The organism is Actinomadura violacea (assembly GCF_017573465.1).
GTDB classification, from domain to species: domain Bacteria; phylum Actinomycetota; class Actinomycetes; order Streptosporangiales; family Streptosporangiaceae; genus Spirillospora; species Spirillospora violacea.
In genome coordinates, this window is sequence record NZ_JAGEPF010000005.1 from 1 (window position 1) to 113,237 (window position 113,237).

Annotated in this window: 112 protein-coding genes and 4 pseudogenes (1 of these 116 running past the window's edge); 59 read left to right on the forward strand and 57 right to left on the reverse strand. The window is 71.0% G+C overall.

What is annotated here, in order from left to right; translation table 11 throughout:
- Positions 1-126: 126 nt before the first annotated feature.
- On the reverse strand, positions 127-1,395 hold the full coding sequence (locus J4709_RS07705) for a beta-ketoacyl-[acyl-carrier-protein] synthase family protein (RefSeq protein ID WP_208238554.1): 1,269 nt from the start codon (positions 1,393-1,395) through the stop codon (positions 127-129).
- Between the two features lie 474 nt (positions 1,396-1,869).
- On the opposite strand from J4709_RS07705, the gene J4709_RS07710 reads away from it, so the two are divergent.
- Complete coding sequence (locus J4709_RS07710) at positions 1,870-2,604, forward strand: AfsR/SARP family transcriptional regulator (RefSeq protein ID WP_208238555.1); 735 nt, start codon at positions 1,870-1,872, stop codon at positions 2,602-2,604.
- Between the two features lie 80 nt (positions 2,605-2,684).
- Here J4709_RS07710 and J4709_RS07715 read toward each other — a convergent pair whose 3' ends face one another.
- Positions 2,685-3,119: a nuclear transport factor 2 family protein gene (locus J4709_RS07715; protein ID WP_208238557.1), complete on the reverse strand. Its 435-nt coding sequence runs from the start codon at positions 3,117-3,119 to the stop codon at positions 2,685-2,687.
- A gap of 192 nt (positions 3,120-3,311) precedes the next feature.
- On the opposite strand from J4709_RS07715, the gene fabG reads away from it, so the two are divergent.
- From fabG to J4709_RS07735, 4 genes are read left to right on the forward strand one after another with little or no spacing between them, the layout of a single operon-like run.
- Complete coding sequence (fabG, locus tag J4709_RS07720) at positions 3,312-4,097, forward strand: 3-oxoacyl-ACP reductase FabG (RefSeq protein WP_208238559.1); 786 nt, start codon at positions 3,312-3,314, stop codon at positions 4,095-4,097.
- 20 nt (positions 4,098-4,117) lie between these two features.
- Positions 4,118-5,095 carry an aromatase/cyclase gene (locus J4709_RS07725; RefSeq protein ID WP_208238561.1) on the forward strand — a complete coding sequence of 326 codons (978 nt, stop codon included), beginning with the start codon at positions 4,118-4,120 and terminating at the stop codon, positions 5,093-5,095.
- Positions 5,092-5,859, forward strand: coding sequence for a cyclase family protein (locus J4709_RS07730; protein ID WP_208238563.1), 768 nt, complete (start codon positions 5,092-5,094; stop codon positions 5,857-5,859). Before J4709_RS07725 ends, J4709_RS07730 begins: the two co-directional genes overlap by 4 nt.
- Before the next feature lie 39 nt (positions 5,860-5,898).
- Positions 5,899-7,020 carry a glycosyltransferase family 2 protein gene (locus tag J4709_RS07735; protein ID WP_208238564.1) on the forward strand — a complete coding sequence of 374 codons (1,122 nt, stop codon included), beginning with the start codon at positions 5,899-5,901 and terminating at the stop codon, positions 7,018-7,020.
- Between the two features lie 287 nt (positions 7,021-7,307).
- On the opposite strand, the pseudogene J4709_RS07740 reads toward J4709_RS07735, so the two are convergent.
- Both J4709_RS07740 and J4709_RS07745 read right to left on the reverse strand, forming a co-directional pair.
- Positions 7,308-7,424, reverse strand: a pseudogene (locus tag J4709_RS07740) (IS5/IS1182 family transposase); the annotation flags it as partial.
- A 1,307-nt stretch (positions 7,425-8,731) separates the two neighbouring features.
- Positions 8,732-9,850, reverse strand: a complete 1,119-nt coding sequence (locus tag J4709_RS07745) for a glycoside hydrolase family 76 protein (RefSeq protein ID WP_208238567.1) — start codon at positions 9,848-9,850, stop codon at positions 8,732-8,734.
- A 282-nt stretch (positions 9,851-10,132) separates the two neighbouring features.
- Between J4709_RS07745 and J4709_RS07750 the strand changes: the two genes are divergently transcribed.
- The gene (locus J4709_RS07750) at positions 10,133-10,885 is read left to right on the forward strand and encodes a DeoR/GlpR family DNA-binding transcription regulator (RefSeq protein WP_208238569.1); all 753 of its coding nucleotides are present in this window, start codon (positions 10,133-10,135) and stop codon (positions 10,883-10,885) included.
- A gap of 829 nt (positions 10,886-11,714) precedes the next feature.
- Here the strand turns inward: J4709_RS07750 and J4709_RS07755 are convergent.
- From J4709_RS07755 to J4709_RS07760, 3 genes are read right to left on the reverse strand one after another with little or no spacing between them, the layout of a single operon-like run.
- On the reverse strand, positions 11,715-11,984 hold the full coding sequence (locus J4709_RS07755) for a hypothetical protein (protein ID WP_208238571.1): 270 nt from the start codon (positions 11,982-11,984) through the stop codon (positions 11,715-11,717).
- Positions 11,985-12,004: 20 nt separating this feature from the next.
- Positions 12,005-12,136 (reverse strand): hypothetical protein, encoded by a 132-nt coding sequence (locus J4709_RS54570; RefSeq protein ID WP_269757114.1) that lies wholly within the window; start codon positions 12,134-12,136, stop codon positions 12,005-12,007.
- Positions 12,133-12,681 (reverse strand): hypothetical protein, encoded by a 549-nt coding sequence (locus tag J4709_RS07760; RefSeq protein WP_208238573.1) that lies wholly within the window; start codon positions 12,679-12,681, stop codon positions 12,133-12,135. The genes J4709_RS54570 and J4709_RS07760 overlap by 4 nt, the downstream gene beginning before the upstream one ends.
- A gap of 396 nt (positions 12,682-13,077) precedes the next feature.
- Here J4709_RS07760 and J4709_RS07765 point away from each other — a divergent pair, with 396 nt between their 5' ends.
- Together J4709_RS07765 and J4709_RS56085 are read left to right on the forward strand one after the other, a co-directional pair.
- The gene (locus tag J4709_RS07765; protein WP_208238576.1) at positions 13,078-14,451 is read left to right on the forward strand and encodes a serine/threonine-protein kinase; all 1,374 of its coding nucleotides are present in this window, start codon (positions 13,078-13,080) and stop codon (positions 14,449-14,451) included.
- A 727-nt stretch (positions 14,452-15,178) separates the two neighbouring features.
- Positions 15,179-15,370, forward strand: a pseudogene (locus tag J4709_RS56085) (IS110 family transposase); the annotation flags it as partial.
- A 42-nt stretch (positions 15,371-15,412) separates the two neighbouring features.
- Here J4709_RS56085 and J4709_RS53015 read toward each other — a convergent pair.
- The 5 genes from J4709_RS53015 to J4709_RS07790 all read right to left on the reverse strand — a co-directional run bounded on the left by J4709_RS53015 (position 15,413) and on the right by J4709_RS07790 (position 18,954).
- On the reverse strand, positions 15,413-15,997 hold the full coding sequence (locus J4709_RS53015; RefSeq protein ID WP_232383166.1) for a hypothetical protein: 585 nt from the start codon (positions 15,995-15,997) through the stop codon (positions 15,413-15,415).
- Positions 15,998-16,492: 495 nt separating this feature from the next.
- The gene (locus tag J4709_RS07775) at positions 16,493-16,789 is read right to left on the reverse strand and encodes a VOC family protein (protein ID WP_208238580.1); all 297 of its coding nucleotides are present in this window, start codon (positions 16,787-16,789) and stop codon (positions 16,493-16,495) included.
- Between the two features lie 460 nt (positions 16,790-17,249).
- Positions 17,250-17,726 (reverse strand): LysR substrate-binding domain-containing protein, encoded by a 477-nt coding sequence (locus J4709_RS55445; RefSeq protein ID WP_208238582.1) that lies wholly within the window; start codon positions 17,724-17,726, stop codon positions 17,250-17,252.
- 377 nt (positions 17,727-18,103) lie between these two features.
- Entirely contained in the window at positions 18,104-18,514 is a 411-nt protein-coding gene (locus J4709_RS07785) for an STAS domain-containing protein (protein ID WP_208238584.1), read from the reverse strand.
- Positions 18,515-18,522: 8 nt separating this feature from the next.
- Positions 18,523-18,954, reverse strand: coding sequence for an STAS domain-containing protein (locus J4709_RS07790; protein ID WP_269757115.1), 432 nt, complete (start codon positions 18,952-18,954; stop codon positions 18,523-18,525).
- A gap of 738 nt (positions 18,955-19,692) precedes the next feature.
- On the opposite strand from J4709_RS07790, the gene J4709_RS07795 reads away from it, so the two are divergent.
- Positions 19,693-19,977 (forward strand): MerR family transcriptional regulator, encoded by a 285-nt coding sequence (locus J4709_RS07795; RefSeq protein ID WP_208239254.1) that lies wholly within the window; start codon positions 19,693-19,695, stop codon positions 19,975-19,977.
- Between the two features lie 8 nt (positions 19,978-19,985).
- On the opposite strand, the gene J4709_RS07800 is transcribed toward J4709_RS07795, so the two are convergent.
- From J4709_RS07800 to J4709_RS07835, 8 genes and pseudogenes are all read right to left on the reverse strand, one after another.
- A complete protein-coding gene (locus tag J4709_RS07800) occupies positions 19,986-20,288 on the reverse strand; it encodes an STAS domain-containing protein (protein ID WP_269757116.1) in 303 nt (100 codons plus the stop codon).
- A 139-nt stretch (positions 20,289-20,427) separates the two neighbouring features.
- Entirely contained in the window at positions 20,428-21,267 is an 840-nt protein-coding gene (locus tag J4709_RS07805; protein WP_208238590.1) for an aldo/keto reductase, read from the reverse strand.
- A 376-nt stretch (positions 21,268-21,643) separates the two neighbouring features.
- The gene (locus J4709_RS07810; RefSeq protein WP_208238592.1) at positions 21,644-22,132 is read right to left on the reverse strand and encodes a DUF5949 family protein; all 489 of its coding nucleotides are present in this window, start codon (positions 22,130-22,132) and stop codon (positions 21,644-21,646) included.
- A gap of 136 nt (positions 22,133-22,268) precedes the next feature.
- The gene (locus J4709_RS07815) at positions 22,269-24,551 is read right to left on the reverse strand and encodes a M28 family peptidase (protein ID WP_307801064.1); all 2,283 of its coding nucleotides are present in this window, start codon (positions 24,549-24,551) and stop codon (positions 22,269-22,271) included.
- A gap of 234 nt (positions 24,552-24,785) precedes the next feature.
- On the reverse strand, positions 24,786-24,932 hold the full coding sequence (locus tag J4709_RS07820) for a hypothetical protein (protein ID WP_208238596.1): 147 nt from the start codon (positions 24,930-24,932) through the stop codon (positions 24,786-24,788).
- A 37-nt stretch (positions 24,933-24,969) separates the two neighbouring features.
- On the reverse strand, positions 24,970-25,425 hold the full coding sequence (locus J4709_RS07825; RefSeq protein WP_208238598.1) for a phosphatase domain-containing protein: 456 nt from the start codon (positions 25,423-25,425) through the stop codon (positions 24,970-24,972).
- The gene (locus J4709_RS07830; protein ID WP_208238600.1) at positions 25,422-25,994 is read right to left on the reverse strand and encodes a CGNR zinc finger domain-containing protein; all 573 of its coding nucleotides are present in this window, start codon (positions 25,992-25,994) and stop codon (positions 25,422-25,424) included. Before J4709_RS07830 ends, J4709_RS07825 begins: the two co-directional genes overlap by 4 nt.
- 81 nt (positions 25,995-26,075) lie before the next feature.
- Positions 26,076-26,324: pseudogene (locus tag J4709_RS07835) on the reverse strand (P-loop NTPase family protein); the annotation flags it as partial.
- Between the two features lie 48 nt (positions 26,325-26,372).
- Here J4709_RS07835 and J4709_RS07840 point away from each other — a divergent pair.
- Complete coding sequence (locus tag J4709_RS07840) at positions 26,373-26,810, forward strand: nuclear transport factor 2 family protein (RefSeq protein WP_208238602.1); 438 nt, start codon at positions 26,373-26,375, stop codon at positions 26,808-26,810.
- Between the two features lie 121 nt (positions 26,811-26,931).
- On the opposite strand, the gene J4709_RS07845 is transcribed toward J4709_RS07840, so the two are convergent.
- From J4709_RS07845 to J4709_RS07855, 3 genes are read right to left on the reverse strand one after another with little or no spacing between them, the layout of a single operon-like run.
- On the reverse strand, positions 26,932-27,243 hold the full coding sequence (locus tag J4709_RS07845; protein ID WP_208238604.1) for a PPOX class F420-dependent oxidoreductase: 312 nt from the start codon (positions 27,241-27,243) through the stop codon (positions 26,932-26,934).
- 22 nt (positions 27,244-27,265) lie between these two features.
- The gene (locus J4709_RS07850) at positions 27,266-27,634 is read right to left on the reverse strand and encodes an MmcQ/YjbR family DNA-binding protein (RefSeq protein WP_208238606.1); all 369 of its coding nucleotides are present in this window, start codon (positions 27,632-27,634) and stop codon (positions 27,266-27,268) included.
- 7 nt (positions 27,635-27,641) lie between these two features.
- Positions 27,642-28,019, reverse strand: coding sequence for an MmcQ/YjbR family DNA-binding protein (locus J4709_RS07855; RefSeq protein WP_208238608.1), 378 nt, complete (start codon positions 28,017-28,019; stop codon positions 27,642-27,644).
- Between the two features lie 953 nt (positions 28,020-28,972).
- Between J4709_RS07855 and J4709_RS07860 the strand changes: the two genes are divergently transcribed.
- Entirely contained in the window at positions 28,973-29,485 is a 513-nt protein-coding gene (locus tag J4709_RS07860) for an NUDIX hydrolase (protein ID WP_208238610.1), read from the forward strand.
- Positions 29,486-29,687: 202 nt separating this feature from the next.
- Here the strand turns inward: J4709_RS07860 and J4709_RS07865 are convergent, their stop codons facing one another.
- On the reverse strand, positions 29,688-30,401 hold the full coding sequence (locus tag J4709_RS07865; RefSeq protein ID WP_208238612.1) for a hypothetical protein: 714 nt from the start codon (positions 30,399-30,401) through the stop codon (positions 29,688-29,690).
- Between the two features lie 276 nt (positions 30,402-30,677).
- Here J4709_RS07865 and J4709_RS07870 point away from each other — a divergent pair, with 276 nt between their 5' ends.
- Positions 30,678-30,842, forward strand: a complete 165-nt coding sequence (locus J4709_RS07870) for a hypothetical protein (RefSeq protein ID WP_208238613.1) — start codon at positions 30,678-30,680, stop codon at positions 30,840-30,842.
- Between the two features lie 215 nt (positions 30,843-31,057).
- On the forward strand, positions 31,058-32,008 hold the full coding sequence (locus tag J4709_RS07875; RefSeq protein ID WP_208238615.1) for a hypothetical protein: 951 nt from the start codon (positions 31,058-31,060) through the stop codon (positions 32,006-32,008).
- Positions 32,009-32,193: 185 nt separating this feature from the next.
- Here J4709_RS07875 and J4709_RS07880 read toward each other — a convergent pair whose 3' ends face one another.
- The 7 genes and pseudogenes from J4709_RS07880 to J4709_RS07910 form a co-directional block, all read right to left on the reverse strand.
- On the reverse strand, positions 32,194-32,850 hold the full coding sequence (locus J4709_RS07880; RefSeq protein ID WP_208238617.1) for a hypothetical protein: 657 nt from the start codon (positions 32,848-32,850) through the stop codon (positions 32,194-32,196).
- A gap of 348 nt (positions 32,851-33,198) precedes the next feature.
- The gene (locus J4709_RS07885; RefSeq protein WP_208238619.1) at positions 33,199-34,056 is read right to left on the reverse strand and encodes an aldo/keto reductase; all 858 of its coding nucleotides are present in this window, start codon (positions 34,054-34,056) and stop codon (positions 33,199-33,201) included.
- Entirely contained in the window at positions 34,053-34,487 is a 435-nt protein-coding gene (locus tag J4709_RS07890) for a cupin domain-containing protein (protein ID WP_208238621.1), read from the reverse strand. The genes J4709_RS07885 and J4709_RS07890 overlap by 4 nt, the downstream gene beginning before the upstream one ends.
- A gap of 71 nt (positions 34,488-34,558) precedes the next feature.
- On the reverse strand, positions 34,559-34,879 hold the full coding sequence (locus J4709_RS54575; protein ID WP_208238623.1) for a carboxymuconolactone decarboxylase family protein: 321 nt from the start codon (positions 34,877-34,879) through the stop codon (positions 34,559-34,561).
- A 264-nt stretch (positions 34,880-35,143) separates the two neighbouring features.
- Complete coding sequence (locus tag J4709_RS07900) at positions 35,144-35,326, reverse strand: SDR family oxidoreductase (RefSeq protein ID WP_208238625.1); 183 nt, start codon at positions 35,324-35,326, stop codon at positions 35,144-35,146.
- An 11-nt stretch (positions 35,327-35,337) separates the two neighbouring features.
- A pseudogene (locus J4709_RS07905) lies at positions 35,338-35,531 on the reverse strand (transposase); the annotation flags it as partial.
- 189 nt (positions 35,532-35,720) lie between these two features.
- Positions 35,721-38,612 carry an ABC transporter substrate-binding protein gene (locus tag J4709_RS07910; protein ID WP_208238628.1) on the reverse strand — a complete coding sequence of 964 codons (2,892 nt, stop codon included), beginning with the start codon at positions 38,610-38,612 and terminating at the stop codon, positions 35,721-35,723.
- A gap of 999 nt (positions 38,613-39,611) precedes the next feature.
- Here J4709_RS07910 and J4709_RS07915 point away from each other — a divergent pair.
- From J4709_RS07915 to J4709_RS07950, 8 genes are all read left to right on the forward strand, one after another.
- The gene (locus tag J4709_RS07915) at positions 39,612-41,231 is read left to right on the forward strand and encodes an MFS transporter (RefSeq protein WP_307801067.1); all 1,620 of its coding nucleotides are present in this window, start codon (positions 39,612-39,614) and stop codon (positions 41,229-41,231) included.
- Between the two features lie 428 nt (positions 41,232-41,659).
- A complete protein-coding gene (locus tag J4709_RS56090) occupies positions 41,660-42,097 on the forward strand; it encodes a hypothetical protein (protein ID WP_372442044.1) in 438 nt (145 codons plus the stop codon).
- Between the two features lie 646 nt (positions 42,098-42,743).
- Positions 42,744-43,502, forward strand: coding sequence for an SDR family oxidoreductase (locus J4709_RS07925; protein ID WP_208238629.1), 759 nt, complete (start codon positions 42,744-42,746; stop codon positions 43,500-43,502).
- The gene (locus J4709_RS07930) at positions 43,499-44,314 is read left to right on the forward strand and encodes an SDR family NAD(P)-dependent oxidoreductase (RefSeq protein WP_208238631.1); all 816 of its coding nucleotides are present in this window, start codon (positions 43,499-43,501) and stop codon (positions 44,312-44,314) included. The genes J4709_RS07925 and J4709_RS07930 overlap by 4 nt, the downstream gene beginning before the upstream one ends.
- Positions 44,315-44,373: 59 nt before the next feature.
- On the forward strand, positions 44,374-45,081 hold the full coding sequence (locus J4709_RS07935; protein ID WP_208238632.1) for a hypothetical protein: 708 nt from the start codon (positions 44,374-44,376) through the stop codon (positions 45,079-45,081).
- Between the two features lie 30 nt (positions 45,082-45,111).
- A complete protein-coding gene (locus J4709_RS07940) occupies positions 45,112-45,843 on the forward strand; it encodes a DUF899 domain-containing protein (protein ID WP_208238634.1) in 732 nt (243 codons plus the stop codon).
- Positions 45,827-46,789: a sigma-70 family RNA polymerase sigma factor gene (locus tag J4709_RS07945; RefSeq protein WP_208238636.1), complete on the forward strand. Its 963-nt coding sequence runs from the start codon at positions 45,827-45,829 to the stop codon at positions 46,787-46,789. Before J4709_RS07940 ends, J4709_RS07945 begins: the two co-directional genes overlap by 17 nt.
- Position 46,790: 1 nt before the next feature.
- Complete coding sequence (locus tag J4709_RS07950) at positions 46,791-47,036, forward strand: hypothetical protein (RefSeq protein ID WP_208238638.1); 246 nt, start codon at positions 46,791-46,793, stop codon at positions 47,034-47,036.
- A 12-nt stretch (positions 47,037-47,048) separates the two neighbouring features.
- On the opposite strand, the gene J4709_RS07955 is transcribed toward J4709_RS07950, so the two are convergent.
- The gene (locus tag J4709_RS07955) at positions 47,049-47,795 is read right to left on the reverse strand and encodes a hypothetical protein (protein WP_208238639.1); all 747 of its coding nucleotides are present in this window, start codon (positions 47,793-47,795) and stop codon (positions 47,049-47,051) included.
- A 68-nt stretch (positions 47,796-47,863) separates the two neighbouring features.
- Here J4709_RS07955 and J4709_RS07960 point away from each other — a divergent pair, with 68 nt between their 5' ends.
- The 4 genes from J4709_RS07960 (at position 47,864) to J4709_RS07975 (ending at position 51,178) form a co-directional block, all read left to right on the forward strand.
- Positions 47,864-48,451, forward strand: coding sequence for a TetR/AcrR family transcriptional regulator (locus J4709_RS07960; RefSeq protein WP_208238641.1), 588 nt, complete (start codon positions 47,864-47,866; stop codon positions 48,449-48,451).
- A 286-nt stretch (positions 48,452-48,737) separates the two neighbouring features.
- Complete coding sequence (locus J4709_RS07965) at positions 48,738-49,151, forward strand: hypothetical protein (RefSeq protein ID WP_208238643.1); 414 nt, start codon at positions 48,738-48,740, stop codon at positions 49,149-49,151.
- 108 nt (positions 49,152-49,259) lie between these two features.
- Entirely contained in the window at positions 49,260-50,402 is a 1,143-nt protein-coding gene (locus J4709_RS07970; RefSeq protein WP_208238645.1) for an MGDG synthase family glycosyltransferase, read from the forward strand.
- Complete coding sequence (locus tag J4709_RS07975) at positions 50,399-51,178, forward strand: polysaccharide deacetylase family protein (RefSeq protein WP_208238647.1); 780 nt, start codon at positions 50,399-50,401, stop codon at positions 51,176-51,178. Before J4709_RS07970 ends, J4709_RS07975 begins: the two co-directional genes overlap by 4 nt.
- A gap of 158 nt (positions 51,179-51,336) precedes the next feature.
- On the opposite strand, the gene J4709_RS07980 is transcribed toward J4709_RS07975, so the two are convergent.
- The 3 genes from J4709_RS07980 to J4709_RS07990 all read right to left on the reverse strand — a co-directional run bounded on the left by J4709_RS07980 (position 51,337) and on the right by J4709_RS07990 (position 53,986).
- On the reverse strand, positions 51,337-52,497 hold the full coding sequence (locus J4709_RS07980; protein WP_208238649.1) for a CU044_5270 family protein: 1,161 nt from the start codon (positions 52,495-52,497) through the stop codon (positions 51,337-51,339).
- Positions 52,494-53,078 (reverse strand): RNA polymerase sigma factor, encoded by a 585-nt coding sequence (locus tag J4709_RS07985; RefSeq protein WP_208238651.1) that lies wholly within the window; start codon positions 53,076-53,078, stop codon positions 52,494-52,496. The genes J4709_RS07980 and J4709_RS07985 overlap by 4 nt, the downstream gene beginning before the upstream one ends.
- 245 nt (positions 53,079-53,323) lie before the next feature.
- Positions 53,324-53,986, reverse strand: a complete 663-nt coding sequence (locus J4709_RS07990; protein WP_208238653.1) for a TetR/AcrR family transcriptional regulator — start codon at positions 53,984-53,986, stop codon at positions 53,324-53,326.
- Positions 53,987-54,092: 106 nt separating this feature from the next.
- Between J4709_RS07990 and J4709_RS07995 the strand changes: the two genes are divergently transcribed.
- Positions 54,093-55,367, forward strand: coding sequence for a lipase family protein (locus J4709_RS07995; protein ID WP_307801070.1), 1,275 nt, complete (start codon positions 54,093-54,095; stop codon positions 55,365-55,367).
- A gap of 92 nt (positions 55,368-55,459) precedes the next feature.
- Positions 55,460-56,641, forward strand: a complete 1,182-nt coding sequence (locus tag J4709_RS08000; RefSeq protein WP_208238657.1) for a fatty acid desaturase family protein — start codon at positions 55,460-55,462, stop codon at positions 56,639-56,641.
- A gap of 239 nt (positions 56,642-56,880) precedes the next feature.
- Here the strand turns inward: J4709_RS08000 and J4709_RS08005 are convergent, their stop codons facing one another.
- Positions 56,881-57,354, reverse strand: coding sequence for a RidA family protein (locus J4709_RS08005; RefSeq protein WP_208238659.1), 474 nt, complete (start codon positions 57,352-57,354; stop codon positions 56,881-56,883).
- 77 nt (positions 57,355-57,431) lie between these two features.
- Here J4709_RS08005 and J4709_RS08010 point away from each other — a divergent pair, with 77 nt between their 5' ends.
- Both J4709_RS08010 and J4709_RS08015 read left to right on the forward strand, forming a co-directional pair.
- Positions 57,432-58,220, forward strand: a complete 789-nt coding sequence (locus tag J4709_RS08010) for an IclR family transcriptional regulator (RefSeq protein ID WP_208238661.1) — start codon at positions 57,432-57,434, stop codon at positions 58,218-58,220.
- Complete coding sequence (locus tag J4709_RS08015; protein ID WP_208238663.1) at positions 58,217-58,972, forward strand: alpha/beta fold hydrolase; 756 nt, start codon at positions 58,217-58,219, stop codon at positions 58,970-58,972. The genes J4709_RS08010 and J4709_RS08015 overlap by 4 nt, the downstream gene beginning before the upstream one ends.
- Before the next feature lie 209 nt (positions 58,973-59,181).
- Here J4709_RS08015 and J4709_RS08020 read toward each other — a convergent pair whose 3' ends face one another.
- On the reverse strand, positions 59,182-59,793 hold the full coding sequence (locus J4709_RS08020; RefSeq protein WP_208238665.1) for a TetR/AcrR family transcriptional regulator: 612 nt from the start codon (positions 59,791-59,793) through the stop codon (positions 59,182-59,184).
- Between the two features lie 108 nt (positions 59,794-59,901).
- On the opposite strand from J4709_RS08020, the gene J4709_RS08025 reads away from it, so the two are divergent.
- On the forward strand, positions 59,902-61,377 hold the full coding sequence (locus tag J4709_RS08025; RefSeq protein ID WP_232383169.1) for a carotenoid oxygenase family protein: 1,476 nt from the start codon (positions 59,902-59,904) through the stop codon (positions 61,375-61,377).
- Positions 61,378-61,535: 158 nt separating this feature from the next.
- Here the strand turns inward: J4709_RS08025 and J4709_RS08030 are convergent, their stop codons facing one another.
- Both J4709_RS08030 and J4709_RS08035 read right to left on the reverse strand, forming a co-directional pair.
- A complete protein-coding gene (locus tag J4709_RS08030; RefSeq protein ID WP_208238667.1) occupies positions 61,536-63,140 on the reverse strand; it encodes an ABC-F family ATP-binding cassette domain-containing protein in 1,605 nt (534 codons plus the stop codon).
- Between the two features lie 147 nt (positions 63,141-63,287).
- Entirely contained in the window at positions 63,288-64,211 is a 924-nt protein-coding gene (locus tag J4709_RS08035; protein WP_208238669.1) for an NADP-dependent oxidoreductase, read from the reverse strand.
- Between the two features lie 28 nt (positions 64,212-64,239).
- On the opposite strand from J4709_RS08035, the gene J4709_RS08040 reads away from it, so the two are divergent.
- Positions 64,240-64,536 carry a TetR/AcrR family transcriptional regulator gene (locus J4709_RS08040; protein WP_208238671.1) on the forward strand — a complete coding sequence of 99 codons (297 nt, stop codon included), beginning with the start codon at positions 64,240-64,242 and terminating at the stop codon, positions 64,534-64,536.
- On the opposite strand, the gene J4709_RS08045 is transcribed toward J4709_RS08040, so the two are convergent.
- Together J4709_RS08045 and J4709_RS08050 are read right to left on the reverse strand one after the other, a co-directional pair.
- On the reverse strand, positions 64,494-65,288 hold the full coding sequence (locus J4709_RS08045) for a YhjD/YihY/BrkB family envelope integrity protein (protein WP_208238673.1): 795 nt from the start codon (positions 65,286-65,288) through the stop codon (positions 64,494-64,496). The two genes, J4709_RS08040 and J4709_RS08045, sit on opposite strands and share 43 nt — an antisense overlap.
- 174 nt (positions 65,289-65,462) lie before the next feature.
- Entirely contained in the window at positions 65,463-67,877 is a 2,415-nt protein-coding gene (locus J4709_RS08050) for a glycoside hydrolase family 5 protein (protein WP_208238675.1), read from the reverse strand.
- A gap of 152 nt (positions 67,878-68,029) precedes the next feature.
- Between J4709_RS08050 and J4709_RS08055 the strand changes: the two genes are divergently transcribed.
- Positions 68,030-69,670, forward strand: coding sequence for an amidohydrolase family protein (locus tag J4709_RS08055; protein WP_208238677.1), 1,641 nt, complete (start codon positions 68,030-68,032; stop codon positions 69,668-69,670).
- Positions 69,671-69,755: 85 nt separating this feature from the next.
- Here the strand turns inward: J4709_RS08055 and J4709_RS53030 are convergent, their stop codons facing one another.
- A complete protein-coding gene (locus tag J4709_RS53030) occupies positions 69,756-70,436 on the reverse strand; it encodes a substrate-binding domain-containing protein (protein WP_232383210.1) in 681 nt (226 codons plus the stop codon).
- Positions 70,397-70,774 carry a helix-turn-helix domain-containing protein gene (locus tag J4709_RS53035; protein WP_307801072.1) on the reverse strand — a complete coding sequence of 126 codons (378 nt, stop codon included), beginning with the start codon at positions 70,772-70,774 and terminating at the stop codon, positions 70,397-70,399. Before J4709_RS53035 ends, J4709_RS53030 begins: the two co-directional genes overlap by 40 nt.
- A gap of 59 nt (positions 70,775-70,833) precedes the next feature.
- On the opposite strand from J4709_RS53035, the gene J4709_RS54580 reads away from it, so the two are divergent.
- From J4709_RS54580 to J4709_RS08070, 3 genes are all read left to right on the forward strand, one after another.
- Entirely contained in the window at positions 70,834-71,670 is an 837-nt protein-coding gene (locus tag J4709_RS54580; RefSeq protein ID WP_307801111.1) for an ABC transporter substrate-binding protein, read from the forward strand.
- Entirely contained in the window at positions 71,670-72,986 is a 1,317-nt protein-coding gene (locus J4709_RS53045) for an amidohydrolase family protein (protein ID WP_372442053.1), read from the forward strand. The genes J4709_RS54580 and J4709_RS53045 overlap by 1 nt, the downstream gene beginning before the upstream one ends.
- A 199-nt stretch (positions 72,987-73,185) precedes the next feature.
- Positions 73,186-73,704 (forward strand): DUF892 family protein, encoded by a 519-nt coding sequence (locus tag J4709_RS08070; RefSeq protein ID WP_208238680.1) that lies wholly within the window; start codon positions 73,186-73,188, stop codon positions 73,702-73,704.
- Positions 73,705-73,780: 76 nt separating this feature from the next.
- Here the strand turns inward: J4709_RS08070 and J4709_RS08075 are convergent, their stop codons facing one another.
- A complete protein-coding gene (locus J4709_RS08075) occupies positions 73,781-74,032 on the reverse strand; it encodes a DUF1876 domain-containing protein (protein ID WP_208238682.1) in 252 nt (83 codons plus the stop codon).
- A 264-nt stretch (positions 74,033-74,296) separates the two neighbouring features.
- Positions 74,297-74,566: a metal-sensitive transcriptional regulator gene (locus J4709_RS08080; protein WP_173100464.1), complete on the reverse strand. Its 270-nt coding sequence runs from the start codon at positions 74,564-74,566 to the stop codon at positions 74,297-74,299.
- 167 nt (positions 74,567-74,733) lie between these two features.
- Here J4709_RS08080 and J4709_RS08085 point away from each other — a divergent pair, with 167 nt between their 5' ends.
- The 3 genes from J4709_RS08085 to J4709_RS08095 are packed head-to-tail and all read left to right on the forward strand — an operon-like array spanning position 74,734 to position 77,584.
- On the forward strand, positions 74,734-76,092 hold the full coding sequence (locus tag J4709_RS08085; RefSeq protein ID WP_208238684.1) for an MBL fold metallo-hydrolase: 1,359 nt from the start codon (positions 74,734-74,736) through the stop codon (positions 76,090-76,092).
- 17 nt (positions 76,093-76,109) lie between these two features.
- Complete coding sequence (locus J4709_RS08090) at positions 76,110-76,688, forward strand: rhodanese-like domain-containing protein (protein WP_208238686.1); 579 nt, start codon at positions 76,110-76,112, stop codon at positions 76,686-76,688.
- Positions 76,685-77,584: a sulfite exporter TauE/SafE family protein gene (locus J4709_RS08095; RefSeq protein WP_208238688.1), complete on the forward strand. Its 900-nt coding sequence runs from the start codon at positions 76,685-76,687 to the stop codon at positions 77,582-77,584. Before J4709_RS08090 ends, J4709_RS08095 begins: the two co-directional genes overlap by 4 nt.
- A gap of 21 nt (positions 77,585-77,605) precedes the next feature.
- Here the strand turns inward: J4709_RS08095 and J4709_RS08100 are convergent, their stop codons facing one another.
- Both J4709_RS08100 and J4709_RS08105 read right to left on the reverse strand, forming a co-directional pair.
- Positions 77,606-78,160: a DUF6193 family natural product biosynthesis protein gene (locus tag J4709_RS08100; protein ID WP_208238690.1), complete on the reverse strand. Its 555-nt coding sequence runs from the start codon at positions 78,158-78,160 to the stop codon at positions 77,606-77,608.
- Positions 78,161-78,239: 79 nt separating this feature from the next.
- Positions 78,240-78,998, reverse strand: coding sequence for an SDR family oxidoreductase (locus tag J4709_RS08105; RefSeq protein ID WP_208238692.1), 759 nt, complete (start codon positions 78,996-78,998; stop codon positions 78,240-78,242).
- 789 nt (positions 78,999-79,787) lie between these two features.
- Between J4709_RS08105 and J4709_RS08110 the strand changes: the two genes are divergently transcribed.
- From J4709_RS08110 to J4709_RS08120, 3 genes are all read left to right on the forward strand, one after another.
- Positions 79,788-81,428 (forward strand): SAM-dependent methyltransferase, encoded by a 1,641-nt coding sequence (locus tag J4709_RS08110; protein WP_208238694.1) that lies wholly within the window; start codon positions 79,788-79,790, stop codon positions 81,426-81,428.
- 118 nt (positions 81,429-81,546) lie between these two features.
- Positions 81,547-82,821, forward strand: coding sequence for a cytochrome P450 (locus J4709_RS55450; protein WP_208238696.1), 1,275 nt, complete (start codon positions 81,547-81,549; stop codon positions 82,819-82,821).
- 127 nt (positions 82,822-82,948) lie between these two features.
- Positions 82,949-83,317 (forward strand): DUF4345 family protein, encoded by a 369-nt coding sequence (locus J4709_RS08120; protein WP_208238698.1) that lies wholly within the window; start codon positions 82,949-82,951, stop codon positions 83,315-83,317.
- Positions 83,318-83,360: 43 nt separating this feature from the next.
- Here J4709_RS08120 and J4709_RS08125 read toward each other — a convergent pair whose 3' ends face one another.
- The 4 genes from J4709_RS08125 to J4709_RS08140 all read right to left on the reverse strand — a co-directional run bounded on the left by J4709_RS08125 (position 83,361) and on the right by J4709_RS08140 (position 87,527).
- On the reverse strand, positions 83,361-84,776 hold the full coding sequence (locus J4709_RS08125) for a DUF6297 family protein (protein WP_208238700.1): 1,416 nt from the start codon (positions 84,774-84,776) through the stop codon (positions 83,361-83,363).
- On the reverse strand, positions 84,773-85,405 hold the full coding sequence (locus J4709_RS08130; RefSeq protein WP_208238701.1) for an ABC transporter ATP-binding protein: 633 nt from the start codon (positions 85,403-85,405) through the stop codon (positions 84,773-84,775). Before J4709_RS08130 ends, J4709_RS08125 begins: the two co-directional genes overlap by 4 nt.
- A 26-nt stretch (positions 85,406-85,431) precedes the next feature.
- On the reverse strand, positions 85,432-85,983 hold the full coding sequence (locus tag J4709_RS08135; protein ID WP_208238703.1) for a GNAT family N-acetyltransferase: 552 nt from the start codon (positions 85,981-85,983) through the stop codon (positions 85,432-85,434).
- 314 nt (positions 85,984-86,297) lie between these two features.
- The gene (locus J4709_RS08140) at positions 86,298-87,527 is read right to left on the reverse strand and encodes an MFS transporter (RefSeq protein WP_208238706.1); all 1,230 of its coding nucleotides are present in this window, start codon (positions 87,525-87,527) and stop codon (positions 86,298-86,300) included.
- A gap of 363 nt (positions 87,528-87,890) precedes the next feature.
- On the opposite strand from J4709_RS08140, the gene J4709_RS08145 reads away from it, so the two are divergent.
- The 4 genes from J4709_RS08145 (at position 87,891) to J4709_RS08160 (ending at position 92,146) form a co-directional block, all read left to right on the forward strand.
- Entirely contained in the window at positions 87,891-88,634 is a 744-nt protein-coding gene (locus J4709_RS08145) for a FadR/GntR family transcriptional regulator (protein ID WP_208238708.1), read from the forward strand.
- A gap of 226 nt (positions 88,635-88,860) precedes the next feature.
- Positions 88,861-89,598 carry an SDR family NAD(P)-dependent oxidoreductase gene (locus J4709_RS08150; protein ID WP_208238710.1) on the forward strand — a complete coding sequence of 246 codons (738 nt, stop codon included), beginning with the start codon at positions 88,861-88,863 and terminating at the stop codon, positions 89,596-89,598.
- A gap of 26 nt (positions 89,599-89,624) precedes the next feature.
- Complete coding sequence (locus J4709_RS08155) at positions 89,625-90,503, forward strand: cyclase family protein (RefSeq protein WP_208238712.1); 879 nt, start codon at positions 89,625-89,627, stop codon at positions 90,501-90,503.
- Between the two features lie 35 nt (positions 90,504-90,538).
- Complete coding sequence (locus J4709_RS08160) at positions 90,539-92,146, forward strand: AMP-binding protein (protein WP_232383171.1); 1,608 nt, start codon at positions 90,539-90,541, stop codon at positions 92,144-92,146.
- A 49-nt stretch (positions 92,147-92,195) separates the two neighbouring features.
- Here J4709_RS08160 and J4709_RS08165 read toward each other — a convergent pair whose 3' ends face one another.
- The 4 genes from J4709_RS08165 to J4709_RS08180 all read right to left on the reverse strand — a co-directional run bounded on the left by J4709_RS08165 (position 92,196) and on the right by J4709_RS08180 (position 96,825).
- A complete protein-coding gene (locus J4709_RS08165) occupies positions 92,196-93,719 on the reverse strand; it encodes a class I adenylate-forming enzyme family protein (protein WP_208238714.1) in 1,524 nt (507 codons plus the stop codon).
- A 62-nt stretch (positions 93,720-93,781) separates the two neighbouring features.
- Positions 93,782-93,967, reverse strand: a complete 186-nt coding sequence (locus J4709_RS08170; RefSeq protein ID WP_208238716.1) for a hypothetical protein — start codon at positions 93,965-93,967, stop codon at positions 93,782-93,784.
- 27 nt (positions 93,968-93,994) lie between these two features.
- On the reverse strand, positions 93,995-95,404 hold the full coding sequence (locus J4709_RS08175; RefSeq protein ID WP_307801074.1) for an amidase: 1,410 nt from the start codon (positions 95,402-95,404) through the stop codon (positions 93,995-93,997).
- Positions 95,401-96,825 carry an MFS transporter gene (locus J4709_RS08180; protein ID WP_208238718.1) on the reverse strand — a complete coding sequence of 475 codons (1,425 nt, stop codon included), beginning with the start codon at positions 96,823-96,825 and terminating at the stop codon, positions 95,401-95,403. Before J4709_RS08180 ends, J4709_RS08175 begins: the two co-directional genes overlap by 4 nt.
- 422 nt (positions 96,826-97,247) lie before the next feature.
- Between J4709_RS08180 and J4709_RS08185 the strand changes: the two genes are divergently transcribed.
- The 5 genes from J4709_RS08185 to J4709_RS08205 are packed head-to-tail and all read left to right on the forward strand — an operon-like array spanning position 97,248 to position 102,201.
- Positions 97,248-98,387 (forward strand): acyl-CoA dehydrogenase family protein, encoded by a 1,140-nt coding sequence (locus J4709_RS08185; protein ID WP_208238720.1) that lies wholly within the window; start codon positions 97,248-97,250, stop codon positions 98,385-98,387.
- A 2-nt stretch (positions 98,388-98,389) separates the two neighbouring features.
- Complete coding sequence (locus J4709_RS08190; protein WP_208238722.1) at positions 98,390-99,316, forward strand: acyl-CoA dehydrogenase family protein; 927 nt, start codon at positions 98,390-98,392, stop codon at positions 99,314-99,316.
- Positions 99,313-100,260: an acyl-CoA dehydrogenase family protein gene (locus J4709_RS08195; RefSeq protein WP_208238724.1), complete on the forward strand. Its 948-nt coding sequence runs from the start codon at positions 99,313-99,315 to the stop codon at positions 100,258-100,260. The genes J4709_RS08190 and J4709_RS08195 overlap by 4 nt, the downstream gene beginning before the upstream one ends.
- A complete protein-coding gene (locus tag J4709_RS08200) occupies positions 100,257-101,081 on the forward strand; it encodes an enoyl-CoA hydratase/isomerase family protein (RefSeq protein ID WP_208238726.1) in 825 nt (274 codons plus the stop codon). Before J4709_RS08195 ends, J4709_RS08200 begins: the two co-directional genes overlap by 4 nt.
- A 1-nt stretch (position 101,082) precedes the next feature.
- On the forward strand, positions 101,083-102,201 hold the full coding sequence (locus J4709_RS08205) for an acyl-CoA dehydrogenase family protein (protein ID WP_208238728.1): 1,119 nt from the start codon (positions 101,083-101,085) through the stop codon (positions 102,199-102,201).
- A 357-nt stretch (positions 102,202-102,558) separates the two neighbouring features.
- On the opposite strand, the gene J4709_RS08210 is transcribed toward J4709_RS08205, so the two are convergent.
- On the reverse strand, positions 102,559-102,999 hold the full coding sequence (locus tag J4709_RS08210) for a hypothetical protein (RefSeq protein ID WP_208238730.1): 441 nt from the start codon (positions 102,997-102,999) through the stop codon (positions 102,559-102,561).
- Between the two features lie 49 nt (positions 103,000-103,048).
- Between J4709_RS08210 and J4709_RS08215 the strand changes: the two genes are divergently transcribed.
- Complete coding sequence (locus J4709_RS08215; RefSeq protein WP_208238732.1) at positions 103,049-103,597, forward strand: hypothetical protein; 549 nt, start codon at positions 103,049-103,051, stop codon at positions 103,595-103,597.
- Here the strand turns inward: J4709_RS08215 and J4709_RS55455 are convergent.
- The gene (locus J4709_RS55455; protein ID WP_208238734.1) at positions 103,582-104,790 is read right to left on the reverse strand and encodes a PucR family transcriptional regulator; all 1,209 of its coding nucleotides are present in this window, start codon (positions 104,788-104,790) and stop codon (positions 103,582-103,584) included. The genes J4709_RS08215 and J4709_RS55455 overlap by 16 nt on opposite strands.
- 587 nt (positions 104,791-105,377) lie before the next feature.
- Between J4709_RS55455 and J4709_RS08225 the strand changes: the two genes are divergently transcribed.
- The 8 genes from J4709_RS08225 to J4709_RS08260 form a co-directional block, all read left to right on the forward strand.
- Positions 105,378-106,022, forward strand: a complete 645-nt coding sequence (locus J4709_RS08225) for a hypothetical protein (protein ID WP_208238736.1) — start codon at positions 105,378-105,380, stop codon at positions 106,020-106,022.
- Between the two features lie 104 nt (positions 106,023-106,126).
- Entirely contained in the window at positions 106,127-108,103 is a 1,977-nt protein-coding gene (locus tag J4709_RS08230) for a DUF6801 domain-containing protein (protein WP_208238738.1), read from the forward strand.
- A 14-nt stretch (positions 108,104-108,117) separates the two neighbouring features.
- A complete protein-coding gene (locus J4709_RS08235) occupies positions 108,118-109,080 on the forward strand; it encodes an ABC transporter ATP-binding protein (RefSeq protein WP_208238748.1) in 963 nt (320 codons plus the stop codon).
- 265 nt (positions 109,081-109,345) lie between these two features.
- Positions 109,346-110,047 carry an MlaE family ABC transporter permease gene (locus tag J4709_RS08240; RefSeq protein WP_208239264.1) on the forward strand — a complete coding sequence of 234 codons (702 nt, stop codon included), beginning with the start codon at positions 109,346-109,348 and terminating at the stop codon, positions 110,045-110,047.
- A 4-nt stretch (positions 110,048-110,051) separates the two neighbouring features.
- A complete protein-coding gene (locus J4709_RS08245) occupies positions 110,052-110,891 on the forward strand; it encodes an MlaE family ABC transporter permease (protein WP_208238750.1) in 840 nt (279 codons plus the stop codon).
- A 7-nt stretch (positions 110,892-110,898) separates the two neighbouring features.
- Positions 110,899-112,134 carry an MCE family protein gene (locus J4709_RS08250; RefSeq protein WP_232383172.1) on the forward strand — a complete coding sequence of 412 codons (1,236 nt, stop codon included), beginning with the start codon at positions 110,899-110,901 and terminating at the stop codon, positions 112,132-112,134.
- Positions 112,131-113,168 (forward strand): MCE family protein, encoded by a 1,038-nt coding sequence (locus J4709_RS08255; RefSeq protein WP_208238751.1) that lies wholly within the window; start codon positions 112,131-112,133, stop codon positions 113,166-113,168. Before J4709_RS08250 ends, J4709_RS08255 begins: the two co-directional genes overlap by 4 nt.
- Positions 113,169-113,176: 8 nt before the next feature.
- Positions 113,177-113,237, forward strand: partial view of an MCE family protein gene (locus J4709_RS08260; protein WP_232383173.1) — the start only. Its footprint extends 1,004 nt past the window's final position; 61 of the gene's 1,065 nt are visible here — the first part of the coding sequence; the start codon lies at positions 113,177-113,179; its stop codon lies off the right edge, out of view.

Sequence of the window (113,237 nt, forward strand, 5' to 3'; positions counted from 1 at the left end):
GACTCTATGCTTGAAGAAGCAGGCCACCACGGAGAACTACCCTCAGCTCCTCCCACCCGCCCTACACGCCGCCCGTCCGATCGGCGCCGCCCGCCGCGCCGCTCACCGCGCCGCCCGCCGCGCCGCTCATCGCGGCACCGCGTCGGGACCGGTCAGCACCATGGCGCTCTGGAAGCCGCCGAACCCGCTTCCGACCGTCAGCACCGTGTCGGTCCGCTGCTCGCGGGCGACCAGGGGCACGTAGTCCAGTTCGCATTCGGGATCCGGCTCCCGCAGGTTGGCGGTCGGCGGGATGACATCGTGCTCGATCGCCAGCGCGCATGCGGCGATCTCGATCGAACCGATGGCCCCGAGGGAGTGGCCGATCATCGACTTGATGGAGCTGACCGGGACGCGCCGGGCATGGTGGCCGAGACTGCGTCTGACCGCGGCCGTCTCGTGCCGGTCGTTCTGCCGCGTCCCCGATCCGTGCGCGTTGACATAGTCGATGTCGGCGGGCGCCAGCCGCGCCCGGTCGAGCGCCGCCGTGATCGCTGCGGCCATCTCCCGGCCGTCCGGCCGCAGTCCGGTCATGTGGAAGGCATTCGACCTGGACGCGAACCCGCGGATGGCGGCGTACACGTGCGCCCTGCGGCGCAGCGCCGCCTCGAGCGGCTCCAGCACGAAGAACGCGCTCCCCTCACCGAGCACGAACCCGTCGCGGCTCCGGTCGAACGGCCTGGACGCGTGCTCCGGATCGTCGTTGCGCGCGGTGGTGGCCTTGATGGCATCGAAGCAGGCCACGGTGATCGGGGAGATCGGCGCGTCGGTCGCGCCCGCCACCGCGATCTCCGCGGAGCCCTCGGCGAGCAGCGCGCACGCGTAGCCCACGGCGTCCAGGCCGGAGGTGCACCCGGTGGAGACGACCGACACGGGTCCCTCCGCCTCCACGGCCCAGGCCACCTCGGCGGCCAGCGAGCTCGGGACGAAGTATCCGTACAGGTGGGGCACGGCGTAGGTATGGTCGACCAGCCAGGAGCGGCCGCCGTCGCTGACGGTGGCGTACTCCTCCTCCAACCCCATGGTGCACCCGACGGCGCTGCCCACCGTGACCGCGACCCGGCCCGGAGCGACCGCGCCCGCCGCCAGCCCGCTGTCGGCGAACGCCTCCCGGGCGGCGGCGACGCCCAGGAGCGCCGCCCGGTCCATGCGCCGGACCTCCCGGGGAGTGAACCCCTCGGCGACCGGATCGAAATCGCACTCCGCCGCGACGCGGGAGCGGAACGGGGCCGGATCGAAGAAGGACATCGCACGGGTCGCGGTGCGGCCGGAGGTGAGCAGCTCCCAGAATGCCTTCACACCGATCCCGCCGGGCGCACGGACCCCAATTCCGGTTATTGCAATAGCTTTGGCCATCAATATCCCTCCATGCGGTCCGGAGTAGGATGCCCAGACGCGACTCGAAAGGCCCTTGAGAGGTGCTCGAATAAGCGGCCGCGCCGGACCGGGCGAATTCTTCGGCCGGAGGGACGAGGTCATCCCGTCCATGTCGGCGACGTCGGCGACCGCGGCGGGCCGCGCTCGCCGATGCGCGACTACATGCGCGCGGCACCCCGGACGGGCCGGCGCTTTACCATTCGGGATGACCCTACTTGACAATGCTGACCAAGTTTACCAAGCTGACCACCCGCCGGTGTTCATATCCACACGGCGCTGACATACAACTACACGGGTTGGATCGCGAGCGAGTCAGGGGTGCCGGCTCCCCCCGCCAAAGACCCGTCGGCAACGCCGCCTTCGCCGCTCGAAGGGTTTCTCCGTTTCCGTCCACCCGGAGGTAGTGTGGAATTCCGCGTCCTCGGACCGATATCCGTAGCACCAGTGGGAAGTGTGAGCCCTCAACTCGCCCCGAAGCCCCGCAAGATCCTCGCGCTGCTGCTGCTGAACGCGAACAAGATCGTCTCCACGAGTTCCCTCATGACCGAACTGTGGGGCGACCGGCCCCCCAAGAGCGCCGTGACCACGCTGCAGACCTACGTGCTGCACCTGCGCAAGGCGCTCGGCCGCATCTGGGGAATGTCGCTCCCGAAGATCGCCCAGGACATCCTGACGACGCACACCAACGGCTACATGCTCTCGGCCCCTCTGGGGACCATCGACCTGCACGTTTACGATGAACTTGTGAGCACCGGGCACAGGGCCCTGGAGAGCGGCGACGTGAAACGGGCCGTGGCTCACTTCGAGGAGGCGCTCACACTCTGGAGCGGTCCGCCGCTGGCGGACGTCCCCGCCGGCCGCCTCCTGGAAACCGAGATCACACGCCTCACCGAGGATCGGCTGAGCACGTTGGAGGGCCGGATCTCCGCCGACCTCAGGCTGGGCCGCCACCACCAGTTGCTGGGCGAGCTCGCCGCACTGGTGGGGCAGCACTCCTTTCACGAGGGCCTCCACGAAAAGTACATGCTCGCGCTCTACCGGTCCGGCCGGAGGCATCAGGCCCTGGACGTCTACCAGCGGCTGCGGTCGGCGCTCGTGAACGAGCTGGGCATCGACCCCTCGCCCCGGCTCCAGCAACTGCACCGCTCGATCCTCGCGTCGGCGTCGCACCTCGACGAGGTGTCCTGAGGCCGCCTGACCGGCGCCCGACCCGCCGCCCAGGGCCGGGCGCGTTCCGGTGGATCCCCCGAACGCGCCCGGCCTGGGCCTCACGGCACGATGTCGTCACGTGCGACGATACGGTGCCGCACCCGCAGCCCGCCGTCGTCCACGAGCAGGTCCTCACACGTGGTGGACATGCGGACCACCGACGGACCGCCGGCCGGGGTCTCGATGATCAGGGCGTAGCTGTACACCCGGACGGTGCCGTCCTCCTCCGGGGCCACATCGCACATGCCGAGCCAGTGACGCCGCGTCGTGCCTGCTGCCCGCAACTCGGCGGCCGCGGCGCGGGCTGCCGCGGCGATGGCCCGGCGGCCGCGCGTGGGCTGCTTGTGCGCGTTGGCCTCGAATACCGCGTCCTCGGTGAAGGTGTCGGCCCACGCCTCGGCCTCCCCGGAATCGAGCAGCCTCATCTGAACGGCGTAGAACTGCCGCACGCGCGCACCCAGACCGACGGTGTCATTCGTCTCCGTCTCGGTCATCGACCATCCTCCATTACGAATGAGTGACGTCCACCGCACCAACTCTGACAGTGACCGCTCGAACACGCCTTGATGCTCGGTCGAGAGCGACTCCGGGTCTTTTCAACCCCGTTTCAAGGTGCCGTTGAGACCATATTCACGAGCCCCGAAGACGAGCCGTCACGGCCGCATGAACGGAGACGAGGAGGACGAATGGGCGAAGAATCCGACCGGACCGCTCTGATCACCGGCGCGACCAGTGGAATCGGATTGGCGATCGCACGGCGATTGGCCGCGGACGGAATGCGGGTCTTCATATGCGCGCGCGGCGGAGACGCCCTGGAACGCGTATTGAAGGAACTGCGAAACGCCGGTTCCAAGGTCGCCGGAGTCACGGCGGACGTCCGGAACGCCGAGCATGTCACCCACCTCGTCAAGGCCGCCGTGGACGAGTTCGGCGGAGTTGACATCCTGGTGAACAATGCCGGGCGCAGCGGTGGCGGAGTCACCGCGCGGATAACCGACGAGCTGTGGTCCGACGTCATCGACACCAACCTCAACAGCGTGTTTCGGATGAGCCGCGAGGTCCTCGTCAACTCCGGGATGCTCGAGCGGAGCTGGGGCCGGATCGTCAACATCGCCTCGACCGGGGGGAAGCAGGGCGTGGTGCTCGGCGCCCCCTACTCGGCCTCCAAGCATGGCGTCGTGGGCTTCACCAAGGCGCTCGGGCTGGAGCTGGCCAAGACGGGCGTCACGGTGAACGCGGTATGCCCGGGTTACGTCGAGACGCCGATGGCGGAGCGGGTGCGCCAGGGCTACGCGGCCGCGTGGGACACCTCCGAGGCGGCCGTCCTCGAACGCTTCCAGGCGAAGATCCCGCTCGGCCGTTACTCCACCCCGGACGAGGTCGCGGGGATCGTCGGCTACCTCGTCACGGACACCGCGGCGTCCATCACCGCCCAGGCGCTGAACGTCTGCGGCGGGCTCGGCAACTACTGATGCGAAACGGAGCCAGCGACATGACGGAACCGCGCCCCCGCTCGGCGGAACACGCCATCACGGTCGACGCGCCGGCCGAGGACGTCTACCGCATCGTTGCCACGGCGGTCGACTGGCCGGTCCACTTCCCCCCGACCGTCCACGTCGACCTGCTGGACAGCGATGGCGCCGAGGAACGCATCCGGATCTGGGCGACCGCGAACGACGAGGTGAAGTGCTGGACCTCCCGCCGCGTCCACGCCCCCGACGCGATGAGCGTGAAGTTCCGGCAGGAGGTCACCGCTTCCCCGGTGGCGTTCATGCGCGGCGAATGGCGGATCACCCCCCTGGACTCGGCGCGGTCCCGGGTGACGCTGCTGCACACCTACGGCGCGATCGACGACGACCCGCGCTCCGCCGAGTGGATCGGCCGGGCCGTCGACGGCAACAGCGGCCAGGAGCTCGCCAAGCTCAAGCGGGCCGCCGAGATGTCCGGGCGGCTCGGCGAGCTGCTGCTGTCGTTCGAGGACTCCGTGACGGTCGCGGCCGGTCCGGAGGACGTCTACGACTTCCTGTACCGCGCGGCCGAGTGGCCCCGGCGCATCCCGCACGTGAGCCGGCTGGAGCTCACCGAGAGCACGGACGGCGTCCAGCGCATGGCCATGGACACCCGGACCGCGGACGGCTCGGTGCACACCACCGAGTCGGTGCGGGTCTGCCTGCCGCCCGACCGGATCGTCTACAAGCAGATGGTGACGCCCGCCCTGATGACCGCGCACACCGGGAGCTGGCACCTGACCGCGGGCCCCGCCGGCGGGACGGTGGCCACCGCGCGGCACACGGTGCTGCTGGCCCCCGACCGCGTGCGGGACGTCCTCGGGCCGGACGCGACGATCGCCACCGCGCGGGAGTTCGTCCGCAAGGCGCTCGGCGGCAACAGCACGGTGACCCTGCGGCACGCGAAGGCCCACGCCGAGGCGCCGGTCCGCGGGACCGCGGCGGAGGGGAGCCTCGCGTGAAGCTGATCGACCTGTCCTCCCCCGTGGACGCCGAGTCGTGGGAGCCGGACCCGATCGAGCACACGATCATGACCCCCGCCGAGGGCGGCGAGCACATGATCGCGGAGATGCGGCGGCACTTCGGCCTCTCGCTCGACATCGCGGATCTGCCCGGCGGCGAGTTCCTCAACAACGACACCCTCACCCTGACCGTCCACACCGGAACCCATGTCGACGCGCCGGCCCACTACGGTTCGACCGCGGCCTACGGCCGTCCGAGGACCATCGACCAGATGCCGCTGGAGTGGTTCCACCAGCCGGGAGTGGTGCTGGACCTGACGTCCGCGGGCGTCGGCAGCGTGGACGCGGACTTCATCCACGCGGAGCTGCGGCGCGTCGGCCACTTTCTCAGCCCGCTCGACATCGTGCTGCTGCGCACCGGGGCGCAGGAGTGGGGCGGCACCCGGCGCTACTTCACCGACTTCACGGGCCTCGACGGCTCGGCGGTGCACTACCTGCTCGACCACGGGGTCAAGGTCATCGGAACCGACGCCTTCAGCCTCGACGCGCCGTTCCCCCGCATCATGGACGACTTCGCCCGGACCGGCGACCGCGACCTGCTCTGGCCAGCCCACTTCGCGGGACGCGAGCGCGAGTACTGCCAGATCGAGCGCCTGGCGAACCTGGACGCGCTCCCCGACTCCGGTTTCACCGTCATCTGCTTCCCGGTGAGCATCGCTCGCGCCGGAGCGGGTTGGGCGCGCGCCGTAGCCGTCCTCCACTGACGTCCCCCATGAGGTTCCAGCTGAACGAGGGAGAGCGGCATGCGCACCGATGCCGAAGCACAGCGGACCGAGAACGTGCCGATCGTCTACCGCGCGCTCGCCCTGGGCGACTACCTGCTGGGGCGCACCGACCTGCGCACCGCCTCCCGCGCCGCCGGACTCCCGACGGACTGCATCACCCGCATGCTGCACCACCGTGCCGGCCTCGCGACGCGGGGCGGCCCGGACGACGCCGACGGTGCGGCCCTGCTGCTGTCGGTCGTCGTACCGGTCTTCAACAACGCCACCACGCTGCGCGAGCTGCACTCGCGGCTCCGCCGGGTGCTCGCCCCGATCGGCGCCGCCGAGATCCTCTTCGTCGACGACGGCAGCGCGGACGAGTCGGTGGAGGTCATCCGCGAACTGTGCGAGCTCGACCCGGGAGTGCGGCTGATCCGGCTGTCGCGCAACTTCGGCCAGCAGGCGGCGCTGAGCGCCGGGCTGGACGAGGCGGGCGGCTCGGGTGTCGTCATGCTGGACGCCGACCTTCAGGATCCGCCGGAGCTGATCCCCGAGCTGGTCGAGCGGTGGCGGGCCGGACATGACGTCGTCTACATGGTCCGGCGCAACAGGAAGGAGGGCCTGCACAAGCGCTTCGCGTACTCCCTGTTCTACCGCGTGTTCCGCTACCTCGCGGACGTGGAGGTCCCCCTGGCGAGCGGCGACTTCTCACTCGTGGACCGCAGGGTGGTGGCGGTGCTGCGCGAAATGCCCGAGCGCGGGAGGTTCCTGCGCGGCCTGCGGAGCTGGTCCGGCTTCCGGCAGACGAGCATCGAGTACGACCGCGCGGCACGCCCCTCCGGGGAGTCGCAGTACACGCTGCACAGACTGCTCAAGCTCGCCACCGACGGGCTGCTCGGGTTCTCCAGCGTCCCGCTGCGGCTCGTGTCGTCCCTCGGCATCATCACCGCCCTCGCCGGAACCCTGATGCTGGGCGGGGTCCTGATCGCCCGGCTGAGCATCCCCGCGACCCCGGTCGGCTGGGCTTCCACCATCTCCGTCCTGCTCCTGGCCAGCGGGGCCCAGCTGACCACGGTCGGCATGGTCGGCGCCTACATCGCGCGGATCTACAACGAGGTCAAACAACGCCCCTTGTACATCGTCATGGAACGCATCGGATGACCTCACGCCCGGATTTCGGACCGCCCTTTCGGGCAAGCCTGACGGGCAGCGATTAGAGAGTTCTGATATCCGACGGTGCCGTCATGCGTCTCCTCCGACTTCCGCACCCGGGCCCTGCTCAACGCGATGCAGGACACTGCGGCCGCCGGGCCTCCTGCTATTTCCATCCCCGACCGCAAGGCGCTCGTCCAGGTCGAAGAGCGGTGCAAGCTGCACCTTCACGCCGCCGACCGCCATGCAGGAACAGCTTCCCCTGGACTCGCCTTTCCGCCGTCTTAGACGTCGTTTCATTTGGTAAGGCGGCTGCGGTAGGAGATCAGGGCGGCGGCGATGCCGACGAAGGCTAGGAAGTGCTCGGGTTTGCGTTCGTAGCGGCGGTGTAGTCGGCGGCAGCCGGCCAGCCAGGGGCCCCGCAGTCTGAAAGTCGGTCCCGTCCCTGTTCCGGAGCACACGCTATAGGGCCGACAACTGTCGCGGGACGGGCCACGACACCGTCCTCGCCTCGGGATGATGGGCAGTTGTGCTGTCGCCACTGGCCTGCTTGACCGTGGCGGACACGTTCGCGGCGCGGTGTCTGCTTCCTATGACCGACAGGGAGATGGACACCGAGATCTTGGTGCTGCGACATCAGATCACGGTGCTGGAGCCCCCGCCGGATGGGGCGGGGGTGCGGTTCCTCGGCCAGGATCGAGCACTGCTCGCGTGGCTGCTGCACCGGTCCCGCCGACCGCGACCGCCGGCCGGGGGCTGGCGTCAATGATCACCTGCATTGCTCACCGAGTACCGGTAGTTCTTGGGCGGTGTAGTCCGGCAGTCCACTCCATCGACACGAACCAAGGGCGACTGACCCTGCAGCGGCCTCCGCCGCCAAATTTCAGGATGTTTCTACAGAAAGACCGACGCCGGCTCGGTCCGACCCACCGGGTGTTCACACGTCCGGTCCCCACCTCTCCCCAATGATCATCACCCGATCCGGAGCACCGTCGGAGCCCGAGGCCGGACGACCCGGGCCCCAGCGCCGTCGCCGCGAGCGACAGGTCCACGTCCGGCCGCGAGTAGCCAGTTCATCCGCCATCAGTCCCAGCGGCGCATCCGCTGGTATCCCGGTCAGCGCGAAGAGGTTGAGTGAGTTCGAGTCGGGAGAGCAACGCCGCACCTGTACCTGCCGAGCGAGCCGGCTGGGCCTAGCGCGCTCGGCACGACGGAGCAAGCTCCCTCTCCACGGGCCTGGCAAGTTATCGGGCCGAAAACGGGTCGAAGTTCAGCGCCCTCGAGGAGACGGCGCCGTCGCCCCGCCGGGGCGATGACGGAGACATGCAGGAGCGATCGTTCCGCCTCTCAGGCCTGGGGGCCTCGGCCATCACTCCGGCCGGCGAGGGGCCTGGGGCGCGCAGCGTGGTGATGGAGGTGGCCTGGCCCATCTCCAAGGGAAGCCGATTCGACAACCGGATGCGACGGGATTCGGCTGATCGCGACGCGTTGCCAGGGGGCGCGGCAGTGGCTCACGCGCGGGTTCGTCGTGATCACCATGCAGTACCTGGCCGACCGCGGACACCGTCGCGCCCATCGCGAGACCTTTGCACAGCTCATCGACGGGCTGCTGACCAGCGCGGGCGCCTGCACGCCATCGCCACATCCGCCGGCCGGTGTTCACATGGCGTGGCGGATGTGGCGACGTCGTCGTGGGCGGGCGAGTCCGTTCGCTCGGTGGTTACAGGACGGCGGTGAGAAGGCTTACGGCGGAATCCTGGCGGGCGATGTCGGCCTGGTCGAACGGGCCCGTCCAGCGCAGGCCGTACTGGTCGGCGTTGTTCCGGTCGTAGGCGAAGGCGGAGCGGGCCTGGGCCGTCAGGTAGTTCCGGTACGGGTGGCCGGGGAGCGCGCGGTCGAGTTCGGCGAGGTTCCGCGCGAAGATGCCCTTGAACGCCGCCTGGTCGGAGTTGCACGTGGCGGCGGCCTCGCAGGGTTCGGTGAGGATTCCGCGCGGTGACAGGTCCGGGTCGGTGGTCACGGCGTCGGCGATCCGCCGGGCGGTGGCGAGCAGGGACGGGTCGCGGGTGGCGCGGTGCAGCTCCGTCAGGCCGCCCAGGATCACGCCCTGGTTGTACGTCCAGGTGGTGCCGCCGTTGTTGCCGCAGTTTCCGCTCTGCGTCGCCAGGCCGTCGTTGACCAGGTGGGATCCGTTGATCATCCCGCTGCGGGCGAACCAGCGCCAGGCCTGGCGCGCGTGGGCGAGGTACTTGGTGTCGCGCGGGATCCGGTTGTGCAGGGAGGCGGCCAGTTTGAGGTAGAGCTCGTTGCTGATGGCGTTCTTGTAGGTCTTCCCGGGCAGGTCCCACCAGATGCCGCCGCCGCAGGTGTCGTCCCAGTACTGGCGCATGTACGCCTCATCGGTCTCGGCGATCTTCAGGTACCTGGTGTCGCGGGTGAGGTCGTACATGCGGACCATCGCCAGTGCCCACCAGCCGGTGTCGTCGGTGGAGTCCGCGCGGAACTCGCCGCCGCCCTGCGGCCACCAGGGCAACGGCTTGCGCTGAAGCTCGATGGTGTTCTTCACCTCGGGCAGGTAGCGGGTCGAGCGGGTCCGCGCCATGTAGTCGAGGAGCGCCTGGAGCGCGTTGCCCGACTGCCACCAGGGGCTCTCGGGCTGCCAGCGTCCACTCGCCTGGTCGTAGAACCCCATCATCGCGTCGACGGCCGATGTGGCACGGGCCCGCGCGGTCCTGCCCGCGTCCGCGCTTGCGGCGGACGTGCCCACGGCGAGCGCCAGCACGGCGCCCGCCACGAGAGAGACCAGACCCTTTCCCATCCGTCGCTTCAGTCCGGTCATCGCGCACCCTCCATGGCAACGAGGCGTCCCAGCCCACGGCCTCCGCCCGGGCGGGCAGTGCGCTGAATTGTGCCCCGGGCGAGACGAGGCACGCAAGAGTCGTCAGGATCGTTCACATACGTGAGTGCTCTTGCTTGAAATTGTCGGAGGCTTCGGCTGGTTCGCCGCTACGGCGGGCAAGTGAGGAGCGCGCGTCGACTCGTGCGCCCACGAGAGCCGACGCGCAGGAGCGTGACGGAGAATGTCTGGTGGTGATCGGTCTTGCGCGAGTACGGTCGACGCATGCTCCGGGACCGACGCCATGAGCTGATCCTCCGCGTCCTGCGCTCCGAAGGGCCGGTGACGGTGGAGACGCTGGCCGAGCGCTTGGCGGCGAGCCTCGCCACCATACGCCGCGATCTGCAGAAGCTCGACGAGGAGGGCCTGCTCAAACGGGTGCACGGCGGTGCGATGCCGGTCGAGGGCCATGACGACCCCTTCACGGACGTCGCCGAGGTCCGGCCCGCCGAGAAGGACGCCGTCGCGCTGCGCTGCGCCGAGCTGATCCAGGACGGCGAGACCGTGCTGCTCGACATCGGCACGACCGCGCACCTGGTGGCGCGGCACCTGCGGGGCCGGGCGCTGACGGTCGTCACCAGCAGCCTCCCGGTGGTCGAGACGCTGGCCGACGACCAGCACGTCCAACTCGTCGTTCTCGGCGGCATGCTGCGCCGCGACTACCGGTCGCTGGTGGGCTACCTGACGGAGGACAACCTGCGGCAGATCCATGCGGACCGGCTCGTCCTCGGCACCAGCGGGATACGGCCGACCGGAACCGTCATGGACACGACGGTGGTCGAGGTGCCGGTCAAACGAGCCATGATCGCGGCCTGCGGGCAGGTGGTCCTCGTCGCCGACGCCGGCAAGTTTCCGGGCACCGGCATGGCGAAGGTCTGCGATGCCACCGACCTGGACGTGGTCATCACGAACGCTCCGGTCGATCCGGACACGGGGGCGGTCCTCGCGGATGCCGGAGTGCAGGTGCTGGAGGTGTGAGGTGCTCGGCGTCCGCTGAACCGCTGCGGCTGTTCAGACGTCGCTTTTTGGGAGCCGGACCGGGCGGTCGTCGGTGAGGGACTGTTGTGCCACGTCGCCGCGATGAGGGCGTGGAGCGCGTCTTGGCGCGAGCAGGGGCTGAGGCCGTTGTTCTGTACGGCGCGCAGGAAGCCGTGGATCTCCGCTCGGTAGGCGGAGGCGAAGCGTTCCATGAACGTCGGCCATGGGGGCCGGGAGGGACGGTGCCCCCGGTTCGGCCGAGGTGAGCGGGACGCGGTCGTCCAGCCCGACCGCCAGGGTCGCTCGGGTGCCGGCCAGTTCCATACGCACGCTGCCCGTTGAGCCGCGAACGAATACGTCGTGAGCATGCGGTGACACTGATTATTCCGCCGGATCGTCCAGCTCCGGCGGAATCAGCTATAACCAAGCCGCCGGGCGGGGAGCGGTTTGTGCTGACGAGGTGGACGTGGCAGTACGCGATCCGTTACTTTCAGGCCCCCGGTTCCGTGCCGTCCCGCGGTGTGCGTAGGGCTCCGCTTGAGGACGCCATGACTTCCATCTCCGGCCGCCGCCCCTTCCGTGTCCGGCAACACCGGACACGGCGCAGTCAGGCCATGACCGGCGGTGGGGCCGCCGCGGCGGCGACCGCGGCATCGAAGCCGCGGTGGAGTACGCCACTGACGTCCGCAAGCAGCCCCGCCGGACCCGCTCGAACATGCAGCAGCTCCACAAGCACTGAGTGCCAGTGGCCCGTCGCCGACGTCATGACCGAGTACGCCCGGGCGGCCCCGCCCGCCCCTGTCCCTGCCGAAAACCTCGTCCGCTCAGGTCAAGCGGCATGTTCATACTCATTGAGGATTCCGCCCGGACGTTGCCTTCTTCGATAGTTCAGGCGGGCGATCTGGTCTGTTTCGGTGATCGGTGGAGGCAGAGGCTTCAACGGGCGGGCGTTGGCGATGCCCTGATGCGGGCGATGCTGGTCGTAGAAGGTCTCGAACTCGCGGAGGGCGTGGAGCAGGTGCCGCTGGTTCCAGATCAACGTGCGGTCCAGGAGCCCGCGACGGCAGGTCTGCACCCACCGCCCCATCACCGCGTTCATCCTCGGCACCCGCACCCCGGTCAGCACCGCCTGGATGCCGGCATCTGCCAGAACAGCTCAGGGAACTTGCCGTCCCGGTCGCGGATCAGGAACCGTGCCCGGCAGCCGGCGTCCTGAAGGTCCATGACCAGGTTCCGCGCCGCCTTGCTCACCCAAGCTGCGGTCGGGTGGGCGGTGGCCCCAGAACCCGGATGTGGCAGGTGTGGTGCTCGATGACCGCCAGCACGTAAATCCGCGCACCGGTGAGGGTCACGATCTCCAGGAAGCCACACGCCAGCAGCGCCTCGGCCTGCGACCGCAGAAGCCCAGCCCAGGTGTTGGCGGAACGCTCGGGTGCCGGTCGATACCAGCGTCGTTGAGGATCCCCTCCGGTGGAGGCCGCGACCTTCACACCGAGCACCATAAGTTCGCCGTGCACCCGCCGGTAATCCCAGCCCGGGTTCTCCCGCACCAGACGCAGCACCAGCAGCCGCATCCGCCACAGCACCCCGGAAGGCAACCGGTGCAGTAGCGCCGCCACAAACGCCCGGTCCGCCGTAGTGAATCGCACCCGCTTTCCGGCAAGCCGGCGCTCCAGCACGGCGGTCCGGTGCCGCAACACCAGGATCTCGGTGTCCTTGTCCCGATCGGTCATTGGAAGCAGACGCAGCACCGCGAACGCACTGGTCACGGCCAAGTAGGCCAGTCGCAACAGCACAGCCGCCCATCATCCCGCGGCAACCACCTCGCCGCGGCCTGTCCTTGCTACTGATCAAGCCCCGCGTCGGAACCCACCCCCTGCGCCTCTCACCTGCACAGACGTAGTTTTCGGCAGGCACAGCGTCGGCCTGCTGTCCCCTGCCATTGACTCTGAGCGCACAAATTCATTGGCGCACAGAGCAATGCTCTTCGAAAGAAGCGTGCACCGACGGGTTGGCGACCAGCCCTCAGTTCCTGACTTGCCCCGGCAATGACCTGCATGAAAGGCCCTGCCGCGGGAACGCCAACGCCGACATGGTGGCCTTGTGCTCCGGGTTGGTCAATGCGGGAGCGGGGTTGGATTCGCGTAGCGTTTCTTTGATTCTGCGGCATTGCTTGGGTTACAGTCCTCGCCGTGGCGGATGATTTCGGGCGCGTACTGCTTGATCGGTATCGGCTGGTCGAGCCGTTGGGGCAGGGCGGAATGGGGACGGTTTGGCGCGCGCACGACACCCGGCTGGACCGCGACGTGGCGGTAAAGCAGCTGCGCCTGCCTCCTGCCTTGGACGCCGAGCAGCAGGCGGCTTGGACGGCACGCCTGGACCGTGAGGCCCGCGCGGCGGCCCGCCTGCGCCATCCCGGCATCGTCACCGTCTACGACCTGGTGACCGGCGAGGACGGGCAGCCCTACATCATCATGGAGCTAGTGCCCGGCCGTTCCCTGGCCGACCTGCTGGCCGACCACGGCACGATCCCGCCGCAACGAGCCGCGACGCTCGGCCTGCAGATCCTCGACGCGCTGCGAACCGCGCATCAGGCGGGGATCGTCCACCGCGACCTCAAACCGGCCAACGTACTGCTGGACGGCGAACGAGCGCTGCTGACCGACTTCGGGATCGCCGCCGTCGAAGGCGAGACGGTTCTCACCGCGTCGGGTGCGCTGCTGGGCACGCCGGCGTTCATGGCACCCGAGCAGGTCCAGGGCCAGACCACCACCGCCGCCACGGACCTGTGGGCTCTGGGCGCGACGCTGTACACCGCGGTCGAAGGGCAACCGCCCTTCACCGGTACCAGCACCGGCGCCGTCCTCATCGCCGTCGCGACCCAGGAACCACGCCCGGCGCGAGCCGCGGGCCCGTTGACGCCCGTTGTCGCCGCGTTGCTCAGCAAGGAGCCCGCTCAGCGCCCTGACGCCGGCGCTCTGCACGCGATGCTCACCCGCATCGAGGCGCCGGCGGCCACGACACATCTGGACACGCCGCCACCGCATGGACTCCCCACGCCGCCCCAGTACGGCGCGCCCCCTGCGCCGACGCACCCGATACCCGCCTCCGAACGCCGTCCCAGAATGCCCGTCGTGATCGCTGCGACGGCGGCGGTGGTCCTCGTCCTCGCCGGTGCCGGCGCATGGCTGACGACCACGGTCCGCGACAACCTGGTCTACCGAGCCAACAAACGCGAAGCGGCGGCCCTGGGAGCACCTGCCGGATTCACCTTCAAACAGGACCGAAAAGGCAAGTCGCACCAAGCACGCCGCATCTATACGGGATGCCCCAAACTGTGCAGCGAACTTGAGACCGTCGTCCGGGACGACGTTTTCACCTGGCTGCGAACGAATAAAGACGTTGCGGCGGTCAACTATCCGCCGGGCACGCCGTTCACCTCCCAGGGAAGAACGATCTACCCGCTATACGTGAAGCGCCGTGATGGGAAACATCAAATGTTCGTGCTACTCACGGTGAAGCACGAACCGAAACAGGAGTACCTGTTAGAAGTGGACGCCGGCTGATCAACGACGCGGCACCGATTGTTCTGGCGCCATGCAATGCACCAGCCCTCCGGCTCCTACCGAACGGACTGCAGCGCGCATCGCGCACCTGTCCTGTATGTGCGCGGAGGATCGAGATGCTCCACGTTCATTGCCGACCCCGGAGTAAGACGCTCCGCGTCTATGCCGGGACGGGGTTCTTCGAGCATGCTGACGGCTTGACGGGCGAGCAGACGCTCAGCGGCGTCGTAGCTCCAGCCGCAGTCGACGACGAGTGACCGCCATTGTCCCTGCCGAAAACCTCGTCCGTCCAGGTCAAACGGCATGTACGTACTCGTTGAGGGTCCCGCCCAGACACTGGGTTCTTCGGACGTTCAGCTGGGGCGATCTCGTCGGGTTCGGTGATCGGTGAAGGCAGTGGCGTAAGCGGGCGGACCTTGGCGATGCCCTGACGAGGCCGATGCCGGTAGAAGGTCTCAACCTCGCGGAGGGCGTAGAGCAGGTGCCGCTGGTCCCAGATCAACGTGCGGTCCAGGCAGGTCTGCACCCACCGCTCCATCACCGCGTTCATCCTCGGCAACCGCACCCCGGTCAACACCACCCGGATACCCGCACCGGCCAAGACACCGTCCAACAAGTCAGGGAACTCACCATCGCGGTCGCGGACCAGGAACCGCGCCCGACACCCCGCGTCCTCAAGGTCCATCACCAGGTTCCGCGCCGCCTGCGTCACCCACGAGGCGGTCGGATGAGCCGTAGCGCCCAGAAGCCGGATGCGGCGGGCGTGGTGCTCGACGACCGCCAGGCACGCATGCGTCGAGACCTGAATCCGATGCGCCCAGCCGACGAGATCACCACCGAACCGAAGCTCCTAGTCGCCCGCCGCGCAGACCTGATACAAGACCGCACCCGGACTATCAACCGGCCGCGTGCCCTACTCACCGGCACTTTCCTCCGCCCTGGTTCTCATCTCCGAAGGCGATCAGACCGTCGTGCCTCTGCCTCCACGTATGGGGAGGCCGCAGGCGGTTCTGAACACCGAGTAGCGCAGGCCGATGGCGGGCCGGCCGATAGAACACGGCAAGCGGTCGGGAACATCCCATGGCGCTGCGACGAACTCGCCGAGGTCTTGGCAAGTCTCGGGGATCCGGCCCTCGACGAACTGCGTCAGCGCTTCCAGCGGACTCGCGGTCATGTGCACGAGCGAGTCCAGGTTCGGCAAGGTCTCGTGTTCGGCAGGCGGCCTGACCCGGTCCAGGAGTTCCGGGGTCGGCTCTGGCTCTATCGTCAGGGTTGCGTAGGTCAGACAGCCGTTCGCGTAGCCGGCCTGCGCCGGCTTGCCGACTCCCAGGTATGGGCAGCCTTCCGGCAGTCGGGTCAGCAGGTGGACCGGCCGCGCGCCCGGGCGCTGGGTCCAACTCCATTCAGGAGAGTCGGGGAGATGTCCGAACAGACAAACGCCGACGTCGTCAACCAATGGTCCACGAAGATGGAACCGACGGCCGTTCCACACGCCGAGCCCGCCCAGCGGATCCGCGATGATCACCGTTGCGGCGTCGCCGAGCATGACGGAGGCCCCCGTCGGTCTCGCAGCCGATGACGTTCTCGCCGGCCAGGCTTATCGCAGCGCCCTCGGTGAGCAGATCGTTCGGGTTCACGGGCACGCAACGGACCCTACTGCCGTTGGGGATCGTCTGGCTGACCAGATCAGCGTCCGAGCGAGGCTTATGCTCCGTGAGCCCCCGGCGCTGCGCGGATCGTCGGGCTTCAGCGGCTCGCGGGAGACTCGGAACAACCGGCACTTCAGGAGGAGTGCTCGAAAGCGTCGATTCGCGGCGGGCGGTGTCGATACCAGTACTCAAACGGTTGGCCTGATGGTGTTCTCGGAGAACGCGTCGGCGACCATGAGCGGGACGCGCCGGCTCCTGCAGGTCCTCGCAGCCGGTCATGACCTGGGAGCGGAGGGCATAAGGCGCCGCCGACCAGGCACGACCGGGATGTGGCCGCTCTGTTGACTTTCCAGAGCGTTCATGGAGATCCGTTGTTGCCCCTGGCTGCTCGCTCAACCGGTGGTGACCGTCACCTCGACGGCGCGGCCGTCCGGATCGTGCAGCACGCGCCGGCCCGGCTCCAAGCCGCAGGCGGCGGCGTCCGCGGCGAACCCGAGCCGCAAACGGCCGGTCGGCTCGCGCGCGCCCGCCGGGTACAACTCGAGCACCATGCCGTCCTCCAGGACGGCTGCGAAGTGGTCCGGGCCGGAGCCGTGCCGCTCCGGCCGTAGGAGCAGGCCGAGCCCTGCGTAGAACGCGCGGCACTCCTCCAGCCGGCTCGTGTAGATCACGATCAACATGCTGCGCATGACGTCCCTCCCTGAGTGACCGCACGTCCTGGAAAGGCTTCCACGCCATCCGCGATCACGAGGATGCGGCGGGGCTGCCGCCCTGTCCCGGGCCGGTGCAGGGAACAGGCCCTAGGCGGGGCGTCAACTCCCGGCCGGGGCATATCGAGCGCCGCACGACGGCCAAGCCGAGCCCGGCCAGCACCGCTCCTGCACGGCGTGCGCCGGGACGTTCATGCCTGGATAATGCGCTTCTCCCGACACAGAAGTCCAAGATCGATCGTGTATACGGCGATAGTCTGAAGGCATTGATTCGGGCCTGCTCGGTGCCCGGCGGCTCGACGCCGGGCAGGCCCCGGGATGAGCGCACTGCCCGAGCACCTTCACGCACGAGACCCGCGATCGAGGGGGCCTCGTCGGGCCGTTCGAGGGCCCAGCGCCGAGCCCGTGAGCCCGGCCGGGGCAGGCGAGCCCGTCCTGGTCAAGCCCCGTCCGGGACGTGGCGGCGCCGCCTGAGCGCCGCCGCCACGAACGAGGCGACCAGCGGCCTGTGGTCCCGCTCGTTCCAGGCGAGCACGAGGCGGCTGGGCGGCGCGTCGCTCACCGGGACGCCGACCAGGCCGTCCGGCACCGGTTCGACGAGCGAGCGAGGCAGCACGCCGATCATCCGGCCGACCGTGACCATGTGGAACAGTTGCAGTGCGTCGGCGGCCTCGGGGCCGGTGCCGTTGCCGCCGGGCACGCCCTTCCAGGGCGGCAGCGTCTCGCCGTCCAGATCGGTCAGCCGCACCGAAGAGCGCCCGGCCAGCCGGTGCCCGGACGGGACGATGGCCACGCGGTCTTCGAGGTGGAGCGTCTCGTGGGCCAGGCCGTCGAGGTCGTCGAGGTCGTCGAGGTCGTCGAGGTCGTCGAGGTCGTCGAACGGCGAGTACAGCAGCCCGACGTCGGCGCATGACACACGTTAGAGCGGACCGCGACACCTCACGCGCGCTGGATTCGATCCGGGAAGAGATGCAGGCGGCGATGTCCGACCATGGCTCCTAGCGGGGCCGGTCTGGTTTCGCGGCCTTCCTGAGGAGGGGCTCTGCTGGGAGCGGCGGATTTCCGAGCTCGCCGGGACGGGCGGCAATTTCCCGGACACGCTCCAGATCGTGGCTTGGCGCGGCCACGTGGAGGAGGTCCTGGCCTGGCTGCGGGCCCGCGCCGCATCAGGCCGAAACGACGCCTCGGAGCTCATGGCCCGCGCCCTGCGTGACGCAGGGCGCGGGCCATGAGGCGATCATCTGGTACCGGCGGGCCGGAGCCGAGACGCAGTGACCTCGGCGGATGGCTCGCCTATCGGTGGGGCGGGTGGGGCCCGGCCTGGTGGACCGTGATCGCGGTCTCCACCGAAGGGTAGATCGGGATGATCCGGGTGAAGCCGGTGGTCCGCAGGACCTGGCGGACGCGCTGGTTCACCGCGGCGACGGCGATCGTGCCTCGGTGAGTCGTGCCTCGGTGAACGGTGCGGTCGCCGGCATCTGCGCGGTCTGAGGGTTGCAGGAGGCGGTGGAGCCCGGCCAGCACGCTGAGCCCGTTGGAGTCGACGAACTCGACGCGGGCGAAGTCCAGGATGAGGTGGTCGGCGCCGTCACCGATCAGAGCGGCCAGGTGGCCGCGCAGCTGGGCGGCCGAGGCGACGTCCAGGTCACCGGTCAACGCCACGATCGCCAGGCCGGCACCCGCGGGCGGGAATCGGCTTTCCACGCTCAACGTCATGACGCCCCCGGGCCGGTCGGCATCGCGGCGTCCCCCGCGGTGGGCTGCGCGATGCGGCGCAGGGCGTGCCGGAGGGTGGGACTGACGCCGATGTGGGCGTCCAGTCCGGTGCGGGCCAGGATCCGGCGGCACACCTCGGGCGGCCGTGCCACGACCAGGTCCCCGCCGCGGGCGCGGACCGACTTCCAGAGCGCGACCAGGGCGTTCAGGCCGGAGGAGTCGCAGAAGGTCACCTGGTCCAGGTCCAGCACGATCCGCAGGCGGGCGAGCGACGCCGCCGCCGAGATCGCCTGGTCGCGCAGCGCGTCGGCGGTGAACACGTCGATCTCTCCGTGAACGTGCACCATCGTGCATCCCGGGGCGCGTTCGGTCCGGATCCGCAACCGGCCTTGCGGTGCCCCTTGTGAGGGAGCGGACGTCTGTGTCATCCCCGCTTCACCTCCCGTGTTGCCGGACTGCCTACCCGCCCGTAACCGGACCACTCGCGATCAACGAAGACAAACACTCAATGTGATCTACGAAACTCTGCAGTGATCGAGGTAGATTTTCGAGGGAGAGATGGGTACTGTTCCTGTCATCGAAGAGAGACAAGTCCATGAGAAGCGGCAGAGGACGAACTGCCGGCAGGTATGGATGACACCGGCCGGGCGTGCCGGGGCCGACGCAGTGCAAGGGGCTCCGGCAGCCGGCCGACCCGGTGCCCAGAGGGACATCGGGAGCGGCACAACGCAGGAAACACGCAGTACCGAAACACGCAGTACAGGTAGTGATGTCGAGGAAAGGAGGGTTCGACGCCATCGGGATCGCCCGCTGCAGGCTCCAGTCACGCCGCGCGGGTACCGCAGCTCCACGGATTGGACGGTGGTCTACGGTCACGCATACGCGATCCCCGCGTCCCCGCCCCCGTTCGGGCGGCCGGCGCGGAAGACCGGCTCGTCAGAGCCGGTAGGTGGTGTTGTACCTCTGGGCCCCGGTGCCGCAGTCCGGCACCGGGGCCCCTGTTGTCGTCGCTGCCGACCAACGGCAGTACGGAAGGTTCAGTGAACGCATCCCAGCCGGCCCGGGCCGGCGACCGGCAGGACCAGCAGCACCCCCAAGCAATCGGGCAGGACCCCTCCGGCGGCCTCGAGGGCAAGTTCGACGATGAGGACTACCCGGCCTACAGCATGGGCCGCGCCGCCGAGATGCTGGGCGTCACCCCGGCGTTCCTCCGCAGCCTGGACACCGCCCGGCTGATCGTCCCGCAACGCTCGTCCGGCGGGCACCGCCGCTACTCCCGCTACCAGCTCCGCCTGGCGCAACGCGCCCGCGACCTGATCGACGAAGGAACCGCACTGGAGGCGGCCTGCCGCATCATCATCCTGGAAGACCAACTCGCCGAAGCCAGACGAATCAACGCCGAACTACAGCAGCATCGTCCGCCGCAGAACCCACCTCAGGCCCCGGCGTAGACAAGGGTTCAGCCGCCGACGTCGATCGGGCGGACAATCAGGCAGGCATCGGAACCGGCGCCCGCCGGCGCGCCGATCCTCCAGCCACCCTGGGCGCCGGCTACAGCCCGCTCACCCGCTAGGACGGTGGGGTCGGTCAGCCCGCCGAACTCCAGAACCCGACCGATGGCCGGCCGCGCGTTGCGGACCTGCAGGACCGCGCCCTTGCGGCGCAGCTGCTTGCGAGCCCAGATCATGACCGACAGGCCGGTGCAGTCGATCAACTCCAGCCCGGACGGCTCCAGCACCAGGACCCTGGGACAGTCGGCCAACGCCCCCGCCCACTCGGGCGCGGAACCAGTCCTGGCCGGACATGTCCAGCTCGCCCACCAGCAGCATCAGTGTCGTCTACCAAGGCAGCGCTACTGCCGCTGCGCTCCTCATCCGGCTTCGCTCGTGAGGAAGGAGGACCTACGCCGGCTCGCGCAGCCGGTCGAGGCGCTCGTGCTGGGCCGGGGTGAGACGGAGGTCTGCCGCCGCGAGGTTCTCCTCCAGGTGGTCGATCCGGGTGGTGCCCGGGATCGGGAGGATGACCGGCGAACGGCCGAGAAGCCAGGCGAGCGCGACCTGAGTGGGCGTGGCGCCGATCTCGGCCGCCACGGCGGCGATCTCGGCCTGCGCGCCCGACGCCCCTGCAGCAACGGGCCGCCACGGCAAGAAGGCGATGCCCGCCGCCTCGCAGGCCGTGAGCACGGGCTCGTGCTCACGGTCGAGCAGGTTGTAGCGGTTCTGCACGCTCGCGATGTTGATGATCTGGCGTGCCTGGTCCAGCTCGGTGACGGTGACCTCAGACAGTCCGATGCGGCCGAGCTTGCCTTCGGTCTGAAGGTCCTGCAGCGTGCCGAGCTGGTCGGCAAGAGGTGTCATGGGATCGATGCGGTGCAGCTGGAGCAGCTCGATCCGCTCAACGCGAAGCCGGCGGAGGGCCTGTTCGACCTGAGCGCGTAGAACGGCCGGCCGGCCGTCCAGTCCCCACTCGCCTGAGGAGGCCGATCGTGCAACGCCGATCTTGGTGGTGATGAGAAGCTCGTCCGGGTAGGGGTGCAGGGCCTCAGCGAGGAGTTCCTCGTTGGCGCCCCCGCCGTACAGGTGGGCGGTGTCGATCAGCGTGACGCCCAACTCGACAGCCCGGCGGGCGACCGCAAGGGATGCCTGGCGGTCGGAGGCTGGCTCGGCCGGCAGGTGCATGGCTCCGAACCCGAGCCGCCGCACACTCAGATCCCCGCCGATGAGAAAAGTGGTCGATGCCATCTGCTCTCTTCATCTCCCTCGCTCAAGGGGAAACGTTAACAGCGCAGTTGGCCATGACCCCGGTGCACCAGCGAGGCCGACCGTTCACCATGATCAGAACAGAGGCCATTGACCGAAGAGCCACAGCCTAGGGCTCCGCAGCATTCTCATGACCGCTCCGTGGCGTTCGAAGACGCCCGCGACGATCCGCACGGCGCGCCCGGCGGCGGCCAGTGCGTCCAACTCTCTCCAGGGAACGTCCGTAAAGGTCTTCTCCCGGTCGGTGGCCAGTTCGGCGGTGATCCGTGCGGCAATTGGCCCGCCAGAGCGCTTCCTTACTTGTGGACCTGAAGATCCTCAGACGGGCTCGACAGCGGCGCGGGGGTAGGGGCCCGGGTCAGGCGATCGACAGGAACGCGAACGCGGACGAGCGCTGGGTCTCGCGCTCGTCCATGAACCGTTCGCGAGCGTCGACGGTCATCGGGCCACGCCGGAACGGGCGAACGCACGCGGTCAGCAGCACTTCCCGGCGGGATCGAGCGGCGTGTTCCCATTCGGCGGTGACGTGCGTGCTCGAGGCCAGGTGCTCATCGTCGCCCCAGCGGAGCTCGACGAAATGGCCGGGGTTCACCACGACCCGCGCGGTCGTCGTCGTGAGCTGGTCGGGAGCGTGCAGCATCTCCCCGACGTGCAGGCCGTGGGCCTTCAGGAGCGCGGCCATACCGAGAATCGCGGCGCTGACGCCGCGGTCTGTGCCGCCGGTGGTGTAGAGCAGCAGGAACGGGTAGTCGCCGCTGTCTTCGGGGGACGGGCCGACCCATCCGGTCAGAGCGATCCCACCGAATTCACGCGGGTCGATTACAGGGTCGTTGGCTCTCGGGGACATCGTCTGATCTTATGAGCCCTCGCCGGGGTCGGGCCTGCTCTATCGTGAACGGCCATGACTCCCGACGCGGCCGGCGTTGACGCGCCCGCTAGCGACCCCGTGGAGCTCGCGCTCTGTCTCGCGGAGCGGCTCCTTCCTACCGCAGGTCGTAGGTGCGGGTCACGGCGGTCAGGTCGCCGTCCTCACGCGTGGAGGGCACCAGATCGCGCGGCGGCGGCACGAAGCCGGGCACGGTCGTGAGACCGGTCGTCTCCGCGATCGCGGTGAGCCGCCGGCCGCCCGGTACCCGCACGCTGATCGAGGCGCCGCCGGCGGGGAGGCCGCGGAAGCGGACCTCGCCCGGCCAGGTCTTGGGTCGTGTCCCGTCGACCGCCACCCGTGCGGGCCTGGAGCCCGGTACAGCCGCTGACGCCTCGGTGATCGGGCGGTCGAAGCGCAGCGTCACCGAGCGGGCGCCGCGTCCGGCCCTCACCCGCAGCCGGACGAGGTCGCCGTCGCGGGAGACGATCTGGACCCTGGGCCCGGCCGCCCGCATCGGCTGAGCCGGACCCGTCCACCGCAGGTTGCGCGCGTATCCGGGCGGGAGCCCGCCCTGGTCGTGGCCGGACACGTACCGCCGGGTCCAGGAACCGGGATCCGCGTCACCGCTCACCCAGTGCGCGGTGCCGCTGTCGGCGTTCATCACGTAGGCCAGGTGGGTGCGGCGGGGGCGCGTCTGGTCGTAGGTCTCGGCGGTCATCCCGGTCACGGCAAGCGCGACGGCGAGCGCGAGGGCCGACGGCACGGCGAGCGCGGCCCGCCGCTCGGGCAGAACGAGTTCGGCGAGGGGAAGCAGCGTTAGCCCGAACAGTGCCAGCGCCAGTGCGGGCACGCCCGCCAGCGCGAGCCCCATGCCGTCGAAGGCCGCCTGCGCCCACGCGGGCAGCAGCAATCCGGGGACAACGAGCCCGAGCATCAGCGCCGCAAGCCGCCCGCGTGGCAGCAGGACGGCACCGAGGCCGCCCAGCGCGCACGCTAGAGCGGGCAGCGTGCACAGGAACGCGGCGCCCGGCGCGGCCCACGTGAGCAGGACGCCCAAACCCGTCGGCCAGGCGAGCGCGCCGACCGCGAGCGCAGCCGGGCCGAGCCTCCGGCGCAGCGGGACGTACCACAGCGACAGCGCGAGCACGGCCAGCGCGGCGACGGCGGCCCGGTAGGGCACCGGCCGGTGCAGCAGGCCGCCCATCGTGTCGTAGTCGGGGCGCACGCCCGCCAGGACGCTCCACAGCACCTGTGCCAGTACGGCCGCCAGCAGCAGCGGCAGGATCGCGGACACCGCAGCGATCAGCATGCGCGGCAGGCTCGCGAGCCGCCGTTTCCGCACTGCCGCGACCAGCCCGCCGAACGCCAGGACCGACAGGACGGTCAGCACCGGCACCAGCGCCCCCGGGTAGGTCACCATCACCCCGGGCAGCCGGAAGTAGGTCGCGTCGCCCCGCCCCTCCAGGTCGGCCAGATCGGTGTTCCCGAGCGTGCGGGTGAGGGCGAGCATGGTGGCGCCGTGGTGCTGGAGGCTGCCCCGATCGAGGTTGCCGATTGAGTCCGTGGCCGTGTGGTAGTGGGAACCGCGCTGGATCCAGGCGAAGTTCATGCCGCGGAACCCGGCCTCGGACAGCGGGGTGAAGTCGGTGTTGTTCGGCAGCATCCGGTAGAGCTCGACCATCGAGGAGTCACCGTGCGGCCTCGGCGCCGCGTCCGCGAACGCGCTGACCAGCCGGGCATTGTTCCGGGTCGTCTCGAACATCAGCGTGGGCCCGCCCGCCCCACGCGCTTCGAAGTTGAGGAGCACGCCCTTGGCCCGGCCGAGCGGATGCTCCCGGACGAACGCCTCGGCGCCGAGCACGCCGTCCTCCTCCCCGTCCGACAGCAGCAGGACCAGGTCGTTGCGCAGCGGGCCGCGCTCCCGCAGCGCGCGGGCAGTCTCCAGGATCGCGGCCACGGCCGCACCGTCGTCGGACGCGCCGGGCCCCATCGCCGCGGAGTCGTAGTGCGCGGCCAGCATGATCGTCCCGGTGGGGTCGCTGCCCGGGAGCGTGGCGACCACGTTCTCCACCCGCCCGAACGTCGCCAGCCCCGCCCCCGAGGAGGCACCGACCGCACGCTGCACCTGCACGCCGAACCCTTCGGTGCGCAGGCGCTCGACGAGGTAGTCGCGTGTCCTCGCGCTCGCCGCACTGCCGATCGGCCGCGGTTCGGTGGCGAACCGGCCGAGGTGGCCGAGGGCTCGCGCGGCACTGAACTCGTCCGCCCGAGCGTCCACAGGCAGCGGGCGCGGTGGGCCGTCCGCCGTCGTCGCGGCGAACACGACCACGCCGAGGGCCAGCAATCCGAGAACGCCGGCGAGTACGCGGCGTGGTGCGTCGAGCAATTTCTCCGTCACGCGACCCGACGCTAGGCCCGCCCGCACGGGCCCGGAATGGGGTGCGCAACCCCGTCGGGCTGCGGTTTTCCGCACCCCTTTCTTGTTGACCCTCTCAAGGTGCGGATCGAACCGGCGGCGATGTCCAGGGGGCGCACTTGCCGAGGTGGAGCCGGGCGGCGGTCGCCGAGCTGACCGACCATGCGCGCGGGGAGCGTCATCCGGCCCGGGTGGTGCACGGGGCCACGATGCGGGTCAACCCGGTGCGGCCAGTGCCGGGGGCCGCTCCTGCTCGTCGGGCCGGGGGCGGTCGGGCCCGCGGGCGTGCTCGTCGCCGCTGGTCCTGGAGTTCGCCGGGGTCGTGCGGGTGATGACGCGCGGGCCGAGCGCGACCAGGGTCACCTCGGCGAGCGCGACGCCGCCGAACTCTTGGCGCTTGTCAGCGGTCGGGGACGACCTGCGGGAAACGGCTCACCCATCGGCGCTGCCAAGGGGTTTCCACGGCTTTGGGGTGATGGTGCGCGCGGGCCCAGTCGGTCGCGTCGGCGGCGTCCACCCCGGACAGGATGGCCAGGCAGGCGATGACCGTGCCCGTGCGGCCGACGCCGCCGCCGCACGCGACCTCGGCCGACAGACCGGAACGCGCCTGTTCGTGCAGGTGATGGATCTGCCGGACGGCCTCGTCGGAGTCGCGGGGCAGCAGGAAGTCGGGCCAGTCGATCCAGACGTGGGGCCAGGACAGCGCGGCCTCGTGGCGGCGGCGCAACCGGCCGGACCCGAGGTAGAGGCCGACGTCGGGCCTGGGCCCTTCGGGCAGCGGACGGCGCAGGCCGCGGCCGCGGATGTAGGTTCCGTCGGGCAGGCGGACGGCCCCCTGCAGCAGGGAAGTGTTCATCGGATCAGGCCCCTTTCATGGTGGCGTGCGCGGTGGTTGGCGACGTTGACGCGGTTGCCGCACAGGTCGGGCATGCAGTAGAGGCGCCTTCCGGCCCGGCTGATGTCGGCGAACACGCCTCGGCAGCCAGGGGCCGCACACGGACGGAAACGCCGGTGCCCCAGCGTTCGCACGACGCCCAGAATGCCGATGGCGACAAGCGCGGCGAGTTCGTCGGCGAGGCCGGCTCCCGGCGCGGTGGGGATCAGCCATTCCCAATGGCCCGTGTCCCGCCGTTCCAGCGTCGGGGCCAGCCCGGCGCGGCGGATCAGCACGGTCGCGCCCGCGACCGCCTGGCCGGCGGTCTCGGTCTCGATGATCCCCCGCACCTCGCGGCGCAGGAAGTGCACCTGCCGGACATCCTCGTCGGTGAGCGGGCCCTCGCGTCGCAGCCGGTGCTCGGCGAGGAAGGCCGCCAGCGCGATCGGATCGGGCAGCGTGTCTCCGCTGGTCCGCACGGTGGGCGAGGTGGCTACCAGATCGTTGGCGACCACCATCCCCCAACTGTAGTCATCAATGGGGATCTTCACGACACCTCCAGGTAATGGTCATAGTAGCGCTATAACCCTTACTCGGTGCCGGCTCTGGGCGAGGCCGCCGAGACTGCAGCCCGGGCGAACAGCCTCCAGCGGCTCATCCAGTACGAGCGGCCCCGGCGCGTGTAGCAGCACTGTGGCCAGACCGATCTTCTTGCGCATGCCGGTCGAGTACTCCAGCCGTTCGGGCATGGACAGCCCGTCGGGCAGCGCGCCGATCAGCTCCTTGGCCCGCGCGATGTCGGCCCACACATCGCGGCCGAAGATCTCGGCCCGCCCGCCGTCGGGGCGCGGCAGCCCGACCGCCATCGACAGGGCCGTCGTCGGAGGCCGGATCTTGACCGAAAACGAGAACACGTTACAGTTTCTGCCATGACCGCAGTCACTTGGGACGCGCCGGACGGCGACCACCCCGCGCGCCGGGCGGTACGCGCGGCGATGGCCGCAGCCGCCGGTGGGCGCAAGCAGGAGTGGCTCGCGCTGTTCGGCCCGGACGCCGTCATCGAGGACCCCGTCGGCCCCTCGATGCTCGATCCCGAGGGCAAGGGGCACCGGGGGCCGGACGGGATCGAGCGGTTCTGGGACGAGAACATCGCCCGGGTGCGCAAGTTCCACTTCCGGGTGAGCGACTCATTCGCCAACGGCCCCGCCTGCGCCAACGTCGTCACCATCACCGCGACGCTGGACGGCGGGACCACCATGACGATCGACTGCCTGACCGTCTACACCGTCGATGACGACGGCCTGATCACCTCGTTCCGCGCCCACTGGGAGCCGGATCGCGTGATGGCCTCCCTGACCTCGCCCTAGGTCAGGCTCCTGCCCGCTGACCACACCGCCGGTGTGGTGTGTTCGACGCCGAGAAGCTGACGCGGTGGCCAGCAGGCGAGGTGACGCACGCCGAACGTCGCCCCGATCGGGTGCGGGTGGTCTATTCGGTGATCCCGGCGTAGGCGATCACCTTTGTGGGGCGGAGCCGGACGACGACCTCGCCGGGTACCCCGTTGCGCTTGCCGAGTTCCCCGGCCTGGTCCGGACCTGCGTACCTGGCGCCGGCTCGGGTGGCGACATCGACCAGCTCGTCCAGGTCCTCGCTCAAGGTCACCTCGCCGCGGGCCTCGACGTAGGCGAAGGGCGGGGCGTCGTCGTCGACGCACAGCGCCGCGCGCGGATCACGCCGCAGGTTGCGCGTCTTCGCCGCTTGGCCGTTGGTGGTGAACGCGAACGTTTCGCGGGCGGGCACCGCCCAGCAAGTCAGTGGCCGCTCACCTGGTCCTGGTGCGGTGGCGGGCGGGCACCGACGCTGCGACCAGGTCATAGGACTCCGCGACCAGGTCCTTGACCAGCGTGGCGGTGATCTCCCGGCCCGCGGCCAGGGAGATCCAGTGCCTCTTGTTCAGGTACCGGCCCACCGTGATCGATTCGTGCCGTTGCCGCAGCGACCGCGCATACTCGGGCTCGGCCTTCACGGTGATGATCTGCTCGTGCGGGTCGTCGGTGACGATGAGGAAGACCTTCCCCGCCACTTTGTAGACGTCCAGCTTGTCGGTGAACGGCCGTCCGTGACTGACGCCGGGAAGCTCGCCGGCCGTGCTGCGGGCCAGACTCTGAAGCCGATTGCCGGTGATGGTCATGGCCTACTCACCCGGGGCCGAACCGCGCCGGGTCGACCGGCCGGCGCGACTTGGGCAGATTGGCGACCACCAGCCGGTAGGACTCGATGACCAGCTCCTTCACCAGTTTCTTGTCGATCGAATCGCCCGGAGACAGCGTGATCCAGTGCCGCTTGTTCATGTGATAGCCGGGAGTGATGTCCGCATACGCCTCGCACAAGGCCTGGGCGTCGTCCGGACGCGACTTCAAGATCACCACCGGCCGGCCTGGCGCCTCGGTCACCAACATGAACCATTTGTCCACGACCCTGGCGGCTTCCCAACCGGGCTCGAAGGAATACAGCGTGGTCGCCGGCAACTCCTCAGCCCGCTTCTGCGCCGTGTCCTGCAGAGCCTTCCCGTTCAACGCGGCAACCTCCTCTGCGGTCGCGAGTACGAGCGCGCGGCGTCGGCACGCTCACTGCCCATCGTCCCCCCAACTCCATCACCGAACGCTTCAACAGGCATCTCATCCGCCTTTCAGCCTCATGCCCGGCTGTTGGCGCATCCGCGCGGGGAACGGTCATGTGGGCGTAAAGGACGCTGTCCCTGCCGAAAACCTCGTCCGTCCAGGTCAAGCGGCATGTACGTATTCGTTGAGGGGCCCGCCCAGACGCTGGGTTCTTCGGACGTTCAACTGGGGCGATCTCGTCGGGTTCGGTGATCGGTGAAGGCAGTGGCGTAAGCGGGCGGACCTTGGCGATGCCCTGCTGAGGCCGATGCCGGTTGTAGAAGCTCTCAACCTCGCGGAGGGCATGGAGCAGGTGCGCTGGTCCCAGATCAACGTGCGGTCCAGGAACTCGCGACGGCAGGTCTGCACCCACCGCTCCATCACCGCGTTCATCCTCGGCAACCGCACCCCGGTCAGCACCACCCGGATACCCGCATCGGCCGGGACACCGTCCAACAAGTCAGGGAACTCACCATCGCGGTCGCGGACCAGGAACCGCGCCCGCCAGAACGCTGCTCGGGGGCGGAGTTCCTCGCCGCGTTCACCAGCATCCGACTTTCACCAGAGCCCCGCCGCTTCTACGTCCGCAAGAAGACCGAGGGCAAGCACCACGCCGAAGCGGTCATCGCCCTCGCCCGGCGCCGCGTGAACGTCCTCTGGGCCCTCATACGAGACCGGCGCTGCTACCAGTCGCCCTCCGCTCAGCCCGCCGCTGCTTGACCGCAGACATTGGGAAGTCGCCCTTGCAGCTAGCGGCGGCAAGCACCCGGCGGGCGCAACGGAGAGCCGTTTCAATGCCCCGGCCTGTCGCTGTGGCGGATGCCGGCCCCCTGAGACCTTCAGCATCCCAACCAGGCCAGAGTAGACAGATGGACCAAGCCTTGGCCGTGGATGAGAACACGGGGAACACTCTGACCGCGTTCCTGCCCGCCATAGACGACGCCGCAGTGCCCGACGACGCACCGATGCCGGCAGCGCTAACCGCGGTCTGGTGCGGTCGGCAACTGCTCCTGGTGTTCAATCGCTTCCGCCGGCAATGGGAACTACCAGGCGGCCGGATCGACCCTGGCGAGACACCGCGCCAAGCCGCCATCCGCGAACTCCGTGAGGAAAGCGGCCTGGACCTGCCCGACCTCGCCCTCGCCGGGTACGCACGCTTCCGGCTCACCACCCCGCCGCGCCAGGAATACGCCGCCGTCTACATTGCCGAGGTTCCCGCCCGCCACCATGACTTCGTCCCCAACGACGAGATCAGCGCCATCTGCTGGTGGGACATCACCAAGCCACCGCCGGGCGACACGCAGGTCCTGGACACGACCCTCGCCCATCAGACACGCGTCAATCCCCGGCCCGAGCCGGCCGGCAAGAGGCCTAACGACTGACAAATGGTCCGCCAGGCGACTGACAATCTCTTCGCGCTCAACAACCTGAATTGGCGTTTCCGTTAAGCGCGAAGAGAATGTCAGATGCTTCGGCAGGTCATTTGTCAGTGCTGAACGACCCTGTACGGGCTCCCGCGGAGACGTCGACGTCGCGTCGCCCTCCGCCCGACCCATCCCCATGGCGTCGAGCGCGGAGCAAATGTCAGTCGTTGATGTTGGGTTCGTCTTGGTCACCTTGGACGGTGGTGGCGCGTTCGGTGTTCAGCAGCGTCTCGACGCGGTTCTGGGCGTGCTCCACCGCCTCGGCGAGGTCGCGTTTCATCCTGCGGATGGCGTCGGGATCCACCAGTGAGATGAGACCGGCGTCGATGCCCGCGGTCCGGGCGAAGGAACGGACCCAACCGCGGACCTCGGAGTCGTCGATGGGGAACTCGTAAGAGGGCACCGAACAGAGGGCGCGTTCGAGGTTCTCGGCATGGAAGGAGATGAGCGACAGGTCCTTGATCAGCTCGTTGGAGAAGTCGGCATCGAGGTCGTAGATACGGCGGTGAGCCCGGTCGATGGCGCGGAGGCGGGCCAGGACGCGGCGGGCGGCGCGGCGACGGGTGTGCATGAGCGCGATGGCGTGGGTGCGCTCGCGCAGGGCTCGGTCGAGGACGGGGTCGACGGAGGCGACCTGGTGGGCGATGCCGGTGAGAGTGAGGGCCAGTTCGTGAAGTGCGGAACTTCGGCCGGCGGGAGCGGCGTTCAGCGGTACCTCCTCCGTACGCGGCGGGTCCTGAGCGACGTCATCGGGACCTTCGTCGCGCGTCCTGGCAAACGACCGTCCACAGCTACCGGCCACGCCGAGTTCGGCCTGCGCGCGGTGCTGCGCGACCTCGGCGTCCCCGGCAGCCCGTACGGGCCGTTTCGGCACTGACAGATGATCCATCGAAACGGCTGACATTCTTCCCGCGCTCAACAGTTTCGTCGAGGCGCGGCACTCAGGCGAGACGATCTCGGGGTGAGGTGCTGGGCGTGCGGGGCCGATCAGCCGACCGAGTATCGGGAGCGTGGCCGACGGCGTGATCTGTCACCGACCGCCGACTACCAGGGCATCCCGTCTGCACACCGTTCGGGCACCGGCGGAAGCGGGCGGCCGATCGGACCGAGGCGCAAGAGCCGGCCCGGCGACCGCCCACCCGACCGGTACGTGTGGTGGACGCTGTTCGAAGAACAGCGCGGCCAAGCCCTCACTCTCGGCCAGGTCCTGCTCGCGTGCCTTCTGGAGCTCACCACCACCCGCACCAGCACCAGCACCAGCACCCAGGAGACCCGCGACAACATCACCACCGCCGCCCGGCTGATCTTCCGCTGACGCCGACGATCAAGCGGCCCGCACGAGGCGCTCGCAGGATCGGCCCGCGCAATCGACTGAACCCGGTGGCGGGGAATCGCCCGCACTGTTTCTGAATCTCATCAATAGCCTCGCGGCCTTGCAACCGCCAGATGCGACGTGGAGGACTGGTGCGGGCTGTTCACCGGCCACGACGGCATTCACGACTACTGCTGAGACGACGGATCGTCCGGCCGGTGGCGGGCGATGCGCTCGCGCCGCAACCCCGGCTCCGCGGCCACTCCTGGGTTCCAGAACCGTCCAGATCGACGATCAGCACGGATCGTAAGCGCGTTGTGATCACCGATGGGCATCATCGTCACCATGACGCCACGGAGGCAGCAGCGCGGATGAGTACGGCTCGAACGCCGGGCCCAGCTCAGGTGAGGAGCGGGGGCAGGGGCTGCCGGTTGGTGGTAATGGCGCTGATCGGAGCGGCCGTGTTCGCCGCCTGGAGGACGTGCGCTCCGGACCGGCCCGAGCATGCGCCGCCGCTGCTGATCGGAACCGCCAGGCCGGGCACCACGCGCATCGCCCCGGGAACGGTCGGCCGGCCGGACGGCTTCGTCGACGGAACGGGCTGGCCGGACGCGTGCGCGTTCCTCAGCGACGCGGAGATCCGAGCCGTCCTGCCACAGGCGGCCCGGATCCGGCGGACGGGCGGCGAGGTCGGGCTGAGCACGATGAACGCGTTCGACGCCACCGGCGGCCCGCTGACAGCACCACGCGCTAGCTGTACGTACAAGTTCGAGGTGCCCGGGCTGAACGGGGTCGTCATCAGAGTGGTGGAGGAGATCGACGCGCGTCCCGAGGTCGTGGACATGAACTGGTCGAACCTGATCTCCCACCGCGATGACGTGCCCGGTGCCCTCGGCGCCGAGAACTGCGCGGCGGGGACCGCCGCCCAGCCCATGACCTGCCGAAAAGGCCAGCTGGCCTATGACGTGAGTTTCGACCTCCTGCAGGCCTTCTCCACGACCGCACTGCGCGGCCGCAAGCTGCACGTAAGGCACGGCGGCAAGTCCACCGCCTTCGATCTCGACGACGACAGACGCGGCCTCGGCCGCTTCCAGAACACTGTCATCGAACCGGAACTGGCAAAGACGATCAACGCGAAGATCGTCAAAGCCGACCGGGCCCGCCCCTGACCGCCGGCGCGCAGGCCCTCCACGATCCGCGCGGCCAACTCCGCGCCGGGACCTCACCATCGGCCGGGTTGATCGTTCCGACCCCGGCCCTGCCGGACGGGTGCCCCGCGGCCGACGAGTGTCTGTGACCCTGCGCACCGTCCGCTAGAGGGATCGTCGTCGTGCCGGACGAATGCCAGGCCCGGTCAATGGGCCGGATTCTCGCTGAGAACATGCAACGGGCCGAGGGCTCCGCCGGCGTTGTATCGGTAGCCCGTGATGCCGGCGAAGACCTCGATGATCGGCGCCTCGTTTCCTCCGGATACCGCACGGGCCGTTCGTACCGGGACGTTCAGCATGGCGGCCCGCCGCCCCGGCAGGGTGTCCGGGTCGAATTCGAACACCTCCCACTCCTCGGGCGGCGGGGCGAGGCAGAATTCGAGATAGTCCGCCGCCTTGGCCCCTTCGCTCTCGATTTCCACGAGTTCGGCGAAGGGCGCCGGCGGCTCCCCGATGGTGTAGAGCAGACCGCCCTCGTCCTCCACCGCCGCCTTCCATGTCATCCCGCCATCGGTCCAGCAGGCGGCGCTGAAGCCCATCGACGTCTCCATGACCTCGAAGGTGAGGAGCCGCGTACCGGTGCTGAGGCTGCGCAATCCGTCCTCGTCGTTGTGCAGCGTGCGCTTCTGGTCGACGATGAAGGTCCAGCCGTCGATCGGCGAGCTGACGCACCAGCCCGGTGTACGGCTGGAGGTGGCGGTGTCGTGATCGGCCGTCCGGCCGCCGGCCCGCCTGCCCAACCGCGAGGCGACCTCGTCGACCGGCAGGTTCTCGACCGCGATGACCGAATGGTTGAATCCCATGACCGCCCTTCCTCGTGAACGACCACCGGAGCCTATTGCCGGGCTTTCCCCACGTCGACCCCGCGCCCGCAATCAAGGCGACGAGATCGAACGGGCGCCGTCCCGGCGCGTTGGACCATGCATTTCATCGTGCACAGGTCCTTTCCAGAGATGTGTTCTGGTGAGGCTCAGGGCGGTGTTAGCCCACCTCCGGGGCCCGCTTTCGCATTTCAGGTGCCGGTGATGGCCTCCTTCCGCAAGTGGTGACGGTGTGCCGTCATGACGGCAGGACACGGACACCCTCGCGTATGCGTCCGGCTCGGTTCGTCAGGCCGACCCGTGCCAGCGCGAGGTGGCGCTCGTCTGGCGTCACTTGCCGCTGAAGACAGGGAAGGCGCTGTGGTCGCCGTAGTCCACATCGCGCAGGCCCCGCAGTGCGTCCATGTCCGCGTCGGAGATCTCGAAGTCGACGTCGGCGTTGGAGCGCATGTGCTCGGGGTTCGCCGTCTTGGGCAGCGACACCGTGCCCAACTGGAGGGTGTAGCGGATGCACAGTTGAGGGACGGACACCCCGTACTTCTCGGCCATCACCCGGATTCCGGCGTTCTTCAGCATCGCACCGTGGGCGATCGGTGAGTACGCCTCGACGAGGATCTGCTTGCTCTCGCAGTAGGCCAGCAGCTCGGCGGGGGTGTTCCCGGCGTGCACGAGCAGCTGGTTGACGTGCGGGACGACGGTCGCGCCCTGCAGGACGTTCTCCAGGTCGTGCTGCTGGAAGTTGGAGACGCCGATGGCCCGGATCTTCCCGGCCTGGTGGGCGTCCTCCAGGGCACGCCACGCCTCGCGGTTGCCCTGGGCGTAGTCGCCGCCACGGAAGTCGTCCCACGGCTGCGGGCTGTGGATCAGCATCAGGTCGATACGGTCCAGGTCCAGCTTTACCAGAGAGCCGTCGATCGCGGCGAGCGCCCGGTCGTAGTCCTTGATCTCCGCGGCGAGCTTGGTCGAGACGAACAGCTCCTCGCGGGGCACCCCCGAGGTGCGCACGCCCTCACCGACGCCGCGCTCGTTGCCGTAGGCCTGGGCGGTGTCGACGTTGCGGTAGCCGATCTGCACGGCCGCGCGGACCGCGTCGGCCGCCTTGTCGTCGTCGATGAACCAGGTGCCGAGCCCCAGCCTGGGAATCTCGACGCCGTTCGACAGCGTGTAGGTCTCCTCCAGGACGGTCATGCGTTCGCTCCGTTCTTCGGCAGCTTGCCGTACACCTCGTCGGTGACCGGCTCCAGCCACTCGTTGCCGACACCTTCGCCCGGGGTGATGAAGGCGAGGTGGGAGAACCACGCGTCGGCCTTCGCACCATGCCAGTGCTTGGTGCCCGCCGGAACGCGGATCACCGTGCCCGGCTCCATGCTGATGGGGTCCTCTCCCTCGGCCTGGTACCAGCCGCTGCCTGCTGTGCACAGCAGGATCTGGTCCCCGCCGCCGTTCGTGCCGTGGTGGACGTGCCAGTTGTTGCGGCAGCCCGGCTCGAAGGAGACGTTGCTGACGGGAACGCTGCCCGAGGCGAGCGGAGCCAGGTAGCTCTGGCCGATGAAGTACTGCGCGTAGGCGTCGTTCTTCTCGCCGAGCGGGAAGATCTGGTCGAATCCGATGCCGGTCATCTTGTTCCTCTTCTTTGGGCTCACTACGCCCCGCTGGTCGTGCGGCGCCGGTCTGCTGCTCGCGCCGGGGATCAGGCAGAGCGCTCGTCCGCGATCTTCTTCAGCAGGGTGATCGCGGTCATGGCGTTGGGCCAGCCGGCGTAGAACGCCAGGTGCGTGATCGCCTCGGACAGCTCCTCCACGCTGAGCCCGTTGTCCAGGGCCACACCGAGGTGGTAACCGACCTGCTCGCTGCGGTAGAGGGCCGCCAGCACACTGACGGTGACCAGGCTTCGGTCCCTCGCGGACAGGCCGGGGCGTTCCCAGATGTCGCCGAACAGGACCTCGTTGGTGACGTCGACGAGCTTGGGCGCGATCTGCGCGAGTTCCTGCGGGGCGGACTGCTTGGGCACGGAAGAACTCCTATGGTGGAAGGTCGGTCGGCTTTCGGGTGGGCTCGGTCGATCCCGGCACAGCCTGGGAACAAGCAGCCCCACGACTGTCCACTACCCAGATAACCGCAGGTCAGAAGCCGAGAGCCTGGCCTGATGATCTGGGTGGGGGTGCCGGTAAGAACCGTGTCGTGAGCCCCGACAGCGTGTGGGACGGCCGTGCGTCTTGCGGCGGCCTGCCGGAAGACGCACGGCCGGCTCACTGTCTGAGCTGCGAGGTCGATCTCAGTGGGTGGTGAAGCCGCCGTCGACCGGCAGTGCGACGCCGATGACGAAGGCCGCGGCCGGGCTGCACAGCCACAGGACGGCGTTGGCGATCTCGTCGGCGGTGCCCAGGCGGCCGACGGGCTGCTGCTTCATGATGTCGGCCATGGCCTCGGCTTGGCCTTCGAGCATGTCGGCGACCATGGGGGCGAGATGGTCTGCGAGGAGGCACCGAACGCCGGCGGGACCTGCCGCCAGGCACAGCCGGTGGTGGCCGCGAACATGATCAACGCCGGCACCTCCCGGTCACCCGCACGACGCCGCCCACCGCCCTGCGGACGCGCTGGTGCGGGCGGCGCCACCCGCTGGATCAGCTCCACAACTCATCTGGAACCAGGCGCCCCACCATCGTGGTGGCAGATCACCAACCATCACACCTAACGAAACGATCGTCTTCAGATATTGTCGCGGGCTGTCCCTCTCACCGACGCGTTGAGTAGCGTCAACGCGCGGAACGGGCCCGGATCCCGGAATCGAGTGCCCTCGCGCGTCCTCGTTTCGCGCCTCTTTATCCGTGCCTTCTTCGTTCCGTGGGGCTTCAATGGGACGGTTCGGACGGCGTGGCGTCGCCGGGCGGGCAGTCCGCCTTGGCCTGGTGGCCGGTGACGAGGCGGCCGCAGACCTCCTTGACCTCGACGGCGCCGTCGGTGCCGACGGTGGCGAGCAGGACGGGCTTGTCCTCCACCACGTGGCCGTCGTCGCGTCCGGTGAACCGCAGGACGCCGCTCGCGCCGTTCCACAGCGGGCCGTCGCCCGGGTCGTCGAGCGCGGCGAACACCCCGCCCGCGGTGGGCGGCGCGGCCTGCGCGGTGAAGACCTGGTTCGCGACGAACCCGATCATCGAGGCGGCGTCGTAGCTGACGGCGGCCCGGGTCTCCGACGGCCGCAGGTCGCGCGGGGCGCGCCTGCCGATGATCGAGTCGACGGCGCCGGGGTAGGCGTTGAAGAACACGTTGCGGCGGTCGCCGACCCACGCGTTCGTCCACGCCTCGTGCGCGGCGAGCGGCATGTAGAACAGCCGGAACGTGGCGACCTGGCCGATCTGCGGGGCGTTGTCGCTGACGTACTTGGCGATCTCGTCGTCGGCGAGGACGATCTGCCCGCTGGGGCAGGTGTGCTGCAGGACGTTGGTGAAGGTGCGGAACTCGTCGGAGCGGCCCGCGTAGTAGAAGACGTCCGGCGGCTTCTGGCACAGCTCGTGGACGATCTTGCCGAGGTCCCCGGGGCTGGTGTAATCGCGGACCGAGACCTGCCCGCCCTTCACGTAGCCGGTGAAGGAGCTCTTGAACGACGCGGCCAGATCCTTGCTGTAGAGGTCGTGCGGGTCGGCGTTGTAGATGACGTCCACGGTGCGGGCGGGCTTGCCCCCGACCTGCCCGTGGCTCGCCCAGTAGGCGGCGTGCTGCGCCAGCCGCTTGTTGGGCGGGGCGAGGCGGAAGTAGTACGGGGAGAAGCCCGCGTTGTGGTCGAGCATCCCCGTCTCGTTGTAGCTGTTGGCGGTGCCGACCATCGGCAGCGCCGACTTCGACAGCACCTTGATCGCGTCCTGCGTCTCGGCTCGGCTCTGCTCGAACCCGACGACCGCGACGACGGACGGGTCCTTGCGCGCGAGCTTGCGGATCTGTTCGGCGACCTGCCGGGCGTGCTGGAAGCGGGCGCCCGCGTTGGCGACCAGCACCCGCATCCGCAGGCTCTGGCTCGCCGCGTTGAACTCCTCCTGCGCCATCGCCACGCCGACCAGCTCGCCCTCCGCTCCCGCGAGCAGGTCGAGCTGCCGGTTCTGGATGGCCGGGTCGGCGGTGATCGGCCCGAGGTACACGACCGTCGCGTACGGCTTGCCGGACCGCGCCACCGCGTCGTTCTGCCTCTTCAGCCGCCCGAGCACCGACGACAGCCGGTTGTCGTTGTTCTCGCCGTCGCTGACCTCGCCGAACTTGAACGATCCGTCGGTGATGCCGATGCACTCGCCGGACGCCGTCCGCTTGATGCCGAACGGCGAGCAGTACCGGTCCACCTGGACGGAGATGACCGTGATCGACGCGGCGGCGACCGCGACCATCACGATCCACGGCAGCGCCGGATGCGCGATCCGGGGCCGGCGCCGCACCGCCCGGACGGGCGGGATGTCGCCGCCCGGGTCGCGGGTGATGTCGACGCGCAGCTCCCGCCGCGACCCGAGGACGCCCACGCGCCGCTGTTCGCGCCAGTACCGGTCCCACAGCGCGCGCGCCGCGAACACGCTCTGCGGCTCCCCCGACCACAGGTCCACCCGGACCGCCTGCGCAAGCCGGTCCACCAGCCGTGGCCCGGACGCGGCGGACGGGTCGTCCTCGGCCGGCGCGGTCGGATCGACGCCCGCGGTGACGATCAGCGGGTCGAAGCCGGGCAGCGCCGCGCCGTCGCCGCTGTCGGCGCGGACGTGCTCGATGTACTCGACCACCCGCACGCCGGGATGCCCGGGCGCCAGATGCTCGAAGATCAGCACCGGGTAGCGGACCCGCGCCCACGCCGCCCGCCGGTAGTCGCGCCGGTAGTTGCGCCGCAGGTCCTCCAGGAACGCGGCGACCAGCAGCAGGTCGAGCTGCTCGGCGTGGTCGTCCGGCTCGACCGGCCGCGGGTCGAACACGTTGAGGGCGAAGCCGAGGAAGCCGGTGGAGTCGCGCTGCAGGTACGGCTGCCCGACGAACCACCCGAACCGCCGCACCCCGTACCAGCCCCGCGTCCGCGCGACGATCTGGACCGTCACGAACGCCAGCCCGACCACCGCCGCCAGCACCGCCGACGCCAGGTCCAGCGCGGCGGCCGTCCCGGCGCTGATCAGCGCGACGACCGCGACGCCGATCGGCGCGATCTGCTCCAGGAACGACAGGAAGTTCGCCGTCCGGCTGCGCGGCTCCTCCAGGTCCCGCAGCACGTCCCGGCCGCGCCGCCGGATCACCCGGTTCAGCTCGCGGCGCCGCGCGTTCTCGTTGTCGCCGACCGGCGGATGCGTGAGCCGCCGGACGAGCTGGAAGTTCTCCCGCTCCGACGGCGAGGCGTACCGGGGCGGTGACTGGTCGCCGGCCAGCCGGATCTCCCGCAGGTCCCGCAGCCACAGCGCCATCTCCAGCAGCGGGAACCGCAGCGCGGGCTCCCCGCGCGCCCGGCTGCTCGGCTGCGACAACTCCCGCTTGGCCTCCCGCAGCACGCCTGCGACGTCCGTCGCCGGGGTGTCTGCGGCGATGTGCGAGACGGGCGCGCGCTCCTGCTCGCACCGGTTCTTGAACATCTCCGCGACGTGCCCGGCGGCCGCCGCCGGGCCGAGCAGCAGGAGCAGCGGCCGCAGCCGCTCCCGCCAGCGCCACGGCGGCCGCTCCCGCAGCCGTTCGAACAGGTCGAGCACCCCGCGCAGCCGATCCTCCGACAGGATCCGGTCGCCGTCGCCCGGCATGGAAAACCCCTCGCTCTCGCCCTCGTCCCCCGGCGGCTCCTCTTCTCGACACGCGCCTCCTGCACGCGCCCTTGAGTCATTGGACGTCGCGTATAGCGAAATGGATCGGAAATTTCCGAGATGTCCCGGGCGGGCGCCGTAGTTCGGTGACAACGATGCGCCCGGGCGGGACGTCCCTCTCCTGCATGGAGAGGCGTAGCCGCCGCGGGTCGGGCTGCTCGGCGGGGCGGCCGAGCGCAGACCGGAGCCGCCACCGACCTGCCGATGCCAGACGGGGCGATCGAGCGTCGTGCGGATGGCGGCGAGACGCTCGCCACCGTTGACGGGCATCGCCTTGCACTGGATGGCGCGGGCGCCGTCCTGGTGAACGGCTCCAGTGCTTGGGCTGCAACTTCATGGTGATCGAACGAAAGCCGTCCCACGACTAGTGCGAACCGTGCAATCACACCGGCCGGACCCCGCCGTGCCGTCAAGCCCCCTAAACGCACCCAAGCCCTCATCGCGGTCATGGACTCGCCCTCGCGCGGTGAGGGCGGCGGGCACCGGCCGGCATACCCTTCCCCCTGCAGCGGCGCATCAAGTGCTTGAAGGTGCCGTGGTGGGCCTCCGTGCCGGTCATGGGCTGCACGTGCAGCGCACACGCCAACCCGCGCCGCCGCGGGGGCGGTGGCATTCGGCATGGCCGAGGATCTCAATGAGGTTGCCTGCGCGCCACCTTTGACGGCGCCCACTCTCCGGCAGGGAACTCTCCAAAGAAATTCGGATGGCCGTGTGCTCTTTGCCGCCCGTTATCGGATTCCGGGTTCCCGGTCAGCGGGAAGCAGCAGCACCGTGGCGAGTGACCCCTCTTACATTGTGTCGCACCTCACCGAACGCCAATGGCGCGAACAACGCGTCCCGGCAATCGTGGTATCGCAGTGGCTCCCGATGTTCGGCACCGAGAACGCCCCCCTTCTCGGCCCCCATCCGATCCCCCACCCCTGCTTCGGGAGGATGCCAGTGTCCACATCTCCCCCCACCGACGCCACGATCCCCGAGGAGCCCGGTGACGCCACCGGCCGCCTCGATGGCTCCTCGCCTCTGCGGATCTTCTCCGTCCTCGCGGTCATCGTGCTGTTCACCGAGGTCGCGCCGCTGCAGTACACGATGATCTCCGCTGCGCTGCGGCAGATCGCGCCGGCGTTCCCCACCGTGGGCGCCAACCTGAACTGGGCGATCATCATATTCGGGCTGATCGGCGCCGCCGCCTCCCCGCTCATCGGCAAGATGTCCGACATCTGGGGCAAGAAACGCATGTTCCTGGTGTGCGGCATGCTGTTCATGGCGGGCTGTGTGATCTGCGCGGTCACCGGCTCCTGGACCTGGTTCCTGATCGGCCGCGGGCTGCAGGCCATGGCCATCGCCACCGCCGTCATCGCCTACGGGCTGATCCGCGACCTGCTTCCGCGGCGATATGTGCCGATCGGCATCGGCGTCGCCTCGACCGGCCTGGGCTTCTCGGCGCTGCTCGCGCCGATCGTCGGCGGCTGGATGGTCGACAACTTCAGCTGGCGGGCGATCTTCTGGTTCCTGTTCGGCTACACCGCCGTGCTGTTCCCACTGGTCATGGCGATCGTGCCGGAGTCGCGGCTGCGGGTGCGCGAACGTCTCGACATCATCGGCGCCGTCCTGCTCGCCGGCGGCGCGGGGCTGGTCCTGCTCTACCTCGACAAGGGACAGGATTGGGGATGGAGCCGCCCGAGCGCGTGGGGCTGGGCGGTCGCCGGGCTGGCGCTGGTCGTGTCGTTCGTCGTCATCGAGTCCCGCTCCAGGCAGCCGATCATGGATCTGCGGCTGCTGTTCGCCCCCCGGGTCAGCATGGTGCTTTTCGTGGCGCTGTTCGCCTCGTTCGCGATCGGGTTCCAGAACTACGCGATGGGCTACATGACCCAGAGCCCCGACCAGGAGACGCTGAAATCGGCCGTCGTTCAATCCACTCTCCAGACCGTCCAGCAGAAGACGGGCCACCCCCTCCCCCCGAGCGCGGTCCACGTCGCCCTGGATCCCGGCTACTCCTACGGCAACGGCTTCTCATTGCTGGAGTATGCATGGCACATCGCCATCTGGAATGCGGTGCTGGGAATGGTGTTCGGTGCGCTGGCCGGCGTGTGGGCGCGCCGTGCCGGCCCCCGGCGCCCGCTGCTGCTGGCCGCGGCCATCATGGCCGCATGCGGTGTCACCTACGCGTTCCTGCCACACACCTGGGTGGTGTTCACGCTGGTCAGCGCCGCATTCGGGATCGGCTTCGGCGCCTACTACGCCGCGACGCCCAACCTCATCATCGAGGCCGTCCCGCAGGAGCAGCAGGGTGTCAGCGCGGGCATGCTCGGCATCATGCAGAGCATGGGCGTGGCGATCGGCCTGGCGGTGGCCACCGCGTTCCTGAACGCCAATCCGGTCAAGGCCCAGGTGTCGGTGGCCGGGCAGCCGCCCGTCGTCCAGGAGATTCCGCAGGTGTTCGCCGACCGCGGCTACGAGGTCGGTTTCCTGTTCGCAGCCGGCGCCTCGCTCATCGCGCTGATCGCCGCACTCATCATGCGCCACGGCCGCGCCCCCGCCACCGGCGGGACCGCCCACTGAACCACCTCGTCGATACACGTCCCGCCTTGTCGGCCTCGCCCCGCCGGGGCGGGGCCGACGCGGCGTGGCGGGTGCGGCCCTATTGGCCATTCCGCTCGGGGTGATCATTGCGGAGGTGACGCGAGCACGCCGAGAAGGCTGGTCAACGGTGTCCGCGGTCCCGACCTGCTCCCCGCACGATGCCAGGGCCGCGCCCGCCCGCCATCATTGCGGCCCCGGCATCCAGAAGCAGTGACACGCCGTGGTGCGCGCCGGCTACGCCCGGCTGGTCGAGTACGTGCGAGGCGGGCCTTGGTGAAGAGGTCGGGTTGGTCGCGTCGCATTTCCTGCCAGGTGGACAGGCGGTGGAGGGGGCACGTTATTGCGAATATGCGGTAGCGGCGGGGCAGGATGGTCGGGTGTCTGGGTCCTCGCTGCCTGGTGGCTTCGTGAACTTCAGTGTCCGTGTTGGCGACACCGTGCATCGACGACCTGCCGCTCGTGCGAAGTTTGTTCATCGGCTCCTTGACCTGTTGGAGCGGGCTGGCTGGGACGGGGCGCCGCGGTTCTTGGGGATCGATGAAAAGAGGAGGGAGGTGCTGAGCTTCGTTGACGGTCATGTGGCGTGGGAGGCGGCTCAGCCTTCCGCGGTCGGCAGTGATGAGAGCCTGGCGCGGGTCGCCGAACTGGTCCGAGAGTTCCACGACATGACGGTGCGGCCCCACCAGCACGCCGCCGGAGCCCGCATCGATCCGGCCGGGCAGGAGCCGCCTGGTGGCGTGCAGGACGAGCCGGCTGATCACGCGTTGGGGCCTTCCCGTGGCGGGTGGACCAGCAAGGTGCATCTGGCCTGCGAGCAGGCCGCAAGCCGCTGCCGCTGCTGGTGACGTGGCAGAGATGGGCGTCGACCGCTGTCACGCCAAGTTCCGGGGCGGCCAGCGCCGGGTACCGGTCGTGCTGTCTCAGCCAGCGATGAGCCGGCCGCGATGGCGGGCCCTCACTGTGCGAGCCATGCTTCGGCTCGCGGCATGCGGTCGGCTCCGGCTGCCGCTCGACTGGGCAGGTGGAAGCGATTGACCATGCGCCTGGCCAAGGGGACCAGGTCGCGCGGCTGTCGATCGGACATTCCGTAGGCGTCGGCGAATACCGCCGCGCGGTGCGGGATGTCCGCACCGGCCGGGGCCCGGTCCTGAGATGTAGCAGTGGCGCCCACTGGTAGAGGGCGTTGGGGATGTCAGCGACCCGGGAGGTCGGCCGGGCGAGGTCGAAGTCGATGAGCGCCACGCGAAGGCCGTCCGTCGGAGAACCCGGCCTGGTGCAGGTGGGCGGGGTAGGCCTGGCGGCCCAGCACGTCCGCGGCAAGGTCGTGATCGACCTCTGACCTCCGCGTGCGCAACGCCTGCCCCTGTCAAGGCACCGACGAGCGCGGCCGCTCCAGCATCCGAGGCGGCCGATCGCCTCGTAAGGCGGCCGGCCGGCAACCCGGACGAGTCGCAGCGATGAATTTCGCGGGGAGCTCGCCTCTGTATAGGTATGAGCTCATCGCGCCAGTCACAGACCACGGCGGTGGTCACCGGAGCGGGCCGCGGCTTCGGATCGGCGATCGCCGCCGCGCTGATCGACCAAGGTCACCAGGTCGTCGGCGTTGCGCGCACCGCCGACGCATTGGCCGCCGTGCACCGACGATTGGGGGCGGCGTTCGTCCCGGTCGTCGCCGACGCGACCGACGCGGAGACCGCCCGCACCCTGATCGAGCAACACCGACCGACGTTGCTCGTGCTCAACGCGGGCGCGGCACCCGCCATCGGCCCGATACACGAACAGTCCTGGGAATCGTTCAGCCGCAACTGGCAGGTCGACACCCGGCACGCTTTCCATTGGATCCGCGCGGCACTGCGCCATCCGCTGACGCCAGGCAGCCTGGTGGTGGCGATATCCAGCGGGGCCGCCCGGCGCGGCTCACCGCTCAGCGGCGGATACTCGGGCGCGAAGGCGATGATCCGGTTTCTCGCCGGATACGCCGCCGATGAATCCCGCCGCGCCCGGCTCGGCATCGGCTTCGCCACCGTGCTGCCGCAACTGACGCCTGCCACCGAACTCGGTGCCACCGGGGTCGCCGCATACGCCCAGCGGCAGGGAATCGACACCGACACTTTCGCGGCGGCGCTGCAACCACTCCTTACCCCGGCCATCGTGGGCGCCGAGATCGCGCGACTGTGCCAGGACACGGACAACCGGGACGAGCACCGGGAGTACCAGCTCACCGGCCACGGACTTCACCCGATGGCGTGAACGACCAGAAAGAGAAGGTCATGTTGCTGGAGAACAAGAATGTCGTCGTCTACGGCGCGGGCGGCGCGGTCGGTAGCGCGGTGGCCCGCGGTTTCGCTCACGAAGGCGCCAGGGTGTTCCTGACCGGGCGAAATCTCGACGTCATCGGCACGGTCGCGAAGAAGATAACCGCCGCGGGTGGAGAGGTCGAGACCGCCGCGGTGGACGCCGGGGACGAGAAATCCGTGACCGAGCATCTGGACGCGGTCGTCGCCGATGCGGGCAGCATCGACGTGTCGTTCAACGCGATCGGAATCTCGCCCGTGGGATTGCAGGGAATACCGCTCACCGAACTGCCGGCCGAGAATTTCCTGCGCCCGATCACCACGTACGCCCAGGCCCATTTCATCACCGCGAAATCCGCCGCACGGCACATGATCGCCCGGCGGTCGGGTGTGATCATGATGCACACACCGGAACCGGCGCGCTTCCCGCTGCCCCTGGTCGGCGGCATGAGCGTCGGCTGGGCGGCGATGGAAGGTCTCAACCGCGCGCTGTCGGCCGAATGGGCCCAGCACGGTGTTCGCGCGATCTGCCTACGCACCACGGGCATGGTGGAGACACCCGTCATCGACGTCGTGTACGGGCTGCACGCCGACGCGCTGGGGATCACCAAGGAGCAGTTCACCGCGCTGGCGAGCGGTATGAGCCACCGCAAACGCCCGACCACGCTGGCCGAACTCACCGAAGCCGCGGTGTTCCTCGCCTCCGACCGGGCATCCGCGATGACCGGCACCGTCGCCAACCTGACCGGCGGAATCATCGTCGACTGACCCGGCTCGCCCCGGCCGCCGTTTCGGCGGCCGGGCATCCCTGCAGAGGAGCAAAAGCAATGAACGATCTACTCGCGAGCGCCGTCGCCGCGCACGGTGGCGTGGACCGGTGGAACCGGAGCCACACGATCGCCGTCGACGCCGCTATCACCGGGGCCTTCTGGCAGATCAAGGGACAAGCCGACGCGCTGACCAAGGTCCACTTCGAGGTGGACACCACTCGGGAACGGCTGACCATGGACTTCATCGGCCAGGACCGACGGTCCGTCTTCGAACCCGGCCGGGTCGTCCTGCAACGACCGATCGGCACGGTGGTCGAGGCACGCGACGACCCGGAACGGTCGTTCGACGGCCACCGGTTCGAGACGCCGTGGGACGACCTGCATCTCGCCTACTTCACCGGGGAAGCACTGTGGACGTACCTGAATACGCCGTTCCTGTTCACCTGGCCAGGGTTCGTCTGCGAGGAGATCGCCCCGATTGAGGCCGACGGCGAAATATGGCGGCGGCTGAAAGTGACCTTCCCCGAACACATCAAGAGCCACACCCGCACGCAGGTGTTCTGCTTCGGCCCAGATGAATTGCTGCGCCGCCACGACTTCACCATCGACATCGTCGGCCGGACGGTCGAGTCGCAGCTTTACGCCGCCGACTACCGCGACGTCGACGGCATCGTCATCCCCGCCACGCGACGGGCCTACGCCCCAATGGGCGACGACCAGATCGTCTTCGTCGCCATCGACATGGCCGACATCGCCGTCCACTGATCCGAATTCCTTCGCACAAGGGACAACACGATGAACGACACCTCCCGGGCCCAGGTCGTCACGCCGGCGGAATGGGAGGCCGCCCGCCTGCGCCTGTCGTCGAAGGAGCAGGAACTGACCCGCGCCCGGGACGCTTTGGCCGCTCAGCGCAGGCGGATGCCGTGGCTGAAGGTGGATCGGGAATACGCCTTCGACGGTCCGAACGGCGCCGCCCGGCTGCTCGACCTGTTCGAGGGCCGCCGTCAACTGCTGCTCTACCGCGCCTTCTTCGAGCCGGGCGTGGACGGCTGGCCCGACCACGCCTGCCTCGGCTGCTCGCTGATGGCCGACCAGGTCGCCCATCTCGCGCATCTCCACGCCCGCGACACCACGCTCGCGTTCGCCTCACGCGCACCGCAACCCGACATCGAGCGGATGAAAGCGCGCATGGGCTGGGCCATGCCCTGGTACACGATCACTGACAGCTTCGACACCGACTTCGGCGTGGCCGAGTGGTACGGCACCAACGCATTCATCCGCGACGGCGACAACGTCTACCGCACGTACTTCATCAACGATCGCGAACACGAGCCGATGGGAGCGACGTTGGGTTCCCTCGACTTCACCGCACTCGGACGCCAAGAGGACTGGGAGGACTCCCCCGACGGATACCCCCAGGTGCCGCGATACGCGTGGCTGAAGCGACACGACGAATACGGCCCGGCCTGGCGAGCCGCGCACCCCACCACCACAGAATCGGCGAATCATGCGCACCGTGACTGAAGCCAAGGCCGGCGACAACGATTTCGGAAGGCTGAGCGAACCGTTCCGGCGTGAGTTGCTCGCCTACTGCTACCGCATGCTCGGCTCGGTCGACGAGGCCGAAGAGGTGGTGCAAGACGTCTACCTCGACGCCTGGCGTGCCTACAACGCGTTCGAGGGACGGTCGTCGCTGCGTACCTGGCTGTACCGCATCGCGACCCGGGCCTGTTTCAAGGCGCTGGAAAAAAGTAGACGCAGGCCTCTGCCCGCGGATCTCGGCGCCCCCCAGACAGACCTGGATGCGGCGCTCGGTCCGCAGGCTCGGGAGGTGCCGTGGCTCCAGCCGATGCCCGACTTCCTGTTCACCGCCGCACCGGCCGATCCGGCGACGGTCGTGGTGGAACGACAGACTATGCGGCTCGCGCTGGTAGGAGCGCTCCAGCAGCTGCCGCCGCGACAGCGGGCCGTGCTGATTCTCCGCGATGTGCTGCAATGGCGTAGCGCCGAGGTGGCACAACTGCTGGAGATGACGACAGCGGCCGTCAACAGCGCGCTCCAACGCGCCCGAGCCCAGGTTCCGCTCAGTCAAGACGAGTTGACCGAGCCCGCCGAGCCACGACAGCGGGCCCTGCTCGACCGATACGTCACCGCCTTCGAAACCGCGGACGTCGATCAACTCGTCGCGGTATTGACCGAGGACGCCAGATGGGAAATGCCGCCGATCGTGACCTGGTTCGAAGGCCGCGACACCATTCTCGCCTTCCTGGCCAAGCAGATGCGAGTGATCGGACCGACCGCGCTGGTCCCCGCCTCCGCCAACGGACAACCCGCCTTCGCGGTGTACGCCCGCGGCCGCGACGGCGCACACCGCCCACATGCGCTGCACGTACTGACACTCACAACCGAGGGCGCCTGCCGGATCGTCGCGTTCCACGGCTCAGGGCTGTTTCCACTATTCGGGCTCTGACATGGCCAACGGCGTGTCCGAATCAGAAAGCACCACCCAGCACAACGAGGGGCTACAGGCACAGCTGCGACTGTTCTGCCACCTCATGCTCGGTTCGGCCGACGCCGCCGACCGCGTCATGCGGCAGATCTACCATCGCGCACTCGATCACCAAGACGATCAACAGCATCGGCAATCAGAACGCGACCGATTATTCCGTATCGCCATCGACCTCTGCGACGCCCACTGTCGTTCATCGCACGAATAAGCAAAGAGGCACCTACAGGTTGTTGTGGGCGTCGCGCCTTGGGCGGGTGGGGGTGGCCGGGGCGTTTGCGGTCGGGGCGCTGGGCGGCTGGTGGGGTGTGCGGCGGGATAGGCGGATGTAGAGGAGCATCAGTGCTCCTGCGGCGAGGAGGGTCAGACCGGACGGAAGGAGGAAGGCGAAGCGGAGGCCGACGGAGGCGTGGACGTCGAGGCCGGGCGATCCGTCCAGGCGCATCACTGCTACGGACCAGGCGCCGTGTGTCTTGTTCCAGTTCAGCGTCCGGACGCCTGGTCCCGAGGACGCCGCTACCCAGAACGGCTGGTGCGCGGGTGCGGATGCCGCGCGGGCGGCGCCCGGGTGCCGGGTGAAGGCCGCCCGGAACGGAGAGAGCTCCGCGGAGGCGAACTCGTCGTGCGCGACGGCGCGCAGGTAGGCCTCGACCTCACGCTTCGGTCCGATGCCGACGAACAGCCGGGTGCGCGGGTCGGCGGGGCGCACCACGATCCGGACATGCGCCAGTTCGCCCACGTCGGGATCGGGATCCGCCGGACGGGCCGTGTCCGCGCCGACATCGATCTCGTCGGTCTTCAGGGCCGCGGTCGGCGTGGTGAAGCGGTGCTCGGCGGTGCCGAAGCGGCCGCCGGAGCCCGCCTGGAGCGCGCCACCGATGGTGAGGGCGGCACCGGCCGGCACGGCGATGGCGGCGGTGATGGCGAGCGTGATGCGGGCCGGGCGCGAGCCCGCGGGGAGACGAGCCATGCTCTTCCTCCTTTGAGTAGCACAGTCGTGCTAGTCACAAAGTAGCACGCGTGTGCTAGGAAGGGGAGATGGCGAAAGTGGATCCCGAACAGCGCAGGGCCGATGTGGTGGAGGCGGTGTGGCGGGTCGTCCGGCGCGACGGTCTGTCGGCGGCCTCGGTCCGCAACGTGGCGCAGGAGGCCGGCCTGTCGATGGGGTCGCTGCGGCACTACTTCGCGTCCCAGGCGGAGCTGCTGTCCTTCACCCTGCGTGCGGTCATCGAACGGATCGAGGCGCGGATCGCGGCGCTGCCGTCGGAACCCGATCCGCGCCGCCGCGCCGAGCGCGTCCTGCTGGAACTGCTGCCGCTGGACCCGGAACGCGCCGCCGAGAACGAGGTGTGGCTGGCCTTCACGGCGCGCGCGCAGGTGGACCCCGAACTGCGGACCGTTCATGACCAAGGCTACGACGTCCTGCGGGGCGGGTGCCGCCGGCTGGTCGACGGGCTCGCCGGAGAGGTGGTGGGCCTGGACGTGGAACTCGAGACCGACCGCCTCCACGCGCTGCTCGACGGCCTCGCGGTGCACATCGCCATGCGGCCCGACGCCCTCACGCCCGACAAGGCGCGGCTGATCGTCGCGCGCCACCTGGACGAGCTGACACGGCACGCGCGCTAAGTGCCTGCGTCACAACCTCGGAGATCGTCCCCGTCGCCCGACGAGTAGCCGTTCCAGTGCCCCCTATATCCGGCCGACAACGCTGAGCTTCTTCCGGCGTTACGTGGTCTTGCGGAGCTGCAGGGTGTGGACGGCCTTGGCGATGCGACCGCGGTAGGGCAGGCGGGATGGCCAATGGTGAATCTAGTGCCACCCGAAGTCGGATGGCCGCGTTACTGTTCTCCGCTCCCGGAACGACGACGCTGATCCCGTGCCCGATGAGGCGGGCACGGAAGGAGATCACCACATGGCCACCAGCGCGGCGCCCGTCGAGCAGTGCCTGACCGGCACCCCGTGGGCGATTCGGCTCGGCCAGGCCGCTACGGAGCGGCCCGCGCTGGAGATGTACGAGGCAGAGACCCTGGTCGACGTCGTCGTGCGGTCATCGGTGGCGCCGGAGATGCTGCGAGGCGCCCGGCGCGGCGTCTCCTTCGGACGCCCGTGCGCCATCGCCTGGGGCCGGCTGCCGGCCGATTCGTCCCTCCCGGTGGTGCTGTTCACCGGCGGCCGATGGGCCGGCCGGAAGCAGCGCGCAGAGGTGATCGCGGTCGGCGGGTTCTGCTGGCTGGCCATCGCGTACGGGCGGTTCACCACCGTCGGCGTCGAGCACCGCGGCACCTCGTGCGGCCGCCTGCGCATCCGGCGCGGCCCCCGGTCGTGACGGTCGCCGCCGACGCGGAACGCGCGGCGGCGAGCGTTCCCTTCCCCGATCCCCCATCCGGCCGGCGACGGCCGAGTTCCATCGCGTCGAAATAGAAAGCACCAGGTCGTGAACCCCTCCTTGATCCACCCCGGCACCAGACGGCACGTCACGATCGTGTCGGCGAGCGTCGGCGCCGGGCACGACGGCGCGGCGAGCGAGCTGGCCCGCCGGCTCGGCGAAGCCGGATTCACCGTCGGCCGCCACGACTTTCTCGACCTCCTCCCGGCCTCGCTCGGCCGCCTCCTGCGGCAGACGTACGCGCTGCAACTGCGGGCCGCCCCGGAGAGCTGGGAGCGGTTGTTCAGCGCGCTGGACCGGCGCCGGAAGCTCGCGGCGGCGGCACGTGCCCTGAGCGGGCTGGCCGCCCGTCGCCTCGCCCGTACGGCGGCGGGCTCCGACGTCGTCGTGTCGACCTACCCCCTCGCGAGCCAGGCGCTGGGCCGGCTGCGGCGGCGCGGCGCGCTCCGGGTCCCGGTCGTCACCTACCTCACCGACATGTCCGTACACCCCCTGTGGATCGCCGAAGGGGCCGACGCCCACCTGGCGCTGCACCCGACGGCGGCGGCGCAGGCGCGACGGCTCGGCGCGGCCGACGTCCGGGTGTGCTCGCCCGCCGTACGACCCGGGTTCCGGCCCGTCTCGTCCGTCCTCGAACGGCAGCTGGCACGGCTGCACTTCGGCCTGCCGGACGACGACCGCCTGGCCCTGGTGGTCGCGGGGGCGTGGGGTTCCGGGGACGTGGCGGCCACCGTACGGGACGTGGCCGCGTCCCGGCTGGTCACGCCGGTCGTCGTGTGCGGGCGCAACACCGCGCTGCGGGAGACGCTCGCCCGCTCCGGCGTCGGCGTCACGCTCGGCTGGGTCGAGGACATGCCGGCGTTGATGCGCGCCTGTGACCTCGTGGTTCAGAACGCCGGCGGCCTCAGCTCCCTCGAGGCGCTGGCGTCCGGCCTGCCCGTCATCAGCTACCGCTGCCTTCCGGGACACGGCAGGACCAACGCCGCCGCTTTGGAGGAGTCCGGGTGGGCGCCGTGGGCACGCAGACCCGACGAGCTGCCCGAGGCGTTGTTCACGGCGCTGACGGCACCCCGCGCCATGGGGTCCACCGGAGCCGCCGACCCGGCGGCGATCGTCGCCGCCCTGGCGACCAGACGAGACTCCGCGGCCACCGGCCGGCCCGCGCCCGAGATGGTGGAGGCGTCTCGATGAGCGCCACGCGCCTCGCCGTGACGGCGGCAGCCGTCCTCGGCACCGCGTATGCCGCGCCGGCCGTCACGTCGATCGGGCCGCTGCGCCGGCAGCTGTTCCCCGGGCTGGCCGGCGTCGGCGAGCCCGGCCATGTGGCGCTCACGTTCGACGACGGTCCGGACCCGCGCTCGACGCCGGCGTTCCTGGCCGCCTTGCGGGAGCACGAGGTGAAGGCCACCTTCTTCCTGCTCGGCCGGATGCTCAAGGCCGCCCCGGACCTGGGCCGGGAACTCGCCGAGTCCGGACACGAGATCGCCGTCCACGGATGGGAGCACCGCTGCATGCTGCTGCGTGGGCCCGCCGCGACGTACGACGATATGGCCCGGGCGATGGAGTCGATCGTCCAGGTCACCGGGACGGTGCCGCGATGGTACCGGCCCCCCTACGGTGTGCTGAGCTCCTCGGCCTTGCGGGCGGCCCGCCGCCTGGGCCTCACGCCGGTGCTCTGGACGAACTGGGGCCGGGACTGGACGCGCGCGGCGACCCCCGCCTCCATCCTCGCGACCCTCACGCGCGACCTCGGCGGTGGAGGGACCGTGCTCCTCCACGACTCCGACTGCACCTCAGCACCCGACTCGTGGAGGAACACGCTCGACGCGCTGCCGCCGCTCTTGGAAGGGATACGCGACCGCGGCCTGTCGGTCGGTCCCCTACGCGACCACGGGCAGAACGCGCCGCGGCAAGGCCCTCGGCCTGCCGCCCCGCACGGCGCAGGTCCGGGACGGGGTGGCCGTTGAGCTTCTCACGCAGCGGCTTCCAACGCCGGCGTGAGGAGCGCCGCGACGGCCGCGACTCGGCGAACGACAGCCGCGCGGCGGGCGGCGCTCATGGGGGAAGCCGGCCCAGGAACGCCGCCCGTTCGGTGACCTTCGCCCAATCTGCGGTGGTTCCGCGGTCAGGGCCGTTCGTCCAGCGCGTCCACCCAGCCCGTCTGCTCGTAGGTCTCCGACAGCCCCGGGACGCCGTCCGCGCCCACGAAGGACTCGTAGGCGAGCAACTCGGCCGTCTTCGGGTCGATGACCAGCCGGATGCGGCCCCCCAGGCCGCCCATCGAGACCGCCACGCCCCGGCGGCCGACCGGATCGGCGACCGGGCCGTCCGAACGGATCCCCTGCTGCCCGGCCAGCACCCGGTAGAGCGCCGCCTTGGTCCCGGGCGTGATCGGGCCAGCCAGCAGGTCCTGCGCGGTCATCCAGATGTAGTACGGGTACGGGTCGACGTTCGCCGCGCCGCCCGACTTTCGCATGTCCGCCTCGTACCGGCGGCGCAGCTCGCGGCCGAGGACCGCCGCGTCGACCGGCAGCCGGCGCAGCTCGTCCATCGACACCTGGGCGTTCCCGATCTGGTACCGGACCGGCATGTCGTAGGTGTTCACCGACCTGGTCCGGTCCTCCTTGGACAGCAGCTCCGGCGCCCCGGCGCGGCGCCACTGCGCCTGGTCCCGCGGCGTCGGGAAGCTCGCCCGCACACCGATCCCGGTGATCGTCCGGGTGCGATCGTGCGCCGACCTCGCCGTCCAGCTCTCCTGGCGACCCGTCGTCACGAACGTGTACGGAAGCCTCTCCAGCTTCGGCCGGCCCTTTCGGGAGCCGGGGCTCGGGCGCGGGAGCGTGTGGCCCGGCAGGTCGTGCTCGTACTCGTGCACGACACGGGTCTGGATGCGCTCGTACCAGTAGCGGCCCGGCTTGACCGGGGCGCGCTCGGCCGCTTTCGCGCTGGCGAGCAGGAATGTGCGCGCATCGACCGGCGACGGCTGCGTGACGGGCGTGTGCCGTCTCGCGGGGCCGTCCCCGCCTCCGGTGACGGCGACGGCGCCTCCCCCGGCGACCACCGCCGCGGCCGCGACACCGGCCGCGAGAAGCAGCGGGCGCCTGCCCGGCCGCGTCACCGCGCGCGGGACGGTCCGCGGCTCGGCGGACGTGCGCATGATCCGTTCCACCTCGGCGTCGCGGCGGCGCTCGTGCGCCTCCCCGGCCAGCTCGTCGAGCGCGGCGGGCCGCAGCGCCCGGAACGTGGTGTCGACGTCCTTCATCGTCCTCTTCTCTCCGGAGCTCATCGGGCCGCCTTCCCCGCGACGGGCGCGGCGGCGGGACGGGACGCGCGGGCGGAGCCGTCCGCAGCGTCCCCCGCGCAGGGGGTGTCGCCCGCCGCCTCCAGCGCACGGGCCAGACGCCTGCGGGCGCGGTGCAGCCGCACCGCGAACGCCGGCCCCGAGCAGCGCATCACCCGCGCGGCCTCGCGGGTGTCCAGCCCGTGCCAGTTGACCAGTGCCAGCACCTCCAGGTCGCGTTCGGGCAGCGCCGCGACCGCCGCGAGCACGGTCTCGCGCTCCACGACGTGCTCGGCGACGTCCCACGCGGCCAGGTCGCCGTGCGAGGTGAGCGCCCTGACCCGCGCGGCGAGGTCGCGGCCCCGCCGCCCCCGGTCACGCTGCTTGTGCAGCAGATTGCGAGCCACGGCCAGCAGCCATGGCAGCGCCGGGTCGCGCACCTCGTCCAGCCGCCGCCAGGCGATCAGGAACGTCTCCCCAGCGATGTCCTCCGCCGTGTGCGGTTCGGCGTGCGTCAGCGCGTACGCCAGCACACGCCGGTGGTACTCGTCGTACAGCCGGGTGAAGCGTGTTCCGCGTTCATCCACGAAGACCTCCCGTCGGGATCGGTTGTCGTGACGAAATCCCGGACGGACGGCCGGATTTACAGCACCACCCCGAAAAGTTCACTCGAGCCGCACAAGCGGCCCTGCTGGCCGGCCGTGAAGCACTGCCCGTGAGGGACCCCCTGTGGATGCACTGCGCGCCGCCGACCGCGCCATGCGCAGTCAACTCCACCATCGCCATGCAGGAACGGCTTTCCCTGGACTCGCCTTTCCGCGGTCTTACTGCTTCAGCTGTGTTGGGCTTCGGCGAGCTCGCGCATGTACTGGTGATAGAAGAGATCGACCTGGGTGAGAGTGATCTCGATGATCTCGTCGAGGGTGGCGTCGAGGTGGCCTAGTACCTGGTCGGTCATGAGTTCGTTGATGGACCCGATGATCTGCGTGGTGCCCATCTGGATGCGCGGGGTGTGGGGGATGCCCTCGATCCGGGTGAGGGTGCCGGCGATGAATCCGGCGAAGTCGCGTTTGGCCCGCTGGTAGCGCTCCTCGGTGGCGGGGGTGGCGCAGCGGATGATCTCTCGGAAGAGCAAACGGGCGACGCGCGGGTCCGCGCCCACGGTGTTGATGAACGCCGAGATGCCGGCCGCGGCCTGGTCCGGGACGGTGGGGCCGGCGTCGGCGAGGGCGCGCAGGACCGATTCCTGGGCGCGGGTGATCTGGACGTCGTAGATGGTCAGGATCAGGCTTTCGCGGTCGGAGAAGGACTCGTAGAAGAACTTCTTGGCCAGGCCGGCGCGGCGGCAGAGGTCCTCGACGGTGCTGGCCGCGTAGCCGACGGTGCCGAAGAGGTCCAGCCCGGCTTCGAGCAGCCGTTCACGGCGTGCGGATTCCCGTTCGTCGCCGTCCATGCCGCGGTACCGGCGCTTGTTAACGGGCTTGGGAGTCGTCACCGCTTTTTCGTCCTCGAGTGTCTGGGTTCCGCTTGTCCCCATCTGGGACATTGACGTTCCGCATATCGGAAACGTTCCCGTCTCCGATGCCCCCGAGGAGGAGCACGTGAAGATCACCAGTGTGCTCGCCGCACTGAGTCTAGGCGCTGCGACCGTGGTCACCGCGGTCGTGTCCGCCGGGCCTGCGGCGGCGGACACGGCGGGCTGCACCGCGAGTGACGCCGACATCTACAAGCCCCCCGCGACGGTCACCGGCAACCCCGGCGACATCCTGGCCTGCGCCCCCGCCACCCTGGCCTTCGTGCCGAACCTTCCCGCGGTCCACGCCTGGAAGGTCCAGTACGTCACCACCGATGCCAAGGGGAACAAGGTCGCCGCGTCGGGCACCGTCGCGGTCCCGGACGCGGCCTGGAGCAAGGGCGGATCCCGGCCGACCATCGCCTACGCGCCGTTCACGCACGGGACGGGGGCGTCCTGCTCGCTGTCCAAGCAGATGACCACCGGGTTCCAGGACCAGTACGAGGCGCCCAACCTGTCCGGATTCCTCAACCAGGGCTGGGCGCTGGCCGCGACCGACGGCGAGGGCTACCTCGACGGGCAGACCCATCCCTACGTCAACGGGAAGGCCAACGGGCCCGCCACCCTGGACATCGTCCGCGCCGCCCGCAAGATCCCCGGCAGCGGACTGACCGCCGACGGCAAGGTCGGCATCGACGGATACTCCGAAGGCGCCAACACCTCCGCCTGGGCCGCCCAGCTCGCCGCCTCCTACGCCCCCGACCTCGACGTCGTCGGCGACGCCTCCGGCGGCATCCCCGCCGACCTCAAGGCCGCCGCCAAGCAGCTGAACGGCAGTTTCTTCGCCGGGTTCCTCGCCGACACCCTCATCGGCCTGAAGTACCAGTACCCCGAGATGCCCTTCGACCAGTACCTCAACGACGCAGGACGCCAAGCCGAGAAGGACGTCAAGAACAACTGCCTGTTCGGCACCCTGGCAGTGTTCGCCGGGCAGAAGGTCGAGAACTTCACCACCGACCACCTGACCCTGGACCAGCTCTACGCGATCAAGGGCCCGGACGGCACGACGTGGGGCCAGATCGCCGACGGCCTCAACCTCGGCGTCGACACCGGCGGCCCGAACTCCTCGGCCAAGTACAAGGTCGGCTTCCCGATGTTCCTGTACCGCGGCTGGCTGGAGGAGATCCTCCCGCACGAGCCGATGGACCAGCTCCACAAGACCTACTGCCAGAACGGCATCCAGAACCAGTACAAGATCTCCTACCCCACCGAACATGCCACCACCATGTTCGGCGCCGCCGGAGACGTCCTGAACTTCTTCACCGACCGGTTCGCCGGCAAGCCCTTCACCAACGGCTGCTGAGACCCATCGAAGCCCCGGGGCCGCTCCGGCCCCTGTCGTCGCCCCGGGGCTCCGACGCCCTCCCGCATCCCCCGACACAGAACGGAACACCCATGTCCGTCGCCACCCGCGGTGTCGCGCCGCCACCCGTCGTCCCTGCGGCCGCGCACCTGTCCGAGGACGACCTGCGCCGGCTCGCCGACGAACTCGACGCGCTGCGACAGGAGGTGATGCACGACCTGGGCGAGGCCGACGCCCGCTACATCCGGCGCGTCATCGCCGGGCAGCGCACACTGGAGGTGGCCGGGCGGGTGCTGCTGTTCGCCGCGTCCCGGCGGTGGGCCTGGTGGAGCGGCACGGCATGCCTGACCCTGGCCAAGATCCTGGAGAACATGGAGATCGGCCACAACGTCATGCACGGCCAGTGGGACTGGATGCACGACCCCAAGATCCACTCCACCACCTGGGAATGGGACAACGCCTGCCCCGCCGACCAGTGGAAACACGCCCACAACGTGCTCCACCACACCTACACCAACGTCCTGGGCAAAGACCGCGACATCGGCTACACGATCCTGCGTGTCAACGCCGGCCAGCCCTGGCGCCCCTACTACCTCGCCCAACCGTTCTACAACCTGCTGTTCGCCACCCAATTCGAACTCGGCAACGCCCTCTACGACCTCGGCGCCCAAGCCGAATCAGGCGAGAAGACCAAAGAAGAACTCCTTGCGAGCCTCGCCGACATCGGCCGCAAAACCGCACGCCAGGCCGTCAAGGACTACGTCGCCTTTCCCCTGCTGGGCGCCCTGTCGGGACGACACAACGCCCGCCGTGTGCTGACCGCCGACCTGGCCGCCAACATCCTGCGCAATATCTGGGTGCACACCATCATCTTCTGCGGCCATTTCCCGGGCGACGTGGCCGTCTTCCCCGAGGAGACCCTGACCGCAGAGACGCGCGGGCAGTGGTACATGCGGCAGTTGCTCGGCTCCGCCGACATCAGCGGCGGTCCGATCCTGCACCTGCTCACCGGCAATCTGTCCCACCAGATCGAGCACCACCTGTTCCCCGACATGCCCAGCAACCGGCTGGCCCGGATCGCTCCCCGCATCCGGGACGTGTGCGACCGCTACGGCCTTCCCTACCATTCCGCCTCACTCCCCCGCCAAGTCGCCCGGCACTGGGCGAAGGTGACCCGCCTCGCCTTCCCAACGGCCACTAAGCACGGTCAAGGCCCGGCTGCGCCTACTCCCTCTCACCAGCGACATCAACCGCTCCCGCGTGTAATTGCGTAGCCCCCATGGCGGCCCGGCTTGCGCACAGCCGGGGTCGGCACGGTGAGCGTCTTGGCCGTCGATGGGACGAGCCGGGATCGGCGCTTCGATGTGACGCTCGAGCCGGCTGATCCGACCGGGTCTATGAACCGGCCGACCGACCCGACACGCTCGCGGCCCTGAGCTGCCTCGAAGGACGGCCGTCGGCAGATCGCGGCCGGCCGTGTCCATCCGGCATGGCATGAGCCGGGGGTCGGGTGTCAGGCGATCTCCACGACCGCCTCGACCTCGACCGGTACCGCGAACGGAAGGGCGCACACGCCGATCGCCGAGCGCGCGTGGCGTCCGGCGTCTCCCCACAGGTCGGTGATCAGGTCGCTGAAACCGTTGACCACGGCCGGTGTCCGCTCGAAGCCGGGCGTGCAGTTGACGTATCCGGTCACCTTGATCCATCGGCGTACGCGCGTCAGCTCGCCGAACTCGCGTTTGAGGGTGGCCAGGGCCGCGAGGGCGCACTGGCGGGCCGCCGTCCTGCCTTCGTCGACGGTCAGGTCGGCGCCGACCTTGCCGCGGGCCAGCCGGCGCGGGCCGTCGGCCGGGCCGTGCCCGGACAGGTACGCCAAGGAGCCGGCCACCGTGACGAACCGGAGCTGCAGCGCGACGCCCGGGGGCGCGGCGATCGGGGCCGGCAGCGCCGCTCCGAGCTCGGACAGGCGTCGTTCGATCGGGTCCATGCGGGGAAGATAGGGAACTGAAATGCCGTTCCGCAAGATCTTGAAAGGTGAAACGAGATTCCGCTAGCGTCCCTGGCATGGTGTCACGCAACCCCACCGACGAGCCGCCCGTCCAGGCCGTCGCCCACGCCTTCGACGTGCTGGAGCTCCTGGCGGCGGGAGGCCCTCGGATGCTCGGCCAGATCGCCGCGGAAACCGGGCGGTCGAAGGCGACCACGCATCGGCTGCTCGCCACGCTGGTGGCCCGCGGCTACGCCGAGCAGGACGCCCGGACGGGCGCCTACCGGCCCGGCCTTCGCTGCGCGGAACTGGGCATGACCGTCCTCGCCGGACTCCGGCTGGGCGACATCGCCCGGCCGCACCTGGAGGAGCTGAACGCGCGCACCGGCGAGGTCGTCCACCTGTGCGTCTACGACCTGGGCGACGTCGTCTACCTCGCCAAGCTGGACTCGCGGCTGCCGGTGGCCCCCCAGTCCCGGGTCGGGGCCCGCGCCCCCGCGCACTGCGTCGCACCGGGCCGCGCACTGCTCGCCCATCAGCCGCCCGACGAGCTCGCGCGCGTCGCGGAAACCGGGCTGCGGGCCTACACCGAACACACCATCACCGACCCCGACGACCTGGCGCGCGAACTGCGCCGCGTGCGCGAACGGGGATACGCGATCAACGAATCGTCGTGGCGCCCCGGCGTGTGCGGCGCCGGCGCCGTCATCCGCGACTACACCGGCGCCCCGGTCGCCGCGGTCGGCTGCTGCGTGCCCGAGTCCCGGTTCGGCGCGGACCGCCGACGCGAGCTGGCCGCGGCCGTCACGGCGGCGGCCGCCCGGATCTCCGCGGACCTCGGCCACCGCGAGGCGGCCGCGCGATGAGGTCCCGCCTGTTCGCCGAGGTCACCGGCCCGGCCTCCGGCCTGCCTCCCGTCCTGCTGCTGCACAGCCTCGGGCTCGACCACTCGATGTGGCGCTCCTGCCTGCCGTTCCTGGCCGCCGACCGGCGCGTGATCGCAGCCGACCTGCCCGGTCACGGCCGGTCCCCCTCCGCCGAGGACACCGGCGCCGAACTCGCCGGGCTCCTCGACGACGCCGGAGCCGCCGGCGCGCACGTCGTCGGCGTATCGCTCGGCGGTAACGAGGCGCTCGCCCTGGCCGCGCGCGCCCCGGACCGCGTGCGGTCGGTGACGGCGGCGGGCTCCTTCGCGTCCCTGGACGAGCCGGAGCGCGCCGCGAAGCTGGCCGCGACCGTCCAGCGCGCGTCCGGCCTGGGGATGAACCGGTTCGCCGACGCCTACGTCACCGAGACGCTCGCCCCGAGGGCCCGCCGGTCCGACGGCCCGCGGCTGCGCGACGTCCTCGCCGGCACACCGCTGGAGGCGTACGCGACGGCCGCCCGCCGCTGCTTCGCCACCGACCTGCGGCCCGTCCTGCCGGACATCGGCTGCCCGGTCCTGCTCCTGGTCGGCCGGCACGACACCAGAACACCCCGCTCCTGCGCCGAGCGCATCGCCACGGGCCTCGTCCACCCGCAAATCCGGGAGATCCCCGCGGCAGGCCATCTCGCCAACCTTGACGCACCCCAGACCTTCGCCGCCTCCCTCCGAGCCTTCTGGTCCGCCCTGGAGTGAACCGGCGCGCCGGACGATCCTCCCGCGATGGAGCAGGAACTCGAACTCCTGTCGGCGGGTGCTGGGGTGCTCCTGTCCAGGTATCAGACGCCGTCCGCAGCGCGGCAGGAGCCGAGGGAAGACCTGGCTTCGGAATCCGTGGGGTTTCAGCAACCTGTTCGTCGGCGGCAACGGCGCCATCCCCGCCGCCACGGCCTGCAACCCGGCCGTCAGTCGTCGGTGGACGGGGGGTTCGGGGTCTGGGGGCGGATTCCGTCGAACACCAGGTTCAGGATGTCTTCGACCTGGCTGGGCGTGTTCGGACGGGCTCCCAGGAGCAGGCGGTAGTAGAGCGGGGCGTAGATGAGTTCGACGACATCGTCCAGCACGGCGTCGGTCCGGATCTGACCCTGCTGCTGCGCTCGTTCCAGCCGGCGCCGACAGCCCTGGACACGGGGATTGACCAGCGTGTCCAGGATGGCCTGCGCCGCCGCCGGGTCGGACTGCGCAGCACCGATGACCTCCCGGTATGTCGAGGACTGCGTCGTCTGGAAGTACTTCGCGACGGCGACCATCTGGTCGCGCAGGTCGGCGTAGATGTCGCCGGTGTCGGGGAACTCGATGGACGGCGCGCTCTGCCGGTCGATCGCCTCGACCAGCACCGCGGCCTTGGACGGCCACCACCGGTAGATCGTCTGCTTGCCGACCCCGGCTTCCTTCGCGATCGCGTCGACGCTCGTCCTGGCGAACCCCTGCTCCAGGCACAGCTTCAGCGCGGCGTCGAGGATCGCCTTGTGGGAGCGCTCGCTCCGGTAACGCGGATTCGCCGGTTCGGTGGTCATGACCAGGGATTCTACACGAAACGAGACGACTCGTCTTGACGGAGGGCCACCCCGGGCCTACCGTTCACAGGAACGAGACGTCTTGTCTCGTCACCTTGGAGGTGAACGATGTCCCAGAAGATGTCCCGCCGCCGCGCGCTGACCGCCGGCCTCGCCGCCGGCACCGCACTCGGAGCCGCCGCGATCGGCAGGGCACCGGCCATGGCGGCCCAGGCCACCCCGCGCAAACGCGACAGCGGAAACCCCTTTCTCGAAGGCGCGTTCACGCCGGTCCACTTCGAGGTGACCGAGTTCGACCTGACGGTCACCGGCATGATCCCCAAGGAGCTGACCGGCCGCCTGCTGCGCAACGGCCCCAACGTGCTCGGACTGGAGGACCCGCTCGCCCACCACTGGCTGGTCGGCGACGGAATGGTCCACGGCGTCCAGCTCCGCGACGGCAAGGCCGAGTGGTATCGCAGCCGCTGGGTCCGCGCGAAGGGCACCGCCGAGAAACTCGGCGAGCCGGTACGCGGGGTCCCTGCCGAAACCGACTTCGCGTCGAACGTCAACGTGATCGGATTCCGCGGCAAGACCCTCGCGCTACAAGAGGGCACCGCCCGTCCGCAGGAACTCACCGATGAGCTCTACACCGTCGGACCGTGCGACTTCGACGGCACATGGGCCGGAACCATGTCGGCCCACACCAAGCTCGACCCGGGCACCGGTGAACTGCACTCGGTGAGCTACGACGAGAGCACCGACTACGTCCAGTACGTCGTGATCAGCGCGGCCGGCAAGGTGACGTCGACCCGCAAGATCCCCATGGGCGGGACGATCCTGATGCACGACTTCGCCCTCACCCAGAAATACGTCGTCCTCTACGACCAGCCGATCATGTTCGACCTGGACGCCATGAAGCACGGCCAGAAGATCCCCTGGGTCTGGGACACCAAGCGCCCCAACCGGGTCGGATACTTCCCTCGCGCCGGAGGAGCGGTCACCTGGATCACGGTGCCTCCCTCCTACATCTCGCACACGCTCAACTCCTACGACGACGGCGGCGACATCGTGGTCGACTTCGTGGAGTTCCCCGCGCCGTTCAGCGCCGACCGGCTGTCGACCAGCGCGCCGCCCGCGCTGGTGCGCTGGACGATCGACCGGGCGCGCGGCGTCGTCCGCCGGACCCAGCTCGATGACCGGCCGCAGGAGTTCCCCCGGGTTCCGGACGCGCGGGTCAGCCGCAAGCACCGGTACGGCTACACCGCCGCGACCGCCGACTTCCTGAAGTCCTACGGGCACGGCTCGACCCCCGACTCGGCGTTCAGCAACGGCCTGGTCAAGCACGACCTGGCCACCGGACGATCGCAGTTCCACCGGTTCCCGCGGCACGCGAGCGCGAGCGAGGCGGTCTTCGTCCCGGGTGCCGGCGCCCGCGCCGAGGACGACGGCTACGTCCTGTGCTACGTCCACAATCCCGACCGGAACGCCTCGGACCTGGTGATCCTTTCGGCGCAGGACTTCACCGGGAAGCCGATCGCCCAGATCCACCTGCCGAGCCGGATCCCGCTCGGGTTGCACGGAAGCTGGATCGCCGGCACTTGAGAACGAGCCGTGCGACGTCCGCACCCGCACGCTCACAAGTCGGTCGTGTGACCGCCCGGCCGGCACGGTCCGGGTCCGGCGGTCACGGCGGTGGTGGCGCAGCCCTCGATCGGCTGTGCCACCACCGGGCCGGTGCGGAACGGGCCGTGCGGTCGTGGTCAGGCGAGGGAGACCAGGTCCCGGTAGTCCTCGTTCCACAAATCCTCGTCCGCGTCCGGCAGCAGCAGGACGCGGTCGGGGCGCAAGGCGTCGATGGCGTCCTCGTCGTGGGTGACCATCACGATCGCGCCGGGGTAGGAGCCGACCGCGGCCAGGACCTCGGTGCGGGAGGCGGGGTCGAGGTTGTTGGTCGGCTCGTCCAGCAGCAGGACGTTGGCGCCGGAGTGGACCAGGCCGGCCAGGGCCAGGCGGGTCTTCTCGCCGCCCGAGAGGACTCCGGCGGGTTTGTCCGCGTCGTCGCCGGAGAACAGGAACGCGCCCAGCACACTCCGGGCTTCACCGTCGGTGAGTTGCGGGGCGGCGGCGCGCAGGTTCTCCAATACGGTGCGCTCGGCACGGAGGGTGTCGTGTTCCTGGGCGAAGTACCCCAGCCGCAGGCCGTGTCCGTGCACCACCCGCCCGGCGTCCGGCGGTTCCTGGCCGGCCAGGAGGCGCAGCAAGGTGGTCTTGCCCGCACCGTTGAGGCCGAGGACGAGCAGGCGGCTGCCCCGGTCGACGGCCAGGTCCACGCGGTCCAGTACCTGGTGGGCGCCGTAGGACTTGGACAGGCTGACGGCGCCGAGCGGCATCCGCCCGCATGCGGCGGGCTCGGGCAGCCGGATCCTGGCGACCTTCTCCGCGCGGCGGGCCGGCTCCAGCTCCGCCAGCATCCGGTCCGCCCGACGGGCCATGCTCCTGGCCATGACGGCGGTAGCCGACCGCGCCTTCATTTTGTCGGCTTGCGCGTGCAGGGCCGTCGCCTTGCGTTCGGCGTTGACCCGCTCGCGTGCTCGGCGGCGATCGTCGGTCTCCCGCTGGGTGAGATAGGTCTTCCAGCCGGTGTTGTGGATGTCGATGGTGGCGCGCTGCGGGTCGAGGTGGAAGACACGGTTGACCACGTCGGCGAGCAGCGCGGTGTCGTGGCTGATCACCACCAGGCCGCCCTGGTGGCTCTGGAGGAAGGTGCGCAGCCAGGCGACGGAGTCGGCGTCCAGGTGGTTGGTCGGCTCGTCGAGCAGCAGCGTGCCGCCGTGTCCGGCGAACAGGATGCGGGCGAGTTCCACCCGGCGCTTCTGGCCGCCGGACAGCGCGCCGACCGGTTCGCCCAGCACGCGTTCGGGCAGCCCGAGACCGGCCGCGACCCGGGCGGCCTCGGCCTCGGCCGCGTACCCGCCGCCGGCCTGCAGGGCGGTCTCGGCGCGGGCGTAGGCGTTCATCGCCCGTTCCAGCGCGGCGGGCCCGGCGGCGTCGGCCATGGCGGTCTCGGCCGCGCGCATCGCGCGCAGGGCCCGGTCCAAGCCGCGGGCGGACAGGATCCGGTCGGTCACGGTGACGGCCGGGTCGGCCGTGCGGGAGTCTTGGGCCAGCAGGCCGACCGGACCGGTGTGCGTGATCGTCCCGGCGGAAGGCCTGGCCCGCCCGGCGAGGGCGGTCATCAAGGTGGTCTTGCCCGCGCCGTTGCGGCCGACCAGGCCGACGCGGTCGCCGGGAGAGACGGAGAAGGAGATGTCGCAGAGCAGCAGGCGGGCGCCCGCACGCAGCTCGACACCGCGAACGGTGATCATGAGATAACACTCCGAGAAAGCCGAGGGACACACTTCTGGTGTGGAAGCGGGTCCTTCAGCTAGGAAACTCGGGGCGTGGACATGCATCCACGGTAACCCACGCCCTGCGAGCAGCGCATCCGCCATCTCCTTCCCACGAGGCGCAGTTCAGCCGGCGATCGAGATGACGAGCTTTCCGCGCACGTGGCCGGCGGCGGAGAGGTCCTGTGCCCGGGCGATCTCGGACAGCGGGAGGGTCTGCGCGATCGGGATGGTGACCTTGCCTGCGGCGACGGCGTCGATGACTTCCTGGAGGGCGTTCTCGAAGCCGGGCTCGATGCCCGTCACGATGATGCCGCCGCGCTGCCCGACCTCGGGGTCGAGGAGCGTGATGACCTTGTCATCGGCGCCGACCAGGCGGCGCAGCGCCTCGGCCTTCCCCCCGGTGACGAGATCGAACGCGGCGTCGAACATGCGGCCGCCCGCGGCCTCGCGGGCTGCGGTCTCCCAATCACCGGCGTAGTCGATCGGGGTCGCGCCGAGCGAGGCGAGGTGCTCCTGGTTGGCCGCGGACGCGGTGCCGATGACCCGGACGCGGCGGGCGACGGCGAGCTGGGTGAGGAACGTGCCGACTCCGCCGGCGGCGCCGTCCACGAAGATCAGCTGCCCCTCCTCGACACCTGCGAGCCCGAGGGCGCGCACGGCGGTGCTCCCGCCGACGCCGATGGTGGCGGCCACCTTCAGGTCGACGTTGTCAGGCACCTTGACCAGGGCGGCCACGTAGGTGACCGCGTACTCGGCGGCGGCGCCGCCCGGTGCCAGGCCCGCGACCCGGTCACCCACGACGAGGCCGGTGACGTGCTCGCCGATCGCGTCGACGGTCCCGGCGACGTCCATGCCGGTGATGGTCGGTCCGGCGAGCGGGGTGCCGTCGCTGAGCGTTCCGGCACGGAACTTGGAGTCGACCGGGTTGACGCTGGAGTAGACGACCTTGACGCGCACCATGCCCGGGCCGGGCTCGGGCATCGGGACGTCGGTGATCTCGAGGACGCCGCTGTCGCCGTACTCGCGGTAGAGGGCTGCCCGAGGCATGAAGGGTCCCCTTGTCTTCATCGTCGTCATGGGCATCTCCGATGCGGAGCGGAACCGGCGGGCGATCCTGGACACGGCGGCCGGGATGTTCGCCGAGCAGGGCATGCGCCTCACTCTGGAACAGATCGCCAAGGCCGCGGGGATCGGCGTCGGCACGATCTATCGCCGCTTCCCCACCCTGGACGCGCTCATCGACGAACTGGTCGGCGAGCGGATCCGCTGGTGGGCCGACCACGTCACGGAGGGCCGGCCGGGCGCGCCCGCGGCGTCGCCCAGTGATGATCAGTGTCGCTGGTCAGTGGGGCGTGCGCGGTGTTCGGTGTAGAGGCGGCCCAGGACTGAGCCGAGGTGGACGACGACTCCGACCGCGACCAGCCAGGACATGATCACCATGACGACGCCGATGGGTCCGTAGCTCGCCCGGTTGGCGACGATCTGGTCGGAGAAGAAGTGGGACGAGAACACGCCCAGGCCCACCCAGCACACGCTCGTCGCCAGCGCGGACGGGAGGAGCGCACGCCAGCCGATGCCCTTTCCGAGCAGGATCCTCATGGTCCACCACCAGAACAGGGTCGCCAGCGCCAGTCCGGAGAAGATCTGGAGGACCGGCCCGCCGAACGCGCCCGAGACGTGTCCGAGCCCGGCCTGGGAGGCGCCGTATCCGAGGAGGCCGGCCAGCCAGCAGAGCTGGGCCGGCGAGTCCCGCATGCCGCGGCTCCGCACGTCGAAGACGCGCTGGTACCAGTGCTGCAGCGTGCCGGCGACCGCCATCGCTCCGAGGATCAGCAGGAGGGCGCTGGCCACGGTGAACGAGCCGGCGGGCGGGACGGCCGTGAAAAGGTCCGCTACGGCGCGTGAGGCGGGCTGGTCGAGGCCCAGCCAACCGGTGATCACTTCTGCGGTGCTCCGCCCGGCGGCGGCGGTGAGCACGATGAGGAACGGGAAGAAGCAGAGGATCGCCAGCGCGGCCAGCTGGAAGGAGTTGCCGAAGAAGTCGATCGCCGTGAGCCGGGCCCACAGGGGGTTCCGCCCGACCACCTTCAGGCGCGGGACGGTGCTCTCGATCTTCGGCCGCACGTGCACGCCGTGCGAGCGCCCGGGGCTGCGGCCGGGTGTTGCTCGGCTCGCGCCAGTGGTCCTCCTGCCGCTCGGCATGGGTCGGTCCTCGATCGGATCGGGCTGAGCTTCGGCACTTTCTCAGCCCTCATGCAGGTCATGCCCGGTACGGCGCCGGTAACTCCCGGCGTGCGTTCAGGTGAGCGTCAGTCGGTAGGAGCCGTGGGCGCAGCCGGTGAGCATCCAGCCGCCTTCGACTTGTGGCGTGTCGATCTGGTCGATGCCGGACGCGGTGGGGGTGGGGCGGGTGCTTCCCGGCACCCAGACCTTCAGAGTGCAACTGCCTGCGGATGATCTGCCGGTGAGCTGGAACTTCCGTGGCTGTGAGGGCCGGCCGCCGGGGAGGGATCGCAGTGAGGTGATGATGCCCGGGGCCGCGTGCGGGAAGGCGCGGGAGATCTCCTGGACGGCGGCCGCGTCGCGGGGCAGGAAGCGTTGCGTGGCGCAGTCGAGGTTGTTGAGTCCGTTGCCGGTGGGTCCGGTGCCGTTCTGCGGGTCGCCGCACGCCTGTTTCCAGACCCAGAACGCGCCGCCGATCGCGTCGTCGTCCTCGTGGCGGGCGTAGCGGTGCAGCCGGTCGGCCACGGGGCCGTCGTCGCCCCAGAATCCCCATTCGCCGCTCCAGACCGGCATGTCGCCGGCGGCGCGGCGGGCGAGGACGAAGCCGTGCTCGACCGAGGTCATGACGGGGAGGCCGAGCGAGGCGTCCATGGTGATCGACTCGGCGTACAGGTGGGGCGCGAAGACGATGTCGGGGTCGGAGGCGAAGGAGCCGCGCGGGACCGCGTCGAACCCGGTGCCGGACCAGAAGATGCTCGGTTCGACGAACAGCGGGTGCGGGCGGCTTTCGGCGCCGCGGATCGCGTGCAGGACGCGGTCGTAGAAGCGGCCGAGCAGCAGCGTCGAGGTCAGCGGCGCCTGCTCGCCGAAGCCCGGCTCGTTGAGCGGGTCGAATCCGGCGACCGCGGGGTCGGCGCCGAAGCGTGCGGCGAGCATGGCCCACACCTTGGCCAGGCGGCTCTGGACGCCGTCGCGGTCGTAGTAGAAGTTGGTGAACGCGCGGTCCCCGGCGGGCGAGATGTCGCGTCCGGTGAACTGGCAGCGGGGCGCGCCGTCGGTCTTGGTCGCCCAGGCCGGCGCGCCGTCGTAGCCGTCCATCCGGGACGTGCCCGGCGGGCAGGACGTTCCGCGGGGGGTGGGCGCGTTGCTCCAGCCGTCCTGGTGCATGTCGATCACCGTGTACAGCCCGTGCTTCTTCGCCCAGGCCACGGCCTGGTCGATCCGCCGCAGGTACCCCTCGTCGTACTGGGCGGGGCGCGGTTCGATCCGCGACCACGACACCCCTAGGCGCACCACGTTCAGTCCGAGCGCGGCCATCTGCGCGAAGTCGTCCTCGCTGAGCGGCAGCGTCGCCGGGACGCCCGGGCGCGGCGCGTAGAAGTCGACCAGCTGGTTGACGTTCACTCCGCGGAGCAGGACCTGCCGTCCCTCGCCGTCGACGATCCGCGGATGCTTCCCCCGGACGACCCGCAATGCCGACGGCTCCGTCCCGGCCGCGGCGACGACGGCCTTGCGGGGCGCGGGCGGCGGCTCGGGACGCGTGGCGGCCACCGCCCCGGCCGCGCCGGCCGCCACGACGGCGGTGACCAGGGCCGTCGCCGGGACGGTCCGCGCCGCGGGCCACCGGAATGCGCCGCGGGCGGCCAGGAAGGCGAGCAACCCGGGCGCCCAGCCGACGGCGGCCCCCAAGGACGCGCCTTCGCCGAGACGGACCCACAACGCGGCGGGCGTCTGCAAGGGAGCACCCGGTCCGTCCACGACCACCAGCCCGGCGACCTGGACGGCTCCGAGGACGATGCCCGCCCACATCGCGGCCAGCCATCCGCCGAGGAAGGCCCCGGCGGGCGTGCGGGACCGGCGTGCAAAGGTCCGCTGCGTGCGGGCGAGCGCGAGGAACAGGACCAGCAGACCGGCGAGGAGCCCGGCCGCTCCCCCATGCGGGGAGGCCGACGGGAGCCCGTGCGGCAGGTCTCGTGACCAGTGCGAGGACACCCACGGCCCGGTCATCGCGACCACCGCGACATTGATCGCCGCGATCGGCCAGTGCGCGCGGTGCGCGGGCTCCTCGTCCCGACGCTCGCCGACCCGTATGAGGAGGGTCGCCGCGGCAGGGACGAGTGCGTACAGGGCGGCTTTGGGGACGGTGAAGCTCGTCGCCCACAGCAGGTCGGCGACGTTCAGCCCGGGCACGGTCGCCGCGAGCGCCATGGCGGCCTTCGCGACCACGGCGGCCAGCACGAACCCCGCCCACACCGTCGCGAACCGCGTCCGCCGTCCGAGATGTCCGAATGCCGCCGCGACGAGCGCCGTGCCCGCGAGCAGCAGCGGCACGTAGACGACCAAGGGCGCCACCTGCCACCGCGCCGCCTGCATCAGACGCCCGGGCATCCCCAGCAGCGCGAAGAACCCGACCGGATCGAGCAGCGCTCCGGCGAGAAGGAGGCCCAGGACCACGCCCACGACCGTTGGCACGAGCCATCGCGAACCCATGCGATCTCCTTCACCGGGGACCGCCAAAATACATGAGCAAGTCTCACATTTACTAGGTCCACAAAAGATGAGACCTGTTCACTTTCTGCCTCTGGTCTGGTACTGATCTTGAACAGGCTCCCAAGGCACTCCTCTCCCCCAAGGTGTGACGAATGACCATCCCCCGCCTTCGCGCCGCGCTCGCGGCGCTATCGGTCGCCCTGCTCCTGGCGGTGTCGCCGCAACCGTCCGCGGCCGCGGACGGCACCCCGGTCGTGGACGTCGGCGCGACCGGCGCCCCGTTCAAGGGCACGACCGCCGACGGCCAGGTGCGCGGATACCTCGACGCGCACAGCCACCTGATGTCCTACCTGGGCTTCGGCGGATCGCTGATGTGCGGTGAGACGTTCGATCCGGGCGGTCCGGCCGCCGCCCTCAAGGACTGCCCGGACCACGCCCCGAACGGCATCCCCGCCTGGTTCGAGAACTTCACCCGCAAGGGCACCCCGTTCGGCTCCCACGACACCACCGGATGGCCGACGTTCAAGGACTGGCCCGCCTACGACTCCTTCACGCACGAGCAGACCTGGTACAAGTGGATCGAGCGGTCATGGCGCGCCGGGCAGCGCGTCCTGGTGAACCAGCTCGTCGACAACCGCACGCTGTGCGAGATCTACCCGCTGAAGAAGTACCCGTGCGACGAGATGGAGACCATCCGGCGCCAGGCCAAGGCCACCTACGCGCTCCAGGCCTTCGTCGACCGCGAGAACGGCGGCGCGGGCAAGGGCTGGTTCCGTGTCGTGACCAGCCCGGAGCAGGCGCGGCGGGTCATCGAGCAGGGCAAGCTCGCCGTCGTGCTGGGCATCGAGACCTCCGAGCCGTTCGGCTGCCGCGAGGTGTACGGCAAGCCCCGATGCACCAAGGCCGACATCGACCGGGGCCTGGACGAGGTGCAGAAACTCGGCGTCTCGTCGATGTTCCTCTGCCACAAGTTCGACAACGCGCTGTGCGGCGTCCGGTACGACGCCGACACCACGGGCGTCATCATGAACCTCGGCCAGTTCGTCGGGTCGGGCCGGTTCTGGCAGGCCGACCGCTGCACGGCGCCCGAGCACGACAATCCGATCATGCCGTCCGGTCAGCTCGGCGACCTGCTCGCCGGGCCGCTCGGCGGGCTGCGCAAGCTCGGCGTGACGGTGCCGGTGTATCCGAGCGCGCCGCTGTGCAACGCCAACGGGCTCACCGACCTCGGCGCGTACACGCTGCGCGGCATGGTCAAGCGAAAGATGATCATCGAGCTGGACCACATGAGCGCCAAGGCGGCGGGCCAGTCGCTGAACCTGCTGGAGAAGGCGCGCTACCCCGGCGTGATCTCCTCGCACAGCTGGTCGGACGAGCACTACCTGAGCCGCGTCTACCGGCTCGGCGGCATGGTCACCTCCTACGCCTCGTCCGCGCCGCAGTTCATCACGGGATGGAAGCAGGCCAAGGCGCAGGCCGACCCCAGGTACCTCTTCGGCTACGGGTACGGCCTGGACGCCAACGGGATGGGGCCGCTGCCCGCGCCGCGCACCACCGCCGCCGCGGACCCGCTGAAGTACCCGTTCAGGTCCCCGGTCGACCCCGGCGTCACGCTCACCAGGCAGAAGACCGGCGTGCGGACCTGGGACCTCAACACCGACGGCGTCGCCAACTACGGGCTCGTCCCGGACTGGATCGCCGACCTGCGGCACGTCGGCGGCGGCGGGATCACCGATGACATGGCCAAGGGCGCCGAGGCGTACCTGGAGATGTGGCAGCGCGCGAAGAAGTAGCCCGCCGCCCATCGCCCAGGTGGCGCCGGCACCGCGGCGGAAGGGCCCGGCCGCATCGGCGGCCGGGCCCTTCCGGTCGGGCGGATCATGCCCTGCTCTGCTCGCGGGCGGCTCGGGTGGTCCGGGGCGTCGAGGAGGCGCGGACGTCGAGACGTGCCGTGAAGAGGCGGCCTCGGGGGGCGTCGCGTCCTTCGAAGGCGTTCACGAGAAGTTCCACGCCGGCCTTGGCGGTCTCCGCGGGCAGGAAGCTGAGCGTGGTGACGGACGGGTCGCTGTGGGCGGCGGTGGGGTCCTCGGTCGTGGCCACCAGGAGCAGGTCGCCGGGGACGGACAGGCCGTGCCGGCGGAGCCTGTCCAGCAGCAGCGGCGGGCTGGTCTCGACCAGCGTGAACAGCGCGTCGGGCGGCTCGCCGGCCGCCGCGAGCAGTTCGTCGACCGCCTCAAGCGCCTGCGAATGGCCCGGTGCGGTGGTGGCCGTGAGCAGCGGCTCCTGCCCGTGCTCGTCGCACCAGGCCCGGTAGGCGCGCTCGGACTCCTCGAAGAAGCTGGAGGTGGACGTCGCGGTGACCAGCCCGATGCGGCGCGCCCCCGAGGAGGCCAGATGCTCCAGGACGTCCCGTGCGGCGGCGGCGTAGTCGAAGTCCACCCAGCGCCCCAGGGCCTCCGCGTCGCCGGCCTCGCCGGACGCGCCGGACGCGCCTGACGCGCCCAGTGCGCGGCGGTCGCTCACCACGGGGATCCCGGCGGAGAGGAAGTCGGCGACCATCGGGTCGTCCGCCGTGGGATCGATGACGATGGCGCCGTCCAAGGGCAGGTCCAGCCACCAGTCGCCCGGTGAGGTCGTGGGCAGCAGGACGATGCCGTAGCCGTGCCCGAGGGCGGTGCGGCCGGCGGCGTTGGCGAGCTGGGAGAAGTAGGCGAACTCGGAGTAGACCCAGGGCGTCTCGGAGTACTCACGGACCGCGAGCCCCAGCAGCCTTGTGCGCCCCGAGCGCAGCAGGCGCGCGTGGCGTTCGGGCGGTAGCCGAGGCGGTGGGCGACGTCGCGGACGTGGCGGCGCGTGGCCTCGGGCAGCCGGCCGGACCCGTTCAGCGCGGCCGACACGGTCGTCTTGGAGACGCCGGCGGCCCGGGCGACGTCGACCAGCCGGACTCGCGGTGCGGGTGGACGCCACCGCCTGCGGCGGCGCCTCCAAGACGGGCGCGGCCGGCTCGGCCGCGTTCCAGATCTCCAAGGACACCCCGCGAGCGGCGGGCCCGCTGGCCTCGGCCACGTGGTCGCTGTACGCCGAACCGCAGTCGCTGGACTACGCCTACGCCTACGACTATCCGCCGAACACGGTCCTGGCGAACGTCTGCGAGCAGCTGCAGCGCATCACGCCGGACCTGAAGGTCGTACCGGGCCTGGCCACCGCCGAGGCACCGGACGCCAAGCGGTGGGTCTACACGATCCGCTCGGGCGTGCGCTTCCACGACGGATCCGCGCTGACCGCCGACGACGTCGTCGCGAGCCTGCGGCGGCACCTGGACCCCAAGGTCGGCTCGTACTGGATCTCGTCCTTCCAGAACGTCGCGTCGATCGACAAGACCGGGCCGATGCAGGTGACGGTCCGGCTCAAGAAGCCCGACCAACTCTTCAACGAGGAGATGGGCACGTCGGCGGGGACGGTCGAGAGCGCCCGCTTCCTCGCCAAGGCCGGGGCGAAGTACGGCACGCCCGACGGCGGCGTGGACTGCATGGGCCCCTACACCCTGGAGAGCTGGCAGAAGGGGCAGGCGATCACGCTGAAGAGATTCGACCGCTACTGGGATCCGGCCCTGGCCCCGAAGACCGCCACCATCAAGAACGTCTTCATCCAGGACCCGGCCGCCCGGGTGAACGCCCTGCTGTCCGGGCAGGTCGACGGCGGGTACCTGCTGCCGCCGTCCGGGTTCGCGAAGCTGCGCGCCTCGTCCGCCGGAAGGCTGTACTTCGGGCCCACACCACCGCCGTCAGCCTGATCCCGACGAACCTCAAGGGAACGCTCGGCGACGTCCGGATCCGCCGGGCGCTGTCGATGGCCCTGGACCGGACCGGGATCATCAAGGCCGGGGCGGCCGGGGTCGGCACGCCCGCCAAGGCGCCCGCCGCGACCGGCGCCTGGGCCGTCGCGCCCGCGGCGGCGAAGACGGCCTATGCCGGTCTGCCCGAACCGGCGCGCGACGTCGCCGGGGCGAAGAAGCTCGTCCGGGAGGCCGGCGCGACCGGCCGGCGGATCACCATGGCCACCAGCACGCTCGCTCCCGAGATCGCCGTCATCGCCAGCGCCGTCCAGTCCGCCGGACGGGAGATCGGGCTGGACGTCCGGCTGAAGACGGTCGCGCCGGACGCCTACACCGCGCTGTTCTCCGACCCGAAGGCGCGGGCGGGGCTCGACCTGGTCATGACGACCTGGTACGACTCCGCCCTGTGGTGGGAGAGGGACCGCGGCGCCGAACAGATCCCCGAGCTCCTGGCCCGCCGCGGCGGCGCGGGCCGGTTCCGGGCCGGCACCGTCAAGATCATGCAGGACGGCGTGGCGGAGAACTTCACCGCCGCCATGACCTCCGCCTATCTCGACGGCTGCGGCCGCAGCACCGGCAACCGCGGGCTGAGCTTCGTCGACCCCGGCAGGCTCCAGGAGTACGTGACCCTGCTGGACGCCGCGGGCTTCCAGGTGCACGTCCACGCGGTGGGCGACCGCGCTGTAAGGGAGGCCCTGGACGCCTTCGCCCGCGCGCGGACGATCAACGGGCCGGGCGACAACCGGCACCACATCGCCCACCTGCAGGTCGTGCACCCCGACGACGTGCCCCGCTTCGCCGCCCTCGGCGTGACCGCGAACATCCAGCCGCTGTGGGCGGCGCACGAACCGCGGATGGACGAGCTCACCATCCCGTTCCTGGGACCGGAGCGCGCGTCTTGGCAGTATCCCTTCGGCCGCCTCGACCGCACCGGCGCGGCCCTGGCCGCCGGAAGCGACTGGCCGGTGAGCAGCCCCGACCCGCTGTGGGGCCTGCACGTGGCGGTCAACCGGGTGGCGCCGGGCGAGGACACGGAGGAGTTCCTGCCGGAGCAGCGGCTCGACCTGGCGAAGGCGCTCACCGCCTACACGCTCGGCAGCGCCCGCGTGAACCACCTCGACGCCGAGACGGGGACCATCGAGGTCGGCAAGTACGCCGACCTGGTCGTGCTCGACGCCGATCCGTTCACCGTGCCGGCGGAGCGGCTCGCCGAGGTGACGGTCAAGGCCACCTTCGTCGAAGGCGAGCAGGTCCACCCGGACCCGCTCATCTGATCTCCGCACGACGAGTCGTTCGAGAGCGCGTTTGCCGATGAACCCGAGGGGCACTTTGGACTGGTCAGCGGGTCTTGGGGAAGGGCCGCTTCGTTGGCAACACCAACACGGGGCGCCGGGCGGCCGGCACGGGACCCGGGCTGCGGCGGCCGGATGATGCGCTCCGCTCGGTCCGGGCCGAAGGGGCGGGGGTGAACCGATGACCGGGCTCGATCGGCGGCTCGTCACGGCGCTGAAGGACGCGCACGCCTTGCAGCAGCATGTGCAGGCGGTGCTGAGCGAGACCCTGACTTCGGTCGCGGACGAGCCGGAGCTGTGCCGGCCGCTCGGCCACTTCGCCGAGCGGTCCCGGGCCCACACGAGGGAGATCGAAGACAGGTTGCGCGCCCATGGCGCGTCCGCCTCGCTCGTGAGGGACGCGGGATGGCTGTTCGCCTCGGTCGCCGAAGCGGCCTTCGGCCCCGGGCACCGCGCGGGCGCCGCCAAGTACGTGCGCGACGCCTACTCCGCCGTGCACCTGCAGATCGCCGTGGGAGAGCTGCTGCGGCGCCTCGCCGAACGCGCCGGCGACATGGAGACCGCGCGGATCGCGGCCGGGATGTGCGCCGACGGCCAGGAGATGTCCCGCGAACTGGCGCAGAGCTGGGATCTCGCCCTGGAGATCAGCCTCCGCGAGCACGGCCTCGGTGATGCGGGACGGCCGGGCGAAGGGCGGTAGCCGCGGGCGTCACCCCTCGTTCGGCGTCTTCGTCATGCGCCCGGCTCGTCCCCCGACGCCTCCTCGCGGCCCGGCCTCACACCGGTCCTGCGAGCTCGGCGATGTCCTCGCTCGCCAGGCCGTGCAGCCGGTCGGCGAGATCGGCCAGCGCCCGGCTCACGGCCAGCTCGTCACCGATCTCCGGGATCCGGCGGTCGGCCGGGTTGCGGCGGGCGTGCCCGTGCCCGCCGGCCTTCTCCTGGCCGCCGGTGAGCAGCACCGCGCGCACGTCGGTGTCGGTGCCGTCCTCGCTGATGTAGAGCTCGACGTTCCACTGCTTGGTCTCCATGGCGAACCTCCTCACCCGGATGACGTCCCATTTCCATGGTCCGCCCCGGCCCATCGGCGCCAGAGGTGGTCAGCGGAGGATGGCGCGAGCGCACGTCTCGTCCGCCGCCCATCGCAGCGCCCGCTCGCTGCCGGTACTGGTGTCATAACCGCTGAGCACACCGCTCAAGCCTTCTCGCGGTCCGGCCCGTCGCGCTGCGTCGCACAGGCCGGCCGGACACGATCGCCGTCATGAGCGTGGCGAAGGCTTCACGGCCGTGGCCGGTCAGGCGAGGGTGAGGAAGAGCTTCTCCAGCTGGGCCCGGTCCACCGCGGCCTGGGCCGGGTCGTCGCCCTGGGCGACGCAGCGCTCCAGGCCGGTCGCGATGATCTTGAATCCGGCCCGGTCCAGCGCGCGGGACACGGCGGCGAGCTGCGTGATGACGTCCTTGCAGTCCCGCTCGTTCTCGATCATCTGGATCACACCGCCCAGCTGGCCCTGTGCGCGCTTCAACCGCACGACGACATCGGCCAGCGAATCCCGCTCCAGCTCCATGCGTTCCCTCCCGAGTTACCCCCCAGGGTATCCGCCGAGAGCCCTCCGGTGTCGAGCACCGGACTGTGATCCGAGATACCCCAGGGGGTATTTGCCGGGTACGCGGATAGCGAGCTAGCCTGAGGCGACGGATACCCCCAGGGGTATCAACGAGAGGAGGCACGGCAGTGATCGAGATCATCGCCATCGACACGCCGACGCTGGGCGACCGCAGCTACCTGGTCGACGACGGGCGCGTCGCGTTCGTCGTCGACCCGCAGCGCGACATCGACCGGGTCGTGGGTCTGGCGGACGAGCGGGGCGTCACCATCACCGACGTGTTCGAGACCCACGTCCACAACGACTACGTGACCGGCGGTCTCGCGCTCGCACGGGCGACGGGAGCGGCGTACCACGTCAACGCCGCGGACACCGTCGCGTTCGACCGCCACCCGGTCGCCGACGGCGACGCGATCGCGATCGGCGAGGAGATGCGCGTCCGCGCCCTCGCCACCCCGGGGCACACCTTCACCCACCTGTCCTACGTGCTGGAGGCTCCGGGACGGCCGCCCGCCGTGTTCACCGGCGGATCCCTGCTGTACGGATCGACCGGAAGGCCCGACCTCCTCGGTCCGGACCACACCGACGCGCTCGTCCACGCCCAGTACGGCTCGGCCCGCAGGCTGGCCGACGAGCTTCCCGACGAGACGGAGATCTTCCCGACGCACGGGTTCGGCAGCTTCTGCTCGTCCACGCAGTCGCAGGCGACCGCTTCCACCATCGGGCGGGAGAAGCGCGCGAATCCGGTGCTCACCCTGGAGGAGAAGGAGTACGTCAACACGCTCCTCGCCGGGCTCGACGCCTACCCCGCGTACTACGCCCACATGGACCCGGCGAACACCGCGGGCCCCGGCGCGCCCGACCTGTCGGAGCCGCACCGCGCCGACGCCGCGGAACTCCGCCGCCGGATCGCCGCCGGCGAATGGGTGGTGGATCTGCGCACCCGCACGGCCTTCGCGGCCGGGCACGCGGCCGGCACCTTGAACTTCGGGCTCGGCGGCGCCTTCGCCACCTACCTCGGCTGGCTCATCCCCTGGGGCACGCCGGTGACGCTGCTGGGCGAGACGGCGCAGGACGTCGCCACCGCCCAGCGGGAACTGGTCCGCATCGGCATCGACCGGCCCGCCGCCGCGGCCACCGGCGGCCCGCACGACTGGTCGTCCGGCGCCCCGGCGAAGCTGCCGACTGGAACGTTCCCCGATCTGGCGTCCGTGCGCCATCACCGGCCGGTCGTCGTCCTCGACGTGCGCCGCGACCAGGAGTGGGCCGGCTCGCACATCGACGGCGCCGCGCACATCCCGCTGCACGACCTGCTCCGCCGTCTCGACGAGGTCCCGCCCGGGGAGGTCTGGGTGCACTGCCAGAGCGGCTACCGCGCGTCCATCGCCGCGTCGATCCTGGCCGCCGCGGGACGGCACGTGGTGCTGATCGACGACGAGTACCGCGCCGAAGCGGTCGCGGATCTCCCCACCGGCACGGCCGCCTGACGCCTAGGAGTCCTCTGATGTCCCCTGCCCCTGCCCGCCTCGACGCCGCCGCCCTTCGCGAGCGTCTCGCCCAAGCGGACCCGCCGCGGCTCCTGGACGTGCGCACTCCCGCGGAGTTCGCGGCCCTGCACATCCCGGGCTCGTACAACGTCCCGCTCGACACGCTGCGCGAGCACCGGGCCGAACTCGGCCGCCATCTCGACGAGGTCGTGCTGGTCTGCCGCAGCGGCGCCCGCGCGGCCCAGGCCGAAAGGGCCCTGGCCGGAGCCGGGCTGTCCGACGTGCACGTCCTCGACGGCGGCATCACCGCCTGGCAGGCGTCGGGGGCGCCGCTGAACCGCGGCCGCGCGGCCTGGGACCTCGAACGCCAGGTGCGCCTCGTCGCCGGAGTCCTCGTCCTGATCGGCGTCCTCGGCGGTCTGGCCGTGCCCGCCCTGCGGTGGCTGGCCGCCGCGATCGGCGCCGGGCTGACCATCGCGGCGCTGACCAACACGTGCGCCATGGGGATGCTCCTGGCGCGCCTGCCCTTCAACCGCGGGCCCGCCTGCGGTGCGGAGGTCGTCGAGCGCCTCGTGCGGGACGGGCGGCCGGGATGACGCTCGTGCTCACCCTTGCCGCCGCGCTCGTCGTCGGCGTTCTCCTCGGTCTGCTGGGAGGCGGGGGCTCGATCCTGACCGTCCCCATCCTCGTCTACCTCGCCGGTGTCGCTCCGGAACCCGCCATCGCCATGTCGCTGTTCGTCGTCGGGGCCACCAGCGCGATCAGCGTCCTGCCGCACGCGCGAGCGGGACGAGTGCGGTGGCGCACCGGTTCGCTGTTCGGCGCCGCGGGCATGGGGGGCGCCTACCTGGGCGGACGGCTCGCGTCGTTCGTCCCCGACGGGATCCTGCTGGCGGCCTTCGGCGTCATGATGGCGGTCACCGCGTCCACCATGCTCTGCCGGCGCCCCCGCCCACAGGACGACGCCCCGGCCGGCGCGGCGGCACGTCCTCGGCCGATCCCGCGGACTCTCCTCAACGGCGCGGCGGTCGGGCTCGTCACCGGCCTGATAGGCGCGGGCGGCGGCTTCCTCATCGTTCCCGCGCTCGCCCTGCTCGGCGGCCTCCCGCTTCCCGCCGCCATCGGCACCTCGCTGATGGTCGTCTCGGCGAACTCGTTCGCCGGGCTGGCCGGGCACCTGCAGAGCGTCCAACTCGATTGGGGCCTCACCCTGGCGCTGACCGGGGTGGCCATCGCCGGAAGCCTCGCCGGATCCCGGCTCATCGGACGCGTCGCGCCTGACCGCCTCCGCCAGGTCTTCGGCTGGTTCGTCGTGGTGATGTCGGTGTTCGTGCTCTCCCAGCAGGTTCCCGAGGCGGCACGTCATGCGCTGCTCAGCACACCGCCCGGCTGGGGCGCCCTCGCCGGAACCGTGATGGCGCTCGCCGCCGGCGCGTCGCTGCTGTGCCGGGCCGTACGTCCCGGAGGCGGGGCGAGCCACTCGCCACCGTAATGACGTCCCCTCCGCCATATGTCACCGCGACCCACCCTGCGCAGGAGCGTCGGAAGAGATCCGCAGCAGGTCGGCGGGGATTCGGTCTACTGCAAAGGCAATCGCTTCGGCCGGTGTGGCGACCTGGGCCAAGACGGGGCCATTCCACCATTCCCTGATGGCGTAGTCGCCGGTTCCCTGCGGCGAGTCGATCGCGACGAAGGTAGGGGTCAACAGCGAGTCGGGCATGTCGGAGAAGCTCAGTGCCCAGTGGCTGGTGAAGGGATAGAGCCTGCGAAGCCTCGGTTCGGCGTGGGCGGACTCGATGAGCGCCTGGTACTGCGGCCAGCCGGCGGCGCCCGCGTCCTTGAGAAGCCACCGCCACTCCGAGGCGACGACATCGGCGGGGTTGCGGTCGGGGACCTCGAAACGTCCGGTCAGCAGGTCGAAGGGCGCGGCCCGCCCGATCTCGTCGAGGGTGGCTCCTTCGGCCAGGGACGGGCATCGGCCGACGGCTGCGGCTTGGAGCGCCGCGGCGAGGCTGCCGTGCGCGGCCACGTCCGGGTAGAGAACGGCCGGGTCCGGTTCGTGGCTCATGAGCTCCCGATCTCCTGCCCCTGCGGCGTGCCCTAGTGGTCACCATAAGCGCGAAAAGGCTCGTCGGTGCGGGCGGCGGTCACTTCACGGGGTTCGCGGCCAGCCAGTCGGTGTAGGTGATCTCGCCGAGGGTCGCGGCGCCGTCGTCCGGGACGAGGTCGCGCTCGTGCATCTCGGCGCCGAAGTAGTGCGCGTGCGGGTCGGTGACCACCTCGCGCGGGTCGCCCCAGGCGGCCAGCGCCTTGCGGAAGAACTCGTCCATCCGGGACACCTCCGGGCCCGCGATCTGGACCCGGCCGTTCAACGGTGCGCCCGCCGCGGTCCTCGCGACCGTCCGGGACACCTCCTCGCCCGCCATCGGCTGGAACAGCACCGGCGGCATCGGGACCGTGTCGCCGCCGGCGGCGGCCTCGTCGGCGATCCCGCGCCCGAACTCGAAGAACTGCGTCGCATGCACGAGAGAGAACGGGATCGGCGACTCCTCGATCAGCTTCTCCTGCGCGAGCTTCGCCCGGAAGTAGCCGATGTCGGGCCGCCGGTCGGTGTTCACGATCGTCAGCGCGACGTGGTGGCCGACGCCGGCCTTCTGCTCCGCAGCCAGCAGGTTGCCGGTCGAGGTCGTGAAGAAGTTCAGCACCGCCGCGTCCTCGAAGGACGGCGAGTTGGACACGTCGATCACCACGGACGCGCCCTCCAGCACCTCCGCGAGCCCCTCGCCGGTGAGGGTGTCGACGCCGGTGCTCGGCGCCGCCGGCAACGCCTCGTGCCCGTGCCGCCGGAGCATCTCCACGGCCTTCGAGCCGATCAGGCCGGTGCCGCCGATGACCACGATCTTCATGAGACTCCCCCCGTTCGCCGGGCCGTCGGTCACCGCCAGCTTGTCTTCACGGCAGGACGAGCCCACGCGATGCACTTCACCTGGTTGACGTCGTACGACACCGACGACATGCCCTCCCGGCCGCTGACCATGCCGCAGGCGGTTAGACCCAGCGAGTGGTGAACTTCGCGGTACCGGCGCCGTCGCGCCTGGCCGCGTTCTCCTGCCCATGCCCCTCGGCCGATGCCTGGCCAATGGCGGGCTCGCCGCAGCCGCGGAACCAGGCCCACCAAGCCGCCACAGAGCGGCGATACCGCCTGCCGCCTTCGGACGCGGAGCCGACGACGGCTCGCGCGCCGGCGGGCGGCGCGTTGAGCGGATCGCGGGACGGCTCCCTCCTGCTGTGGCGCTGTTCCACTTCTCCGTCGGCCTCCTTCTCGGACCGGGGAACGGGCGGGCCGCAGCAGAGGAGATCCGAATCGGAGTTGGAGTCCCTCACCCGCCGTCCACGGTGGTGGTCCTGCGAAACGAACCGTAAGGGGCGGTCCTCACCGGGTACTTCCCACGGACTCACCTCTCACTTACTGACTGCTGTCCGACAGGCGGTAATTCAAGGTTGACAATTGGTTTTCGCACGTCAGGTGAGTTCGAAGGGGGCCGCTCGGTTGGCCGGATGCGGCCGTCGCAACCGATCCCGAATGGCAACGACCGGGCCTGACCGGTTGCACCTCCGCTGTCAAAAACCGCTACGGTACTGCCCGCTGATCACACTTCGTGGGGATGCGGTGCCGCAGCGATGTGGAGGGGCTCATGCGTGAGGCCGAAGAGCCATGCCTGGAGATCACCCTCCTGAAGGGCATCACCGTGCGTGCCGCCGACAAGCCGGTCAAGCTGGCGGCTCAGCAGCTGCATTTGGTCTTCGCGTTGCTGGCCGGGCACGGCGAGGGCGGCGCCTACCCGGTCTCCGACGACCGGCTCCTCGAACTGGTCTGGGGCGATCCCGGCAAGCGGTCCTCCATGCACACCGCCATGTCCAGGCTTCGCCGCCCGTTCAGTCCTCACCGCATCGCGCACGACGCAGCGTTCGGCGGGGGCTACACCTTCCGCGTCCACCGCGGTGAGCGCGTCGACCTGTGGGCCTGGCGGGGCATCCTCGACACCTGCACGCGGATGTACCACTCGGATCCGTACGCCGCGGTGATCGTCGCGTCGGACGCCCTGAAGATGTGCGACCTGGCCGCGTTGCGGTCGCTGCCGTCCACCCCCGCCATGGACACCGTGGTCGAGGGCATCGTCAACGACTACCTGACCACGGCGGCGCGGCTCGCCGAGGTGCAGCTCGCCATCGGCGACCACAATGCCGTCACCGCGGTCCTTCCGCCGCTGGTGAGATGTTACGGCGACCACGAGCACCTGCGCGGCCTCCTCATGTCGGCGCTGTACCGGTCCGGGCGTCCCGACCAGGCCCTCGACCTCTACGACGAAGTGGCGGCGCAGCGCGCCGCGCGAGGACGGCGCCCGAGCCCGGCGCTGAGCCTGCTGCGCCACCGGATCCTCAACGGCGATCCCACCCTGCTGCAGGTCACCCCGCCGCCGCGGCCCGCCGCGGACAAGGCCGTCCTGGCGGCGGGCGGCGACCCGCGCATGTCGACCGACCGCATGGAGGAGGGGGTGGCCGCCACGAACCCGGACGATCCCGCCACCTTCACCACCGCGAGCGACCGCGCCGGCGTCGTCCGCATGTGCGCCCTGCTCCCCGAGGTCCCGCGCATGATCGAGGAATCCGCGGAGTTCGCCGAGCTCTTCGCCCGCAAGGCGGCCGCCGAACTCGGCGTCGGCCGCTTCCTGTCGCTGAGCGCACCCTCCCCGCTCACCATGCATCGCGTGGCGCGGCTGGCGTGCACCACCGGCGCGCACGTCGTCTACGCCCACCGTGAGCCTTCCATCGTCCGCCACCATCGGCGCCTTCTCCCTGTCGAAGAGGGAGTCGAGGTCGTCGAGGGCACCATCCGCGATCCCCGGTCGCTTCTTGCCGAACCCGCGATACGCGACCTGTTCGGCCTCGATGAACCCTTCGATGAGCGCGAGCCGGTCGCGATTCTGGACCGCAACGACATCAACCGCACGCCGCGGCGCTACGACATGGCGGAACTGTACGGCGAGCTCATGGCCCTGCTGCCGGCCGGATCGGTTCTCGGTCTGGTGGCCGTCACCGAGGACGGAATGGCGCCCTTGGCCCGCGCCCAGATCGAGGCGACCTACCGCAACGATCCGCATGCCGACGGCATCGTCCACCGTTCCCACGCCGAACTCCAGCAGTGCGTTCCCGACGGGATGGAACTCCTCCCGCCCGGCATCGACCAAGTCCACCGGTACCTTCCGTCGGTCCGCTCCACGGCACGCCGAAACGATCCCTGGCGCCATTACGCCCTCATAGCCGTCAAGCGCTGACCGCGCCACTGGACGAGCCTCAATCGGCCACCGGGATCCCCGCGTTGACAACCGGGACCCCCTCTGGTGATCTTTGGAGTGCAGCAGAGGAGCCCGAGCATCCCCGCGAAGGACGCACGTGGCCCGTACCGAAACGGCGGCCCCCGAAGGCTGCCCGCACTTCCCCTTCCCGCGCCAGGACGTACTCCCCGAAGGGCGGACGGCCTTCCCGTCCGGCCATGACCCGCTGGGCCTGAGCCCGCAGTACGGCGGCCTGCCGCCCATCACCAAGGTCGTGCTTCCCGAGGGGCAGGAAGCGCACCTGGTCACCGGGTATGCCGAATGCCTGCGGGTGCTGAGAGAACACGACACCTTCCGCCGGGCGGACGCCGACGGCATCCACCCCTACCCGACGATCGGCAGCACCATCCTGGCCATGGACGGCGCCGAGCACCGCGCCGTCCGCAACCTGGTCGGAAACTACTTCGCGCCGGCCAACGTCGGCAGCCTGCGCCCCAGAGTCGAAGGGCTCGCCTCGGCCCTGGTCGAGGAGATGCTCGCCGAGCAGGGTCCCGTCGAGCTGCTGGGGAGGCTCGCCAAGCCCCTCACGCTCGGCGTCATCGGTCACATCATGGGCGTCCCCGACACCGACCTCCCCCAGTTCGCGACGTGGGGCGATATGTTCCTGGCCGCCGGCCCCGACCGCGCCGAGCAGAACCAGCTCGCCATGGGCGGCATGGTGGCCTACATGGGCCGGCGCATCGAGGCCATCCTCAGCAGTCCAGCCGACCACGCCGGGCCGCCCGGGCTCATCACCGCGATCGCCGGCAACCAGGCCCAGAACCAGGTACCGATGGACCAAGCCGTCATCTTCGCGGCATCCATGGTGATCGCGGGGTGGGAGACCACGGCGGCCGCGCTCGGCTCGTTCATGTACCGGCTCCTGACCGCCACCGGCGACGACGGCGACACCCTCTACCAGCAGCTGTGCACGTACCCCGACCGCATCTCCACGGCCGTCGAGGAACTCATGCGGACCATCCCGAACTCGATGTTCGACACCACCCAGCCCCGCCGTGCCGTCCGCGACGTCCAACTCGGCGACACTTCGATCCGCAAAGGCGACCTCGTGCTGGCCGGCATCGACCACGCCGACCGCGACCCGCGCAAGTTCGACGAGCCGGACCGCATCGACTTCGAGCGCTCCACCGCTCAGGCGCACCTCGGGTTCGGTGCCGGGCCGCACGTCTGTCTCGGTGCACCCCTGGCCCGCCTGGAACTCAACGTCGCCCTCGAACACCTCACTGCACGGGCCCCCGCGGCGCGCCTGCACGAGCCGCCCCACGAAGTGCGCTGGAACATCTCGACCACCATCCGCCGGCCGGTCGAACTGTGGCTGGAGCTGCCGGGTTGACCGGCGGTTCGCCGACCAGGTCACCTTGGCGAAGCACGTTTTTGGAAGCGTGCCCGTGATCACGTCGTGCATCCTCCTTGCATTCGCCGGGCCGGTCCGGCGAATGCAAGGCATGGGAGGCCGATCCGTGGACGACGTGCTGGTGGCGCTGGTCGCCGTGTTCTTCCTGGGCATGGGGGTGCTCGGGCTGGCCAGGCCTCGGGCGCTCATCGCACCGTTCGGGATCACGCTGGGCTCAGGTGAGGCGCGCACCGAGGTCCGCGCCGTGTACGGCGGCTTCGGCGTCGCCATGGCGGCGCTGCTGGCGTACGCGGCCGTCACGCACGGCGGAAGCCGGACGGGGATCGTGCTGACGGTCGCGGCCGCGTTGGCGGGAATGGCGTTCGGTCGTCTGGCGTCGCGGGCGGCCGACAAGCCCGCGGCCTTCTATCCGATCTGGTTCTACTTCTGGGTGGAACTGGTGGGGGCCGCGGTTCTGGTGGCCGCTGTCCTCTGATTTCCCGATGTCCAAGGCGAGGGCACGCGGGTGGGGAGCTTCGTCAGTGCGGGCGGGGGCGGGTGGTGAGCAGGAAGGCGGCGGCGACGGCCGTCCCGAACAGTCCTTGGACGATCAGGAGCGGACCGAGCGCGGCGGGGTGGCCGGTCAAGGCGGTCAGGAGGGGCGCGCAACCGAGTGAGGCCAGGTCGGCGCCGGTCAGCGCCCAGATGATCGGGCCCGTGGGCAGTGCGCCGACCGGGGTGGGGATGACCGGCATCGAGTGATCGATGGGGCGGCGCCGCGCCATCCGCAGGGCCCCGGCGGCGAGGGCCGGTGCGGCCGCCGGGCCGAACAGCCACCACGGCCCGGCGCCGAGCGCGCCGACCATGGAGAGTCCGGCCAGCGCCGAGCCCAGCCATGCGCCGCCGGCCAGCGCGGGCAGCACCGACCGGGCGACCAGCAGGGGCCTGCCGCCGGCGGCGGCGAGCCGCGGCAGGCTCGGGTCGTGCACGTCGCGCCGCGCCCCCGCCGTGCACGCCGCCGCGGCGGCCAGGGCACCGACGGCGACCGCGACCACCGCGACCGGTGTGAGGCGCCCGCCTGCGTGGGCCGCGACAGCGGGCAGCGCGGAAGAAGCGGTCAGCACCGCCAATCGGGGCGGACGCCGCACGAGACGGCGCCACTCGGCCCACGCGAGCGCCGGCGCACCGCGCAGCCGGCGCGGCAACGGCCGCGAACGCAGTTCCTGCCGCCGCCAGTGGGCGTCCTCGATGATCCAGGTCAGCGCGCCCGGATCCATGACGACCGCCGCGGTCGCCACGTTGCCGGTCCGTGTCGAAGCCTCCAGGATGCGGTGCGCGGGGACGCGTTCGAGCGCCGCCCACGCCCGCCGGGCCAACGCGGCCGCCGCGACGGCGGACGCGCTCGCTGCGGCGGCCGTCACCGCCGGCGACGGCGTCGCGGCACCGTGGATGGCCGCGAGCACCGCGAGGACCACCGCGACGACGATGGCCGCCAGCAGCCATCCGTCCCAGGCTGAGGACGCCTGTGCCAGGACGGCGACCGCCATCCCGCCGACGGTCACCGACGTCCCCAGCACCACCGCGACGAGCAGCCGAAGCGCCAGTTGTCCTTGGACGCCGGTCGCCGACAGCAGGCCCAGCGCGACCACCAGCCCGGCGACCAGCGACACCGCTCCCAGAACCATGACCGTTCTGCGCAGCACGCGGCGGCGCGGCAGCGGTGACAGCACCAGCCACGCCGCGTCGGCCGCGGACGTGGCGACCGGGCCGAACACGCGTGCCAGCGCGAGATATCCCGCATATGCCAGCGCGACCAGCGCGATGCCGGCGCCGGCCCGGGACGGCTCGACCTGCCCCGGGACGTTCGCCAGCGCCGCGGCCCCGGCGGGGGCCAGCAGCAGCACCGCCATCGCGGCGCCGAGCACGGCCGTGTACCGGTCGGACCAGGTCTTCACGCCGCCTCCAGCGTCACCGGCCGGGCGCCGGTGGCCTCGACGAGCGGGAGGTCGTGCGTGGCCATCACCACCGTGCCGCCTTCCGCCGTGTAGCCGGTCACGGCCGCCGCGAGGCGCTCCCGGAACGCCGGGTCCAGGCCGCGCTCCGGCTCGTCCAGCAGCAGCAGCCGGCTCGGCCTGATCATCGCCATCGCCATCGACAACCGCTGCCGCTGCCCCGTCGACATCGCCAGCGGCGCCATGTCCGCCCGCTTCGTCAGCCCGAAGGCGTCCAGTGCCGCATCGACCCGCATCCGCGCCTCACCGTGCACCGCCGGCATCATCTCCAGATGCTCGCGGACGGTCAGCCCCGGATACCAGGCCGGCTCGTCGGCGACGCATGCGACGTCGCGCCAGAACCACGCCGCGTCCACCGGCGGCCTCTGGAACACCCGGATCTCGCCGGACACTCCGGGTTGCAGCCCCGCCAGGCACCGCAGCAACGTCGATTTCCCGGACCCGTTCTCCCCGAGCACGGCCACGATGTCGCCCCGGTCCACGCGAAGGTCGACCCCGGCAAGCACCGGCCCGCCGCCCAGGTCGAGCCGCACGTCGACGGCCTCAATGACCGCTTCGCTCGCCCGCCGCATTCCGTTTCCGCTTCGTGCGCCCACGGTCATTCCGAGGGTCGTCGCGGGTCCGTGGGCCAGTCCTCGGCGAGCAGGCCGAGGAGGGTCTGGTCGGCGAACGCGCCATAGGCCCAGGCCGCCTGCCGGAGGGTTCCCTCCACCGCGAACCCGACCGACTTCGCGGCCGCCAGCATCGCGGTGTTGTCGGCGAGCGTTTCCATCTGGAGCCGGTGCAGGCCGCAGACCACGAAGCCGTAATGGCACAGAACCCGCACCACGTCGGTGCCCAGCCCGCGGCCCCGGAAAGCCGGACGCAGCGCCAGGCCCAGGTGAGCCGAACGGTTGTGGGCGTCGATCCCCCACAGCAGCGCCTCCCCCGCCAACTCCCCCGACTCCGACTCGACCACCGAGAAGAACGCCACATCGTCGGCGGGGCCTGACACGGCATACGGCGACGCGGCGGCCCCGGGCGGAATCGGCCGCCAGGGGCGGGAGTCGGCGCGCGAGCGGACCGGCACATCGTCGTACAGTTCGGCCTGGAGCACGGGAACGTCCTCGTCGTGCCGAGCCCGCAGTCCGACCAGTTCACCTTTGATCATGTGGTCCTCCCTGTGCTCATCGACGCGTTCCGAGGGTGGCGCCCTTGAAGCGACACGTGCGTGGGTTCGCTGCGGTTGAGGGAGCGGCAGGAGCGGATGCTGGCGAACCCGGTGTCGAAGGCGCCCACAGCACCGCGAGGGGAAGGACCAGCTCCGCGACGATGATCGAGCCGACCGGTCCGGGACCTCGCCGTCGCCGTCGGGGAGGTGCCGGCGCGGCGCTCGCGGGCATGAGCACAGTTCTCCTCCGATGACGGGGACCGTTTGTGATCATTGTCCGGGTGGTCCCCCCGCCCGCCGCACCGGGTGGCGTTTCAGCGCCCTGCGTCATGCGGTCGGGGGAAGCGCCCGGTGGTGACGGCGGTCGCGGCGAGGAGCGCGGCCATGACCGTCGCCGAGCAGGTCAGGGCGAACGCGGCGGCCGGGCCGTGGGCGCCGGCCAGCCGGCCCGCGACGGTGGTGCCGATCGCCTGCGGGACGATGATCCCGGCGACCAGGACGGACATCGCCTCGCCCATGCGGCTGCGGGGCACCGTTCGTTCGGCGAGGCCGAACAGCGTGACCACGTACGGGGCGATCGGCAGCCCGATCAGCGCCATCGCCAGGGTGAGGCCGGCCATGCCGTGCACCGCGAGCAGCGGCACCGTCGCCGCGACCAGACCGAGCGCGGTCAGCTTGAGCCGTGCGGTGAGGTCGAGCCGGCCAGGGAACACCGTGACGACCAGCCCGGCCGCCGCGCTCACCCCGCCCATCAGCCCGTACAGCAGCCCGGCCGCCTCCGGATGGCCGAGCCGCTCGGTCAGGGCGGCCAGCCCGATCTGCACCGACCCGTAGAAGACGCCCTGTGCGGCCATCCCGGCACACAAGATCACCAGTCCGCCCGACAGCAGCGGCGCCCGGTCGCGGGTCCGGTCCTCCTGACCCCTTCCCGGCGCCGCGGCCGGACGGCCGGCGGGATGCAACGCGAACGGGATGCCGCACCCGGCGACCAGCACGGCCGCCAGCAGCATCCCCGCCGCCGGGTCGACCAGCGCGGCCAGCACGCCCGCGATCGCCGGCCCCACGGTGAAGGAGATCTCGTCGAGCGTGCCGTCCCCCGACAACGCGGCCGCCACGAGCCGCCGCTCATCGGGATGCCCGCTGGTCAACGTGAGCCACCGGGTCCGCGACAGCGGCCCGATCTGCGGCGTCACGGCCCCCGCGCATCCGGCGCACGCGGCCTGGACGGCGACCGGCCGGTCCGACAGCGCGGCGGCGACGAGCAGGACGATGGCCAGGGCGTTGAGCGCGGCGGCGATGGACACGACGAAACGCTGTCCCCGCCGGTCCGACAGCCGGCCGACCACGGGGCCGCCGACCGCCTGCCCCAGCGCCAGCACGCCCGACACCGTCCCCGCCGCCGCGACGCTACCGCTGTTCTCGCTGACCAGCACCAGCGTGCCGATCGGGCAGATCGCCGCGGGCAGCCGTCCCAGCACCGACAACACGGGCAACCGGACGCCCGAAAGCGCCAGCAGGTCACCGAAGCGCGTCCCGAAGACCACGACCCCTCCGCCGCCGGTGGGGAGAACCCGTCCAGGCAATGATCAGCACCGTACAAAGCGCACACGACCAGCGACAATTGTCAGAAGCGCAGATACCTCGCGCCCTTATCGGCAGGCGAGTAGGAGCATCCTCCAGGCGATGCCTGCGACGGCCGGCCGGTCACGCCCCGACCGACGACGTCTGGCCGCGCGCGGGCGCGGTCGGCCGGGCAGGTCGCCGGACCATGGCCGTGTTTCGGACCGGCGGGCTTCCCGATCCTTCTGCCGTCTCGGGGTCCGTGACGGAACGCCGCTGCGCGAAAGCGTGGGCTATCATTCGGTGGCGAACCGTGCGCGCGGACGTGGACAGACGGGGGCCGATGGATGACCGGCGAGCAGAAGCCGAAGCCCGGGCGTGCGCGGACCGGGAATCGGCGCCTGGCGGAAAAGGTCGCCGAGCTGATCGAGAATGACATCATCGAAAACGGTGTCCAGATCGGTTCGGTGCTCGGCTCGGAAACCGACCTCATCGAGCGGTACGGCGTGAGCAGGGCGGTGTTCCGGGAAGCGGTCCGGCTCGTCGAGCACCAGCAGATCGCCTCCATGCGCCCAGGTCCGGGCGGTGGACTGGTCGTGACCGAGCCCGATCCGGGCGTGGTGCGCAACGCCGCGCGGGTGTATCTGCGGCATGTGGCGGTCAGCCGGCAGAACCTGTTCGAAGCGCGGATGGCATTGGAGCTCGCCGCGATAGCGGCCGCCGCCGATAAACTGACGGAATCGGGGATCACGGTTCTGAAGGACGCGCTCCGGGTCGAGGCGGAGTTGATCGAGCAGGGCGTCGCCCGCGGGCATGCACGTAATCTGCATCGCGTTATCGCGGAACTCGCCGGAAACGCGGCGATAACCTTGTTCGTGGAAGTGCTGGCTCAACTCGACGAGGATTTCGTGCAGCGGGAATGGGGGGCCCCGGAGGCCGACGGCGAGGGGCACCTCGACGCGGCCAGGGAGTCCCACGAGGCGCACGAGGCCATCGTCGCCGCGATCGTCGCCGGAGACGGGTCGCTAGGGCAGTACCGCATGCGCCGGCACCTGCAGGCGATCGCCGCGTTGCTCGAGCAGGACGCCTGACCGACCGGCGTCACTGCGCGCCCCTCGCTCCGGCCAGTGATGGCAGGCATGTCCGGCAGGAACCCTGGGCCGACGGTTCCCGGTCCGATCGAAGCTGCCGTCCAACCCTCGATTTAAGTGCACTTGTTTGAGCGATCTAGCGCCGGGCTCCCTGCCGTACTGGAGTGGCTCTCAGCTAGAGTGCCGATCTAGACGCTCCAAGTACGTAAAGAGTACACTTGTTTGCATGCTGACCAGGATGGGGTTCGACGCCGGGAGCTGCGCCGTGGTGACCGGGGCCGGCAGCGGCATCGGTCGTGCCGTGGCCCTCGGGGCGGCCGAGCTCGGGGTCGATGTGGCCGCGTGGGACGTCGACGACCGGGCGTTGTCCGGGCTGGCCGAGGAGGCCGCGCGGCTCGCTGGCGAGGTACTGCCCGTGCGGGCCGATGCGTCCGATCCGGCCGCGGTGGCGGCGGCGCTGGACCGGACGCTCGCCTGGCGGACGCCGGGGCTGCTGGTGAACAACGCCGGCCCGCCGAGCCAGGTGCCGCGGCCGTTCACCGACGGCATCGTGGGCGTGCTCGGGATCGTCGAGCTGGTCACGTCGGCGTGGCTGGACCGGGTCCGTGAGCGGGCCGCAGCGGTGGTGAACGTCGCCTCGGTCGCGGGCAACGCGATCGGCGGGGGCGTGGACTGGTACGCCGCCGGGAAGGCCGGGGTCGCCGGATACACCCGCCATCTCGCCGCCGCCGCGCCGTACGGGGTCCGGGCGAACGCGGTCGCGCCCGGTCTGGTGGAGACGCCGCGGATGAAGGACTTCCTGGTCTCGGACACGGGCCGGCGCATGGTCGCCCGCACGCCGCGCGGCGCGGTGGTGCGGCCGGGCGAGGTGGCGGCGCCCGTGCTCTTCCTGCTCTCCCCGCTGGCCGCGGCGATCACCGGCCAGGTCGTCGCCGTGGACGCCGGGATGACCGTCACCGCCTGATTCCCTCACGCAGTAAGGACGTGCCCATGAGTTCTGTGAAGCCTTCCCCCGGTGCGGGCGCCGATCTGGTGCGCAGCCTCGGTGTGCCGACGAAGGGGGCGGTGTACGACCTGTCGTCGGGGTGGTGGCGGCACATGCCCGCGTTCGACGGCTATCCGCGGTTCGAGGTCGTCACCTACAACTCGCCGCACGGGCAGCGGGTCGAGCGGCGGTTCCCGTTCGCCGAACCCGATGAGAACGAGGTGGAGTTCGGTTACGTCTCCGAGCTGGTGTCCGGGAGCCTGCACACCGGGACCCATATCGACGCGCTCTGCCATGTGACGTGCGGGAGCGAGGACGAGTGGCACGGCGGTGAGTCGGCCAACGCCGCGCTGGGCGACCACGGTGCGCTGCGCGGCGACGCGTCGGAGCTCGCGCCGATCATGGGCCGCGGGGTGCTGCTGGACGTGCCGCGCGCGCTCGGCATGGACGTGCTGCCGCCGCATTTCGCGATCGGCGAGGAGCATCTGCGGCGGGCCGCGGACGCGGCGGGCGTCACCATCAGGGCGTCCGACATCGTGCTGGTCCGCACCGGGCAGATGAAGTTCTGGCCGGACGTTGCGCGCATCACCGAGTTCTGTGGCGGCAGCGGTGTCGCGATGGACGGTGCGCAGTGGCTGGTCTCGCATGGCGTGCGCTATGTCGGCGCGGACACGATGTCGTTCGAGGTGCGGCCCTCGCCGGTCCCCCGCAATCCGCTGCCCGTGCATCTGCTGTTGCTGCACCAGCACGGTGTTCACATCATGGAATGGGTGAACTGCGAGGAGCTGGCCGCGGACGGGGTCACCACGTTCCTGTTCGTCGGGCTGCCGCTGACGATCCGCGGCGGCACGGGTTCGCCGTTGCGGCCGATCGCCGTCGTATGACGGCGGGGCCGGGCGGGAGCGAGGAGGAGACGAGCATGGACCGGCGGCACGACGAGACCTTCATCGATGCGGCGAACGACGTGCCGCTCAGTCCCCTCAGCTTCCTGCATCGCGCGGCCGACGTCGCCGGCGACGGCACCGGGTTGATCACGGACGCCGGCGAGCGGGTGTCGTGGTCGCGGATGCTGGACCGGGCGCGGCGGCTGGCGGGCGGCCTGGCGGAACTGGGTCTCGGTGCCGGCGACCGGGTCGCGGTGCTCGCGCCCAACGACCTTCCGCTGCTGGAGGCGCATTACGGCGTTCCCGGCGCCGGGTGCGCCCTCGTCGCGCTGAACACGCGGCTCTCGCCGCGGGAGTACGAGACCGTGCTGCGTCTCGCGGGCGCCAAGGCGCTGATCGTGGACCATTCGCTCGCCGGGCAGGTCGCGGAGATCGCAGACCGCGTCCCGGCGCTGCGAGCCGTCGTCACGATCGGGCCGGACGGCACCGCTGATCCGGGCGGGTACGAGGACTGGCTGCGCACGGCCCGGCCGACGCCGCTGCGGCTTCCCCGCGACGAACGCCAGCCGCTCGCGGTCAATTTCACCTCGGGGACGACGGGCGGGCCGAAGGGCGTGGTGTACACCCACCGCGGCGGCTACCTGAACGCGCTCGGGCAGGTGGTGTCCGCGGGCCTGCGGGCCGACTCGCGGTACCTGTGGACGTTGCCGATGTTCCATTGCAACGGCTGGTGCTACACGTGGGCGGTGACGGCGGCGGGCGCGCGGCACATCGCCTTGCGCAAGGTGGACCCGGAACGCGTCCTCGACCTCATCGAGCGCGAGCGGGTGACGCATCTGTGCGGGGCGCCGGTGGTGCTCGACTCGCTGGTCGCGCAGAGCGGTTCGCGCGGCGGAGCCCGGTTCGCGCAGCGGGTGTCGTTCGCGGTGGGCGGCGCCGCGCCGTCCCCGTCGGCGATCGCGGCGATGTCCCGCCTGGGCGTCGACGTCGTGCACCGGTACGGGATGACCGAGACGTACGGGCCGTCCTTGGTGTGCGTGCCGCGACCCGAGTGGCGGGAACTCGACCCCGCCGGCCTGGCGACGATGATGGCGCGCCAGGGCGTGCGGACGGTGAACGTCGAGTCGGCGCGCGTGGTGACCGCGGCCTTCGACGACGTGCCCGCCGACGGGGTGACGCTCGGTGAGCTGGTGATCCGCTCGAACACGGTGATGTCGCATTACCTCGACGACCCGGACGCGACCGCCGCCGCGTTCAAGGGCGGCTGGCTGCACACCGGCGACGTCGCCGTCCGCCATCCCGACGGGTACATCGAGGTCCGGGACCGGCTCAAGGACGTCATCATCAGCGGCGGGGAGAACATCGCCTCGATCGAGGTGGAGAACGCGCTGCTGGACCACCCGGCGGTGGCCGAGGCGGCGGTGGTCGCCAGGCCGGACGAGCGCTGGGGCGAGACGCCCGTCGCCTTCGTCCGCGTCCGGGACGGGGCCGAGGCGACCGGGGCGGAGCTGATCGCGTGGCTGCGGGACCGGCTGGCGCATTTCAAGGTGCCGAGGGAGATCCGGTTCGCCGCCCTGCCGAAGACGTCGACCGGGAAGGTCCGCAAGGCCGAGCTGCGGGACCTGGCGCGGCGAGCGCGATGAAGGCGGGCGCGATGGGGTGGTGCGGCCGGGCCGGCCGCACCACCTCCGCTCATCCGCGCTCGTGGGCGAGCGCGTCGGCTTGGGCCCGGCGGCGGTCCGGCTTGTTGTTCGCGGTGAGCGGGATCGCGGTGCGCACGCGCAGCGACTTGGGGATCTTGTAGCCGGCCAGCTCGGTGCGGCAGTGGTCGCGGATCTCCGCCAGCCCGACCGGTTCGCCCGGCACGGCGACGACGCTGACCTCGACCCGCTCGCCCCAGCGCTCGTCGGGCATGCCGTACACGATCGCGTCGGCCACGCGCGGATGGCGGAGGATCACCTCCTCCACCTCCCGCGGGTAGACGTTCTCACCGCCGCTGATGATCATTTCCTTGCGGCGGCCGGCGATGAACACCCAGCCGTCCTCGGTCCGGGACGCGAGGTCCCCGATGTGGACGCCGTCCGGCCGGAAGGTCGCGGCGGTCTCCTCGGCGAGGCCGTAGTAGCCGCGGGTCTGCCACGGGCAGGAGACGACCAGGTCGCCGACGACGCCGGGCGGGGCCTCGCGGCCGTCCGCGCCGAGGATGCGGACGGTGGCGCCGGGCAGCGGCCTGCCCACCCCGGTGAAGCGGCCGGCCAGCAGGTCCTCGTGGTCGAAGCCCATCACCGAGCCGAACTCGGTGGCTCCGAACCCGGCCCTGATCCGGGCGTTGGGGAAGTCCCTCAGCAGGCCCTGCACGAAGTCGTCGGTGGACGGCGCGGACCCGAAGCGGATCGCGGTGACGTTCTCGCGCCGGGTGGCGGCGAACTCCGGCCGCGCACGCAGCGCGGCAAACATCGTGGGCGCGCCCATGAGCCTGCTCGCGCCGCGGTCGATCGCCGCGAGCGCCTCGGCCGCGTCGAACCTCCGCTGGATCCAGACCTCACCGCCCGCCAGCAGCGGCGCGAGGAGATTCGTGCCGAGCGTGATGTGGAAGAACGGGGAGAAGAACAGCTCGACGTCGGCGGGCGTGCGGGGGTTGCCCTGGACGCAGGTGTTGAGCCACAGCCACAGGCTGCGGTGGGAGTGCACGGCCCCCTTCGGGCCGCCGGTCGTGCCGCCGGTCCCGAAGATGATCGCGAGGTCGTCCTCGCCCGGCGCGGGCGGGCCGCCGCCCGCGGCGTGCACCGGGGCCAGCCGTTCGTCCATCGGCAGTGCCCGGTCCGCGGCGGGCAGTTCGATCACCCGGTGGCCGGTGCCGTGCGCGAGCGCCGTGTGCGCCGGGTCGGCCAGCACGACCGACGGTTCGAGCGCGGCGAGGTAGGCGCGCGCCTCCGGCGCCGTCAGCCGGGTGTTCAGCGGCGCGGCGACCATCCCGCCGGCGAGGGCGCCGAGGATGGCGACGGTGTGCGGGATCGACGGCTCCATCGCCGTGACGACCCGGTCTCCGGGCCGCACTCCCGCGTGCCGCAGTCCGGCCGCCGCCGCGTCCATCGCCGTGACGAGCCCGGCGAACGTCAACTCTCCGCGCTCGTCCTTGACGGCCCGCCGGTCCGCCCCGTGCGGTTGCGCGCCGATGGTGCGCAGCCAGTTCGGCAGCGTGAGTTCCTTGCCCAAGTCCTCGCTCCTCCGTTCGTCCCTCTGTTCTACAGCCCGCCCCGGTGACCGGTTCGCCCTGGCTACGGCTCTGGCCGGAAGACCAGCGCCGGCGTCTCGTAGCGGGCGTCCGGCATGTCGTAGAGCGCGGCGAGTTCGGCCTGCCAGCCGGGGTAGGCGGCGGCGAGCCGCGCGGCCTCCTCCGGCGTCGGTGACAGCCCCGCGGCGGCGAGCAGGGCCGCGACCACGGTCGCCGCTTCGGTGTTCATCGTCGTCCTCCTCAGGGCGGGCGCCGCTCAGGCGGCGAGCAGGTCACGCACCAGGTCCGGCACCCGCCGGTGCCAGCCGGTCCGCTGCTGGTAGGCGTGTCCCGCGGCGAGCACCGCGGCCTCCTCGAACGGACGGCCGGCGATCTGCATGCCGAGCGGCAGGCCGTCGCGGGTGAAGCCGATGGGAACCGACAGGACGGGGTTGCCGACCGCGTTCCAGTACGCGGTGAGCGCCGCGTCGGCCATGTCGTCGGTGCCCAGGTGCTCGATCCGAGGTGCTCCGCAGGACGCCGTCGGTGTCACGATGAGGTCGACCTCGGTGAACAGCTCGGCGAGCGCGCGCTGCCCGGCGCGGCGGACGCGCTGCAGTTGCACGAAGTCGGCCGCCGACAGCAGCGCGCCCTTCGCCAGGGCCAGGCGGGTTCCCGCACCGTAGTCGGACCAGCGGCGCCGCAGGTCGTTGCGGTGGTAGGCGAAGGCTTCGGCGGCCATGCCCAGTCGCGTGACCGTCGTCAGCTCCCGGTAGTACGGCAACCTGATCGGTACCGCGGACGCGCCGGCGGCGCGCAGTTCGGCCACGGCCTTGACCAGCACGGAGTCCAGCTCACCGGCCCGCTCCCGGGCCTTGCCGAGCAGCGGGTCGACGCCGATGCGCAGGCCGGCGAGCGAACCGGTCAGCGCGCCCCGGTAGTCGCCGGCGGGGCGGTCGGACGAGGCGGTGTCGCGGGCGTCGTGCCCGGCCACGGCGGTCAGGATCGCCGCGCAGTCCTCGGCCGTGCGGGCCAGCGGGCCGACGTGGTCGTAGCTGGGGCCGAGCGGTACGCAGCCGTTCTTCGGCACCCGGCCGAACGTCGGTTTCAGGCCGGTGACGCCGCAGAGCGCCGCCGGGTAGCGGACGCTTCCGGCGCTGTCGGTGCCGAGGCCACCGAGGAACATGCCCGCCGCGACGCCGGCGGCGGACCCGGAGCTGGAACCGCCGGGGTAGTGCGCGGTGCTCCAGGGGTTGCGGGGTACCGGGAACGGCTTGGCCGGGTCCGGCGCGCCGATCCCGAACTCCATCGTGGTGGTCTTCCCGGTGATCACGGCACCGGCCGCGCGGAGCCGGGCGACGGCGGGGGCGTCCCTCTCCCTCCCCCACTCCCGGTCCAGGACGAGGCTCTGTGCGGTGGTCTCGCCTTCGGCGGCGGCGATGAGATCTTTGATCCCCATCGGTATCCCGTGCAGGGGACCGCGGTCGGCCCCGGCCGCGAGTTCGGCGTCCGCCCGGGCCGCGGCGGCCAGGGCCGCGTCGTCGAACCGCGCGAGGTGGACGCCGAGCGCGGCGTCGCGGGCGTCCGCGACCGCAAGCGCGGCGCGGACCAGGTCGACCGAGGTCGTCTCGCCGGCCCGGAGCGCCGCGCCGGCGTCGGCGATCGTCAGGTACATCCGGTTCCTCACCGCTCCGGACGGTCGGCCAGCGCGACCTCGATTCCGTGGCCGGAGACCTCGGCGAGCGAGACGGCGGCCGGGTCACGGGTGAGGTCGCGGCCGCGGGTCTCGGCGATGCGCCAGATCGCCCCGACGGTGATGAGCGCGGCGACGGCGGCGATGCCGCTCAGCGGCAGGCTCGAACCGCCGGTGCCGGCGACCAGGGCGCTGGCGAGCAGCGGCGTGAAACCGGCGCCGATCAGGCTGGCGAGCTGGTAGCCGAGGGAGATGCCGGTGTAGCGGACGGTGGTGCCGAACATCTCCGACAGCATCGGCGCCAGCGAGGCGTACATGAGGTTCTGCAGCACCTGGGCGAACATCAGCCCGATCGTCATCAGCACCACCGAGCCGGTGTTGATCAGCGCGTAGAGCGGCACCGCGTACACGACCGCGCCGGCCGCGCCGATGAGGCTGACCTTGCGGCGCCCGATCCGGTCCGACCATGTGGAGAACAGCGGGATGCAGACGATCCCGACGCACGCCACCAGCAGCAGCGCCCGCGCGATGTCCGACACGTCGTAGCCGATCGACTTGCCGTAGGCGATGACGTGCGAGCTGATCAGCGCGGTGAGCGCGAACGGCCCGATGCCCGCCGCGCAGGCCGGCACGAGCGCGCGGGGGTTGCGCAGCACCTGCAGCGCCGGCGCCTTGGGGCGCCGCTCCGCGCTCGTCCGGGCGATCGCCTCCTCGAACACCGGGCTCTCGACCACGCGCAGCCGGACGTACAGGCCGACCATCAGCAGCAGGGCGCTGACCAGGAACGGCAGCCGCCACCCCCAAGAGTGCAGGCTGTCGTCCGGCAGGAGGCTCACCAGCGTGAACACCAGGGTGGACAGCAGCGAGCCGAGCGGGGACCCGAGCTGCATGATCCCCGCCCACATCCCGCGGCGGCGGGAGCCGGCGTGCTCGACGACCATCAGCGCCGCACCGCCCCACTCCCCGCCGACCGCCACGCCCTGCACCACGCGCAGCAGCACCAGGAGCAGCGGAGCGGCGATGCCGATCGAGCCGTAGGTGGGCAGCACGCCGATGAGGAAGCTCGCGACCCCCATCAGGGCCATGGTCACCATCAGCATCGACTTGCGGCCGAGGCGGTCGCCGAAGTGCCCGAAGACCAGCCCGCCCAGGGGGCGGGCCACGTAGCCGGCGGCGAGCGTGCCGAACGCGGCGATGGTGGACGAGGCCGGGCTCAGCGACGGGAAGAACAGGTCCCCGAACACCAGCGCGGCCATCGAGCTGTAGATGAGGAAGTCGTAGTACTCGATGACGGTGCCCAGCAGGCCGGACAGCGTCACCTTGCGCAGCTGCCGGGCGTGCGCGCCGCGGGGCGCATCGCCCGCAGGGCCGTCGCCGGGTCCGCCGGCTTCCGATGGCGGTTTCTGCGAGACCATCCGGGTCCTCCAGGGGGTGGGCGGGAGTTGCCGAGGGCGGCTCCGATGGCCAAAAAAGTATCCTTGATTACCGAGCAGGACAAGGGTTCACGCAGGAAGTAGCGAGAGGGCGGCTAATTAGATGCACTGTTCTCTTGTTCGAGTCCGCGATGAGTTGCTATCGTCTGCCGCAGCCGGTCGCCCGGCCGAGCGCGGCGCACCCGAGCGCGGAGCACCGCCGTCCGGCCTGCCGGCGCGCCGGTCCCCCGGCCGCCGGCGGGAACCCGCCGGCGGACGCCGCCGTCCGCGCACCGGCGCCTTCACCTTCCGTCCCCGCGCGGCCCCGGCCGGGCGCCTCGGCGACGGAAGCCACTCGCGATGGGAGCCACTGACGTGATCCGACCCGACAGCCGGCCGAGCGGCCGCACGCCCGGGAGCCGCTGATGGAGTTCGCGTGGAACGAGGCCGACGCGGCCTTCCGCCGCGAGCTCGTGGAGTTCCTCGACCGCGAACTGGTCGGGTGGGAGCGGTCCGAGACCGGCCTCGGCAGCGCCGTGCACAGCGACTTCTCGCGCGGGTTCGTGCGCAGGCTCGCCGAGCGCGGATGGCTCACCCCGCACTGGCCGGAGGAGTACGGCGGCGGCGGCCAGGGGGCCTGGCAGCACTTCGTGCTCGGCGAGGAGATGTGGAAGCGCGGCGAGCCCCGCGGACCCCAGTACATGAACGTGAACTGGGTCGGACCGTCCGTCATCAAGTACGGCACGCAGGAGCAGAAGCGCAGGATCCTGCCGCCGATCACCCGCGGCGAGGTCTTCTGGTGCCAGGGCTTCTCCGAGCCGGAGGCCGGCACCGACCTCGCGGCGCTGAAGACCCGGGCGGTCCGCGACGGCGACGGCTACGTGCTCACCGGGCAGAAGATCTGGACGTCCTACGCCAACGAGGCCGACCACTGCTTCCTGCTGGCGCGCACCGGCTCCGCCGCCGACGGGCGGGACGGCATCTCGGTCTTCCTGCTGCCGCTGCGGACGCCCGGCGTCGAGGTCCGGCGCATCTCCGGGTTCGTCGGCGACCACTCGTTCAACGAGGTGTTCCTGACCGAGGCCCGCGTCGGCGCGGACTGCCTGCTCGGCGAGGAGAACAAGGGCTGGGAGATCGTCCGCCGCACGCTCGCCTACGAGCGCGTCGGGGCGCCCCGGTACGCGCGGGCCGCCCTCGTCCTCGACCGCATGGCGGAGCGGTGCCGCGCGGACGGCCTGCTGTCCGACAGCGGGGTGAGGGAGCGGTTCGGCCAGGCCCGGGCGCTGTGCGAGGCCGCGAGGGTGCTGGTCTACCGTGTGATCGACGAACGGGCGAAGGCCAAGGAGCCGTCGGCGCTGGCCAACCAGGCGCGCGCCGCGATGGTCCAGGCCGAGCGGGCGGTCGGGGACCTCGCGCTGGACGCCCTGGGCGGCGAGGCGCTCGTCGAGGGGGCGCTGGGCGACGCGCAGTTCCGCAACTCACTCGGCGCGGGCATCGCGGCGGGCAGCTACGAGGTCCAGCTCAACCTCATCAGCCGCCTCATCCTGAAACTGCCGAAGGAGTGACCATGGACTTCGATCCATCGCCGACGCAGCGCGCCCTGCTGGACGCCCTCGGCACCCTGCTGAGCCGGAGCGCCGGCACGGACCGCAGCCGCGAACTGGCGGAGCGCGGCGCCTACGACCACGTCCTCGAAGCGGTGCTGCGGCGGGACGGCTTCCTCGACCTGTTCGCCTCGGAGGACGCCGGCCCGCTGGAGGCGACGCTGGCGGTCGAGCTGATCGCCGCCGAGCTCGGTGCCGTCACCCCCGTCCCGCACCTGCTGGTGCTGCCGGCGCTCGGGCTGGAGCAGCCGGCGGGTCCCGTCGTCGCGTCCCTGGACGGGCCGGCGGGGCCGGTCCGCTACGGCGCCGAAGCGACGCAACTGCTGCTGGCGGACGGCGACCGGTGCGTCGTCGCCGAACTCGACCCGGCCGCCGCCGAGCCGGTCCCCTCCGCCTACGGCTACCCGCTCGCCCGCGTCGTCCCGGCGTGGCACCGCGAGCTCGCCGCCGGAACCGCCGGCACCCTGGTCAACTGGTGGCGCGTGGGCGCGTCGGCGGAGGCCGTGGGGATGATGCGGCGGGCGCTGGACCTCACCGTCGCCTACACCAAGGACCGCACGGTGTTCCGCCGGTCGCTCGGTTCGTTCCAGGCGTTGCAGCACCGGCTGGCGGAGCTGTCGGTCCTCGTGGAGGGCGCGCGCTGGCTGGTCTACGAAGCGGCGTTCAACGGCGCGCCGGCGGAGGCGTCGGCGGTCGCGGCGGCGCACACCATGACCGCGCTCGGCCGGCTGACCCGGGAGACCCACCAGATCATGGGGGCGATCGGGCTGACGACGGAACACGACCTGCACCTGTGGACGCTGCGCCTGCAGGCGCAGCGCGCGGAGCTGGGCGGCGGCCAGGGGCCGCGCCGCGCCGCGGCCGATGCGCGCTGGGCGGCGGCGTCGTGAGCATCGCGCTGACCGCCACGCCGGAGCAGCGGGTCCTCGCCGAGGCGGTCCGGGACTACTGCGCGGCGCACTGCACCGAGGAGGTCCGCCGCGCCGGTTCCGGCTCGTTCCCGTGGCCGTTCTGGCGCGGGCTGGCCGAGCTGGGAGTGCTGTCGCTGGCCGCGCCCGGCGAGGGCGGCGGCGCCGGCGACATCGCCGCGGCCTGCACGGAACTCGGACGGGCCGCCGCGCCCGGGCCGCTGGCCGCGACCGTGTTCGCCGTCCACGCCCTGCCCGCCGACCTCGCCGGCCCGGTCGGCGACGGCACCGGCCTGCCCTCGGTCGGTGAGCCGCCGCTGCTCCCCTGGGCACCCCTGGCGGAGGTGTTCATCGAGACCGACGGACGCGAGGCATGGCTCGCCCGTCCCGTCGGAACGGTCCAGCCGGTCGAGACGCTCGGCGGCGAGCCGTGGGGACGCGCCGGACTGGAGCGGCTGCGCCCGCTGGAGCGGGTGCCCGCCGCGACGGCGCTGTCCGGCATCGCCCTGGCCGCCTACCTGTGGGGCGCCGGCCGGCGGCTGCTCGGCATCGCGGCCGAGCACGCCCGGACCCGCGTCCAGTTCGGCCGCACGATCGGCTCGTTCCAGGCCGTCGCGCACCCCCTCGTGACGGCGGGCGCCGCGCTGACCTCGGCGGAGAAGCTGACCACGATGGCGGCGCTGGCGATCGACGGCGGGCACCCGGACGGCGCCGCGCTGGCGGCGTCCGCGCGGCTGTCGGCGTCCCGGGCCGCGGTCGAGGCGGCCATGGTCGCCCACCAGACCCTCGGCGCGATCGGATTCTCGGTGGAAGGCCCGATCGGACCGGTCGCGCAACGGATCAGGCAGTTCGCCGCGTCGCCCGGGCACGCGGGTGACCTGGGCGAGCAGGCATTGGCGAGATACTCCCGGAAAGGCCGGCGATGACGCAGGAGAAGGAAACGTCGAGCGCGCCCGAGGTGCTGTTCGAGAAGCGCGACCACGTCGCGTACATCACGCTCAACCGCCCGCACAAGGGCAACTCGCTGACGGGCACGATGATGCCGCTGATGAGGCAGATCTGGGGCGAGGTGCGCGACGACCCGTGGATCCGGGCGGCGATCGTCACCGGCGCCGGCGACCGGCACTTCTGCACCGGGGCCGACGTCAACGCGGTCGCCGACCGCGGCGGCATGAGCACCGGGACGGGCCCGCTCACCGACGAGGTCCACTGGTCGCCCCTCCAGAACCGGGTGTGGAAGCCGGTGATCAGCGCGGTCAATGGCCTCGTCGCCGGGGCCGGCCTGCATTTCGTGGTGGACGCCGACATCGTCCTCGCGGTGGACCACGCCGCCTTCATGGACTCCCACGTGAACGTGGGGCTGGTCGGCGCGATGGAGAACATCGGGCTGGCGAAGCGGCTGCCGCTGGGGTCCGCGCTGCGGATGACGCTGATGGGCAAGAGCTACCGCATGCCGGCCGACCGCGCCTACCAGCTCGGGCTGGTCGACGAGCTCTCCACGACGGACCGGCTGATGTCGGACGCCGAGGAGATGGCCCGCGCCATCGTGCGCAACTCGCCCGCCGCGGTGTCGCTGTCGAAGCAGGCGATCTGGAACTCGCTCGAGATGGGGTACGCGCAGGCGTGCGAGTACGGCTGGGCGCTGCTGCGGATGCACTGGGCCCACCCGGACTCCAAGGAGGGGCCGCGCGCGTTCGCCGAGGGCCGGGCACCGCAGTGGACCACCGGCGCGGAGACGGACGACTGACATGGACTTCGGCTTCACCCGGGAGGAGGAGTCCTTCCGCGACGAGGTGCTCGGGTTCCTGGACGGATACCGGGACCTCGACGGCTACTTCCACCGGGGCGCGGACACCGCGGACGGCGTCCGGCGCGTCTACCGCGCGCTCGGGGACCGCGGCTGGCTCTCGCTGTCCTGGCCGGTCGAGTTCGGCGGCGGCGGCCGCTCCCCCGCCTACGAGTTCATCCTGTGGGACGAGATGGCCTACGCCCGCGTCGCCCGGCCCCCGATGGGGCCGGGCCTGGTCGCCAAGGCGCTGATGTCGCACGGAACCGGCGAGCAGCGCGACCGGTTCCTGGCGGACCTGCGCCGGGGCCGGACCGGTTTCTGCCTCGGCTACTCCGAGCCGGACGCCGGATCCGACCTGGCGGCGGTGCGCACCAAGGCCAGGCGGGACGGCGACGAGTACGTCGTCGACGGCGCGAAGTGCTGGACGTCCAACGCGCACTGGTCGGACCACATCTGGCTGCTCTGCCGGACGGGCGCCCCCGACAGCAGGTCCCGCGGCCTCAGCGTGCTGATCGTGCCGCTGTCCACGCCGGGGGTGACGGTGTCGCCGATCCCGACCCTCGACGGCGGGCGGCTGAACGAGGTCCGCTTCGACGGCGCGCGGGTCCCGGCGGCCAACCGGGTCGGCCCGGAGAACGAGGGCTGGCAGGTGGTCGGCTCGGCCCTGGCGGTGGAGCGGCACGTGCAGTTCCCGCCGAAGCGGCTGCGGCGCGACCTGCACGACCTGCTGGACGACCTGGAGGCGGCCGGCGTCCACCGCGACCCGGTCGTCCGGCGGCGGCTGCAGGACCTGGCCGTCCGGGTCGCGGAGGTCGAGGCGCTGGCGCTCGCGCTGCTCGGCGAGGTGATCAGCGGGGAGCCCGCGGCGGTGCCCGCCGCCTACCACAAGCTGGCCGGGACGGTACTGGCGCAGGACATCGCCCGGACCGGGATGGAACTCGGCACCGCCAGGGCACTCGTGAAGGGCACCGACACCGAGTTCCTGTGGCGCCAGTCCATTCTGGAGACCATCGGCGGCGGGACATCGGAGGTGCTGCGCGGGCTCATCGCGCGGCAGGAGTTCGGGCTGCGCGCATGATCCGGTTCATCGACGCCGGTGAAGCCGATGTTCCCGCAGGCCGCTCCGGCCGGGCGGCGCCGTCCCGGTAATGCTGGGGGCCGCGTCCGGGCGCTGGAGCGTTTGATGTCCTCATTAGGACATTACTTATGCTTGATTGACCTTTACCGCAAAGGAGGGGTATCGGGTTGAGATGGCCGACCGGTCCCACCGCCGACGGGCTAACGGTGGCGCCGTGCTCGCGGTCCACACATTGGACGTGGACGATTTGGCATATCAGGGGAAAATAACTCTCCGTTGTTGAAAGGTGGGCGGCGCGCGTGCTCGGATGTGGAGGGAAAAGCCACCACCCCGGGCGGAGGTTCATATGCGGAGGGCTCAGGGTCTTCTCACGCTGGTGATTTGCAGCGGGCTCACCGCTGCCGGAGGCGCGGCGGCGGCGGACGACACGCCCTCGCCCACTCCCGAACCCGCGAGTTCCGCCCCGAGCACGCCGGAGACCACACCGCCCCCGGAGACCACGCCGCCGCCCGAGACGAGCCCGCCCCCGGAGACGAGCCCGCCGCCGGAGACGACTCCGCCGACCAGCCCGTCGCCGGGGACGCCGCCCACCGGCGGTACGCCTTCCGGGCCGTCCACGCCCAAGGTCGGCCGACTGTCGGCGAGCATCAGCTCGCCGAGGTCGGGCGTCGCGGGTTCGGCCCTGTCGGCCCGGCTCGACGTGCGGGCCGCGGGTGGCGCGGTCTCGGGCGTCCGGCTGGCCGTGTCGGTCAGCGGGGCAGGGGTGCTGACCGAGGGATGCAACGGGGGATGCGCCATCGGGAGTCTGCAGGCGGGAGGCTCCGCGCAGCGGTCGGTCACTGTCAGCGTGCCCGCCGCCAGTCCGGGGAGCGTCACCGTCACGGCGACCGTCAGCGGGAAGGGTGCGGCGAGCGCGCGGGCGGCCGCGACCATCACGTTCACCCGCAGCAACATCCTGCTTCCGCCGAACGTCACCGGCGGCGGAGGGTTCGGCGGGGCCGCGCTGCCGCTGTCGCCGCAGGTCGCCGGCCTGCTGCCGCCCGCCACTCCCATGGCGGCGCCGGGGACGGTGCAGCTCCCGGACCTCTTCCTCGGGGCGATCCCCCCGCAGACCGCCGACCCCGCCGTTCCCTCCGCCCGCGCCGTGCTGACGAGCGGCAGCTCACCGGCCGGGCCCGCCGGCGACCTGCCCACACCCGCGACCGCGGGGTGGCTGGCGCTGCTCACGGGCATGATCGGCGCGGCCTGGGGCCGGCTGCAGTACACCAGGCGGCGGTCGCAGCGGCGGGTCATGGTGCCGGCGGTCGCCGGCGGCCGCCTGCGGCCCACCCGCGGGGTGATGCGCGCGAGGCCGCGCCGGCACGTGCCCCGGCGGCGCGCTCAGCGCCGCCGCTGAAGGTGCGCGGCGCGCAGGGTCAGTTCGAGGACGAACCGCGCCGTCGGGTCCTGCATCTGCTCGCCGACCAGTTCCTCGATGAGCCGCAGGCGGTAGCGGACCGTCTGCGGGTGAATGCCGAGCCGGTCGGCGACCTCGACCGCGCTGCCCCGCGAGGTGACCCATTCCCGCAGCGTGTCGAGCAGGCGCTGGCGGGAGCCGGAGGTCAGGTCCGAGAACGGGGCCAGGTGGCAGGCGGCGAGGTAGCGCGTCATCGACGGGTCGGAGGCGAGCAGCACCGTGACCAGGTGATCGTCGCAGCGGGTCAGCGGCGCCACCGCGCCGTTCTCCCCGATCATGCGCGCCTCGCCCAGGGCCAGGACCCGCCGGGCCCACCGCAGCGCGTCGGGCGCCTGCCCGGTCGGGACGGTGCACCCGACCACCGACGGGGCGTCCTCCAGGACCGCCGATAACATCGACAAGCGGGCGGTGCCGACCTTGCCGGGGATGAGCAGGCACGGCTGGTGGGAGTCGGTGTCGGCGAGCACGTCCGGGTCGAGGGCGGACCTGGTGAACTTCGTCCCCGGGCCGACGACGACCGGGGTGACCTGGGCGGGCACCACCCAGTCCGCGGCGAGCGCCAGGGCGCGGAACCCGGAGTCGCCCGTGACGGCGCGGCCGCGCTGCAGGATCGCGGTCAGCAGCGCCGTGCGGGCGTCCTTGCGGGCGAGGTCGGCCTGCGCCTGGGCCGAGCGGTATCCGATGACGGTCTGCTCGGACACCTCGTCGATGAACTTGATCATCGCCTCGGCCATGGCCGCGATCACCTCGGCGGGGATCTGGTCCCGCCACGCCACCTCGGCGGTCCGGTGCCAGCAGACCCGTAACGCGATCCGGAAGGCGGCGTTCAGCTCGTCCAGGGCGCGCCCCTCGACGGCCTCGAAATGGCCGAGCGCCCGGGCCGTGGCGTTCCGTTCCACCGTGGGGGCCGACGGGTCGGCGACCCAGGTGATGAATCCGCGGACCAGCGTCTCCACGCCCAGCCTCGTGATCTGGAGGTAAGCGCTTTCGTCGGGGCGGTCGTAGGCCGGCACCTGGCTGCGGATCGCCCTGATGACCTCCTGGATCACGCTCGGCATCTCCGGCCACATCAGCTCGGCGAAGTGCGGCGGCACCGCCGTCATGGGCGGTGCCAGACTGCTTTCTGCGGTCACGGACGCTCCTGCGGGGCCCCGCGTCTCCTGCCATCCGCGCCGTACCCGGCCCCACTGGGCGGGCGGAGTGGTAACGAACATAAGCGTCTATTAGCCCCTGGGCAAGGGACGCGGACATTTCGTTTAGCACACGAGTGATGACGGAGCGGTGACCGGCCGGGGCGGTCTCGGGTCATCATGCCTCTGACCGGCGCTTTCGGCGACCGCGGACATGTGCGGATCTGCTAACCGCCGGCCGGGTGCGGCTAGCGAAAAGACCAATCCACGCGCCTCGGCGCGCCGCCCTGACAGCCTCGTCACAAGCTTGTTACCGGAGAGTACGCAGATCCGCTCAACTTCCGGGACGGCCCGCACTAACGATACGACAAAAGCGGAAAAGAAATCCGATAGTTCGTCGAGGAATCGAGCGGAAACCTATTGAACTGAGCTTCTACTGCGACGTACCTTCCCTTCCGAACCGAACGGCATTCCTCCACGGCCGCCGTTGCCGCTAACGCGGAAGGAGCCGCCCCACCCGCCAGACCCACAAAAGCCGCCGGTCAGCGTCGTCTCCGACGAAGTTCCCTCATTTAGCGAAGGAAACATCCGTGCAGAAGAAACTCGGCACCATTCTGGCCGGCGCCGGCCTGGGCGCGTCCCTGATCGCGCTGTCCGCCCCCGCCCACGCCACCACCACCGGCACCTGGACCGTCACCCCCGGCGGCAGCGTCACCGCGAACATCGCGCCGCTCACCAAGGTGATCGCCAAAGACCCCTCGCGGGGCACGCAGGCCGTCTGCTCCGGCGCCACCGGAGGCGGCGTCGCCGCGTCCGGCTCGGGCCTGTCCGGGACGCACCTCGTCACGATCAACTCCCTCACGGCCTCCAGCTGCATCGGCCCGGGGAACGCGAACGTGACCATCACCATGAACGGCCTGCCCTGGTACATGAACGCCGACTCGTACAACGCCACCACCGGCGTCACGACCGGCACCGTGACCGGCATCAAGGCCACCTACAGCAACCCCGTGGACGGCTGCGTCGCGACCATCACCGGGCCCGCCGGCGCGGGCGGGTCGGTGGCCGGGACCTACACCAACTCCAGCCACAAGCTCGCCGCCGGCGGCTCCAGCACCCTGGTCGTCAACACGGTCAACACGAGCTGCTCGCCCACCCAGATCCAGGTCGGCGACCCCATCACGCTCACCGGGACCCTGGTGGTCAGCCCCAGCCAGACCGTCACCAGCCCCTGACCGTCCTGACCTGAGCAGCAGACCGGGCCGCACCTCCGCCCCAGCCGAGGTGCGGCCCCCTCAGCCGGCGCGACGTCCCACCCCTCCGAAAGGCTCGGTCCTCCATGCTCCAGGCTCCCGGACGCACCGCCGCGGGTCTGGCGGCGACCGCCGCGGTCGTCGCCCTGACCCCGGGTGCCGCGCACGGCGCCACCGGCTTCAGGACGACGCTGTCCTACCAGTGCGCGACGGCGGCCGGGCTGCAGAAGGCGACGGTGCGGCTCTCCGGGAGAACCCCGGCGTCCGGCGCCCCCGGGAGACCGCTCACGATCGGCCCCGTCACCGTCACGGTGACCGGCGGCAACAGAACCACCGGCCTGCTCGGAGGAAAGACCGGCGGCGAGCAGGCCGGTGGCACCATCTCGCTGGCGGTCACCGCCGGGCAGGCCGGCGGCCGCCCCGTCGACGCGCAGTGGCCGCCGCTGCCGGTGAAGGCCGCCCACGACGCGACGATCACCGCCACCGGACCGGTCCCGTCCGTCACGCCGATGAGCGGAGGCGGGGTGACCTGGCGGGCCGGTGATCTGACGATCGCCCCGGCCGACGCCGGCCGGCCGGTGAAGTGCACCGCCGACCGGGAGGCCGTGCTCGCCACCGTCCGTGTCCCGGCGCGGAGCAAGGCCGTGACACCGCCCACCGCCGGAACGCCCTTGGCACCGGGACGCGGCGCCGGACGCACCGCGATCGGCCCCATGCGGCTCGCCGACGATCTGCCGCCCTGCGATCCGAAGCCGGACTGGACCTGGAACCCCGATCCGGCCCTCCAGATGCCCGAACCGCCGCCGGGGACGGTCGTCGGGCCGTGGGACAACAGCCAGCTCGAATGCGGCCGCGCCCAGGTGACCACCAACATCCGCAAGGCGGGCGTCGCCGCGCTCACCAAGGGCATGGTCTCGGTGCTCTACTCGACACGAGGCCCGCATAACGATGCTTACAACTACTCCCAGATCGACAACGTCGGCGTGGTGGCCACCAACCCCACTACTGTCTCCACGCTGGGTTTCGGCTTCTTGCCCACCACGGCGACAAGCACGTTCCGGCAGCTCGGAGTCGCCAACATCTCCCTGATCGCTCCGGCGGGCTCGGCGGAGCCCGGCGGCCCTGGCCCGGCCCGTGTCCTCGCCAAGGCGAAGGAGAACGTGCGGGTCAACGCCATCCAGGCCAATGGCGTGACGATCCCGGTCGGATCCCGGTGCGGCACCGCGAAGCCGATGACGGTGCTGCTGACACGGGAGGCGGGCAAGTCGAGCGTCCAGGACGCGGGGATCTACACGGGCTCGGTCACCGTGCCAAGGTTCGCCGGCTGCGGCGTCGGTGAGGACATCAGCCCGCTGCTCACCGCGTCGATCTCCGGCTCCGGCAACGACGTCGAGGTCAACCAGAGCGCCCTGTGCCACATGGTGGACGGTCCGGGACATCCGTGCACGCCGGGACCCGTCGCGAAGACGGCCTGGTCCGTCAAGCCCGGCGGGAAGATCGTCGGCACCGGCAGCGGGGTGACGATCGCCGACGCCGACTTCGGCGGAATGATCACCTGCACCACGTCGAAGATCACACTGGACGCGAGCCTGCCCCACCGGACGGCCCGCATCGCCGACATCAGCGGGTTCACCTTCGCCGGCTGCACCAACGAGGTCGGCGTGCCCTACGAGGTCACATCGGTCCCCGACCGCAACCGCCACCTCCAGGGCACGACCTACGACCCCGCCACCGGCCAGTCGATCATGAGCTACAACATGCGCATGCGCATCAAGGGCGCGGACGGCTGCACCGCCGAACTCGGCAACGGAGCCGCGCCGCCCGGGGACCGCTCCGCGACCTTGGGCGCCATGTACGACAACGCCACCCACACGCTGCACCTGTTCTGGGACATCGGCAACTTCACCCCCCTGTGGGTCAGCTCCGCCACCGGATGCGAGGCGAGCTGGCAGACACGGTCGGCGGGTACCGGCGTCCTTCTCGGCATCGACATCAACACCTTCGCCGAGACCGGCATCTACAGCTTCAGCCCCGCGCAGACCATCACCGGCCCCACGCCCTGATCGGAACGGCAACCTTGGGTATCGACATCCACGTCGCGGGGCTGACGAAGTCGTTCGGCCCGCAGGTCATCTGGCAGGACGTGAGCCTCACCCTGCCCGCTGGGGAGATCTCGGTGATGCTCGGACCGTCGGGCACCGGCAAGACGGTGTTCCTGAAGTCCCTGCTCGGCCTGATCAAGCCCGAGCAGGGCCGGGTGCTGGTCGAGGGCACCGACATGGTCGCCGGCAGCGACCGGAAGGTGTTCAGGGCGCGCCGCAAGTTCGGGCTGATGTTCCAGGACGGCGCGCTGTTCGGCTCGATGAACCTGTTCGACAACATCGCCTTCCCGCTGCGCCAGCACACCCGGGCGACCGAGGCCGAGATCCGGCGCAAGGTCCTGGAGCGGATGGCGATGGTCGGCCTGGACGGGGAGGAGGCCAAGCTGCCGGGCCAGATCTCCGGCGGGATGCGCAAGCGCGCCGGGCTGGCCCGGGCGCTGGTCCTGGACCCGCAGATCATCCTGTGCGACGAGCCCGACTCCGGGCTGGACCCGGTCCGCACGGCACTGCTGTCGCAGGTGCTGCTGGACGTCAACACGGTCACCGACTGCACCATGCTGATCGTCACCCACAACATCGAGATCGCCGCGACCCTGCCCGACAACATCGGGATGCTGTACCGCCGGGACCTCGTCGCGTTCGGGCCGCGGGAGCTGCTGCTGACCTCCGACCAGCCCGCCGTCGCCCAGTTCCTGCACGGAAGCACGCTCGGGCCGATCGGGATGGCCGAGGAGAAGGACGACGCCGAGCTCGCCCGGACCCCGGGCACGCGGACCTTCGACATCCCCGATCAGCTGCGGCCCTCCCCCGGCCTGCCGGACCGCCAGGGCGCCCACCGGCATCACGCCCGGGTGATGGCCGAACTGCACCGCCTCCCCGCGTCCGCGCGGAACGCGATCACGGCCAAGCTCACCGACCCACCGTCTCAGACCTCCTGAACGCAGAGGATGCCCCCTTGTCCCCCACACCGCCTCCTGAAACAGGGCCCGGTACCGGGCCCTGCACGCGGCTCCGCCCGTTGGCCGTCCGACGAGCCGCCCCGCGGCCGCCGTCGCCGAGTGCGCTCGCGCGGCGGCACGGCGGGGAGCGCGCCTCGTGACGGGGCCGACCGCCGAACCGGGGCCGTCCGCCGGGGGCGTCTCCGGTGCGGGGGCGGTGCGGCAGACCGGCCGCCTGTTCCAGCTGGCGGCGACGACCGTGACGATGGCCTTCCGCCGGCCGTTCCAGTTCCGGGAGTTCGTGAGCCAGTTCTGGTTCATCGCCTCGGTGACCATCCTGCCGACGGCGCTGGTGTCGATCCCGTTCGGCGCCGTCATCGCGCTGCAGGTCGGGTCGCTGGCCCGGCAGCTCGGGGCGGAGTCGTTCACCGGCGGCGCGTCGGTGCTGACCATCGTGCAGCAGGCCTCGCCGATGATCGTGGCGCTGCTGGTCTCCGGGGCCGCCGGGTCGGCGATCTGCGCCGACCTCGGCGCGCGGACCATCCGCGAGGAGATGGACGCGATGGAGGTGATGGGCATCTCGCCCATCCAGCGGCTGGTGGTGCCGCGGGTGCTGGCGTGCATGCTCGCCGCGGTCGCCCTGAACGGGCTGGTGTCCTGCGTTGGGGTGGGCGGCGGCTACTTCTTCAACGTGGTCATGCAGGGCGGCACGCCCGGCGCGTACCTGTCGTCCTTCTCGGCACTGGCGCAGCTGCCCGACCTGTACGTGGGAGAGCTGAAGGCGGTGATCTTCGGCTTCATCGCCGGGGTCGTCGCGGCCTACCGGGGCCTCAACCCGCCGCCGGGGCCCAAGGGCGTCGGGGACGCGGTCAACCAGAGCGTGGTCATCACCTTCCTGCTGCTGTTCTTCACGAACCTGGTGATGACCGCCATCTACCTGCAGATCGTCCCGATGAAGGGGGCGTGAGGTCATGGTGAACCCCGCGCTCCGGAACCGGGTCAGGACGCTGGTCACGCTGCCGTGGCTGGAGGACGCCGGCGACCAGCTGCTGTTCTACGTGCGGGCGCTGCTGCACGCGCCGCGCGCCGCCAGGCGGCACACCAAGGAGGCGCTGCGGCTGCTGAGCGAGGTCGCGTTCGGGTCGGGAGCCCTCGGGGTGATCGGCGGGACGATCGGCGTGATGTTCGCGATGACCGTGTTCACCGGGACGGTCGTCGGGCTGCAGGGCTACGCGGCGCTCGACCAGATCGGCTCGTCGGCGTTCACCGGGTTCATCTCCGCCTACTTCAACACCCGCGAGATCGCGCCGCTGGTGTCCGGGCTGGCGCTGTCGGCCACGGTCGGCGCCGGGTTCACCGCGCAGCTCGGCGCGATGCGGATCAACGAGGAGATCGACGCGCTGGAGGGGATGGGCATCGAGTCGGTGCCCTACCTGGTCACCACGCGCATCATCGCCGGCACGGTGGCGATCATCCCGCTGTACGGGGTCGGGCTGCTGTCGTCGTACCTGGCCTCCCGGCAGATCACCGTCTGGTACCACGGGCAGTCGCGGGGCACCTACGACCACTACTTCAACGTGTTCCTGGCGCCCGACGACGTGCTGTACTCCTTCGCCAAGGTGCTCGTCTTCTCGGTGATGGTGATCCTCGCGCACTGCTACTACGGGTTCCGCGCCACCGGCGGGCCCGCGGGGGTGGGCGTCGCGGTCGGCCGGGCGGTGCGGACCGCGATCGTGCTGATCTCCGTCACCGACTTCTTCGCCTCCCTCGCGATCTGGGGCGCCACCACGACCGTGAAGATCGCCGGGTGAGGCCGCGATGACCACCATCCTCGCCAGGCGGCGCCGCGAGCGCCGGCTGAAGATGCTGTCCGGAGTGGCGTTCCTGCTGGTGCCGCCGCTGCTGATCTGGCTGTCGATCGCGCTCTACAACAAGGACTTCACCGACGAGACCTCCGTCACCGTCCGGACCTCGCTGGTCGGGAACGACCTGCACGAGGGCGCGGAGGTGAAGCTGCGCGGCGTCGTCGTCGGGCGGGTGTCGTCCATCGACGCCGACGGGAGCGGGGCGCGGCTGCATCTCCGGCTCGACCCGGCGCAGGCCAAGCTGATCCCGGCGGACGTCCGCGCGCAGATGCTGCCGACGACGGTGTTCGGGGAGCGGTACGTGTCGCTGGTCTCCAGCTCCGGCGGCGCCGGCCCGCGGCTGCACGCCGGCGCGGAGATCGCGCAGGACCGCACGAGCGACGCGATCGAGCTCCAGCAGGTGCTGCGCTCGACGATGGCGCTGCTCACGGACCTGAAGCCGGCCGAGCTCTCCGCCACCCTCACCGCGATGGCGCAGGCGCTGAACGGGCGCGGCGACCAGCTCGGCGAGAACCTCGCGCAGCTCGCGGACTACCTGCGCAAGCTGAACCCGCACCTGCCGGAGCTGGACCGCAACATCAGCCGGCTGGCGACCTTCGCGAACAACTATGCCGACGCCGCGCCGGACCTGCTGAACGCGCTGTCGGACATGACGGTCACCACCCGGACCATCGCCGACCAGCGGGCGAACCTCTCGGAGCTCTACGGCTCCACGACCGCGGTCTCGCAGCAGCTGGAGACGTTCCTGCGCGCCAACGCGCCCAACATCATCGAACTGTCGGCGAACTCGGTCGGCCCGCTCACCGAGCTCGGCCGGTACGCACCCGAGTACCCGTGCCTGTTCCACACGCTGAAGACGCTGGTGCCGCTGATGGACCGGGCGCTCGGCAAGGGCACCGACCGGCCGGGCGCGCACGTCACCCTCCGCATGGTCGCCAACCGCGGCCGCTACCGGCCGGGGCGGGACGCGCCGCGCTTCACCGGAACCGGGCCCGGACCGCGCTGCTACGGGACCCCGTACCGGGCGGGCAACGCCGTCGACCTGGCCCCGAACGGCCCTGGAGAGCACACCTTGATCAACGAACTCAGCCTCGCGGGAGGCCAGGACCTCGTCCCGGACTGGGGCGCCCTGCTCATCGGGCCGCTCTACCGCGGAGCCACCGTCACGGTCACCGGGGCGAAGCCATGACCGCGCCGCTGCTCTCGCCGCTGGTCAAGTCGGCGACGTTCCTGGCGGTCACCGCGACCGCGACCGCGGTCCTGGCGATGTCCATCACCAACGCCTCCGGCGGCTCGACCCGCTCGTACCATGCCGTGTTCACCGACGTGACCGGCCTGAACTCCGGCGACACGGTCAGGATCGCCGGCGTCCGGGTCGGGCAGGTCAAGCAGATCAAGGTCAGCGGGCGCCGGCTCGCGAAGGTGACCTTCACCGTCGACGCCGACCGGGACCTGCCGGCGAGCACCACCGCGGCCGTGAAGTACCTGAACCTGGTCGGGCAGCGATACCTGGACCTCGGCCAGGGCGCGGGCGACGGCGGGACGCTGCGGCGCGGCGGGACGATCCCCGTCTCCCGCACCACCGCCGCGCTGTCGCTGAACGCGCTGTTCACCGGGTTCCAGCCGCTCATGGCGGCGCTCTCCCCGTCCGACGTCAACCAGCTGTCGCAGTCGATCGTCCAGGTGCTGCAGGGCCAGGGCGGGACGGTGGAGCAGCTGGTGTCCTCCATCGGGTCGCTGACCAGCACGCTGGCCTCCCGCGACCAGGTGATCGGGCAGCTGATCACGAACCTGGACGCGGTCGTCCGCACCGTCAACGACCGGGACCGCCGCCTGGTGTCGCTGATCACCACGCTGCGCGGCCTGGTCTCCGGCCTGGCGGCCGACCGCAAGCAGATCGGCGGGGCGCTGCAGGGCATCGGGGACCTCACCAGCTCCACCGCGGGCCTGTTCGCCGACGGACGCGAACCGCTGCACGAGTCCATCGCCGGGCTCAACGATCTGTCCGGCAACCTCGCGAAGAACAAGACCGTCCTGGAGCGGTTCCTCACCACCGCGCCCGGCAAGATGGCGGCGATCTCCCGCACCAACTCCTACGGATCGTGGGCCAACTTCTACCGCTGCGAGATCCGGGTGACCGGCGTGACCTACACCGACGGCAGCCCGCCGCCGACCGGCATCCCGATCACCGACGACCGCTGCGAGCCGGGCGGTGGCCGATGAACGCGGCGATGAAGACCCCGGGGAAGCCGGGGAGGGCGCCGCTGCGGCTGCGCTGGAAGCCCGTCCGCG

Coding starts and splice junctions, on each gene's coding strand:
- J4709_RS08040 (WP_208238671.1), top strand. CDS start 64,240: ATGGGCATCTCCGATGCGGAGCGGAACCGGCGGGCGATCCTGGACACG.
- J4709_RS07860 (WP_208238610.1), top strand. CDS start 28,973: ATGGACCAAGCCTTGGCCGTGGATGAGAACACGGGGAACACTCTGACC.
- J4709_RS07790 (WP_269757115.1), bottom strand. CDS start 18,954: ATGACACAGACGTCCGCTCCCTCACAAGGGGCACCGCAAGGCCGGTTG.
- J4709_RS08110 (WP_208238694.1), top strand. CDS start 79,788: ATGCGTGAGGCCGAAGAGCCATGCCTGGAGATCACCCTCCTGAAGGGC.
- J4709_RS07715 (WP_208238557.1), bottom strand. CDS start 3,119: ATGACCGAGACGGAGACGAATGACACCGTCGGTCTGGGTGCGCGCGTG.
- J4709_RS08240 (WP_208239264.1), top strand. CDS start 109,346: ATGGCCTTCCGCCGGCCGTTCCAGTTCCGGGAGTTCGTGAGCCAGTTC.
- J4709_RS08015 (WP_208238663.1), top strand. CDS start 58,217: ATGAGGTCCCGCCTGTTCGCCGAGGTCACCGGCCCGGCCTCCGGCCTG.
- J4709_RS08080 (WP_173100464.1), bottom strand. CDS start 74,566: ATGGAGCTGGAGCGGGATTCGCTGGCCGATGTCGTCGTGCGGTTGAAG.
- J4709_RS08050 (WP_208238675.1), bottom strand. CDS start 67,877: ATGGGTTCGCGATGGCTCGTGCCAACGGTCGTGGGCGTGGTCCTGGGC.
- J4709_RS53030 (WP_232383210.1), bottom strand. CDS start 70,436: ATGGTCGCCGACTTCCTCTCCGCCGGGATCCCCGTGGTGAGCGACCGC.
- J4709_RS07890 (WP_208238621.1), bottom strand. CDS start 34,487: ATGACCGGCATCGGATTCGACCAGATCTTCCCGCTCGGCGAGAAGAAC.
- J4709_RS08245 (WP_208238750.1), top strand. CDS start 110,052: ATGGTGAACCCCGCGCTCCGGAACCGGGTCAGGACGCTGGTCACGCTG.
- J4709_RS07880 (WP_208238617.1), bottom strand. CDS start 32,850: ATGGGATTCAACCATTCGGTCATCGCGGTCGAGAACCTGCCGGTCGAC.
- J4709_RS07955 (WP_208238639.1), bottom strand. CDS start 47,795: ATGGCTCGTCTCCCCGCGGGCTCGCGCCCGGCCCGCATCACGCTCGCC.
- J4709_RS07885 (WP_208238619.1), bottom strand. CDS start 34,056: ATGACCGTCCTGGAGGAGACCTACACGCTGTCGAACGGCGTCGAGATT.
- J4709_RS08205 (WP_208238728.1), top strand. CDS start 101,083: ATGGACTTCGGCTTCACCCGGGAGGAGGAGTCCTTCCGCGACGAGGTG.
- J4709_RS08145 (WP_208238708.1), top strand. CDS start 87,891: ATGACCGGCGAGCAGAAGCCGAAGCCCGGGCGTGCGCGGACCGGGAAT.
- J4709_RS08090 (WP_208238686.1), top strand. CDS start 76,110: ATGTCCCCTGCCCCTGCCCGCCTCGACGCCGCCGCCCTTCGCGAGCGT.
- J4709_RS07735 (WP_208238564.1), top strand. CDS start 5,899: ATGCGCACCGATGCCGAAGCACAGCGGACCGAGAACGTGCCGATCGTC.
- J4709_RS08160 (WP_232383171.1), top strand. CDS start 90,539: ATGGACCGGCGGCACGACGAGACCTTCATCGATGCGGCGAACGACGTG.
- J4709_RS53015 (WP_232383166.1), bottom strand. CDS start 15,997: ATGCTCGGCGACGCCGCAACGGTGATCATCGCGGATCCGCTGGGCGGG.
- J4709_RS08030 (WP_208238667.1), bottom strand. CDS start 63,140: ATGATCACCGTTCGCGGTGTCGAGCTGCGTGCGGGCGCCCGCCTGCTG.
- fabG (WP_208238559.1), top strand. CDS start 3,312: ATGGGCGAAGAATCCGACCGGACCGCTCTGATCACCGGCGCGACCAGT.
- J4709_RS07925 (WP_208238629.1), top strand. CDS start 42,744: ATGAGCTCATCGCGCCAGTCACAGACCACGGCGGTGGTCACCGGAGCG.
- J4709_RS08230 (WP_208238738.1), top strand. CDS start 106,127: ATGCTCCAGGCTCCCGGACGCACCGCCGCGGGTCTGGCGGCGACCGCC.
- J4709_RS08250 (WP_232383172.1), top strand. CDS start 110,899: ATGACCACCATCCTCGCCAGGCGGCGCCGCGAGCGCCGGCTGAAGATG.
- J4709_RS08130 (WP_208238701.1), bottom strand. CDS start 85,405: ATGCGGCGGGCGAGCGAAGCGGTCATTGAGGCCGTCGACGTGCGGCTC.
- J4709_RS08035 (WP_208238669.1), bottom strand. CDS start 64,211: ATGCCTCGGGCAGCCCTCTACCGCGAGTACGGCGACAGCGGCGTCCTC.
- J4709_RS08200 (WP_208238726.1), top strand. CDS start 100,257: ATGACGCAGGAGAAGGAAACGTCGAGCGCGCCCGAGGTGCTGTTCGAG.
- J4709_RS07910 (WP_208238628.1), bottom strand. CDS start 38,612: ATGCCGGGCGACGGCGACCGGATCCTGTCGGAGGATCGGCTGCGCGGG.
- J4709_RS07980 (WP_208238649.1), bottom strand. CDS start 52,497: ATGAGCTCCGGAGAGAAGAGGACGATGAAGGACGTCGACACCACGTTC.
- J4709_RS08155 (WP_208238712.1), top strand. CDS start 89,625: ATGAGTTCTGTGAAGCCTTCCCCCGGTGCGGGCGCCGATCTGGTGCGC.
- J4709_RS07935 (WP_208238632.1), top strand. CDS start 44,374: ATGAACGATCTACTCGCGAGCGCCGTCGCCGCGCACGGTGGCGTGGAC.
- J4709_RS07960 (WP_208238641.1), top strand. CDS start 47,864: ATGGCGAAAGTGGATCCCGAACAGCGCAGGGCCGATGTGGTGGAGGCG.
- J4709_RS07850 (WP_208238606.1), bottom strand. CDS start 27,634: ATGACCATCACCGGCAATCGGCTTCAGAGTCTGGCCCGCAGCACGGCC.
- J4709_RS07795 (WP_208239254.1), top strand. CDS start 19,693: ATGGGCCGCGCCGCCGAGATGCTGGGCGTCACCCCGGCGTTCCTCCGC.
- J4709_RS07705 (WP_208238554.1), bottom strand. CDS start 1,395: ATGGCCAAAGCTATTGCAATAACCGGAATTGGGGTCCGTGCGCCCGGC.
- J4709_RS07745 (WP_208238567.1), bottom strand. CDS start 9,850: ATGACCGGACTGAAGCGACGGATGGGAAAGGGTCTGGTCTCTCTCGTG.
- J4709_RS07945 (WP_208238636.1), top strand. CDS start 45,827: ATGCGCACCGTGACTGAAGCCAAGGCCGGCGACAACGATTTCGGAAGG.
- J4709_RS08170 (WP_208238716.1), bottom strand. CDS start 93,967: ATGAACACCGAAGCGGCGACCGTGGTCGCGGCCCTGCTCGCCGCCGCG.
- J4709_RS07725 (WP_208238561.1), top strand. CDS start 4,118: ATGACGGAACCGCGCCCCCGCTCGGCGGAACACGCCATCACGGTCGAC.
- J4709_RS07965 (WP_208238643.1), top strand. CDS start 48,738: ATGGCCACCAGCGCGGCGCCCGTCGAGCAGTGCCTGACCGGCACCCCG.
- J4709_RS07810 (WP_208238592.1), bottom strand. CDS start 22,132: ATGTCCCCGAGAGCCAACGACCCTGTAATCGACCCGCGTGAATTCGGT.
- J4709_RS08010 (WP_208238661.1), top strand. CDS start 57,432: ATGGTGTCACGCAACCCCACCGACGAGCCGCCCGTCCAGGCCGTCGCC.
- J4709_RS08180 (WP_208238718.1), bottom strand. CDS start 96,825: ATGGTCTCGCAGAAACCGCCATCGGAAGCCGGCGGACCCGGCGACGGC.
- J4709_RS08105 (WP_208238692.1), bottom strand. CDS start 78,998: ATGAAGATCGTGGTCATCGGCGGCACCGGCCTGATCGGCTCGAAGGCC.
- J4709_RS08070 (WP_208238680.1), top strand. CDS start 73,186: ATGACCGGGCTCGATCGGCGGCTCGTCACGGCGCTGAAGGACGCGCAC.
- J4709_RS07825 (WP_208238598.1), bottom strand. CDS start 25,425: ATGAACACTTCCCTGCTGCAGGGGGCCGTCCGCCTGCCCGACGGAACC.
- J4709_RS07900 (WP_208238625.1), bottom strand. CDS start 35,326: ATGGTCGCCGACATGCTCGAAGGCCAAGCCGAGGCCATGGCCGACATC.
- J4709_RS08100 (WP_208238690.1), bottom strand. CDS start 78,160: ATGAGCCACGAACCGGACCCGGCCGTTCTCTACCCGGACGTGGCCGCG.
- J4709_RS07750 (WP_208238569.1), top strand. CDS start 10,133: ATGCTCCGGGACCGACGCCATGAGCTGATCCTCCGCGTCCTGCGCTCC.
- J4709_RS07755 (WP_208238571.1), bottom strand. CDS start 11,984: ATGAACGCGGTGATGGGGCGGTGGGTGCAGACCTGCCGTCGCGGGCTC.
- J4709_RS08095 (WP_208238688.1), top strand. CDS start 76,685: ATGACGCTCGTGCTCACCCTTGCCGCCGCGCTCGTCGTCGGCGTTCTC.
- J4709_RS08135 (WP_208238703.1), bottom strand. CDS start 85,983: ATGATCAAAGGTGAACTGGTCGGACTGCGGGCTCGGCACGACGAGGAC.
- J4709_RS08075 (WP_208238682.1), bottom strand. CDS start 74,032: ATGGAGACCAAGCAGTGGAACGTCGAGCTCTACATCAGCGAGGACGGC.
- J4709_RS08150 (WP_208238710.1), top strand. CDS start 88,861: ATGCTGACCAGGATGGGGTTCGACGCCGGGAGCTGCGCCGTGGTGACC.
- J4709_RS08005 (WP_208238659.1), bottom strand. CDS start 57,354: ATGGACCCGATCGAACGACGCCTGTCCGAGCTCGGAGCGGCGCTGCCG.
- J4709_RS07975 (WP_208238647.1), top strand. CDS start 50,399: ATGAGCGCCACGCGCCTCGCCGTGACGGCGGCAGCCGTCCTCGGCACC.
- J4709_RS08055 (WP_208238677.1), top strand. CDS start 68,030: ATGACCATCCCCCGCCTTCGCGCCGCGCTCGCGGCGCTATCGGTCGCC.
- J4709_RS08210 (WP_208238730.1), bottom strand. CDS start 102,999: ATGGCGCATCCCCCGTTGCATCCCTCGGTCAGCACCCCTGCCCCGCTG.
- J4709_RS07940 (WP_208238634.1), top strand. CDS start 45,112: ATGAACGACACCTCCCGGGCCCAGGTCGTCACGCCGGCGGAATGGGAG.
- J4709_RS08025 (WP_232383169.1), top strand. CDS start 59,902: ATGTCCCAGAAGATGTCCCGCCGCCGCGCGCTGACCGCCGGCCTCGCC.
- J4709_RS07840 (WP_208238602.1), top strand. CDS start 26,373: ATGACCGCAGTCACTTGGGACGCGCCGGACGGCGACCACCCCGCGCGC.
- J4709_RS08020 (WP_208238665.1), bottom strand. CDS start 59,793: ATGACCACCGAACCGGCGAATCCGCGTTACCGGAGCGAGCGCTCCCAC.
- J4709_RS08190 (WP_208238722.1), top strand. CDS start 98,390: ATGGACTTCGATCCATCGCCGACGCAGCGCGCCCTGCTGGACGCCCTC.
- J4709_RS07805 (WP_208238590.1), bottom strand. CDS start 21,267: ATGGCATCGACCACTTTTCTCATCGGCGGGGATCTGAGTGTGCGGCGG.
- J4709_RS07775 (WP_208238580.1), bottom strand. CDS start 16,789: ATGCGCAGCATGTTGATCGTGATCTACACGAGCCGGCTGGAGGAGTGC.
- J4709_RS08185 (WP_208238720.1), top strand. CDS start 97,248: ATGGAGTTCGCGTGGAACGAGGCCGACGCGGCCTTCCGCCGCGAGCTC.
- J4709_RS07950 (WP_208238638.1), top strand. CDS start 46,791: ATGGCCAACGGCGTGTCCGAATCAGAAAGCACCACCCAGCACAACGAG.
- J4709_RS08000 (WP_208238657.1), top strand. CDS start 55,460: ATGTCCGTCGCCACCCGCGGTGTCGCGCCGCCACCCGTCGTCCCTGCG.
- J4709_RS08255 (WP_208238751.1), top strand. CDS start 112,131: ATGACCGCGCCGCTGCTCTCGCCGCTGGTCAAGTCGGCGACGTTCCTG.